The sequence below is a fragment of the Ornithinibacter aureus genome, from assembly GCF_009858245.1.
Lineage (GTDB): Bacteria > Actinomycetota > Actinomycetes > Actinomycetales > Dermatophilaceae > Fodinibacter > Fodinibacter aureus.
In genome coordinates this window covers 3080685-3191058 of the sequence record NZ_VMSB01000001.1, presented here as the reverse complement: position 1 = coordinate 3191058, position 110374 = coordinate 3080685, and the positions used below count along the sequence as shown (strand labels likewise).

At 70.8% G+C, this 110374-nt stretch carries 114 protein-coding genes, 2 tRNA genes and 1 pseudogene (2 of these 117 only partly in view); 37 read left to right on the top strand and 80 right to left on the bottom strand.

The window, feature by feature from the left end; all coding sequences use genetic code 11:
• On the bottom strand, nt 1–48 hold the 5' portion of the coding sequence (locus C8E84_RS15235) for a methyltransferase family protein (RefSeq protein ID WP_159903452.1). Its footprint begins 498 nt before the window's first position; 48 of the gene's 546 nt are visible here — the first part of the coding sequence; it begins with the start codon at nt 46–48; the stop codon falls past the left edge of the window.
• A gap of 281 nt (nt 49–329) precedes the next feature.
• Complete coding sequence (locus C8E84_RS15230) at nt 330–1034, bottom strand: hypothetical protein (protein ID WP_159903450.1); 705 nt, start codon at nt 1032–1034, stop codon at nt 330–332.
• Between the two features lie 156 nt (nt 1035–1190).
• Between C8E84_RS15230 and C8E84_RS15225 the strand changes: the two genes are divergently transcribed.
• Nucleotides 1191–2528: a sensor histidine kinase gene (locus C8E84_RS15225; RefSeq protein ID WP_159903448.1), complete on the top strand. Its 1338-nt coding sequence runs from the start codon at nt 1191–1193 to the stop codon at nt 2526–2528.
• Nucleotides 2525–3208 (top strand): response regulator transcription factor, encoded by a 684-nt coding sequence (locus C8E84_RS15220; RefSeq protein ID WP_159903446.1) that lies wholly within the window; start codon nt 2525–2527, stop codon nt 3206–3208. The genes C8E84_RS15225 and C8E84_RS15220 overlap by 4 nt, the downstream gene beginning before the upstream one ends.
• 81 nt (nt 3209–3289) lie before the next feature.
• Here the strand turns inward: C8E84_RS15220 and C8E84_RS15215 are convergent, their stop codons facing one another.
• The 3 genes from C8E84_RS15215 to C8E84_RS15205 all read right to left on the bottom strand — a co-directional run bounded on the left by C8E84_RS15215 (nt 3290) and on the right by C8E84_RS15205 (nt 4494).
• Nucleotides 3290–3556: a Txe/YoeB family addiction module toxin gene (locus tag C8E84_RS15215; RefSeq protein ID WP_159903444.1), complete on the bottom strand. Its 267-nt coding sequence runs from the start codon at nt 3554–3556 to the stop codon at nt 3290–3292.
• The gene (locus C8E84_RS15210) at nt 3553–3795 is read right to left on the bottom strand and encodes a type II toxin-antitoxin system Phd/YefM family antitoxin (RefSeq protein WP_159903442.1); all 243 of its coding nucleotides are present in this window, start codon (nt 3793–3795) and stop codon (nt 3553–3555) included. The genes C8E84_RS15215 and C8E84_RS15210 overlap by 4 nt, the downstream gene beginning before the upstream one ends.
• 132 nt (nt 3796–3927) lie before the next feature.
• Nucleotides 3928–4494, bottom strand: coding sequence for a hypothetical protein (locus C8E84_RS15205; protein WP_159903440.1), 567 nt, complete (start codon nt 4492–4494; stop codon nt 3928–3930).
• Nucleotides 4495–4844: 350 nt separating this feature from the next.
• Between C8E84_RS15205 and C8E84_RS15200 the strand changes: the two genes are divergently transcribed.
• Nucleotides 4845–5234: a hypothetical protein gene (locus C8E84_RS15200; RefSeq protein WP_159903438.1), complete on the top strand. Its 390-nt coding sequence runs from the start codon at nt 4845–4847 to the stop codon at nt 5232–5234.
• 4 nt (nt 5235–5238) lie between these two features.
• Nucleotides 5239–5655, top strand: a complete 417-nt coding sequence (locus C8E84_RS15195; RefSeq protein ID WP_159903436.1) for an MmcQ/YjbR family DNA-binding protein — start codon at nt 5239–5241, stop codon at nt 5653–5655.
• Between the two features lie 76 nt (nt 5656–5731).
• On the opposite strand, the gene C8E84_RS18240 is transcribed toward C8E84_RS15195, so the two are convergent.
• On the bottom strand, nt 5732–6244 hold the full coding sequence (locus C8E84_RS18240; protein WP_246196970.1) for a hypothetical protein: 513 nt from the start codon (nt 6242–6244) through the stop codon (nt 5732–5734).
• A gap of 622 nt (nt 6245–6866) precedes the next feature.
• Between C8E84_RS18240 and C8E84_RS15185 the strand changes: the two genes are divergently transcribed.
• Entirely contained in the window at nt 6867–7088 is a 222-nt protein-coding gene (locus C8E84_RS15185) for a hypothetical protein (protein ID WP_159903434.1), read from the top strand.
• Between the two features lie 20 nt (nt 7089–7108).
• On the opposite strand, the gene C8E84_RS15180 is transcribed toward C8E84_RS15185, so the two are convergent.
• Complete coding sequence (locus C8E84_RS15180; protein ID WP_246197067.1) at nt 7109–8386, bottom strand: IS256 family transposase; 1278 nt, start codon at nt 8384–8386, stop codon at nt 7109–7111.
• A gap of 181 nt (nt 8387–8567) precedes the next feature.
• On the opposite strand from C8E84_RS15180, the gene C8E84_RS15175 reads away from it, so the two are divergent.
• Nucleotides 8568–9143 (top strand): NHL repeat-containing protein, encoded by a 576-nt coding sequence (locus C8E84_RS15175; protein ID WP_159903432.1) that lies wholly within the window; start codon nt 8568–8570, stop codon nt 9141–9143.
• A 235-nt stretch (nt 9144–9378) separates the two neighbouring features.
• Nucleotides 9379–9687, top strand: coding sequence for a hypothetical protein (locus C8E84_RS15170; RefSeq protein WP_159903430.1), 309 nt, complete (start codon nt 9379–9381; stop codon nt 9685–9687).
• 144 nt (nt 9688–9831) lie between these two features.
• Here C8E84_RS15170 and C8E84_RS15165 read toward each other — a convergent pair whose 3' ends face one another.
• The 4 genes from C8E84_RS15165 to C8E84_RS15150 all read right to left on the bottom strand — a co-directional run bounded on the left by C8E84_RS15165 (nt 9832) and on the right by C8E84_RS15150 (nt 12290).
• Entirely contained in the window at nt 9832–10230 is a 399-nt protein-coding gene (locus C8E84_RS15165) for a hypothetical protein (protein WP_159903428.1), read from the bottom strand.
• Nucleotides 10231–10465: 235 nt separating this feature from the next.
• A complete protein-coding gene (locus tag C8E84_RS15160; protein ID WP_159903426.1) occupies nt 10466–10687 on the bottom strand; it encodes a hypothetical protein in 222 nt (73 codons plus the stop codon).
• A gap of 770 nt (nt 10688–11457) precedes the next feature.
• The gene (locus C8E84_RS15155) at nt 11458–11727 is read right to left on the bottom strand and encodes a hypothetical protein (protein WP_159903424.1); all 270 of its coding nucleotides are present in this window, start codon (nt 11725–11727) and stop codon (nt 11458–11460) included.
• Between the two features lie 173 nt (nt 11728–11900).
• Nucleotides 11901–12290, bottom strand: coding sequence for an OsmC family protein (locus C8E84_RS15150; protein WP_159903422.1), 390 nt, complete (start codon nt 12288–12290; stop codon nt 11901–11903).
• A gap of 162 nt (nt 12291–12452) precedes the next feature.
• On the opposite strand from C8E84_RS15150, the gene C8E84_RS15145 reads away from it, so the two are divergent.
• Both C8E84_RS15145 and C8E84_RS15140 read left to right on the top strand, forming a co-directional pair.
• Nucleotides 12453–12650: a hypothetical protein gene (locus C8E84_RS15145; protein ID WP_159903420.1), complete on the top strand. Its 198-nt coding sequence runs from the start codon at nt 12453–12455 to the stop codon at nt 12648–12650.
• A complete protein-coding gene (locus C8E84_RS15140) occupies nt 12634–12972 on the top strand; it encodes a type II toxin-antitoxin system PemK/MazF family toxin (RefSeq protein WP_159903419.1) in 339 nt (112 codons plus the stop codon). Before C8E84_RS15145 ends, C8E84_RS15140 begins: the two co-directional genes overlap by 17 nt.
• Nucleotides 12973–13040: 68 nt before the next feature.
• Here the strand turns inward: C8E84_RS15140 and C8E84_RS15135 are convergent, their stop codons facing one another.
• Nucleotides 13041–13388: a DUF5615 family PIN-like protein gene (locus C8E84_RS15135; protein ID WP_159903417.1), complete on the bottom strand. Its 348-nt coding sequence runs from the start codon at nt 13386–13388 to the stop codon at nt 13041–13043.
• Nucleotides 13389–13404: 16 nt separating this feature from the next.
• Complete coding sequence (locus C8E84_RS15130) at nt 13405–13635, bottom strand: DUF433 domain-containing protein (protein WP_159903415.1); 231 nt, start codon at nt 13633–13635, stop codon at nt 13405–13407.
• A 182-nt stretch (nt 13636–13817) separates the two neighbouring features.
• On the opposite strand from C8E84_RS15130, the gene C8E84_RS15125 reads away from it, so the two are divergent.
• Genes C8E84_RS15125 through C8E84_RS15115 form a run of 3 tightly spaced genes read left to right on the top strand, consistent with a single transcriptional unit; the run spans nt 13818 to nt 15258 of the window.
• Nucleotides 13818–14732, top strand: coding sequence for a tyrosine-type recombinase/integrase (locus C8E84_RS15125; protein WP_159903413.1), 915 nt, complete (start codon nt 13818–13820; stop codon nt 14730–14732).
• Between the two features lie 42 nt (nt 14733–14774).
• Complete coding sequence (locus C8E84_RS15120) at nt 14775–15068, top strand: type II toxin-antitoxin system Phd/YefM family antitoxin (RefSeq protein WP_159903411.1); 294 nt, start codon at nt 14775–14777, stop codon at nt 15066–15068.
• A 13-nt stretch (nt 15069–15081) separates the two neighbouring features.
• A complete protein-coding gene (locus tag C8E84_RS15115) occupies nt 15082–15258 on the top strand; it encodes a type II toxin-antitoxin system RelE family toxin (RefSeq protein WP_159905004.1) in 177 nt (58 codons plus the stop codon).
• Here C8E84_RS15115 and C8E84_RS15110 read toward each other — a convergent pair.
• The 10 genes from C8E84_RS15110 to glmS all read right to left on the bottom strand — a co-directional run bounded on the left by C8E84_RS15110 (nt 15243) and on the right by glmS (nt 24451).
• Nucleotides 15243–15512, bottom strand: coding sequence for a YlcI/YnfO family protein (locus C8E84_RS15110; RefSeq protein WP_159903409.1), 270 nt, complete (start codon nt 15510–15512; stop codon nt 15243–15245). The two genes, C8E84_RS15115 and C8E84_RS15110, sit on opposite strands and share 16 nt — an antisense overlap.
• Nucleotides 15513–15700: 188 nt before the next feature.
• On the bottom strand, nt 15701–16744 hold the full coding sequence (gene tsaD, locus C8E84_RS15105) for a tRNA (adenosine(37)-N6)-threonylcarbamoyltransferase complex transferase subunit TsaD (RefSeq protein ID WP_159903407.1): 1044 nt from the start codon (nt 16742–16744) through the stop codon (nt 15701–15703).
• Nucleotides 16737–17204 (bottom strand): ribosomal protein S18-alanine N-acetyltransferase, encoded by a 468-nt coding sequence (gene rimI / locus C8E84_RS15100; protein WP_246196969.1) that lies wholly within the window; start codon nt 17202–17204, stop codon nt 16737–16739. Before rimI ends, tsaD begins: the two co-directional genes overlap by 8 nt.
• Nucleotides 17201–17869: a tRNA (adenosine(37)-N6)-threonylcarbamoyltransferase complex dimerization subunit type 1 TsaB gene (gene tsaB / locus C8E84_RS15095; RefSeq protein ID WP_159903405.1), complete on the bottom strand. Its 669-nt coding sequence runs from the start codon at nt 17867–17869 to the stop codon at nt 17201–17203. Before tsaB ends, rimI begins: the two co-directional genes overlap by 4 nt.
• Complete coding sequence (gene tsaE / locus C8E84_RS15090) at nt 17863–18357, bottom strand: tRNA (adenosine(37)-N6)-threonylcarbamoyltransferase complex ATPase subunit type 1 TsaE (RefSeq protein ID WP_159903403.1); 495 nt, start codon at nt 18355–18357, stop codon at nt 17863–17865. Before tsaE ends, tsaB begins: the two co-directional genes overlap by 7 nt.
• Nucleotides 18354–19520 (bottom strand): alpha/beta fold hydrolase, encoded by a 1167-nt coding sequence (locus C8E84_RS15085; RefSeq protein WP_159903394.1) that lies wholly within the window; start codon nt 19518–19520, stop codon nt 18354–18356. The genes tsaE and C8E84_RS15085 overlap by 4 nt, the downstream gene beginning before the upstream one ends.
• On the bottom strand, nt 19520–20686 hold the full coding sequence (alr, locus tag C8E84_RS15080) for an alanine racemase (RefSeq protein ID WP_159903392.1): 1167 nt from the start codon (nt 20684–20686) through the stop codon (nt 19520–19522). The genes C8E84_RS15085 and alr overlap by 1 nt, the downstream gene beginning before the upstream one ends.
• A 13-nt stretch (nt 20687–20699) precedes the next feature.
• A complete protein-coding gene (locus C8E84_RS15075; protein WP_159903390.1) occupies nt 20700–22211 on the bottom strand; it encodes a bifunctional ADP-dependent NAD(P)H-hydrate dehydratase/NAD(P)H-hydrate epimerase in 1512 nt (503 codons plus the stop codon).
• On the bottom strand, nt 22208–22585 hold the full coding sequence (locus C8E84_RS15070; protein ID WP_159903388.1) for a holo-ACP synthase: 378 nt from the start codon (nt 22583–22585) through the stop codon (nt 22208–22210). Before C8E84_RS15070 ends, C8E84_RS15075 begins: the two co-directional genes overlap by 4 nt.
• 6 nt (nt 22586–22591) lie before the next feature.
• A complete protein-coding gene (gene glmS, locus C8E84_RS15065) occupies nt 22592–24451 on the bottom strand; it encodes a glutamine--fructose-6-phosphate transaminase (isomerizing) (RefSeq protein WP_159903386.1) in 1860 nt (619 codons plus the stop codon).
• A 70-nt stretch (nt 24452–24521) separates the two neighbouring features.
• Between glmS and coaA the strand changes: the two genes are divergently transcribed.
• Nucleotides 24522–25487, top strand: a complete 966-nt coding sequence (gene coaA / locus C8E84_RS15060; protein ID WP_159905000.1) for a type I pantothenate kinase — start codon at nt 24522–24524, stop codon at nt 25485–25487.
• 3 nt (nt 25488–25490) lie between these two features.
• On the opposite strand, the gene C8E84_RS15055 is transcribed toward coaA, so the two are convergent.
• From C8E84_RS15055 to C8E84_RS15045, 3 genes are all read right to left on the bottom strand, one after another.
• A complete protein-coding gene (locus C8E84_RS15055) occupies nt 25491–26225 on the bottom strand; it encodes an aggregation-promoting factor C-terminal-like domain-containing protein (RefSeq protein ID WP_159903384.1) in 735 nt (244 codons plus the stop codon).
• Nucleotides 26226–26372: 147 nt separating this feature from the next.
• A complete protein-coding gene (phoH2, locus tag C8E84_RS15050) occupies nt 26373–27710 on the bottom strand; it encodes an RNA 5'-3' helicase PhoH2 (RefSeq protein ID WP_159903382.1) in 1338 nt (445 codons plus the stop codon).
• Between the two features lie 162 nt (nt 27711–27872).
• Nucleotides 27873–28634 carry an isoprenyl transferase gene (locus C8E84_RS15045; protein ID WP_159903380.1) on the bottom strand — a complete coding sequence of 254 codons (762 nt, stop codon included), beginning with the start codon at nt 28632–28634 and terminating at the stop codon, nt 27873–27875.
• Between the two features lie 210 nt (nt 28635–28844).
• On the opposite strand from C8E84_RS15045, the gene trhA reads away from it, so the two are divergent.
• Complete coding sequence (gene trhA / locus C8E84_RS15040) at nt 28845–29579, top strand: PAQR family membrane homeostasis protein TrhA (RefSeq protein WP_159903379.1); 735 nt, start codon at nt 28845–28847, stop codon at nt 29577–29579.
• 35 nt (nt 29580–29614) lie between these two features.
• On the opposite strand, the gene C8E84_RS15035 is transcribed toward trhA, so the two are convergent.
• The gene (locus tag C8E84_RS15035) at nt 29615–29926 is read right to left on the bottom strand and encodes a hypothetical protein (protein WP_159903377.1); all 312 of its coding nucleotides are present in this window, start codon (nt 29924–29926) and stop codon (nt 29615–29617) included.
• Entirely contained in the window at nt 29923–30861 is a 939-nt protein-coding gene (gene mca, locus C8E84_RS15030) for a mycothiol conjugate amidase Mca (protein ID WP_246196968.1), read from the bottom strand. Before mca ends, C8E84_RS15035 begins: the two co-directional genes overlap by 4 nt.
• On the opposite strand from mca, the gene C8E84_RS15025 reads away from it, so the two are divergent.
• Nucleotides 30788–31330 (top strand): DUF4307 domain-containing protein, encoded by a 543-nt coding sequence (locus C8E84_RS15025; protein WP_343041722.1) that lies wholly within the window; start codon nt 30788–30790, stop codon nt 31328–31330. The genes mca and C8E84_RS15025 overlap by 74 nt on opposite strands.
• Nucleotides 31331–31563: 233 nt before the next feature.
• Nucleotides 31564–32052: a transcription elongation factor GreA gene (greA, locus tag C8E84_RS15020; RefSeq protein ID WP_159903373.1), complete on the top strand. Its 489-nt coding sequence runs from the start codon at nt 31564–31566 to the stop codon at nt 32050–32052.
• A gap of 71 nt (nt 32053–32123) precedes the next feature.
• Here the strand turns inward: greA and C8E84_RS15015 are convergent, their stop codons facing one another.
• Nucleotides 32124–32987 carry a PhzF family phenazine biosynthesis protein gene (locus C8E84_RS15015; protein ID WP_159903371.1) on the bottom strand — a complete coding sequence of 288 codons (864 nt, stop codon included), beginning with the start codon at nt 32985–32987 and terminating at the stop codon, nt 32124–32126.
• 51 nt (nt 32988–33038) lie between these two features.
• Here C8E84_RS15015 and C8E84_RS15010 point away from each other — a divergent pair, with 51 nt between their 5' ends.
• Complete coding sequence (locus tag C8E84_RS15010; protein ID WP_159903369.1) at nt 33039–33404, top strand: DUF2200 domain-containing protein; 366 nt, start codon at nt 33039–33041, stop codon at nt 33402–33404.
• 26 nt (nt 33405–33430) lie between these two features.
• On the opposite strand, the gene C8E84_RS15005 is transcribed toward C8E84_RS15010, so the two are convergent.
• The 4 genes from C8E84_RS15005 to C8E84_RS14990 form a co-directional block, all read right to left on the bottom strand.
• Complete coding sequence (locus C8E84_RS15005; RefSeq protein WP_159903367.1) at nt 33431–34315, bottom strand: ABC transporter permease; 885 nt, start codon at nt 34313–34315, stop codon at nt 33431–33433.
• Nucleotides 34312–35301 carry an ATP-binding cassette domain-containing protein gene (locus C8E84_RS15000; RefSeq protein WP_159903365.1) on the bottom strand — a complete coding sequence of 330 codons (990 nt, stop codon included), beginning with the start codon at nt 35299–35301 and terminating at the stop codon, nt 34312–34314. The genes C8E84_RS15005 and C8E84_RS15000 overlap by 4 nt, the downstream gene beginning before the upstream one ends.
• Nucleotides 35302–35407: 106 nt before the next feature.
• Nucleotides 35408–36763 carry a glutamate mutase L gene (locus tag C8E84_RS14995; protein WP_159903363.1) on the bottom strand — a complete coding sequence of 452 codons (1356 nt, stop codon included), beginning with the start codon at nt 36761–36763 and terminating at the stop codon, nt 35408–35410.
• A 7-nt stretch (nt 36764–36770) separates the two neighbouring features.
• Nucleotides 36771–37949: a cystathionine gamma-synthase gene (locus C8E84_RS14990; protein WP_159903361.1), complete on the bottom strand. Its 1179-nt coding sequence runs from the start codon at nt 37947–37949 to the stop codon at nt 36771–36773.
• Between the two features lie 164 nt (nt 37950–38113).
• On the opposite strand from C8E84_RS14990, the gene msrA reads away from it, so the two are divergent.
• Nucleotides 38114–38809, top strand: coding sequence for a peptide-methionine (S)-S-oxide reductase MsrA (gene msrA, locus C8E84_RS14985; protein ID WP_159903359.1), 696 nt, complete (start codon nt 38114–38116; stop codon nt 38807–38809).
• A 181-nt stretch (nt 38810–38990) separates the two neighbouring features.
• Nucleotides 38991–40199 (top strand): carbohydrate-binding domain-containing protein, encoded by a 1209-nt coding sequence (locus C8E84_RS14980; RefSeq protein ID WP_159903357.1) that lies wholly within the window; start codon nt 38991–38993, stop codon nt 40197–40199.
• Nucleotides 40200–40207: 8 nt separating this feature from the next.
• On the opposite strand, the gene C8E84_RS14975 is transcribed toward C8E84_RS14980, so the two are convergent.
• Genes C8E84_RS14975 through C8E84_RS14965 form a run of 3 tightly spaced genes read right to left on the bottom strand, consistent with a single transcriptional unit; the run spans nt 40208 to nt 44169 of the window.
• On the bottom strand, nt 40208–42265 hold the full coding sequence (locus tag C8E84_RS14975) for an NADPH-dependent 2,4-dienoyl-CoA reductase (RefSeq protein ID WP_159903355.1): 2058 nt from the start codon (nt 42263–42265) through the stop codon (nt 40208–40210).
• Between the two features lie 15 nt (nt 42266–42280).
• On the bottom strand, nt 42281–42775 hold the full coding sequence (locus C8E84_RS14970; protein ID WP_159903353.1) for a DnaJ family domain-containing protein: 495 nt from the start codon (nt 42773–42775) through the stop codon (nt 42281–42283).
• A 17-nt stretch (nt 42776–42792) separates the two neighbouring features.
• Nucleotides 42793–44169, bottom strand: coding sequence for a cystathionine beta-synthase (locus C8E84_RS14965; protein WP_159903351.1), 1377 nt, complete (start codon nt 44167–44169; stop codon nt 42793–42795).
• A 63-nt stretch (nt 44170–44232) separates the two neighbouring features.
• On the opposite strand from C8E84_RS14965, the gene C8E84_RS14960 reads away from it, so the two are divergent.
• A complete protein-coding gene (locus tag C8E84_RS14960) occupies nt 44233–45165 on the top strand; it encodes a class I SAM-dependent methyltransferase (RefSeq protein ID WP_246196967.1) in 933 nt (310 codons plus the stop codon).
• A 99-nt stretch (nt 45166–45264) separates the two neighbouring features.
• Nucleotides 45265–46416 (top strand): SGNH/GDSL hydrolase family protein, encoded by a 1152-nt coding sequence (locus tag C8E84_RS14955; RefSeq protein ID WP_159903349.1) that lies wholly within the window; start codon nt 45265–45267, stop codon nt 46414–46416.
• A 43-nt stretch (nt 46417–46459) separates the two neighbouring features.
• Here C8E84_RS14955 and C8E84_RS14950 read toward each other — a convergent pair whose 3' ends face one another.
• Nucleotides 46460–46855, bottom strand: a complete 396-nt coding sequence (locus C8E84_RS14950; protein WP_159903347.1) for a RidA family protein — start codon at nt 46853–46855, stop codon at nt 46460–46462.
• Between the two features lie 186 nt (nt 46856–47041).
• Here C8E84_RS14950 and C8E84_RS14945 point away from each other — a divergent pair, with 186 nt between their 5' ends.
• Nucleotides 47042–48265: an acetyl-CoA C-acetyltransferase gene (locus C8E84_RS14945; protein WP_159903345.1), complete on the top strand. Its 1224-nt coding sequence runs from the start codon at nt 47042–47044 to the stop codon at nt 48263–48265.
• Nucleotides 48266–48274: 9 nt separating this feature from the next.
• Here C8E84_RS14945 and C8E84_RS14940 read toward each other — a convergent pair whose 3' ends face one another.
• From C8E84_RS14940 to C8E84_RS14880, 14 genes and pseudogenes are all read right to left on the bottom strand, one after another.
• Nucleotides 48275–48676 carry a hypothetical protein gene (locus C8E84_RS14940; RefSeq protein WP_159903343.1) on the bottom strand — a complete coding sequence of 134 codons (402 nt, stop codon included), beginning with the start codon at nt 48674–48676 and terminating at the stop codon, nt 48275–48277.
• A 50-nt stretch (nt 48677–48726) separates the two neighbouring features.
• Entirely contained in the window at nt 48727–49578 is an 852-nt protein-coding gene (locus C8E84_RS14935) for a Bax inhibitor-1/YccA family protein (protein WP_159903341.1), read from the bottom strand.
• A gap of 204 nt (nt 49579–49782) precedes the next feature.
• Nucleotides 49783–49860, bottom strand: a tRNA-Leu gene (locus tag C8E84_RS14930).
• Between the two features lie 179 nt (nt 49861–50039).
• Nucleotides 50040–50236 (bottom strand): annotated as a pseudogene (locus tag C8E84_RS18455) (PadR family transcriptional regulator); the annotation flags it as partial.
• A gap of 214 nt (nt 50237–50450) precedes the next feature.
• Nucleotides 50451–51410, bottom strand: coding sequence for a Ppx/GppA phosphatase family protein (locus C8E84_RS14925; protein ID WP_159903339.1), 960 nt, complete (start codon nt 51408–51410; stop codon nt 50451–50453).
• Complete coding sequence (locus C8E84_RS14920; RefSeq protein ID WP_159903337.1) at nt 51407–51955, bottom strand: DUF501 domain-containing protein; 549 nt, start codon at nt 51953–51955, stop codon at nt 51407–51409. Before C8E84_RS14920 ends, C8E84_RS14925 begins: the two co-directional genes overlap by 4 nt.
• Nucleotides 51952–52494 carry a septum formation initiator family protein gene (locus C8E84_RS14915; protein ID WP_159903335.1) on the bottom strand — a complete coding sequence of 181 codons (543 nt, stop codon included), beginning with the start codon at nt 52492–52494 and terminating at the stop codon, nt 51952–51954. Before C8E84_RS14915 ends, C8E84_RS14920 begins: the two co-directional genes overlap by 4 nt.
• Nucleotides 52495–52502: 8 nt before the next feature.
• Nucleotides 52503–53795 (bottom strand): phosphopyruvate hydratase, encoded by a 1293-nt coding sequence (gene eno, locus C8E84_RS14910; protein ID WP_159903333.1) that lies wholly within the window; start codon nt 53793–53795, stop codon nt 52503–52505.
• Between the two features lie 160 nt (nt 53796–53955).
• Nucleotides 53956–54891, bottom strand: coding sequence for a pseudouridine-5'-phosphate glycosidase (locus tag C8E84_RS14905; protein WP_159903331.1), 936 nt, complete (start codon nt 54889–54891; stop codon nt 53956–53958).
• Nucleotides 54888–56036, bottom strand: coding sequence for a PfkB family carbohydrate kinase (locus C8E84_RS14900; protein WP_159903329.1), 1149 nt, complete (start codon nt 56034–56036; stop codon nt 54888–54890). Before C8E84_RS14900 ends, C8E84_RS14905 begins: the two co-directional genes overlap by 4 nt.
• Before the next feature lie 134 nt (nt 56037–56170).
• The gene (locus C8E84_RS14895) at nt 56171–57127 is read right to left on the bottom strand and encodes a nucleoside triphosphate pyrophosphohydrolase (protein ID WP_246196966.1); all 957 of its coding nucleotides are present in this window, start codon (nt 57125–57127) and stop codon (nt 56171–56173) included.
• The gene (locus tag C8E84_RS14890) at nt 57124–57660 is read right to left on the bottom strand and encodes a hypothetical protein (RefSeq protein ID WP_159903325.1); all 537 of its coding nucleotides are present in this window, start codon (nt 57658–57660) and stop codon (nt 57124–57126) included. The genes C8E84_RS14895 and C8E84_RS14890 overlap by 4 nt, the downstream gene beginning before the upstream one ends.
• Nucleotides 57661–57687: 27 nt before the next feature.
• On the bottom strand, nt 57688–61296 hold the full coding sequence (gene mfd / locus C8E84_RS14885; protein WP_159903323.1) for a transcription-repair coupling factor: 3609 nt from the start codon (nt 61294–61296) through the stop codon (nt 57688–57690).
• 33 nt (nt 61297–61329) lie between these two features.
• Nucleotides 61330–61659, bottom strand: a complete 330-nt coding sequence (locus tag C8E84_RS14880) for a hypothetical protein (protein ID WP_159903321.1) — start codon at nt 61657–61659, stop codon at nt 61330–61332.
• Here C8E84_RS14880 and C8E84_RS14875 point away from each other — a divergent pair.
• Nucleotides 61652–61951: a hypothetical protein gene (locus tag C8E84_RS14875; protein WP_159903319.1), complete on the top strand. Its 300-nt coding sequence runs from the start codon at nt 61652–61654 to the stop codon at nt 61949–61951. The genes C8E84_RS14880 and C8E84_RS14875 overlap by 8 nt on opposite strands.
• Nucleotides 61948–62325 (top strand): GntR family transcriptional regulator, encoded by a 378-nt coding sequence (locus C8E84_RS14870; protein ID WP_159903317.1) that lies wholly within the window; start codon nt 61948–61950, stop codon nt 62323–62325. The genes C8E84_RS14875 and C8E84_RS14870 overlap by 4 nt, the downstream gene beginning before the upstream one ends.
• A 21-nt stretch (nt 62326–62346) precedes the next feature.
• Here the strand turns inward: C8E84_RS14870 and pth are convergent, their stop codons facing one another.
• The 3 genes from pth to C8E84_RS14855 all read right to left on the bottom strand — a co-directional run bounded on the left by pth (nt 62347) and on the right by C8E84_RS14855 (nt 64929).
• The gene (gene pth / locus C8E84_RS14865; RefSeq protein ID WP_159903315.1) at nt 62347–62949 is read right to left on the bottom strand and encodes an aminoacyl-tRNA hydrolase; all 603 of its coding nucleotides are present in this window, start codon (nt 62947–62949) and stop codon (nt 62347–62349) included.
• A gap of 121 nt (nt 62950–63070) precedes the next feature.
• Nucleotides 63071–63706, bottom strand: a complete 636-nt coding sequence (locus tag C8E84_RS14860) for a 50S ribosomal protein L25/general stress protein Ctc (RefSeq protein ID WP_159903313.1) — start codon at nt 63704–63706, stop codon at nt 63071–63073.
• A 209-nt stretch (nt 63707–63915) separates the two neighbouring features.
• Nucleotides 63916–64929 (bottom strand): EamA family transporter, encoded by a 1014-nt coding sequence (locus C8E84_RS14855; RefSeq protein ID WP_159903311.1) that lies wholly within the window; start codon nt 64927–64929, stop codon nt 63916–63918.
• A 140-nt stretch (nt 64930–65069) separates the two neighbouring features.
• Between C8E84_RS14855 and C8E84_RS14850 the strand changes: the two genes are divergently transcribed.
• Nucleotides 65070–65600, top strand: a complete 531-nt coding sequence (locus C8E84_RS14850; RefSeq protein WP_246196965.1) for a CGNR zinc finger domain-containing protein — start codon at nt 65070–65072, stop codon at nt 65598–65600.
• Nucleotides 65601–65609: 9 nt separating this feature from the next.
• On the opposite strand, the gene C8E84_RS14845 is transcribed toward C8E84_RS14850, so the two are convergent.
• The 6 genes from C8E84_RS14845 to pfkB form a co-directional block, all read right to left on the bottom strand.
• A complete protein-coding gene (locus C8E84_RS14845; protein WP_159903307.1) occupies nt 65610–66611 on the bottom strand; it encodes a ribose-phosphate diphosphokinase in 1002 nt (333 codons plus the stop codon).
• On the bottom strand, nt 66608–68089 hold the full coding sequence (gene glmU, locus C8E84_RS14840) for a bifunctional UDP-N-acetylglucosamine diphosphorylase/glucosamine-1-phosphate N-acetyltransferase GlmU (RefSeq protein ID WP_159903305.1): 1482 nt from the start codon (nt 68087–68089) through the stop codon (nt 66608–66610). Before glmU ends, C8E84_RS14845 begins: the two co-directional genes overlap by 4 nt.
• A 286-nt stretch (nt 68090–68375) precedes the next feature.
• On the bottom strand, nt 68376–70058 hold the full coding sequence (gene ptsP / locus C8E84_RS14835) for a phosphoenolpyruvate--protein phosphotransferase (RefSeq protein ID WP_159903303.1): 1683 nt from the start codon (nt 70056–70058) through the stop codon (nt 68376–68378).
• 5 nt (nt 70059–70063) lie between these two features.
• Entirely contained in the window at nt 70064–70333 is a 270-nt protein-coding gene (locus C8E84_RS14830) for an HPr family phosphocarrier protein (protein ID WP_159903301.1), read from the bottom strand.
• Between the two features lie 129 nt (nt 70334–70462).
• A complete protein-coding gene (locus C8E84_RS14825; protein ID WP_159903299.1) occupies nt 70463–72607 on the bottom strand; it encodes a PTS fructose transporter subunit IIABC in 2145 nt (714 codons plus the stop codon).
• Nucleotides 72608–72623: 16 nt separating this feature from the next.
• Complete coding sequence (gene pfkB / locus C8E84_RS14820) at nt 72624–73568, bottom strand: 1-phosphofructokinase (RefSeq protein WP_159903297.1); 945 nt, start codon at nt 73566–73568, stop codon at nt 72624–72626.
• A gap of 490 nt (nt 73569–74058) precedes the next feature.
• Here pfkB and C8E84_RS14815 point away from each other — a divergent pair, with 490 nt between their 5' ends.
• The 3 genes from C8E84_RS14815 (at nt 74059) to C8E84_RS18415 (ending at nt 76464) form a co-directional block, all read left to right on the top strand.
• Nucleotides 74059–74973 (top strand): SMP-30/gluconolactonase/LRE family protein, encoded by a 915-nt coding sequence (locus tag C8E84_RS14815; protein ID WP_159903295.1) that lies wholly within the window; start codon nt 74059–74061, stop codon nt 74971–74973.
• A gap of 239 nt (nt 74974–75212) precedes the next feature.
• A complete protein-coding gene (locus tag C8E84_RS18610; protein WP_425495969.1) occupies nt 75213–75494 on the top strand; it encodes a CNNM domain-containing protein in 282 nt (93 codons plus the stop codon).
• Nucleotides 75379–76464 (top strand): hemolysin family protein, encoded by a 1086-nt coding sequence (locus tag C8E84_RS18415; RefSeq protein ID WP_211675620.1) that lies wholly within the window; start codon nt 75379–75381, stop codon nt 76462–76464. Before C8E84_RS18610 ends, C8E84_RS18415 begins: the two co-directional genes overlap by 116 nt.
• 40 nt (nt 76465–76504) lie before the next feature.
• Here the strand turns inward: C8E84_RS18415 and C8E84_RS14805 are convergent, their stop codons facing one another.
• From C8E84_RS14805 to C8E84_RS14790, 4 genes are all read right to left on the bottom strand, one after another.
• Entirely contained in the window at nt 76505–77329 is an 825-nt protein-coding gene (locus C8E84_RS14805; protein ID WP_159903293.1) for an undecaprenyl-diphosphate phosphatase, read from the bottom strand.
• A gap of 70 nt (nt 77330–77399) precedes the next feature.
• Nucleotides 77400–78356 carry a DMT family transporter gene (locus C8E84_RS14800; protein ID WP_159903291.1) on the bottom strand — a complete coding sequence of 319 codons (957 nt, stop codon included), beginning with the start codon at nt 78354–78356 and terminating at the stop codon, nt 77400–77402.
• Between the two features lie 33 nt (nt 78357–78389).
• Nucleotides 78390–79376 carry an LLM class flavin-dependent oxidoreductase gene (locus C8E84_RS14795; RefSeq protein WP_159903289.1) on the bottom strand — a complete coding sequence of 329 codons (987 nt, stop codon included), beginning with the start codon at nt 79374–79376 and terminating at the stop codon, nt 78390–78392.
• A gap of 130 nt (nt 79377–79506) precedes the next feature.
• Nucleotides 79507–81039, bottom strand: a complete 1533-nt coding sequence (locus C8E84_RS14790) for an AMP-binding protein (RefSeq protein ID WP_159903287.1) — start codon at nt 81037–81039, stop codon at nt 79507–79509.
• 110 nt (nt 81040–81149) lie between these two features.
• On the opposite strand from C8E84_RS14790, the gene C8E84_RS14785 reads away from it, so the two are divergent.
• The gene (locus tag C8E84_RS14785) at nt 81150–81617 is read left to right on the top strand and encodes a PNPOx family protein (protein WP_246196964.1); all 468 of its coding nucleotides are present in this window, start codon (nt 81150–81152) and stop codon (nt 81615–81617) included.
• Between the two features lie 28 nt (nt 81618–81645).
• Here C8E84_RS14785 and C8E84_RS14780 read toward each other — a convergent pair whose 3' ends face one another.
• Nucleotides 81646–83385 carry a sensor histidine kinase gene (locus tag C8E84_RS14780; RefSeq protein ID WP_211675618.1) on the bottom strand — a complete coding sequence of 580 codons (1740 nt, stop codon included), beginning with the start codon at nt 83383–83385 and terminating at the stop codon, nt 81646–81648.
• Nucleotides 83382–84113, bottom strand: a complete 732-nt coding sequence (locus tag C8E84_RS14775) for a response regulator (protein ID WP_211675616.1) — start codon at nt 84111–84113, stop codon at nt 83382–83384. Before C8E84_RS14775 ends, C8E84_RS14780 begins: the two co-directional genes overlap by 4 nt.
• Nucleotides 84114–84168: 55 nt before the next feature.
• Here C8E84_RS14775 and C8E84_RS14770 point away from each other — a divergent pair, with 55 nt between their 5' ends.
• On the top strand, nt 84169–85095 hold the full coding sequence (locus C8E84_RS14770; protein WP_159903285.1) for a TIGR03619 family F420-dependent LLM class oxidoreductase: 927 nt from the start codon (nt 84169–84171) through the stop codon (nt 85093–85095).
• Nucleotides 85096–85208: 113 nt separating this feature from the next.
• Here the strand turns inward: C8E84_RS14770 and C8E84_RS14765 are convergent.
• Nucleotides 85209–85287 (bottom strand) — tRNA-Gln (locus C8E84_RS14765).
• Nucleotides 85288–85400: 113 nt separating this feature from the next.
• On the opposite strand from C8E84_RS14765, the gene C8E84_RS14760 reads away from it, so the two are divergent.
• Nucleotides 85401–86003 (top strand): TetR/AcrR family transcriptional regulator, encoded by a 603-nt coding sequence (locus tag C8E84_RS14760; RefSeq protein ID WP_211675800.1) that lies wholly within the window; start codon nt 85401–85403, stop codon nt 86001–86003.
• Between the two features lie 21 nt (nt 86004–86024).
• On the opposite strand, the gene C8E84_RS14755 is transcribed toward C8E84_RS14760, so the two are convergent.
• Nucleotides 86025–86837 carry a methyltransferase domain-containing protein gene (locus C8E84_RS14755; protein WP_159903281.1) on the bottom strand — a complete coding sequence of 271 codons (813 nt, stop codon included), beginning with the start codon at nt 86835–86837 and terminating at the stop codon, nt 86025–86027.
• Between the two features lie 107 nt (nt 86838–86944).
• On the opposite strand from C8E84_RS14755, the gene C8E84_RS14750 reads away from it, so the two are divergent.
• The gene (locus tag C8E84_RS14750) at nt 86945–87445 is read left to right on the top strand and encodes a MarR family winged helix-turn-helix transcriptional regulator (RefSeq protein ID WP_159903279.1); all 501 of its coding nucleotides are present in this window, start codon (nt 86945–86947) and stop codon (nt 87443–87445) included.
• Nucleotides 87446–87536: 91 nt separating this feature from the next.
• Nucleotides 87537–90209 carry an AMP-binding protein gene (locus tag C8E84_RS14745; protein ID WP_159903277.1) on the top strand — a complete coding sequence of 891 codons (2673 nt, stop codon included), beginning with the start codon at nt 87537–87539 and terminating at the stop codon, nt 90207–90209.
• Here C8E84_RS14745 and C8E84_RS14740 read toward each other — a convergent pair.
• The 6 genes from C8E84_RS14740 to metG form a co-directional block, all read right to left on the bottom strand.
• Complete coding sequence (locus C8E84_RS14740; RefSeq protein WP_159903275.1) at nt 90176–92086, bottom strand: ABC-F family ATP-binding cassette domain-containing protein; 1911 nt, start codon at nt 92084–92086, stop codon at nt 90176–90178. The two genes, C8E84_RS14745 and C8E84_RS14740, sit on opposite strands and share 34 nt — an antisense overlap.
• Nucleotides 92086–93015 (bottom strand): 4-(cytidine 5'-diphospho)-2-C-methyl-D-erythritol kinase, encoded by a 930-nt coding sequence (locus C8E84_RS14735; RefSeq protein ID WP_159903273.1) that lies wholly within the window; start codon nt 93013–93015, stop codon nt 92086–92088. The genes C8E84_RS14740 and C8E84_RS14735 overlap by 1 nt, the downstream gene beginning before the upstream one ends.
• A gap of 19 nt (nt 93016–93034) precedes the next feature.
• Nucleotides 93035–93910: a 16S rRNA (adenine(1518)-N(6)/adenine(1519)-N(6))-dimethyltransferase RsmA gene (rsmA, locus tag C8E84_RS14730; protein ID WP_159903271.1), complete on the bottom strand. Its 876-nt coding sequence runs from the start codon at nt 93908–93910 to the stop codon at nt 93035–93037.
• An 82-nt stretch (nt 93911–93992) separates the two neighbouring features.
• Nucleotides 93993–95135, bottom strand: coding sequence for a resuscitation-promoting factor (locus C8E84_RS18410; protein WP_281348950.1), 1143 nt, complete (start codon nt 95133–95135; stop codon nt 93993–93995).
• A 283-nt stretch (nt 95136–95418) separates the two neighbouring features.
• Nucleotides 95419–96300, bottom strand: coding sequence for a TatD family hydrolase (locus tag C8E84_RS14720; protein WP_159903269.1), 882 nt, complete (start codon nt 96298–96300; stop codon nt 95419–95421).
• A complete protein-coding gene (gene metG, locus C8E84_RS14715) occupies nt 96297–98102 on the bottom strand; it encodes a methionine--tRNA ligase (RefSeq protein WP_159903267.1) in 1806 nt (601 codons plus the stop codon). Before metG ends, C8E84_RS14720 begins: the two co-directional genes overlap by 4 nt.
• 129 nt (nt 98103–98231) lie before the next feature.
• Here metG and C8E84_RS14710 point away from each other — a divergent pair, with 129 nt between their 5' ends.
• Nucleotides 98232–98834 (top strand): DUF4126 domain-containing protein, encoded by a 603-nt coding sequence (locus C8E84_RS14710; protein ID WP_159903265.1) that lies wholly within the window; start codon nt 98232–98234, stop codon nt 98832–98834.
• Here C8E84_RS14710 and C8E84_RS14705 read toward each other — a convergent pair.
• Nucleotides 98831–99598 carry a hypothetical protein gene (locus C8E84_RS14705; RefSeq protein ID WP_159903263.1) on the bottom strand — a complete coding sequence of 256 codons (768 nt, stop codon included), beginning with the start codon at nt 99596–99598 and terminating at the stop codon, nt 98831–98833. The genes C8E84_RS14710 and C8E84_RS14705 overlap by 4 nt on opposite strands.
• A 164-nt stretch (nt 99599–99762) precedes the next feature.
• Between C8E84_RS14705 and C8E84_RS14700 the strand changes: the two genes are divergently transcribed.
• Nucleotides 99763–100506, top strand: coding sequence for a CPBP family intramembrane glutamic endopeptidase (locus tag C8E84_RS14700; RefSeq protein ID WP_159903261.1), 744 nt, complete (start codon nt 99763–99765; stop codon nt 100504–100506).
• 167 nt (nt 100507–100673) lie between these two features.
• Here C8E84_RS14700 and C8E84_RS14695 read toward each other — a convergent pair whose 3' ends face one another.
• From C8E84_RS14695 to rsmI, 5 genes are all read right to left on the bottom strand, one after another.
• On the bottom strand, nt 100674–101417 hold the full coding sequence (locus C8E84_RS14695; RefSeq protein ID WP_159903259.1) for a succinate dehydrogenase/fumarate reductase iron-sulfur subunit: 744 nt from the start codon (nt 101415–101417) through the stop codon (nt 100674–100676).
• A 49-nt stretch (nt 101418–101466) separates the two neighbouring features.
• Nucleotides 101467–103467 carry a fumarate reductase/succinate dehydrogenase flavoprotein subunit gene (locus C8E84_RS14690; protein WP_159903257.1) on the bottom strand — a complete coding sequence of 667 codons (2001 nt, stop codon included), beginning with the start codon at nt 103465–103467 and terminating at the stop codon, nt 101467–101469.
• Nucleotides 103468–103479: 12 nt separating this feature from the next.
• Nucleotides 103480–104187 (bottom strand): succinate dehydrogenase cytochrome b subunit, encoded by a 708-nt coding sequence (locus C8E84_RS14685; protein ID WP_159903255.1) that lies wholly within the window; start codon nt 104185–104187, stop codon nt 103480–103482.
• A 136-nt stretch (nt 104188–104323) separates the two neighbouring features.
• Nucleotides 104324–105913 carry a M28 family metallopeptidase gene (locus C8E84_RS14680; protein WP_159903253.1) on the bottom strand — a complete coding sequence of 530 codons (1590 nt, stop codon included), beginning with the start codon at nt 105911–105913 and terminating at the stop codon, nt 104324–104326.
• 141 nt (nt 105914–106054) lie between these two features.
• Complete coding sequence (rsmI, locus tag C8E84_RS14675; protein WP_159903252.1) at nt 106055–106894, bottom strand: 16S rRNA (cytidine(1402)-2'-O)-methyltransferase; 840 nt, start codon at nt 106892–106894, stop codon at nt 106055–106057.
• A 64-nt stretch (nt 106895–106958) separates the two neighbouring features.
• Between rsmI and C8E84_RS14670 the strand changes: the two genes are divergently transcribed.
• Together C8E84_RS14670 and C8E84_RS14665 are read left to right on the top strand one after the other, a co-directional pair.
• A complete protein-coding gene (locus C8E84_RS14670) occupies nt 106959–108530 on the top strand; it encodes a dolichyl-phosphate-mannose--protein mannosyltransferase (RefSeq protein ID WP_159903251.1) in 1572 nt (523 codons plus the stop codon).
• A 51-nt stretch (nt 108531–108581) separates the two neighbouring features.
• A protein-coding gene (locus C8E84_RS14665; RefSeq protein WP_159903239.1) for a TM0106 family RecB-like putative nuclease crosses the window boundary here: on the top strand, nt 108582–110374 show its 5' portion. Its footprint extends 1726 nt past the window's final position; the window shows 1793 of its 3519 coding nt (coding positions 1–1793); it begins with the start codon at nt 108582–108584; the stop codon falls past the right edge of the window.

The window sequence follows — 110374 nt, the reverse complement described above, 5'->3', positions numbered from 1 at the left end:
GGCCGAGCTGCCTTCTTGCCCAGCGGCGGATTCTGGGGGTGGGCTCATCTCGCGTACCGCAGTAGCATGCGCTTCTCGTCCGTTCCCCCATCCACGATAACCACCGTACGGTTCCCAGCGTGCGGGAAGGGCGTCAGCGCAACCGGGAGATGGGGCATACCGCCGGAAATCGAGCGCGTCGAGTGGTGCGTGCATGCGCCAACTGTGGCGGGCCTGTGCCTCTGTGGTGTGGAGGGGCCCTCGGGCTCTTCGTTGGGACGTTCGGCATCCCTCCCACGCGGGCTGGCAGCGGATCCGGCTCATGTTGGTGAGCGGATTCGGATCGTCGTTCACAGTTGCATGTCGGACGTTGTCTGCGCGACGAGAGCGTCATTACCGGAGTCGTTGGTGCGGGGATCCAAGGACGAGGCGGGCGCGGTGTCGAGCGCCCGGCCGGCCAGGGCCAGGCCGACGCTGGCGAAGGCGATGCCTGCTGTCTCGGCGGCTTTGATCTGGAATTCGGTGCCGATGAAGGCGGCGATGCCGATGACCCAGGCGGCTAGGGGTAGCCACCCGGCCAGGCCGGAGCGCTTGAGGCCGACCGCGAGGAGCACGGGCCCGAGCAGGAGGCAGGGCAGCATCAGGACGAGTGGGACGAATCCTGTTCCACCCGAGGATTCGAGGAGCGCGATCGCTGTACCCCGCGAGAGGCTCTCGGTCTCGACGAGCCGCACGAACATCAGGTTGAAGGCGGCGCGTCCGCCGACGAGCCAGAGACCACCCAGACCGGTGAGCGCGGTCCCGGCGAGCATGAGCCGGCGACCCGTGGTGCCGGTCCAGGCCGCGAGTCGGTGGACCGCAGCCATCGACCCCAGGACGAGGAAGACGCCGGCCAGGACGAGAAGGGCAGCGGAAAGGGACTCCAGGGTCGGGGCCGCGGCGACTGCGTCGTAGCGCGAGTCCGTGTCGGTGCCCATGTCGGGCAGCACGCCCTGGCCGAGAGTCCAGGACAGGCCGGCGAGTGAGAAGGCTGCGGTGGTCAGGTGGCGTCGCATGGTTTCCTCCGGTGTGGTCGTGATGACCACTCCACGGTGGCCTGCGTCCGGCGGCCGGCGCCTGTGCGGGGGTGCCGACGTGGGTATGCGTTGGTGCAGGCCAGAGGTGCAGTGGGCTGCAGGCAACGGGCGGCCGCGTCGCGCCATAATCGGGACGTGCCCGACGACCCGCTGCTCCTGGTGCCGCTGGTGGCCTGGCTCGCCAGCGGGTTGGCGGCAGTAGCCCTGACGCCACGCCACGGCGCGGCCAGGGCTCTGTGTGTCGCCGGGGTCCTGATCTTCGCGGCCTGGGTTCTGGAGGCGGCGGCGATGGAAGCAGTGGAGAGCGGGTCCGGAAGCGCGGTCCTCAACGCGGTTGCCGATGGTGTCTTCGTGGCCAAGACCCCGGCCGTGATCGCTCTGCTGGTGCTGATGCCCACCGGCCGCTTCACTCGGCCCTGGCACCGGTGGCTGGTCGCCGCCGCGGCCGCGCTCGGTGTCGTGGCCACGGTCTTGCGCCTGGTCGGCTCCTCGCACATCGACGTGGCGAACGAGCCGTCATTGGCCGTGCCGAACCCGCATGCCACTGCGGCCATGTCGCAGGCCGGTGCCCTCGGTGAAGTGCTCGTGGACGCCGAGCCGCTGCTCTTCCTGGTCGGTGTTGCAGTGCTGGTCCACCGGTGGTGGCGTGAGCGCGAGCACCGCCCGGTCCTCGGCCGGATGCTTCTCGGGCTCGGCGCCCTGGCGGTCCTGCTCGTCCTGGTCGTGCTCGGCGAGTCGACCTCGCTGCCGCACCTGGTGCCGCAGCCGCTGTTCCTCCTGGCGCTGGCGGCCTTTCCGGTGCTCCTGCTCGTCGATCTCTCCAGCCAGGCCCGCGGGCTGCAGCGCGAGTTGTCCGAGTCGCGGGTCCGCATCGTCACCGCCGAGGACCAGGCCCGCCGCTCCCTCGAGCGTGACCTGCACGACGGCGTCCAGCAGCAGCTGGTCGGGATCCTCACCCTCACCGAGCTCGCCGCTCGGCAGTCCCGCCGCGACCCGCACGCCGGTAGTGCCACCCTCGACGAGGTCCGCGCCGAGGTGCAGTCCACGATCACCGGCCTGCGGGAGCTCGTCAGCGGGATCCGCCCGCCGGCACTGGCCGACGGGGGCCTGCCGGCCGCGTTGAGTGACCGCTTCGCTCGACTGCCCGACGCCGTGACGATCGACCTGTCCGCCACCGCGCACGACCGGTGGCCGCCGCAGGTCGAGGCAGCGTTGTACTTCGTCGCCTGTGAGGCCGTGACCAACGCGCTCAAGCACGCGCCCACGTCGTCGGTCCGAGTCACCCTCACCACCACCGATCGGGGACCGCAGCTGCGGGTCGCCGACACCGGCCCCGGATTCACAACCCGACCCTCGGGGGCAGGACTGCGCGGGATGCAGGACCGCATCGAGTCCCTCGGTGGCCGATTCGAGCTCGCCACCGCACCCGGCGGGACCGTCCTGACCGCCCTGATCCCGGCGGAGCCGGTATGAGCCCGGCCATCACCGTCGTCATCGCCGAGGACAGCTTCGTCGTCCGCGAGGGCCTGCGCCGACTCCTCGACGACGGCAACGACATCGACGTCATCGGCGCCGTCGCCACTGCACCCGAGCTCCTGCACGCCGTCGCCCGGCTGACTCCCCAGGTCGTCGTCACCGACATCCGCATGCCTCCCGGCCACGGCATGGACGGCATCACCGCCGCCTTGAGCATCCGCGCCACAACCGATCACGTCGGCGTGGTCGTCCTCTCCCAACACGCCGACGCCTCATACGCCCAGACACTCTTCACCGCCGGCACCTCCGGCCTGGCCTACCTGCTCAAAGAACGCGTCGGCCACCGCGAAGAGCTCGTCCGCGCTATCGAGGCCGTGCACACGGGTGGCTCGGTCATCGACCCCGCCATCGTCGAAGCTCTCCTGCACGCCCGACAGCACACCGCATCATCCCCGCTGCGGCACCTCAGCCCACGCGAGCTCGAGGTGCTCGCCGCCATGGCCCAAGGCCTCACCAACCGCGCCATAGCCGACCGCCTATACGTCTCAGAGTCCGCTGTCAGCAAACACATCGGCGCCATCTTCCACAAGCTCGCACTCGAAGAAGGCACCGGTCTCGATCGACGAGTCAGCGCCGCCCTCGCCTACCTATCCTCAAGCGGCCCGAACCACCGATGAAGGTGCCCCACTTCGCCGGGAAGCGCCCGCGTCCATGGGTCGATGTTGGCGTCGGAGGGTACCTATTGGACCGCGTGAGAGCTACTCGTAGTGGGTCCACATGCGCAGGACGTGTACGACGCCGTCGTCGGGAAGGACCTCGTAGACCAGGCGGTGCTGGATGTTGATGCGCCGGGAGTAGCAGCCGGCCAGGTCGCCGACCAGCTTCTCGTATCGGGGTGGGTTGGCAAAGGGGTCGTCAGCGATCACGTCAAGGAGCCGCTGGGCCTTGGATTTTAGGCCAGACGAAGCAAGCTTCTTGGCGTCCTTCTGCGCTTGGCGGGAGTAGACAAGCCTCCAGTTGCTCACCAGTCGAGCTCGCTGGAGCCGGCGTCGATCCCTTCGGCGCGCGCCTGGCGGATCGACTCACTCAAACCCGGCACTGAGGCCAGGAAGAGCGTCTCCTGTATGGCTTGCCAGTCCTCTTCACCGATGAGCACCGCGTTGCCGCGCTGGCCGGTAATGGTCAGCGGCTCGGACTCGTCGTTGACCTGGTCGATCAGCCGGTAGAGGTTCGCTCGTGCTGACGTTGCACTTACTGCGGTCATGACATCTACCTCCAACCCAACCGTACGTCATTGCGTACGGTCAGACAAGTGTGCCAGCGGTTCCTCACAACCACGCACAGGCAGAGCGCCCACGAAGCTGCGTCATGCCGCTGCCAATCGGCGCATCCGCTGTCACGGACGCGCGCGTCCTTCCGCCACCCGCGCCCCTGCCGCCGCCTCGGCTGCCTTCCGGGAGCGCTGGACGTGGTCGACGCTCAGCTGCACCACCGGCTGATCGTGGAAACGCCCCTCCAGCACGGGTCCACCGTGGAGGTACATGTCGATAGAGCGACCGCCTCTCTGCCAGTAGGCGGTGAAGCGGTAGTCGTCCCCCTCCTCTCGCTTCTCGTCCATGGGCTCGCCCGCGATCTCGACGAACCGGGCACGCAGCTCCTCCGCAAGCGCAGGCATCACGTCCTCCGGCAGCCCGCGCCACAGGAACCAGTTGAACCCGACGAACTCAGCCTTACAGACCTCCCAGCCCACGGCCGGCCACGGGGCCCCGGGGTCACGGCTGATCCAGGACTCGCTGCCGTGCTCGTCCCGGATCAGCTCGGCACCCTCCGTCACGATGCCGTGCCGCTCGAACCACACGGCCCGCTCGCCCTCGGTCCTCGGCCACTCCGAGACGACCAGATCCGCCACGAGCTGAGCGACCTCTTCGACCGAGGGAACGATCGGCCGCAAGTCATCACTCATGACCGGCAGCGTAGTTCCGCGCGCAGACAGGCACCCGCAGGGCCAAGTCCGGCATGAACGCCGGACCGCCAGGACGAGTACACGGTCACTGCCGCCCCCAGGATCTCGCCTGCGACCGGGTCGGGCCAGGCCCTCAAGACGCTCTCGGCCGTCATTCCCCGACGACCGACCATCGGCATGAGCGGGCACGGCGACCTGCGTCACTGCGCCGGATGATGACCGTACGCTCTGACCCGAGCTGGGCCGACGTTCGTGGATCGGCTTAGGTTGGCGAACCGCCGCTCGCGCCGTTGACGTCTAGGTATCTGCGCCTATTCCGGCATGTGCCCGGCGGGAGGATGCTGAACGTCATGCGCATCATCGGAGCCGTGCTCGTCCGTGCCGTCGTGATCGCGGTCGCCATGCCGCTGTCTGGATGGCTCTTCGCTATGGTCACCGGCGGCTCCGACGCCAACATCGGCGCCGGCCTGTTCGCCTTCGCCGTCGGCGCCCTCATCGGGTTCCTGTGGGCGTTGCGGGACGCCAGTCGCATGGCGTTCGGTCCGGTCGCCGTGCGGTGGATGCTCGTCAGCGTGCTCGGTGCCCTCGGCTTCTGGGTCTTCGGTGCCGTGCGCGAGCCCGAGGCGGCGCTCTCCGACCTGACCCTGGTCGCGCCGATGATCGCGAGCTTCGTCCTCGTGCCGGCCATCGCCGGCGTCGCTCTGGGCGCCACCATGCGCCCGCGCGACGCCCGAGCCTGATTGGATGGCGAGGCCTCGGGGAGCCCGCGCGCAGGACGTGCACGACACCGCCCTGGCGATGCCGCACGTGAGCGTCGAGCGGGCCAAGGACAACCCGGTCTACCAGGTGGGCGGGAAGTCGTTCGTCTTCTTCCGCAACCCGCGCCAGGACGCGCTCGACCCGGAAACGGGCGAGCGCTACGACGACGTCATCGTGATCTGGGTCGGCGGCGAGGACGAGAAGCAGGCGCTCGTCCAGGATCCGGCCACCCCGTTCTTCACCACGCCGCACTTCGATGGACACCCGTCGGTTCTGGTGCGCGCGAGCCGCCTCGGCGAAGTGCCACGCGACGAACTGGTCGAGCTGGTCCAGGAGGCGTGGCTGAGCAGGGCGTCGCGGCGGCGCGCCGAGGCGTGGCTCGCCGAGCGCGGCCTGGGATAAGTCCACAGACCCCGACCCGCTCGGCCCAGCACCGCGGGCTACCCCGCTGACTGGCACCCATGCGGCGCCTGCGAGGTCACGAGCCGGCCGTGGGCTCGAGCGTTTGGGGGGCGAAGCGACCTTGGGCGTACAGCGCAAGGATGGTGAGCATCGCGAGACCGGCGACCACTGCCGACGCGTGAGCTGCGTGCCGGACGCCAAGCGCACCCACCCCGAGCCCGGTCACGCCGATGAGGGCCACGACCCCGCCGAGGTGGAGGAACATGCGCTCCGCAAAGGCCCACGCGAACGGAATGAAGTGCAACCCGACCACCGCAGCGATCAGAGCCGGCCGCAGCTGGCTGTAACCTGCCGCGACCAAGGCCCGCGAACCGAGGGAGATCAGGGCGAGCTCACCCAGGACACAGCCGCAGTAGGCCGCCAGCGCCAGTGGTCCGGGGCGAGCGAGCGGCCCAAGCGAGACCGGGCGGAGGTAGTGAGCGAACAGGACCGCCGCGACGCCAGCCAGACCAGCTACCCACGCGAACGTGGACACCACGGGCCCGAAGACAGGCGAGTAGCTGGCGATGAAGACCACGGCGCCGGCCACGCCAATCAGGCTGCCCCAGCGTCGTGGGTCGACCAGGAGCGGGGGCTCACCTACTGCGGGACCGTAGCGCTGGGACGCTGCTGGTCTCGCCCTCCTGGCATCGATGGACTGTTCTTTCGGGGGCGCAGGCCTGATCACAGGACCATCCTGCACGTAAAAGGGGCGATCCTTGGTGGTCCCGGGCGACGAAGTCCAAGGAGCCGGTACGTCGAACCTCCGGTGGAGGTTCGGCTTGAGGGACAGTGCGCGCGCTCGGGCCGGCCGATGGACCGGGCCAGCAAGGAATAGGTCCGTTGGCGTAAGTCGAGTCGAGGCATATGCGCGAACATCGGGGTGTGTCGTGGCGTCGCCTGTCCGCTCTCCCGTTCTGCGGCACCGGCGGACGCTTCTGCGCGTCCTGCCGCACCCTGTTGGGGCGGCCAGTGCGTCGAAAGCGGCCTGCCACAGCCGGGAATCGTTGGAATCTAGGATTGCCTACCCGAGCCGCGGGCCGCGATGATTTCCTGATGGACCGCGCACCCGCCATCGCGTTGGTGGTCGCGGGCTTCGCGCTCGGTGTGGCGCCGAATTTTGAAGTCGTGGGACGAACCGCGGAGACCCTGACAGCGCCGACGATGCTCTCGTGTTCCTTCACGACGAGGCCTACCGTTACGGCCTGACGGGATTCGTGCTCGTCGTTGGCGGAATCGCGCTGATCGTTGCAGTGCTCGGATACGCCCAGCATCAACAGCGGCGCGGAGAGTTCGGGCTCGGGCTGTTGACCGTCTCCACGTTGGCTGTCATCGGGGGCGCGGGCTACTTGCTCGCCGGAATCCTCCGTGAGGGTGTCAAGTTGTCTGTGTAAGTGAGGTGGGTCACATGGGGTTAGAGGTAGGTGTTGATGCGGTCGGGGTAGACGAGGGCGAGCTCTCCGAGGGCTGCTTTCCAGCCTTGGATGACGGAGCCTTCGACGAGTTTGCCGGGGGCCTTTCGCGGGGTTCCCTTGGGCAGGCCGGCTTCCTTGGCGCGTTGCCGGGCACGTTTGTCCTCGATGGTGCGGATCGCGAGCCAGAGCAGCTTGATCGCTGCGGTGTCGCTGGGGAAGTGGCCGCGGTTCTTGATGATCTTGCGCAGCTGGTAGTTCAACGACTCGATCGAGTTCGTGGTGTAGATGACCTTCCGCAAGGCCGGCCCGAACGCCAGGAACGGGGTGAACCGGTCCCAGGCGTTCTCCCACGACGCGACGGCGGCGGGGTACTTCTTACCGAGTTTGGAGTCCGCGAACGTGGCCAGGGCCATGAGCGCGGCGTCCTCGTTGGCTGCGGTGTAGATCGGGCGCAGCATCGCGGCGACGGCCTTGCGGTCGCTGTAGGACACGAACCGCATCGAGGCCCGGATCAGGTGCACCACACACGTTTGGACCATCGCTTCACGCCAGGTGCCCTCGATGGCCTCGGGGAGCCCGGTCAGCCCGTCGCAGCACACGATCAGCACGTCCTTGACGCCGCGGTTGGCCAGCTCGGCGCACACCGACGCCCAGAACTTCGCGCCCTCGGCGGCTTGGACCCAGATGCCCAGGACGTGCTTGACCCCGTCCATGTCGACGCCGACGGCGATGTGCGCGGCCCGGTTGGTCACGTGCGCGCCGTCGCGGATCTTGACCACGAGGGCGTCGAGGTAGAGCACCGGGTAGAACGCCTCCAACGGGCGGGCCTGCCACGCCTTGACCTCTTCGAGCACCGCGTCGGTGACGTTGGCGATCGTCTCGTGCGAGAGCTCGGTGCCCAGCGTGGACGCCAGGTGGTGCTGGATGTCGCGGATCGTCATCCCGCCGGCGTACAGGCTGATGATCATGTCCTCGAGCCCGCCCAGGCGGCGGGCGCCCTTGGGCACCAGCGCGGAGGCGAACGTGGAGTTACGGTCCCGCGGCTGGTCCAAACCGATGTCACCAACCTCGGTGGACACCGTCTTCGGGGTGGTCCCGTTGCGCGAGTTGCCCGACCCCTTCCCGGCCGGGTCGCCCTTGTCGTACCCGAGGTGGCCAGTCAGCTCGGCCTCCATCCCCCGCTCGAGAACGGCCTTGATCATCTCCGGCAAGAACCCGCCCTCACCGGTCAGCGACAGCCCACGCTCACCCGTCGCAGCCATCAACTGGTCCAGCATCTCGTCGGTAAACAACTCCCGACGCAACCGGCGAGCCTCAGGCTCGACAGCGTCCTTCTTCGCTTCCTTGGTCATGCTCACAATCAAACTCCTTCAGGTCGGCAACCCCCTCCCTTACACAGACCATCTGATACCCCCTCCTCCGTCACACCTCGCACGGCACCATCACCATCAGGGGAGCGTGCTGAGGATCGACCCGGTCACTGGCGAGGACACCAAGATCAAGATTGTCACGCAAGGAAGCTCCGGGCCGCAGAGCCTGCTCGCAGACGACGGAGGCGTCTTCGTCGCGGTCTCCCGCGACAAGGCCCTCTACCGGATCGACGCGGCCACCGAGACCGTCGAGAAGCTGCAAGGCGAGGTCTTCGCCTGCGGCGGTATGGCCAAGGTCGGTCAGATCGTGTGGGGAACCGGCTGCTTCTCCGGCCCATGGGTCGCCGGCTTCGACACCCAGACCCTGCAACCGGCCGGCCGAATAGACCTCGACGACCGGTTCGGCGAGAGCCTGGCCCTCGTCGATGACCGCCTCTGGGCCTCCATCGCCGTCGAGGCCGACGAGGCCGGGAAGCTGGTCACCAGCCGAACCGCCCTCGCCGTGCTCGACCCCGCCCTGAAGTCCGTGACACGCACCTTCGAGCTGCTCGACGGCGGCGGCCCCACGGCCCTCGCCGGCGACCGACTTTGGGTCGTCGGCAGAGCGGGCAACACGATCCTAGGCTTCGACACCGCAGACCTCGCCACCGCCGCCACTGGCTGACTCCTCGACCCCCCAAGCGATGCTCAGCACCCCCTGCGCCTTTCCGGAAACGTGAGTCCTACCGCCGGCTGTCACACCTTGTCGGTCGGGCGTCACAACGCCGCCTGATCGGTTCCCACAGGACGTGGTGGACCGGGGACGGTGCCGTCGCGGGACCGCCCGTCAACGCGGGAACTTCATTCTGCTGACCGGAACCGGCCATATGCGGGCGCGCGTCCTGGTCGATACTGACCCCGTGCGCGGCCACTACCTTCCCGAGGGCGAGCCAGACCTTGAGGACTTCTTCGCCCAGGTCGCGCCCACCCCGCCGCCCACCGACCGGCCCGGTGGGGTGCTGTTCATGGCCCCGTTCGACCCGCCCCTGGACCGCTGGTTCGCCTATGTGCGCTGGGGTCCGCACGTGGACCGATTCACGGGAAGTCAGGAGTCGGTGTGCCGCTGGGCTCGATCCCAGGACGTCACCGAGCGCTGGATCTACCAACCCGACGCCGAGGCGTACGTTCCCTGGCCGGAAGAGGCTGGTGCCGGACACGAGGGCCGGTAGCCACCAAGTACGGCATCAAGCAGGGCGTCCTTGTCTGACCGCCGAACCATCCCAAGTACCGCTCGCGCACACTCGGCAGATCCGGGCGGATCAACATGCGTCTCAGCGCCGCGTGAAACGCCCGCCAAGAGCTTGGCGGGCGTTTCAGGGTCGGCGCTCGCCGGCAGCCGGCTCGTCGTTGGCATGCACCATGTCGAGCGTGACCGGCCCGCGGGCTCGACGACGCAGTACCTGTTCCGTGAGCAGCACGGAGAATACGACGGCGAGGAAATACAGGGCAGGGCCTGGCCGAGTCGTGACGTCGACCGAATCTCCGCCGATGAGCGGCACGATGAGCCAGGCAAAGCTGCCCGCCATCCCGCCCGCCGCGAGCCAGGCCAGGCGGTCTGTGGGGTCGCGTCGAGCCAGCACCTGCCAGGCGCACCCCACGGCGGCCCCCACGACAAAGGCGCTGAGCGCTCCCCACCCGCCGAGCTCCACGGACGGGAAGAATCCGGGAGCGAACCAGACGCCGAGCCACAGCCACCGCCGCCAACCGTTCACCGGCAGAGTGTCCCATCCGCCTCCGGCGCAAGGTGCCTGATCGGCGCAACCGCCCTGGCGCGACGGACTGCCGAACTGGCTGACAAAAGGGCTTTCCAACGTTCGTCTATCCGCCGCTTGCCGCGCGGCCTCAACCAACGAGGCCCGCGCCCAGTGAGTCAGCAGGGCGGAGCGGGGGCTCTAGGGGGCTTCCGGTGGATATGGTCGTTCGTGTTCCTGCTAGAAGTCGCGTGCGTTAGCCACTGGTCTTGGCTTCAGTCCAGGCCAACGCGTGGAACATGCGATCGGTTGCCTGGAACAGCCCCGTCAAGCGCCCTATATATTCGCCGTTCAACCGTCGGAACTCATCGATGGTCGCGAGAAGATCGTCCAGGTCTTTCATCTTAAACGTGGCCTCCTCGGCACCCTCATCGACTGCACTCAGCTCGTCCTTCAGCCACGCCGTCCAACCATCCATCTCACCCGCAACCCTTATGAAGTCCTCTCGATTGCTGCTCTCCCACTGAGACATGGCATTCCGAACTGGGAGCCACTCGGCCAGCTCACTATCGAGGGTTGGGCGAGTCGACGCCGCCGGTTGGTGGCCCACCGGCGCCGGGGGCAGGTTCCCAGACCAGTGCCCCTCCCAGCAAGGACTGGGCCAGTCCCCATCCATGACGTAGCCCTTTCCGCTGCAGTACCTGCACGGCAGTCCCGTCTTGGGGTGCCGTCCGCTCTGGCAGCCTGAACATGGGCACGGTTTCGTAGTCATCGTTGGATGCCTCCTCTCGCTTCGATCCTCGGGTCAAAAAGAGGCAATCGGAAGGTGAGCCAAAGGCCGCCGGGCATGTGCGGGCCATGGACCGAAGGGCCTTCCCCCACGGACTCTGCATCCCCCACGTGCTCCACGACGATCCGATGCGATGCGGGCCAATGCGACCGGATCCACGACCCAGTGTGACCCCGGGTCATTGGCCAGTCGCCCGCCCAGCACCGCATCGCAGGGTCCACACCAGACAGTCACGACACCCCTCCCAACCCACCTTCGATCATCCCGCGCAACCTGACCGAACGAGGGGTTCTGTGGCCAGAGCGACATCACTGCCGAAGTCAGGGCGCGGGGTACCCACCCGCGAGTGCACCGGCGATCAAGCGGCAATCCCCATGTCGCCGGCTACCGCGAGCTCGAGGGGTGTGCCAGAGTGCCCCACCTCGCCGCGAGTAGAGCACGTCGTCCGTCGCTGAAACTCACACTTCGTACCGAACCTCTATCTCCGGACCCAGTTCTCGCGCAAGATCTCTGGAGAGGAGGCGCCCGTGACGACGCCATGCTTCGTAGCGATCTCGCTCCTTGATGCGGAAGTCGCGGCCAAGCTGGTCCTCCCAGTCCCTGGCCCACTCTCGGAGATCGCGGCGGAGTCGGTCACTGATGCTCAACTCGTCGAGGTCGACCATGCCCTCCGAGCACCAAACGGGATCAGCCGTGTAGTCCGGGAATACGCGGAGCACCTGACGCATGGCTTCAGTTTGCCCTCCTCCCCGCCTTCTGACATCCGTTGTCAGCCTTGTCCGGGACGTGGCATCTGCCCAGGGCTGGCTGCGTCATAGCGCCGCCTGATGACTCGGCATCGTCATCCGGGGGCGGACAGCGAGCGTTCGCTACCCGATCCAGAGCGGTCGCAGCAACGACGTCACACAACCCTCCTGACGGGAGCGCCGGCACGGATAGCCCGCGGGATCTCCGCGAGCTCGTCGACCGAAGCGCGCAAGAGGTCCAACGCGTCCGCCGGCGCAATGGAGTCGAGCGTGACGCAGTATTCGATCCCGGTCGAGTGCCACTCCGCATCGAAGCTGCCGTCGGCCTCGACCGCCACGCCCTCCACCTTGACGCCCAGCCGCTCGGCCTCACGGTAGGTGTCATTCAGGACGCACAGCGCCACCGAGAGGTGCAGCACTTGCGCGCCGTTGACAACCGGCGACGCCATGACCCCTTCCCCGGTCCGCTGATGATGCAACCTGACCCCTCCAGGGACGCGGAGGGTGCCGGCCGTGGCGCTCACCCCGAACGGTGACAGTTGCATGCCTTGATTCTGCCGCCACGAGCCGCTCGGTGGGAGTTGCGTCATTGCGCCGCCTGATCCGGCCGTTGGGCGATTGACTTGCGGCTGCCTGACCGTGCCCGTCCCTGCGTAGCCTTGAAGCGTCTGTAGACGTATCCGTCTACAGACAGATACGGTGGTGCTGTGGCCGAAACAACGACGATCCGCATCAGCAGGGACACTCATGCCCGGGTGGCGCGCTTGGCAGCCGCACGCCACGAAACCATTGATGAGACGGTGAGCAATGCCATCCGCGCGTTGCGCCAGGACGCGATGGCACGAGACCTTGCACCAGAGCTCACCGAGGACGAGACAGCGTGGCTCGATGCTGACGCCGGGTGACGTCGTCGAACTTGACCTTGGTATGCCCGCGGGAAGCGAGGCCGGACTCCGTCGCCCGGCGATCGTGGTGACGGCTGCCCGGGTTCTGCGGGGCGGACCCAACGTCGTCCAGGTCGTGCCGTTGACCCGGACACAGCGCGACAGCAGCACCGAGGTTTCAATCGACCCCGATGAGGACAACCGACTTGTGGCGCGTTCCTCGGCGCAATGCCAGCACGCGCGATCGGTGGCCACGACGCGGATTCACGACCGCACTGGCAACGTCGGCCCGGTAGCCCTCAACGAGGTCCGCGAGACACTGGCGCTGCTGTTGGACCTCTAGAATCGCGCGAGCATCACCGGCTGCTCCGCTCGAGGAGATGCGTCTCAGCGCCGCACGATGGGGGGGGATCATTTCTGGATCGGCAGTCTGCGGATCCGGATGTTCTCGTTGGTGAAGACGACGATCGCCCCGGCATCCAGATCGTCAACAACCTGCCCAAGGTTTCCCAACAGTGTCGCTGCTTGATGCTCGGGTTCCCGATTGCCCTGCCTGAACAGGATCAGGCTCGGGAGAGCAGCATCTGCTCTCGCCAACAGCTCGCCGAAGTCGGTGTCCGAAGAGACGAGGACGCGACCTTCCGTCCGCGCGCGCTCGAGGACGTCATCGTCGACGCGACCGGCCAGCCCGCAGTCCACGACATGAATGACATCGTGACCCGCGACCTCGAGCAACGCACCAGCCGCTGGCTCAGGCACTCGTCGAGCAGAAACCTCACGCGGACGTGCGCAGCGGGATCTGCCGCTCGCTCACGGCCACCGCCGCGAACTCCAGGGCAGCCCGTACATCGTCAGCCGCCAGGGTCGGATAGTCGACCACGATCTCTTCGGCTGTGCGTCCCTGCGCCACCAGGCCGACGATGGTGGCCACCGGAACGCGCGTACCACGCACGCACGGGACACCGCCCATGATGCGGTGGTCGGCGACGATGCGGGAGTCGGACATGGAAATCAGTGTAGGCCCGTAGCCCCAGCAGCAGCCTGCGCTCAGATGCGTCCTATCGCCGCCTGCGGTCCCTGTCAGCATCCGCAGGTTCAGGTCTAACGTGGACATGTTCGAGTGCCTAGTCGCGGTGGCGGCGGGCGTGGCGTGGGCCTCTTCCTTGGGTCGCCGCATGAGGTGATCCCATGTCCAGTCCTACGACGCTGCTGCCGTTCCAACCGGCCACCATGTCCACGGCCCAGCTCGCGGCGGTCTCCTTCCTGGCTCGCTACTCGGCGCGAACCCACCAGCTGTACCAGTTCCAGTTGCGGGAGTGGTTCGCCTGGTGCGAAGGCAACGGCCTGGACCCGCTGGTCGGTGTGCAACGGGCGCATGTCGAGCTGTACATCCGCAGCCTGGGCGAGCGCGGCCTGATGGACTCCTCGGTGGTGTCGATGATGAACGGGGTGCGCGGCTTCTTCCGGTTCGCCCACATCGACGGCCTGATCACGGCCGACCCGGCCGTGTACGCCCGGCTGCCGAAGGTCCAGCGCGACGAGTCCCGCACCCAAGGCCTTGACCGGCTCGAGCTCATCCGGTTCCTTCAGGTCGCCCAGACCATCACCGTCCACCACGGCGCGCTGGCGTACCTGCTGGGCATCAACGCCCTGCGCGCCTCCGAGGCCGCGGGTGTGCGAATCGAGGACTACGCCGACACCCTGCGCGGGCACCGAGTCCTGCACCTGATCGGCAAGGGCAACAAGCCCGCAACCATGCCGGTCTCGGTCCCGGTGCTGCGCGTGCTCGAGGCCTGCCGCGGTCAGCGCACCGAGGGCCCGCTCATCCTGCGACCGTTGAGCGGCCAACCAATCGACCGGCGTGACGCGTACCGGATGGTCACGCGGATCGCGAAGGCAGCCGGCATCCCGCGGCATATCAGTCCGCATTCGCTGCGGCACGCGGCGATCACCAACGCGCTGGATGCCGGGGTGCCGCTGCGCGACGCGCAGATCCTCGCCCGCCACGCCGACCCCCGAACCACCGAGCACTACGACCGCGCCCGCGGCAACCTCGACCGCCACGCCGTGCACTTCCTCACCGCGTACGTCGCCGGAGTCTGACGCCGCTGGCACCCTCAGCGACAAAGCGCCACGATTGTGGTCATGAGCATTGAGCCGTTGCGAGAGGTCCGCAATCACTTCAGCGACGTCGTCGATCGTGTCGAGCGCGAACACCAGCGAGTGACCGTCACCCGCAACGGTCGCGCCGCCGCAGTGATCATCAGCCCCGAGGACCTGGCCGAGCTCGAGGAGACCCTCGCCGTGCTCAGCGACCCCATGGCCCTGGCCGACATCCGGGAGGCCGACACCGCCTACGCCGCCTACGCCGCCTACGCCGCCTACGCCGCCGGTGACGTGGTCCGCGGGGTCAACGCGGTCCGTGCCCTGCGTCCATGACTGACAGCTCGCCATACGAGCTCGTCCTGATCCCACCGGCCGTCCGGGCGACCCGCTCCGCGGAGAACTCACCGGCGTCCACTGCGCTCGAAGAGGCACCCACCGGGTGCCGTATCGCATCAACGATGAACGCCGGGAAGTAGTCATCCTGCGGATCGACCACCGTAAGGACATCTACCGGCCCGGCTGACCTCCACTGTCCCGCGGTCGCGGTGCAACTCGGGCGATCTCATGCTCGGCGGCGCGGCGGATCCACGCAGAGACGGATCGGTCATCGGCCTCGGCCCGCTTCTTGACCTCGTCGAGCAACTCAGGCGGGAACCGGACCGGAACCGGGGTGGTCAGCCGCTTCGAGCGTCGACGAGGGAGGCCCTGCGGTTCCTGGTTCTGCGGCCAGGCGTAGAAGTCGTACTCCTGCTCGGGAGTCATCGGGTCAGAACTCATCACGGTCCCTTCGGTAGGCGTCACGCCTGCTTCGCGACGCGGCCAGGTCGCTGAGCCCGCATCTACGGTCGCGCCAAGCCGTGGCGGACATCGAGCGGACAGGACATGCTCGGGATCGGGAACCGCCATTGGCATGTCTCGCCCCCTCGACCAGCCGCCCCGCTGCTGGCCGTCGCCTGGGGCGCGGGCTACGACTGGACGAGCGTCACCGGCATCGAGGAGTCAGCGGGCAACGACAAGTCGGATGCCGGGCGGCCCTTGAGCACCATCTGCGCTCCCAGCGCCGCCACCATCGCCCCGTTGTCGGTGCACAGCCCCGGCCGCGGCACCCTCAACTCGATGCCCGCGGCATCGCAGCGCTCCTGGGCCATCGCCCGCAGTCGCGAGTTGGCCGCGACCCCGCCGCCGATCTGCAGGTTCTCGACCCCGTTCTCCCGGCAGGCGAGCACGGCCTTGCGGGTCAGCACGTCGGTGACCGCCTCCTGGAAGCTCGCGGCGACATCGGCCACGGGCACCGGCTCACCGGCGGCCTCGCGCGCCTGCACCCAGCGGGACACGGCCGTCTTCAGCCCCGAGAACGAGAAGTCGAACCGGTGCCGCTCCATGTCGCGCCCCTGGGTCAACCCGCGCGGGAAGTCGATGACGACCTGCCCGTCGCGCGCCGCCCGGTCGATGTGCGGGCCACCGGGGAAGGGCAACCCCAGCACCCGGGCCACCTTGTCGAACGCCTCCCCCGCCGCGTCGTCGATCGTCGACCCGAGGCTGCGCACGTCGTGCGTGACGTCGGGGACGAGCAGCAGCGAGGAGTGCCCGCCGGACACCAACAACGCCAGCGTCGGCTCCGGCAGCGGCCCGTGCTCGACGATGTCGACGGCAACGTGGCTCGCGAGGTGGTTCACGCCGTAGAGCGGCACCCCGAGCGAGAGCGCCAGCGCCTTGGCCGACGCCACGCCCACCATCAGCGCCCCAGCCAACCCCGGCCCGGAGGTGACGGCGACGGCATCCAGATCACGAAGGCTCACCCCCGCGGTCGCGCAGGCGCGTTCGATCGTCGGCACCATCGCCTCGAGGTGCGCCCGGCTCGCGACCTCGGGCACCACTCCCCCGAAGCGGGCGTGCTCGTCGACACTGCTCGCGATCGCGTCGACGAGCAGGGTCTCGCCGCGCACGATGCCGACGCCGGTCTCGTCGCACGACGTCTCGATGCCGAGCACCAAGGGCTGGTCACTCACCGCCAACCTCCCTGTCGGACAGGATCTTCCGCATCACGAGGGCATCGACGTCGCCCGGTTGGTAGTAGCGCCGGCGGATGCTGACGACGGTGTACCCCGCGCGGTCGTAGAGCCCGATGGCCGCCGCGTTGTCGGCGCGCACCTCGAGCATGACGGATGCCGCTCGCCCGGCTCTCGCTCGCGTCTCGAGTTCGTCGAGCAGTCGCCGACCCAGGCCCCGGCCCCGTGCCGAGGGGGCGACCGCGATCGTCATGACGTCGGCCACGTCGCCGCCGCGGTCGAGCCCGGCGTACCCGAGCACCTCGGCCCCCCCGACCTCGGCCACGTAGTCACGGCGCGGCCGACCGGCGAGCTCGGCCCACCAGGTCTGCTGTGACCAGGCGTCGTCGGCGAACAGCTCGCGCTCCAGCCGCGCCAGCTGCTCGATGTCGGTCCATTGCACGTCTCGCAGGGTGCTCACGAGGTGGCTCCCCGCTGGGCGCTGGTCAGGGCGTCGGGGCGGCGCAGGTACAGCGGCTCCACGGGCATGGTGGCGTCGGCGGCGATGCCTCGGCCCCCGAGGAGGGCGAGCAGTCCGGCATCGACGTCGAGGTGGTGGTGCAGGAGGTTCGGGAACAGGTCGGGATAGAGCACCGGGCCGCGGCCCAGCGTCGGCAGGGCACGCACCTCCTCGGGCAGCTCGGCGGGCCGGTCGACGGCCGGGTCGCTGAGCCGCTGCACCGTGTGTCCCGCGGCGTCGACGAAGTAGCGCGCCCAGTAGACCTCCTTGCGCCGCGCATCGGTCGCGACGAGGATCTCGCCGTGCGTCGCCGCAGCCCCCTGATGTGCCAGCACGTCGAGCGAGCACAGCCCGAAGACGGGGATGCCCAGGGCGTGCGCCATCGTCACGCCCGTCACCATGCCGACCCGCAGACCGGTGAACGGCCCCGGTCCGTTGCCGACGACGACCCCGGTGAGGTCGCCCGGGGTGAGGTCGTTGTCGGCGAGCAGCGTCGAGATGAGCGGCGCGAGCTGCTCGGTGTGGCCGCGGGCGTCGACCCGGTGGGCAGCCGCGATGACCCCGAGGCCATCGCTCAGCCCGGCCCCGATCGCGGACGTCGACGTGTCGATGCCGAGGATCAGCACGGCTCACCTCCCAACGCCACCAGGGCGGCTGCTGCGTCGTCGGACGTCCAGCGCCCGCCGAGGCCGGTCACGGTCACGGTGCGCACCTCGGTGGTTGGGTCGACGTCGAGCACGACCTCGAGCCGGTTCTCACTGAGGTCCTCGGCCAGCCCCTGCCCCCACTCGACCACGGTGACGCCGTCCTCGACGGAGGCGTCGAGGTCGAGGGCGTCGAGCTCGAGGGCGCCGCCGAGTCGGTAGGCGTCGACGTGCACGAGCACCGGGCCGCCGACGAGCGAGGGGTGCACCCGGGCGATGACGAACGTCGGCGAGGTCACCGGGCCCCGCACCCCGAGCCCGTCACCCAGCCCCTGGGTGAGGGTGGTCTTGCCCGCACCCAGGCCACCGGTCAGCACGACCAGGTCTCCCGCACGCAGGACGGCACCGAGCGCACGACCCAGGGCCTGGGTGTCCTCGACGCCGGGCACCACGATCCGCCGCGCGGTCATGACGCCGCCTCGCGACCGCCCCTGCGCGACTTCGCCCGCGCCACCCGACGCTTCTTGGAGATGTCCTGCACGGTGCGGCGAACCCGCGGCTTGTCGCTGACCGGCAACCCCTCGGCGACGGCACGCTGGGCACGGCCGATGAGCATGAGCAGCTGCTGCGTGACCACCTGCGGGTGCTCGAGCTGGAGGATGTGCCCGGCATCCTCGACGACGACGTGTTCGGCACCGGGGATGCGACGCACGATCTCCTCGCTGTGCGAGGGCGGGGTGATGAGGTCGCCGGCACCGTTGATGACGAGGGTCTCGACGCCGACGAGGGCCGTGAGCTCCTCACTGATGTCGAGGGCGTCCATGTCGGGCAGGAAGGCGGCCATGACGTCGAACGACGTCCCGAAGATCATGTCCCCGACCAGCTGGACGAGGTCGGTGCTCACGGGTGAGTCGAACGCCCACCGCTGCACCACGGCATCCTGCACACCCTGGCCCATCTTGCGCAGGACACCGATCGGGCCGGCGTGCCGCGAGAGCCGGGTCAGCACGGTCGGACCGAAGGAGCCGACGACGCGCCCGGCCGTCGCACCCAACCCGAACTCGGTCATCTCGTCGCCGCCGGGGCTCGTGGAGACCAGCGCCACCGCGAGCACGCGGTCCCGCACGACGTCGCGGTGCTGACCCGCGTAGGACATGACCGTCATGCCACCCATCGAGTGCCCGACGAGCACGACCGGCCCGGAGGTGCACGTGGCGTCGAGCACGGCAGCCAGGTCGCGCCCGAGCTGGTCGATGGTGCAGCGCTCGAGGTCGGGCATGCCGGAGCGGCCGTGGCCGCGCTGGTCGTAGCTGACCACCCGGAAGCCCGAGTGCTTGAGCGAGCGACGCTGCAGCACCCAGGACTGCATGGTCAGGGCGAACCCGTGCACGAGCACCACCGTCGGGGTGCGCCCGGCGAGGTGGCGCCGGCTCAGGCTCGTCGTGTCGGGGGCGTCGATCTCGACGTGCAGGGCCACGCCGTCCTCGGTGGTGACGATGAGGGCCTCGGTCGGGGTGTGTGCCCACCCGTCGGGGGCGTCGACCGAGCGGTAGCCGGCGCGCGCCCGGGTGACCCGTTCACCGACGGCGCTGGCGACCGTGCCCACCGGCCCGAGGGGCCCGAAGCGCGCCATCAGAACGGCCCTCCGAGCAGCACCCGCGGCAGGCGAGGGCTCATGCGGGTGACGATCTCGTAGTTGATGGTGCCCGCAGCCTGCGCCCAGTCCTGCGCCGAGGGCTCACCATCGGCCGCGCGCCCGAGCACGACGACCTCGTCGCCCGCCGCACCCGCGAAGTCGGGGCCGAGGTCGAGCACGACCTGGTCCATGCACACGCGCCCCGCGATGGTGAGGCGCCGACCGCCGACGAGCACCGGCCCGGCTCCGCCTGCCGCCCTCGGGATGCCGTCGGCGTACCCCATCGGGACCAGGCCGAGCACGGTGTCGCGGTCGGTGACGTACTCGTGCCCGTAGCTGACCCCCTGCCCGGCAGCCGCCCGCTTGACCAGCGAGAGCCGGGCGGTGACCCGCATCGCCTCGCGCAGGCCGAAGTGCGCGCTGTCGCCGAGGTCGGGCACGGGCGAGAGCCCGTAGACCGCGAGCCCGGGCCGCACGAGGTCGAAGTGGGCGCTCGGGTTGGTCAGCGTCGCCGCCGAGTTGGCCAGGTGGCGCAGCGGGGGTCGGACCCCGGCGCGCGCCAACTCCTCGCAGGCCTCCTCGAAGCGCACCTGCTGGGCCCGAACCGTCGGGTGCTGCGGCGCATCGGCCCACGCGAAGTGCGACCACACACCGGTCACCTCGACGGCGCCCTCCGCGTGGGCCGCGGCGAGGCGCGCCACCATCTGCGGCCAGTCGGTGAGGATGCCGCCGCGTCCGAGTCCGGTGTCGACCTTGACCTGGATGCGCGCGGGAGCGCCACGCTCACGCGCGGCCGCGAGGACGGCATCCACGGACCACATGCTCCCGACGGTGACCTCGATGTCGGCGTCGATGGCCCCACCGATGTCGGCGCCGGGCGCGAAGAGCCAGGTGAGCAGCGGGGCGGTGACGCCGGCCTCGCGCAGGCGCAGGGCCTCGGCGAGCTGGGCCACGCCGAGCCACGAGGCACCACCCGCGAGCGCGGCGCGGGCGCTGTCGACGAGGCCGTGGCCGTACGCGTCGGCCTTGACGACGGCGAGCACCTGGGCCGGGGCGGCCCGGCGCACGAGCTCGGCGACGTTGTCGCGGATCGCGTCCAGGTCGATGCTCACCCACGCCGAAGCGCCCGCGGGTGCGGGCACGGGAGCGGGAGAGGTTGTCATGGGCCTGTTGAGTCTAGGACGAGCGGGTGGCGGCCCGACCCAGCAGGTGGGCAACGGCATCCGGGATGCCGTTGGCGACCCGCAGTGCCCGCACCGGGCCCCCGGGGTTGGCCCGATCCGCGGCGACGCCGTGCACGAGGGCGCCGAGCGCCCCGGCCGAGTCCGGCGGCAGCCCTGCGGCCAGGAGCGTGCCGAGCACCCCGGCGAGGACGTCGCCCGCACCCGCGGAGCCGAGCCAGGCGGGGGCGTCGGCCTGGGACCAGACCGGTGCGCCCTCAGCAGGCCCGACGACGACGGTGGTCGGGCCCTTGAGCAGGACGGTGGCGCCGGTGGCGGCCGCGAGCGCCTTCGCGTGGGCGACCGGGGACGCCTCGACCTGCGCCCGGGTCACGTCCCCTTGTCCCGAAATCGACCAATAGGTCACTCCAGGTACGACCGCGCTCAGGCGGCTGAGCAGGCGCGCGCACTCCCCGGCGTGCGGGGTCAGCAGCGTCGCGCGCCCGGCCCGCGACCGCACCAGGTCGGCGTCGACCAGGTCGAGGCCGCCGGCATCGAGGACGACCGGCTCGCCACCTGCCAGCGCGGCGCGCGCCACCTCGAGCTGGGCAGCAGCGTCATCGTCGGTGGCCTCGACGTCGAGCCCGGGGCCGACCACCCAGGCCTGCACCCGGCCGGGTCCGTGCACGGCCTCGGGCACGGCCGCGCGCACGAGGGCGGTCGGGGTCGGCGTGCCGACGTAGCGCACCATGCCGGCACCGGACTCGACGGCGGCCGTCACGGCGAGCACCGCAGCCCCCGTGTACGCCTCGCCCCCGGCGACGACCCCGACGACGCCACGCGAGTACTTGTCATCGGCCGGTGTCGGCACCGGCCACAGGGCTGCGACGTCGTCGTGGTCGAGCCGCAGCACCACCGGATCGGCGGCCAGGTCGAGCCCGATGTCGACGACGGTGAGGATGCCGCACGCCTGCTCGGTGGGCGGCAGCAGGTGCACCGGTTTGGGCACCGAGAAGGTCACCGTCTCGTCGGCGAAGACCCCGTCGGGATCGAGCGCCCCACCCATCGGGTCCTGCCCCGAGGGCAGGTCGACCGCGATGACGTAGGCCGTGTCGGGCACTGCGGCCACCCAGGCAGCAGCCCACGGCGGCAGGCCCGGGCGCGCCCCGATACCGAGGATGCCGTCGAGCACCACGTCGGCCTCGGCCAGGGCTGCCGGGTCGGTCGTGAGCAGGACCCCGGCCGCCTCCGCGGCAGCGCGTGCCCCGTCGTGCACCACCTCGTCGTGCACGGCGACCGCGTTCCAGCCGGCCTCCGCGAGCCGGGCCACCGCGTAGAGGGCATCGGCGCCGTTGTTGCCGGGCCCGACGAGTGCTGCGACGGCCGCACCGTCGCACTCCTGGAGTCGCGCGGCCGCCACGAGGGCCAGCCCCTCGACCGCCCGGGCCATCAGCTCACCGTCTGGCAGCGTGGCCATGAGCGCCGCCTCGGCGTCGTACACGGCATCCGTCGACCACGCCCGGATCACGCCGACGACTCCAGTGGGGCCCCTGACCCCTCGGCGACGACCACCGCGGAGGCGATCCCGGCGTCGTGCGAGAGGGAGACGTGGATCGAGGTGATCCCCAACGCCTGCACCCGGGCGTCGACGGTTCCGCTTACCTCGAAGTGCGGGCGACCGTCGGGGCCGCGGTGCACCTCGGCGTCCTGCCACTGCATCCCGGCGGGGGCACCGAGCGCCTTGGCCAGGGCCTCCTTCGCGGCGAACCGTGCCGCCTTGGAGTTCAGCGCCATTTCGCGCTCGCGCGGCGTGAAGAGTCGATCACGCAGGGATGGCGTGCGCTCGAGCGCAGCACCGAAGCGAGCCACGTCGACGACGTCGATGCCCACCCCGACGATCACGACGGCTCACTCAACCGTGACGCTCTTGGCGAGGTTGCGCGGCTGGTCGACGTCCAACCCCTTCGCGGTGGCCAGGTGCAGGGCGAAGATCTGCAGCGGCACGATCGTCAGCAGCGGCATGAGCAGCGGCAACGTCGCGGGCACCCGGATCACCTCGTCGGCGAAGGGCACGACGTCCTCGTCGCCGTCCTCGGCGATGACCAGCGTGCGGGCGCCCCGAGCGCGGATCTCCTGGATGTTGGAGACGACCTTCTTGTGCAGCTCGTGCGGGGTGTCCGGGCCGGGCACCACGATGAACACCGGCTGGCCGGGCTCGATGAGCGCGATCGGGCCGTGCTTGAGCTCACCGGCCGCGAAACCCTCGGCGTGGATGTAGGCGATCTCCTTGAGCTTGAGCGCACCCTCGAGCGCGATCGGGTAGCCGACGTTGCGCCCGAGGAAGAGCACCGAGCGGCTGTCGGCCATGAAGCGGGCGATCTCGATGACCCGGTCCATGCGGTCGAGCACCGTCTGGATGTGCTCGGGCAGGTTGCGCAGCTCACGCATGACCGCCTGGGCGTTGACCGCGTGCTCACCGCCGCGCATCTGCGCGAGGTAGAGACCGAGCACGTAGGCAGCGGTGATCTGCGCCGAGAACCCCTTGGTCGACGCGACCGCGACCTCCGGGCCCGCGTGGGTGTAGAGCACCGCATCGGACTCACGGGGAATGGTCGAGCCGTGGGTGTTGCAGATCGACAGGGTGAGCGCGCCCAGTTCACGGGCGTGCTTGACCGCCATCAGGGTGTCCATCGTCTCCCCGGACTGGCTGATGGAGACCACGAGGGTGCGGGCGTCGGCGATCGGGTCGCTGTACCGGAACTCGTGGGCCAGCGAAACCTCGACCGGGATCCGGGTCCAGTGCTCGATGGCGTACTTCGCGACCATCCCCGAGTAGGCGGCGGTGCCACAGGCGACGACGACGATGCGGTCGATCTGCCCGAGCTGCTCCTCGGAGATGCGCACCTCGTCGAGCACGAGGCGACCTTCGTCGTCCGTGCGCCCGAGCAGGGTGTCGGCGACCGCGTGCGGCTGCTCATGGATCTCCTTCTCCATGAAGGTCTCGTAGCCGCCCTTCTCGGCGGCCGCGGCATCCCACGTGACCTCGTAGGCCTTGCCGTCGGCGGGGGTGCCGTCGAAGCCGATCACCTCGTAGCCGTCCGGGGTGATCGTGACGATCTGGTCCTGACCGAGCTCGAGCGCGTGGCGGGTGTAGCCGATGAAGGCCGCGACGTCGCTGCCGAGGAAGTTCGCGTCCTCACCGAGGCCGACGACGAGCGGGCTGTTGCGCCGCGCACCGACGACGACCCCCGGGCTGTCGGCGTGCACGGCCAGCAGCGTGAAGGCACCCTCGAGACGGCTGACCACGGCCCGCATGGCCTCGGTCAGGTCGCCCAGGCGGTCGTACTCACGCCCGACGAGCTTGGCGGCGACCTCGGTGTCGGTCTCGGAGCTGAACTCCACGCCCTCGGCGAGCAGCTGCTTCTTCAGGCCGTGGAAGTTCTCGATGATGCCGTTGTGGATCAGCGCAAGGCGGTTGCCGTCCCCACCACGGTGCGGGTGGGCGTTGCCGTCGGTCGGGCCGCCGTGGGTGGCCCACCGGGTGTGCCCGATGCCGGTGCGCGACGGCGCCAGGGGGTGCGCCTCCAGCGCCGAGCGCAGGTTCTCGAGCTTGCCGGCCCGCTTCTCGGTGGCGACGCCGTCCTCGGTGACCAGAGCCACCCCCGCGGAGTCGTAGCCCCGGTACTCGAGCCTCGCCAGGCCTTCCATCACGACGTTGAGAGCCGTGTCATCCATGGTCCGGCCCACGTAGCCGACGATTCCGCACATGCGCCCCACCCTAGTGCGAGCGGAAGCCCAGCGCGCCGCAGCGGCGGGAGGCGGCACGGCATACGCAACAATGACGCGGGTGAGCGCCACCCAGGAGCGAGCCACGGTGCCGACGCCGTACGTCGACCTCGACCGCGCCGCGTGGTCCAGGTTGCGGGAGAACCACCCGATGAGCCTGGAGCAGCGCGACCTCGCGCGGCTGCGCGGCCTGGGTGATCGGCTCGACCTGCGCGAGGTCGAGGAGGTCTACCTCCCCCTGTCGCGGCTGCTGCACTTCTACGTCGAGGCCACCCACGGGTTGCGTCTGGCCACCAGCGAGTTCCTCGGCGAGCGGCCCACCCGGGTCCCGTTCGTCGTCGGCGTGGCCGGGTCGGTGGCGGTCGGCAAGTCGACGACGGCCCGCATCCTCAAGGAGCTGATGAGCCGCTGGCCGCAGACCCCCCGGGTCGAGCTCGTCACCACCGACGGCTTCCTCTACCCCAACGCCGTGCTCGAGCGCCGGGGCCTGCTGCAGCGCAAGGGCTTCCCGGAGTCGTACAACCGCCGCGCCCTTCTCGCGTTCATCGCCGACGTGAAGTCGGGGATGCCGTCCGTCCCGGCCCCGATGTACTCGCACCTCACGTACGACGTCCTTCCGGGGACCGTGCGGGTGCGCCGGCCCGATGTGCTCATCGTCGAGGGCCTGAACGTCCTCCAGCCGCCACAGGTGCGCCCGGACGGCACGAGCACCGGCGCGATCTCGGACTACTTCGACTTCTCGGTCTACGTCGACGCCCCCGTCGAGGAGATCCGCACCTGGTACGTGCAGCGGTTCCTCCGCCTGCGCGAGACCGCGTTCGCCGATCCCAAGTCCTACTTCCACCGCTACGCGGCCCTCAGCGACGAGGAGGCCGTCGCCACGGCGCGCCGGATCTGGGAGCAGATCAACGAGCCGAACCTCGTCGAGAACGTCCTGCCGACCCGGGACCGCGCGACACTGGTGCTGAGCAAGGGCGCGGACCACGCGGTCACCGGCATCCGGCTGCGCAAGATCTGACGATCAGTACCAGTGCGGGGAGCGGCTGTTCCACTTGCTGAGGGCGTTGCACGGGGTGCCGTACGCCTTCTTGATGTAGTCCAGCCCCCACCGGATCTGGGTCACCGGGTTGGTGCGGTAGTCATCACCCATGGTCGCCATCTTGCGGGCCGGGAGGGACTGCGGGATGCCGTAGGCGCCGGATGACGGGTTCTCGGCGTTCCACTTCCAGCCGCTCTCGCCGATCCACAGGCGGTCCAGGCAGGACCACTGGCCCGCACCGAAGCCGTACTCCGGCATGAGCTGGCGCGCTGCGGCCTTCGGGTCCTTCTTGGCGTTGGCGACGATGCGCTTGCGCTCGGCCGCACGGGCGGCCGCCTTCGCCTTGGCCTGACGCGCGGCCAAGGCCTTGGCCGCTGCCAGGCGCGCTCGTTCGGCGTCACGGGCCGCGACGGCCGACCGGGCGGCGTTGGTGTCGGTGCGCGCGGTGGCGACGCGAGCGGCATCCTCTTCCTCAGCCGCGAGCTGCTCGGTCGAGGTCTGCTCGGTGAGCCCGTCGACCGCGAAGGTCATCGCCTCGGCACGGGCCTGGTCCTCCCCGACCGAGACCACGAGGGCGCTCCCGGCGAGCACCGCAGCCACTGCCCCACTGGCCAGCACGGGGCGCGTCGCAGTCGCCGCGAGGGCGCGGCGCAGACCACTGCGCTCGGGGAGCGCGGCCGCATGGCGAGGCGCGTGACGCGCGGTGTAGCGAGCCATGGGCAGGCAGGGGACCTCTCGTGCGGGAGATGCTCAGGGGGCTGAACGCAGCCGGTGGAGCACTCACGTCGTTACCGAATCGAGACACAAGCCTACGGGGTCCGACCGTGCTGGACGAAATCGCACGACCCGCAGCGCTGGTGGCGCTCAGACGTCGATGTCCTCCAGGAGGTCGGTGACGAGCGCGGCGATGGGGCTGCGCTCGGACCGCGTGAGCGTCACGTGGGCGAAGAGCGGGTGACCCTTGAGCGCCTCCACCACCGCGACGACCCCGTCGTGACGGCCCACCCGAAGGTTGTCGCGCTGCGCCACGTCATGGGTCAGTACGACGCGGGAGTTCTGGCCGATGCGCGAGAGCACGGTGAGCAGCACGTTGCGCTCCAGGCTCTGGGCCTCGTCGACGATGACGAACGCGTCGTGCAGGGACCGGCCCCTGATGTGGGTGAGCGGCAGCACCTCGAGCATCCCGCGGTCGAGGATCTCCTCGACCACCTCGCGCGACACGACGGCGGAGAGGGTGTCGAAGACAGCCTGCCCCCACGGGCTCATCTTCTCGGCGGCGTCACCGGGAAGGTAGCCGAGCTCCTGCCCGCCCACCGCGTACAGCGGCCGGAAGACGACGACCTTGCGCTGCTGGCGCCGCTCCATGACGGCCTCGATCCCGGCGCACAGGGCGAGGGCTGACTTGCCCGTGCCGGCACGGCCACCGAGGCTGACGATGCCGATGTCGGGGTCCATGAGCAGGTCGAGCGCGATGCGTTGCTCGGCGCTGCGACCGTGCAGGCCGAACGCGTCACGGTCACCGCGCACCAGGCGCACCTGCTTGTCGGGCCCCACGCGCCCCAGCGCCGAGCCGCGGGGCGAGAGCACGGTGAGCCCGGTGTGGCAGGGGAACTCGGCCGCGGCGACGCTCTCGAGCCGGCCGTACTCGTAGAGGTGGTCCATCTCCTCGACGGTGACCTCGAGCTCGGCCATCCCGGTCCACCCCGACTCGACCGCGAGCTCGGCCCGGTACTCCTCCGCCTCGAGGCCGCACGCCGAGGCCTTGACCCGCATCGGCAGGTCCTTGCTCACGATCGTGACGAGCCGCCCCTCGTTGGCCAGGTTGCGCGCCACCGCGAGGATGCGGGTGTCGTTGTCGCCGAGGCGAAAGCCCGCGGGCAACGACGCGGCATCCGTGTGGTTGAGCTCGATGCGCACGGTGCCGCCCTGGTCGCCGATCGGCACGGGAGCGTCGAGCCGACCGGCGGAGATCCGCAGGTCGTCGAGCATCCGCAGGGACGTGCGGGCGAAGTAGCCGAGCTCGGGGTGGTTGCGCTTGGCCTCGAGTTCGGTGACGACGACCACCGGCAGCACCACCTCGTGCTCCTTGAAGCGGGTGATCGCGCGCGGGTCGGACAGCAGCACCGAGGTGTCGAGCACGTACGTGCGACGCGGCTCCTCCCCCTGGCGTGCTGACGGTGCCGGTCGGGTACTCGAGGCCATGGTCGCTCCTGAGGGGTGCGGGGCTGCAGTGCTCTCGACGCTACGACTGCCTCCCCCGCGTCCCCACGCACGCGGCCGGGCGTGTTGAGGTGAATTCTGCGCGATGTCGTGACGGGTGTGGCTGGCGTGGCTCGTGTGATGTTTGGGATGCCGGGGGGCGTGTCAGGAGCCAAACCTTCGGTGCCGCTCGCCGTAGGCGCGCAGGGCGCGCAGGAAGTCGACCTTGCGGAAGTCGGGCCAGTAGGCCTCGCAGAAGTAGAACTCGCTGTGCGCGCTCTGCCAGAGCAGGAACCCGCCGAGCCGCTGCTCCCCTGACGTGCGGATCACGAGGTCCGGGTCGGGCTGACCCTTGGTGTAGAGGTGTTCGGCGATGTGCTCGACGTCGATGACCTCGGCGAGCTCCTCGATGCTCGTCCCCATGGCGGCCTGCTGCTGCAACAGCGAGCGCACGGCATCCGCGATCTCACGTCGCCCGCCGTAGCCGACGGCGACGTTGACGAGCATCCCGTCGACGTCTCTCGTGCGGTCCTCGGCCGCCTTCAGCCGCGCAGCGGTCGGCGCCGGCAGCAGGTCGAGGGCACCCACGGGATGGATCCGCCAGCGGTGGGTGGCCGCCAGTGTGTCGACGGCTGCCTCGATGATGCCGAGCAGTGGCCGCAGCTCGTCCTCGGGCCGGTTGAGGTTGTCGGTGGACAGCAGCCACAGCGTGACGACGTCGACGCCGACCTCGTCGCACCAGGAGAGCAGGTTCTCGATGTTGTCGGCGCCTGCCTGGTGACCCTCACTGGCTCCGGCACCGCGGGCCCGGGCCCACCGACGGTTGCCGTCGAGCATGACCCCGACGTGGCGCGGCACCGAGGACGGCTCGAGCTCACGCAGCAGGCGGCGCGCGTATGCCGCGTAGAGCACGTCACTCAGCGCCATGCTCGCCTGCCTCTCCATCACCGCCCGGCCGTCGCGGTCTCGCGGACGACAGGGTCACGCTACTCCCGCAGGGGGCCTTCTTGCGGAGGGTAGCGGGGTGTGCCGGGCCCAGAACGGGCGGCGAGGCAATGGTGTTCCCGTCCCGGCCTGCGTCGAGAGTCACGGGTTCGCGGCTCGCCAACCTACGCGCGCGTAAGTTAAATTCGACCCATGACTCCGCTGGACCCGCCCGCGACCCCGGACCAGAGCCGTCGCGAGGCCCTCGAACAGCGGGTCGAAGAGCTCGAGCAGCGCGTCGAGGCCGCCTTCGACCACGTGAAGCCCAAGCTGCGCGGCTGGCTGCACGCCGGCATGGTGCCGGTGGCGCTGATCGCCGGGATCGTGCTCGTGGTCCTGGCAACGACGACGACCGGCAAGGTCTCGGCGGCGATCTTCGGCGGCACCGCGGTGCTGCTGTTCGGCACCTCGGCCGTCTACCACCGCGGGACGTGGTCTCCGCGCATGGGGGCGTTCCTGCGGCGCTTCGACCACTCGAACATCTTCCTCATCATCGCCGGCACCTACACGCCGTTCGCCCTGCTCCTACCCCCGGACCAGGCCCGCCACATGCTCACCATCGTCTGGGCCGGCGCGATCATCGGGGTGCTGTTCCGGGTGTTCTGGTCGCACGCTCCGCGCTGGCTGTACGTCCCGGCGTACGTGATGCTCGGCTGGGTGGCGGTCTTCTACTTCGGGCCGCTGCTCGAGCACGCCGGCGCCGCGGTCATGACGTGGATCGTCATCGGTGGAGCCCTCTACAGCGCCGGCGCCATCGTCTACGGCACGAAGAAGCCGGACATCTCACCGCGCTGGTTCGGCTTCCACGAGGTCTTCCACACGCTCACGATCCTGGCGTTCGGGTCGCACTTCGTGGCCGCCTCGCTCGCCCTGAGTGCCCCCGCCTGACCCCGACGTATTGCACGTCAGGCTGGTCTGGAGGGTCAGTCGCTCCCGCCGCCGCCTCCGCCGTCCGAGCCACCGCTGTCGCTGGAGCCGGTGTCGTTGGAGCCGCTGTCGTCCGCGGGTGAGCGGTCATCCGCCCTGCCGTCGTCGTCCCGGCGGCTGTCGGAGACGTCGCCCGGGCCGGCCTGGGCCTCGTCGCGGCCACGGTGGGCCGCCTGCTGGCGGTAGGACATCCGGCGCATCCGGGCATTCATGTTCCGCATGAGGAACCACAGAACCATCGCCATGACGAAGAAGGCGACGAAGGCGAAGAAGCCCGGGGCGACGGCGGCTGAAGGTGCATCGGTCATGAGTCTCGCTCCGTGCGCGTGTCGTGGACGATGGTCAGGGTTCCCGAGGTGGCCAACGCGTCGGCGGCCTGCACGTCGGCCGGCAGGCCCGCGAACAGGTCGTCCTCGTCGGGGGCGATCGGCACGAAGGACAGCGCTGCCTCGTAGTCCTCGGTGGGCCAGACCTGCACCTGGACCTCGCGCGGCACACGGAAGAACGAACCGTCGGGGTCGACCTGGGTGGCGTGGGCGACCAGCGCGGCATCCCTGCGGTCGAACCACGCGGAGCACTCGACGCGGGTGGTGACCGCCCGGTCGGGGCGCGTCCAGTTCTCGAGCCACTCGGCGTAGGGGCTCTCCTCACCGAGCGCGGTCAGCGCCTGGTGGAACGCCTCCACACGTGCCTTGCTGAACGTCTGGTTGTAGTACACCTTCAGCGGCTGCCACGCGGGGCCGGCGTGCGGGAAGGCCTCCGGGTCGCCAGCGGCGACGACCGCGGCCATCGACACGTCGTGGCACATGATGTGGTCCGGGTGCGGGTAGCCGCCGTTCTCGTCGTAGGTCGTGACGACGTGCGGGCGGAAGCGGCGGATCTCACGCACCAGGGCCTCGGTGGTGACGCTGAGCGGCTCGAGGGCGAAGCAGCCCTCCGGCAACGGAGGAAGCGGGTCACCCTCGGGCAGACCGGAGTCGACGAAGCCGAGCCAGGTGTGCTGCACCCCGAGGATCGCCTGGGCTTCAGCCATCTCGTCGCGGCGCACCTGCGCGAGGTCGCGAAGGATGTGGGCGTCGTGCTTCAGTCGTGGGTTGAGGACGTCGCCGCGCTCGCCACCGGTGCACGACACGACGAGCACGTCATGGCCCTCGTCGACGTACTTGGCCATGGTGGCCGCACCCTTGCTGGACTCGTCGTCCGGGTGCGCGTGGACGCACATGAGACGGAGCCGGTCAGACACGTGGGACCCTTCGTACGGAGGTGGTCGGGCGTACCCGAGAATGGACCCCGACATCCTCTCATCCGCGACCGACCCTCGACTAAGGGCCCGTATGCCGTTGCCCCGCCCCGCACCCGGCACCACCCGTTGGTGGGTGATCGGCGTGCTCGGCTGCGTGAGCGCTGTCGTGGTCATCGTCTGGTGGGGCATCGTCTCGACGACCGGCAGCGTGCGACCGGAGGTCACCGGGTACCGCGTCGAGTCCGCCTCCGAGGTGCTCGTCAAGTACGACCTGCACCGCCCCGAGGGGGTCGCCGTGAGGTGCCGGGTCAGTGCGCTCGACTCGAGCAAGGCACGCGTCGGCACCGTCGAGGATGCCGTGCCGGCCGCCGGTCCCACGTCGCTGCGGCGTGAGGTGCGCGTTCGCACCAGCGTTCGCGCGGTGACCGGCGTCGTGGACTCGTGCACCCGGGTTCCCACGACCCCCTGACGCGCCGCCCACCGACATCCCGCCGCCACACGGCATCCCACGACGTGCCCGCGGCAGCCCTCGTGTCGTTCACGGTGCCGATCACGCACCCGGTTGCTACCATTGACGTTTCACATCGGGTCTGGGTCCGACCTCGTGCCGCACAGCACCGCGACCCGGGCCCGTTGCCGTTGTCTATCGGGCGCCCCTGTCACACCGGGCGGGGTGCCACACCATGACCAGGAGTGAGTGACGTGACCGAGACCGCCAACCAGGCGAGCTTCCTGACCCAGGGGGCCTTCGACCGCCTCCAGGCAGAGCTCGACGAGCTCTCCGGCCCGGGACGTACCGAGATCGCCAAGAAGATCGAAGCGGCCCGCGAGGAGGGCGACCTCAAGGAGAACGGTGGCTACCACGCCGCCAAGGAGGAGCAGGGCAAGATGGAGGCCCGCATCCGACAGCTGACCCAGCTGCTCGAGACGGCCATCATCGGCGAGAAGCCGGCGGACGACGGCGTCGTCGAGCCGGGCATGGTCGTCACCGTCGAGATGTTCGGCGACAAGGAGACCTTCCTGCTCGGCTCGCGCGAGATCACCGACGAGTCGCTGAACGTGTTCTCCGAGAAGTCCCCGATCGGTGCCGCGGTCAACGGGCGCAAGGTGGGCGACACCGCCTCCTACACCGCACCGAACGGCAAGCAGATCGAGGTCAAGATCCTCGAGACCACGCCGTACGACGTCTGATCCGTACCGAGATCGACCAATAGGTCACACCAGGTACGGCAGAGCCGACCCCACAGCGTCCCGAGATCGACCTATTGGTCGGTCTCGGGACGTTTCGGTTCGGGGAGGTGCCCGGTGAAGATCGTGCGGGTGTCGCCGCCGACCCACATCTCACCGTCCACGACGTCGACGTGCACCCGCCCCTCGCGATGGATGACGCTTCCCTGCGCGGCGACGTACTGCGGCGGCAGGTGCCCCGCCGGCACCAGCCACTGGGCGAGCCCGGCGTTGAGGCTTCCGGTCACCGGGTCCTCGGCGAACTCTCGGCCATCGGAGTAGAACGCCCTGACCTCGGCGGCGACGCCGTCGGCACGTGCGCCCTGCGGATAGACCGCCACCAGCCCGACCTTGACCCCGCGACACCGACCGGCGTCGGGGTCCGCGGCCAGGACGGCGTCGGGAGAACGAAGCAGGATGCCGGCCCACCCGGGTCCGTTGTCGACCCACGCCATCTCCACGACGTCCTCGGGGTCCAGGCCCAGGGCGGCGACCAGGGCCTGCGCCTCGGACTGCTCCACCGGGCCGGACCGCATCAGCGGCGGAGCCGCGAAGGCCAGCCGGTCGCCGCGCCGCACCGTGACGAGCCCTGCCGCGCACTGCTGCACCACCGCTGCCTCGCGGGCGGGCACTCCCCCGGCTTCCAGCCAGGCGTGGGCGCTACCGAGGGTGGGGTGCCCCGCGAAGGGCAGTTCACCCCCCGTGGTCCAGATCCGCACCGCGTAGTCGGCGGCCGGGTCGGTGGGGGTCATGAGGAACGTCGTCTCCGACAGGTTCGTCCACCGGGCGATGTCGGCCATCTGCTCGTCGCTGAGGCCGTCGGCGCCGTGGACAACGGCCAAGGCGTTGCCCTTGAACGGCGTGCCGGAGAAGACGTCGACATAGCGCACGGAATCCATGGCGTCATGCAACCATGTCGCCACAACTCGTCGCCCCGCAGGAGCCCAGGCATGGCCGGTCATCGCATCTTCGCCACCCCGTTCTCGAGCATCTACCCCCACTACGTGGCGAAGGCCGAACGCAAGGGCCAACCGGTCGAGAACGTCGACACCGTGATCTGCTGGCTCACCGGGTACGACTCGGACGGGCTGAAGGCGGCACTGGCCGACGGCCGTGACCTCGAGACCTTCTTCGCGCAGGCCCCGGCGATGAACCCGAACGCCGAGCTCATCACCGGCACCATCTGCGGGTACAAGGTGCAGGAGATCGAGGACCCGCTCATGCAGCAGATCCGCTACCTGGACCTGCTCGTCGACGAAGTGGGCCGCGGCAAGAAGATGAGCTCGATCCTGCGCGGGGACCCAACGACCCCCTAGGGCGGATCGACCGAACCCCTGGACTCTCAGTCGGTCGTGCGCCGGTTGAACGCCCGGATCGCCAGCGGAGCCAGGATCGCCGACAGACCGACCGACCAGATGACCGTCGCGAGGACCGGGTTCTGCATCGGCCACGCGGCGTCGGCGGCGAGCGGCAACCCGTCGTTGCCCCAGAGCTCACGCATCGCCTGGACGAGCGCGCTGATGGGGTTCCACTCGGCGAGGAACCGCAGCCAGCCGGGCATGCCCTCCGGGCGGGCGAAGGCGTTGCTGAGGAAGGTGATCGGGAAGATCGTCGTGAACATGACGCCCTGCACCGCCTCGACCGACTTCAGCGCCGAGCCGGCGAGGATGCCGACCCAGATCATGGCGAACCCGAAGAGGATGAGCAGCAGGTAGCCGAGCAGACCCTTGGCCACCCCGTTGTGGATGCCCCATCCGATGAACAGCCCCGTGACCGACATGACGATGATGCCGATCATCGAGTGGATCAGGCTCGACAGGCTGCGGGCGATGACGACCGAGCCGCGCCCGATGGGCAGCGACCGGAATCGGTCGACGATGCCCTTGCTGATGTCGGAGGTCAGGCCGATGGCGACGATGAAGGAGCTGAAGGCCATCGTCTGCGCCATGATGCCGGGCAGCAGCCACTCCTTGTAGTCGACCCCCGGGATGTTGATCGAGCCGCCGAAGACGAACGCGAAGAGCAGCACGAACATGACCGGCTGGATAGTCACGTCGGTGAGCATCTCGGGCTGGCGCTTGATGTGCGTGAGGTTGCGCCGGATGAGGGCGCTGATCTGTCGCCACGCCGTGGCGCCACGCTCGTCGGGGTGCGTGGCCCGGAAGTGGCCGGTCGGGCCGTTGCCGGTGGTGCCGCTCTCGGTGTCGGGGTTGGTGCTGGTGCTCATCGGGATGCCTCCGTGGTGCTCTCGCCGGCGGCGGCACCGTCGGTCTCGGTCTCGGCGCGGTGGCCGGTCAGGCTGAGGAAGACGTCGTCGAGGCTGGGCCGCTGGAGCCCGATGTCGTCGAGCTCGATGGCGGCCTCTTCCAGGCGGGCCGCGATGCGGGTCAGTGCGGACACCCCCTCGGCCGGGGCGGAGATGCGGCGCGAGTCGGGGTCGACGTGGATCTCACCGACGTACGCCCGCACCAGCTCGGCCGCGGCGTCGACCTCGGTGCTGCGACTGACGGTCACGACGAGACTGGCCTTGCCGGACTGGTCCTTCAGCTCAAGGGGGGTGCCCTCGGCGATGATCCGGCCGTGGTCGACGACGACGATGCGGTCGGCCAGCTGGTCGGCCTCGTCGAGGTACTGGGTGGTGAGGAACAGGGTCGTCCCGTCGCGCACGAGGTCGCGCAGCACACCCCAGAGCTCGACCCGGCTGCGCGGGTCGAGGCCGGTCGTCGGCTCGTCGAGGAAGAGCACCGGAGGGGTGGCGATGAGGCTGGCGGCGAGGTCGAGCCGGCGCCGCATGCCGCCCGAGTAGTCCTTGACGACCTTGTTGCCGGCCTCGGTCAGCGAGAACCGCTCGAGCAGCTCCTCGGTCGAGCGCTTCACGAGCGAGCGCTCCAGCCCGTACAGGTCGCCGATGAGGCGCAGGTTCTCGCGCCCGGTGAGCAGTTCGTCGACCGTGGCCGACTGGGCGGTCAGGCCCATCCGGTGCCGCACGGCATCCGGGTTCTTGGCGACGTCGAAGCCGGCGACGTGTGCCGTGCCGCTGGTGGGAATCGACAGCGTGGTCATCATGCGCACGGTCGTCGTCTTGCCCGCGCCATTCGGGCCGAGCATGGAGAAAACCGTGCCCGCCGGCACGGAGAAGCTCACGCCGTCGACGGCGGTGAAGTCACCAAAGGTCTTGACGAGGTCAACGGCCTCGATCGCGGGGGCGCTCACCGGTGACGCACCGGGCGAAGAGTGGTGGAAGTCATGGGACGGGAGGCTACGTGAGCCCACCGACACCCGTCATCCGGTTTTGCCGGACGGGCGCCCCAATAGTCTCCTAATCCGGATGCCGTGTGGTCGCCACCGGGGGCGCCACGACCTGCGCCGCGAGGGCCGCGGCCGCCTCGGGGTGCTGGTCGGCGAGCAGCCCCACGGCGAACAGCAGGTAGGCCGTGTCGACGCCCGCGCGCGCCGCCACGGGCACCCGCCACCCCCCACCGTGGTCGCCAAGGACCTGCTCCAGCACGCGGTCACCGACTCCCCGGGGCGCGTGCCGCAGCACCCCTCCGGACCCGACGAGCACGGTGACCTCCGCCAGCGGGCGGGGCCGCTCCGACGGGTGGCCCGGCCGGCCGTGTCGCCGAACCGCCAGCACCGCGGCAGCGCTCGCGATCTCCTCCTCGGCCAGCCACTCCTGCGGCGAGCCCGCGAGGTGGGCGGTGTCCGTGGCCACGCGCGCGGCGTACTCGGCGGTGGCGTCGTCGAGCCCCCGGCGCTCACGGGCGCAGGCCTCGACGACACCCTGCGCCGACCAGCGCATGCCGAGGTCGGCCTCGACGGTGCGGGCGTGCCACAGGGTGCCGACGACCTCCCGCTGGATGCTGGCGTCCTCCCCCTGTGGGGTGATCACCGAGTACACGTCGGTCGTCGCACCGCCGACGTCGACCACGAGGACGTCTCCCCCGACGACCTCGGCGAGCACCTCGACGCCGCGCAACACGGCATCCGGCGTCGGTGCCTGGACGAGCTCGGCGAATCCGCGACCGCGGGACAGCCCCTTGCCGCCGATGACGTGGGTGAGGAAGGCCTCGCGGATGGCGGCGCGCGCCGACTCCGGCGCCACGACCCCGATGCGCGGCAGCACGTTGTCGGCGACGACGAACCGTCGCCCCGTCGAGGCGAGGAGCGCCGCGACCTCGTCCGCGGCATCCGTGTTGCCCGCGACGACGATCGGCGCCGTGAGCCGGGCCCTGGCCAGCCGCTGCGCGTTGTGCAGCAGCACCCGGGCGTTGCCGCCGTCGGTGCCGCCGACGAGGAGGACCAGATCGGGGGATGCCGCCCGCAGCGCCGTGACGTCGCCGCCCGTCATCGCACCACTGGCGACGTGGACAACCTTGGCACCCGCGGAGAGGCCGACCCGCTGCCCGGCCTCGGCGGTCACCTCACGCTCGTACCCCACGACGGCCAGCCGCAGGCCGCCGCCCGCGCTGGAGCAGGCGAGCACCGCAGTGGGCTCGCTCGCCCCCGCCAAGGCGGCGCGCACGGCATCCACCCCGTCCATGACGTCGGTGCTGACGGTGGTCGGGTGGCTGGCGGTGCCGTGGACTGCGCCCGTCGTGGTGTCGACGAGCACCGCCTTGGTGAAGGTCGACCCGACGTCGACGCACAGGGCGCGCGCGCTGGCGGAGCTCACCGCGGGCTCAGGTGAGGCGGTCGAGGGCCTGGCCGAGGTCGGCGATGAGGTCCTCGGCGTCCTCGATGCCGACGGAGAGCCGGATGAGGTCACCCGGCACCTCGAGCTCGGTGCCGGCCACCGAGGCGTGCGTCATCCTCCCCGGGTGCTCGATGAGCGACTCGACGCCGCCGAGGGACTCGCCGAGGATCCACAGCTGGGTCTCGGCGCAGACCTTGGCCGCGACGTCCTCGCCACCCCTGACGCGGAAGGCGACCATGCCGCCGAAGCGGCGCATCTGGCGGGCCGCGACGTCGTGGTTGGGGTGGTCGGGCAGGCCCGGGTAGTGCACGGCGGTGACCCCGTCGTGGCCCTGGAGGAAGGCGACGACCTTCTCGGCGTTGTCGCAGTGCCGCTCCATGCGCACGGCGAGGGTCTTCAGGCCGCGCAGCACCAGCCAGGCGTCGAAGGGCCCCGCGACGGCGCCCATCGAGTTCTGGTGGAAGGCGATCCGCTCGCTGACCGACTCACCGTCGCGGGTGGTGGCGCCCGGGGCGACGACGACGGCCCCACCGACGACGTCGCTGTGGCCGCCGGCGTACTTCGTCGTCGAGTGCACGACGACGTCTGCGCCGAGGGCGATGGGGTTCTGGAGGTAGGGCGAGGCGAAGGTGTTGTCGACGACGAGCAGCGCGCCGACCTCGTGGGCGAGCGCCGCGATGGCCTCGATGTCGGCGATGCCGAGCAGCGGGTTGGTCGGCGTCTCGACCCACACCATGCGGGTCTGCGGGCGGATGGCTGCTCGCACCGACGCGACGTCAGCGACGGTCGCGATCGAGTGCTCGACCCCCCACGGGCGTGCCACCTTGTCGAACAGGCGGTAGGTGCCGCCGTACGCGTCCGACGGCACGACGACGTGGTCGCCGGGGGCGAGCAGGGCACGCAGCACGGTGTCCTCACCGGCGAGGCCGCTCGCGAAGGCGAAACCGCGCTCGCCACCTTCGAGGGCGGCGATGCACTCCTCGAGGGCGGTGCGGGTGGGGTTTGCCGAGCGGCTGTACTCGTAGCCGCCGCGCAGGCCACCGACCCCGTCCTGCTTGTAGGTGCTCACCTGGTGGATCGGCGGGACGACGGCCCCGGTCGTGGGGTCGGGCTCCTGCCCGGCATGGATGGCGCGCGAGGAGAAGCCGAGGTGCTCGAAGGTCATGGCGCCCAGCGTATGCCGTTGCCGGGACGTCCCCGACCCACCCCGCCTTCTCCCGAATGTGGGTGAAGATCGTCGGCGGGGCGCCACTTTTCACCCGCATTCGACTGTGGGATGCCGTGGCTGGCGTGGGGATGACTCGGGCACGTTCGCGCGTTAGGAGGAACATGATCTTCGGTTCACGCGCCAAGACGACCCTGCCCACCGCCGACGAGGCCCTCCCGGGCCGAGCGCACCGCCCCTTCACGGTGCCGACCACCCACGAGGTGCTCGGCACCCCGCTCGAGGGCCCGTGGCCCGACGGCACCGAGGTGCTCTACGTGGCCATGGGCTGCTTCTGGGGTGTCGAGCGGATCTTCTGGAAGCTCCCCGGGGTCGTGACGACCGCGGCCGGCTACATGGGTGGGTACACGCCGAACCCCACCTACGAGGAGACCTGCACCGGTCGCACCGGCCACGCCGAGGCCGTGCTCGTCGCCTACGACCCGGCCGTGACCACGCCCGAGCTGCTGCTCAAGGCGTTCTGGGAGAACCACGACCCGACGCAGGGCAACCGGCAGGGCAACGACATCGGCACGGCCTATCGGTCGGCGATCTACTGGTCGACCCCCGGTCAGGAGGCAGCGGCGCGCGCGACCAGGGAGGCATTCCAGGACGTGCTGACCCGAGCCGGACGAGGGCAGATCACGACGACGCTGGCGCCCGCCTCGGTCGCCGGCCCGTTCTGGTACGCCGAGGACTACCACCAGCAGTACCTGCACAAGAACCCGAACGGGTACTGCAACCACGGACCCAACGGGCTGACCTGCCCCGTGGGCGTCGCCAACCTGCCGGCCCAGACGGACGTGCTGCCCCCGGCCTGACGCCTGCCGCAACTTTCCCGCCCGATGCCGGGACCTTCACCTTGACACCACAACGGAAGTCCTGTCGAGGTGAAGGTTCCCGGGTGAAGCCGGGGCAACCGGGGCACGCCGGATGCCGTGGCTACGGCTGGCGGGTCGCGACCCACAACTCCTCGGCAGGCCAGCGGGCGGCCCACCGGCCGTGAGCGCTGCCGACGAAGCAGTCATCGTCCTGGCCGACGGCACGACGAACTCGCTGACGGACGGCTCGTCGTACGGCGAAGGTGAGGGTGAGGCCAACGCCGCGCTGTACTCCGCCGCCGACCTCACCATTGCCGGTGACGGTGCACTGACGGTCAAGGGCAACAGCAACGACGGCATCGGCGGACAGGACGGGCTCGTCATCACCTCCGGCCGAGTCACCGTCAACGCCGTCGACGACGGCATCCGGGGTAAGAACTACGTGCGAGTCCAGGGTGGCACCCTGGCGATCACGGCCGGCGGCGACGCCCTGAAGTCCGACAACGTCGAGGAGCCCGACCGCGGCAATGTCGCCGTGCTCGGCGGGTCGATCGGCGCCACCGCGGGCGACGACGGCATCTCAGCCGCCTCGGATGCCGTGGTGGGCGGTGGGTCGCTCACCATCGCCGCCGAGGGCGACGGCATCCACGGTGACGTCAGCGCGACGATCGGTGGCGGCGACACCACCGTCACGAAGTCGGGTGAGGGCCTGGAGTCCAGGATCGTCACGATCGCCGGCGGCACCCTCGACATCACGAGCAGCGACGACGCCGTGAACGTCTCCGACGGGAGCGGGTCCTCGGGCGGCCCCGGGGGCGGCGCGCCGGGGGCCGCGCCGGGCGCCGATTCGGCCGCGTCGGGCGCGTCAGGGCTCATCCTGACCATCAACGGTGGCACCACGACCCTGAGCTCCGAGGGAGACGGGCTGGACTCCAACGGCGACCTGGCGATGACTGGGGGCACCGTGGTGGTCAGCGGGCCGGCGACCAACGGCAACGGCGCTGCTGACGTCGACGGCAGCTTCCTCGTGTCGGGCGGCACCCTGCTGACCGCCGGGTCGTCCGGCATGGCCGTCGCCCCCGACGCGGAGTCCGAGCAGGGGTGGGTGTCGGCGACGTTCGACTCGGCCTACGCGGCGGGCACCGTCGTCCAGATCGCGTCGGGTGACGAGGTCGTGGCGACGTGGACGGCCGACAAGGAGTTCTCGTCGGTCATCTTCTCGTCGGAGGCGATCACCACTGGTGAGACTTACACGGTGCTGACCGGAGGCACGGCCGGTGGAACCACGGTGGGTGGGCTCGCACTCGGTGGGTCCAGCAGTGCTGCAACCGAACTCGGCACGGTCACCGCTGGCCAGCACAGCGGTGGGCGCGGCGGCGTCCGCCCCTGACCTCCCGGTCAGATGGCGGCGGCGACCTCGGTGCCCTGGCGGATGGCGCGCTTGGCGTCGAGCTCGGAGGCGACGTCCGCCCCACCGATGACGTGGGTGACCAGCCCGCGGGCGTGCAAGTCGTCGGCGATGGTGCGCACCGACTCCTGACCCGCACAGATGACGACGCTGTCGACGGCATACGTGCGACGTTCGGTGGCGCGCTCGGCGCCCTCGGCGCCCTCCGCGCCGGCGGCAACGCTCACGTGCAGCCCGGCATCGTCGATGAGGTCGTAGGACACCACTGCCGTGACGTGCTCGACACCCTTGGCCTTCAGGGCTGCCCGGTGCACCCAGCCCGAGGTCTTCCCCAAGCCCTTGCCGATCGAGCTCGCCTTGCGCTGGAGCAGCACGACGTGACGAGGGCTGGCCTCCGGCTGGGGCTTGGTCAACCCACCGCGGGTCAGCGCCGGGTCACCGACGCCCCACTCGGCCCGCCACGCCTGAAGGTCCAGCGTCGCCGACTCCGAGGTCGTGAGGTACTCGCTGACGTCGACCCCGATGCCACCGGCGCCGATGACCGCCACCCGCTGCCCGGCGACGCGCTCACCGCGCACCAGCTCGGCGTACGTCATGACCATGGGGTGGTCGATGCCGGGGATCGACGGCATCCGCGGCTCGACGCCGGTGGCAACGACCACCTCGTCGAAGCCGGCATCCGCCAGCTCGTCGGCGTCGACCTTGCGGCCGAGGTGCACCTTCACACCGCCGAGGTCGAGCTGGCGGGTGAAGTAGCGGATCGTCTCGGCGAACTCCTCTTTGCCGGGGATGCGCATCGCGATGTCGAACTGCCCGCCGACATGGTCACGGGCCTCGAAGAGCTCGACGGTGTGCCCGCGGTCGGCCAGCGTCGTCGCCGCCGCCAGGCCGGCCGGGCCCGCTCCCACGACGGCGACCTTCTTCACGGTGCGGGTCGGGCCGAGCACCAGCTCGGTCTCGTAACCGGCCCGCGGGTTGACCAGGCAGGTGGCGCGCTTGTTGACGAAGGTGTGGTCCAGGCAGGCCTGGTTGCAGGCGATGCACGTGTTGATCTCGTCGGCCCGCGCCTCGGCCGCCTTGCGCACCCACTGCGGGTCCGCGAGGAAGGGCCGCGCCAGCGACACGAGGTCGGCGCCACCTCCGGCGAGCACCGACTCGGCGACCTCGGGCATGTTGATCCGGTTGGTCGCGACCACCGGCACGGACACGTGCTCCTTGAGACGGCCGGCGTACTCGGCGAACGCAGCCCGCGGCACCGACGTGACGATGGTCGGGACCCGCGCCTCGTGCCACCCGATCCCGAGGTTGAGGATGCTCGCCCCGGCGGCCTCGACCTCGCGGGCCAGAGCCGTCACCTCGTCCCAGGTCTGGCCGTCTTCCACGAGGTCGAGAACGGAGATGCGGTAGATCACGATGAAGTCGGGACCGGCGGCCTCGCGCACGGCGCGCACCGTCTCGACGGCAAACCTGCGACGCTTCTGCGGGGTGCCGCCCCAGGTGTCCGTGCGGTGGTTGGTCCGGGGTGCCAGGAACTGGTTGATGAGGTAGCCCTCGGACCCCATGATCTCGACGCCGTCGTACCCGGCCTCGCGGGCCAGGCGGGCCGCGCGGGCGAATCCGCGGATCTGCCGCCGCACCCCGCGGTCGCTCAGGGCTCGGGGCTTGAACTTGCTGATCGGGCTCTTCACCGCCGACGGCGCGACGCACCACGGGGTGTAGGCGTAGCGGCCGGCGTGCAGGATCTGCAGGGCGATGCGACCCCCCTCCGCGTGCACGGCATCCGTCACCTGACGGTGCTGGCGGGCCTCACGACGGGTGGTCATCTTCGAGGCGAGGGGGTAGAACGTGCCCTCGATGCTCGGGGCGAACCCGCCGGTGACGATGAGCCCGGCTCCCCCGCGGGCGCGCTCGGCGAAGTAGGCGGCGAGCTTGGGGAAGTCGCGGGCGTGGTCCTCCAGACCGGTGTGCATCGAGCCCATGACGACCCGGTTGCGGAGCGTGACGTGCCCGAGGTCGAGAGGCTCAAGGAGGTGCGGGTATTCGCTCATGTCACTGCTCTCGTCTCACTCGGGCCGGGGGCTGCGGCGCCACCACCGGTTCCGGGGTCGAGCCGCTTGCGATGTTACCGGCGGGTCAACCTCTGCGGGTTGTGAGGCTGCTCGCAGCTCGTGCCACTGCCGCACCAGGTCCTCGACGTCCACGGTGGGGGCGAGCAGCTGGGGCATGCCGGGCTCGGGGGGCCGCAGCCGCTCGTGCCGCACCCGCCGGTTGAAGTCCTCGAGCACCTCGCGCACGGACGCCTCGGTGCGCAGCTCGAGCAGCGACTGGGGGAAGGAGGCAGCCTCCTTGCGCAGCTGGAGGGGCGCCGGCAGGGCGAGGGAGAGGTCGAGCCCCTCACGCTGGGCGTACTGCCGTACCCACCACATCGGGTCGTCGCGCTCGCCGAAGTCGGGCAGCGGCTTGCCGGCACCGGGCAGGTTGTCGAACTCGCCGCGCTCCTGGGCCTCGCGGATCGCCTTCTCGACCGGGCTCTCCCACTCAGGGCGACCGGGCTCCATCGACGACCCTCTGCGCGTCAGTCGGACAGGAAGGAGAGCAGGTCGGCGCGGGTGAGAACACCGACGGGCTTGCCGTCCTCGACGACCAGCACGGCATCCGAGTTCTCGAGCTCGTGACGAGCCGTGGCGACGGGCTCACCGGCACCGACCAGCGGCAGACCGGTGCTCATGTGCTTGGCGACCGGATCGGCCAGGTGCGCCTGACCGGTGAACAGTGCCTCGAGCAGGGCCCGCTCAGACACCGACCCGGCGACCTCCCCGGACATCACCGGGGGCTCGGCGTTGACGACCGGCATCTGCGACACGTGGTACTCGCGCAGGATCTCGATCGCGTCGCGCAGGGTCTCTGTGGGGTGCGTGTGCACCAGCGCCGGGATGTCGCCGACCTTGCCGTGCAGCACGTCGCCGACGGTGCGCTCGGCGCCCGTGCGCATGAACCCGTAGGAGGCCATCCAGTCGTCGTTGAAGATCTTGGACAGGTAGCCGCGGCCGGAGTCCGGCAGCAGGACGACGACGACGGCATCCGCCGGCAGGTCCTTGGCGACACGCAGGGCGGCGACGACGGCCATGCCGCAGGAGCCGCCGACGAGCAGGCCCTCCTCACGAGCCAGGCGCCGGGTCATCTCGAAGGACTCGGCGTCGGTGACCGCCACGACCTCGTCGACCTGGTCCGGGTCGTAGGCCGAGGGCCAGAAGTCCTCGCCGACACCCTCGACGAGGTAGGGGCGACCGGTGCCGCCGCTGTAGACCGAGCCCTCCGGGTCCGCGGCCACGACGCGCACGCGCCCGCCGTCACGATCGGCGGAGACCTCGCGCAGGTAGCGACCCGCCCCCGAGATCGTGCCGCCCGTGCCCGCCCCGGTCACGAAGTGGGTGATGCGGCCGTCGGTGTCGGCCCAGACCTCCGGGCCGGTGCTCGCGTAGTGCGACAGCGGGCCGTTGGGGTTGGAGTACTGGTCGGGCTTCCACGCCCCCGGGGTCTCGCGCACGAGCCGGTCGGACGTGGAGTAGTACGAGTCGGGGTGCTCCGGGGGCACCGAGGTGGGGCAGACGACGACCTGCGCGCCGTAGGCCTTGAGCACGTTGCGCTTGTCCTCGGAGACCTTGTCCGGGCACACGAAGATGCACGAGTACCCCTTGCGCTGCGCCACCAGTGCCAGCCCCACGCCGGTGTTGCCGGACGTCGGCTCGACGATGACCCCACCGGGCTTCAGGGCGCCGGAGGCCTCGGCCGCCTCGACCATCGCGAGCGCGATCCGGTCCTTCACGGACCCGCCCGGGTTGAGGTACTCGACCTTGCCCAGCACCGTGGCGGCGATGCCGTCGGTGACCGAGTTCAGCTTGACGAGTGGCGTGTTGCCCACGAGGTCCAGGATGTGCTCCGCATACTTCACCGGCTCATCCTCCCATGCGGCACAGGCGCCCTCGCGCATCACGCCCTCGCCCGAACGTGGGTGATGATCGTCGGCTGGGCGGCGATCTTCACCCACGTTCGCGGATGCCGTGTGGCGGGGTTCGCGGATGCCGTCTCGCACCTCCCGGATGCCGTGAGCGACCATGGGGGGATGGAGGACTACCTCGCCGTCAACCGCGCCAACTGGGACGAACGGGCTGCGGTGCACGCCGCGAGTGCCGACTACGGGTTCGACCGGTTCATCAGCGATCCCACGCACCTCAGCGACGTGGTGCGCTTCGACCAGCCCCTGCTCGGCGACGTGAGCGGGCTGCGCGGCATCCACCTGCAGTGCCACATCGGCACCGACACGCTGTCGCTGGCCCGCCTCGGTGCAGACATGACCGGGCTCGACCTCTCCCCCGCCTCGCTGGACCAGGCCCGCCGGCTCGCGACAGCGTGCGGGGCCGAGATCGACTACGTCGAGGCCGACACCTACTCCGCACCGGCGGCGATCGCCAGACGGCGCTTCGACCTGGTCTACACGGGGATCGGGGCGCTGTGCTGGCTGCCGGACATCGACCGCTGGGCCGGGGTCGTCGACGACCTGCTGGAGCCGGGCGGGCAGCTCTTCGTGCGCGAAGGCCACCCGATGCTCTGGGCGTTCGACGACATGAACCCCGACGTCCTCACCCTCGGGTACGCGTACTTCGAGACGCCCGAGCCCTTCGACATCGAGGAGGAGGGAACCTATGTCGAGAGCGACCACCGGTTCGTCAACACCAAGCAGCTGTCCTGGAACCACGGCATCGGCGAGACCATGACCGCCCTGCTGCGACGAGGATTCGAGGTCACCGGCTTCGTCGAGCACCGCAGCGTGCCGTGGGAAGCCCTGCCCGGGCGGATGGTGCGCGATGCCCCCCACGACGAGTGGCGTCTCACGAACCACCCCGAGCGGATGCCGCTCACCTATACGCTGCAGGCCCGCAAACACTGACGTCGGGTCGGTCACGTTCGCGCCGAACGGGATTTCCCCACACGGTTGCGGGGTTACCGTGAGTGCCCGCACCAGCCGCACGCAGAAGGACCGGACCCGATGGGACGAGCACGCCGAGCCCGCAAGATCGCCGCCACCGCGGCCTACGGCGGCGGTGGGATCGCCGCGGCAGGTGCCGCCCTCGGTGCTGCCGGCTGGGGCCTGATCAAGGCCGAGGCCGCGCTGGCACGGCGCGTCATCGGCAGCCCCTTCGACTCCTCCCCCGATGACAACGGCGTCTACGGCTCCGGCGCGGGCCGCCCCTTCGACATCGTCGTGCTCGGAGACAGCTCGGCAGCAGGCCTGGGCGCAGACGCCCCGCACGAGACCGTCGGTGCGATCATCGCCAACGGCGTCGCCGCCCTCACCGGGCGCCGGGTGCAGCTGACCAACCGCTCCGTCGTCGGAGCCGAGTCCAGCGACCTCGAGCGGCAGCTGGCCAACGCCCTCGAGGAGGTGCTGCGCCCGGACGTCGTCGTCATCATGATCGGCGCCAACGACGTGACCCATCGCATCGAGCGCTCGGCCTCGGTGCGGGCGCTGGAGCAGACCGTTCGGCGCATCCGCGCCCTGGGGAGCGAGGTCGTCGTGGGCACCTGCCCCGACCTCGGCACCGTCCAACCGATCGCCCAGCCACTGCGGGCCCTGATGAAGCACTGGTCGCGAGACCTCGCCGCCGCGCAGACCGTCGCGGTCGTCGAGGCCGGCGGTCGCACGGTGTCCCTCGCCGACCTGCTCGGCCCGGAGTTCGAGGGCTCCCCCCACGAGATGTTCAGCAAGGACCGCTTCCATCCGTCGGCCGCGGGCTACGCCCGGGTCGCCTCGGCGATGCTGCCGACGGTGTGCGCTGCTCTGGGCGTGTGGGGCGTCGACACCGTGGACCGGGCACCCGAAAGGCGGCGCGGGGAGGGTGTCGGGCCCGTCGCCGTGGCCGCCGGCCAGGCCGTCAAGGAGCCGGGCACCGAAGTCGCCCCCACCGAGATCGCCGGGCAGTCGCGCGGACCCCGAGGCCGCTGGGCCGTGCTGCTGCGCCGACGCCACGACGCCGTCCCACCACCGCAGGACCCGGTCGAGGCGGACCAGATCCAGGCGAACCAGATCGAGTCGAACCTGGCCATCGACCACGGTGACCCGGCGACCGAGGGCGAGCCGACGGCATCCGACCTCGGCGCGCCGGCGTCGCAGTCACCAACGGGTGCTGGGAACGCCTGACGCCGGGACGCCGATTCGATGACGCTCAGCGAGCTGAGGGCGCTCAGTCGGTGACGATGGCGTCGAGTTCGATCTCGACCTTCCAGCGCGGGTCGAGCAGCCCGGCGACGACGACCACCGTGCTGGCCGGGCGGATGTCGCCGAAGATCTCACCGTGGGCGGAGGAGATCGCCGCGACGACGTCGGCATCCGCATCGGTGATGTAGTGGCGGGTGCGCACGACGTGCTCCGGGCGCCCACCGAGCTCTGCGAGAGCCCCGAGGGCGATCTCCCAGCAGCGTCGGGCCTGCGAGCCGGCGTCGATGCTGACGTGCCCGTCCGCGTTGATCGGTGCGGTGCCCGATACCGCGATGTGCTGACCGACGCGGACGGCGCGGGAGAACCCGACGCTGCCCTCGTACGGCGACCCTGATGATGCTCGGCTACGCGTGGTGTCCATACCTGCATCATGGCCCTGCCGGCAGCCGTTCGCCGCGTGATGGTGACCACGGGGACACCTCGGGCGGGAACCTCCCGGCTACCCTTGCGGCATCCACTGAGCAAGCGCTTAGTGGATGCCGTTCGCCGGACGCCCCCGCGCGTCTCCCGTCCCGACGCCTGCGCGTCCCACCCCCAAGGAGCCCTCGTGACCGAGGCCGTCATCGTCGCCACCGCCCGCACCCCCATCGGCCGGGCGTTCAAGGGTTCGCTGAAGGACATCCGCCCCGACGACCTGTCGGCACAGGTGGTGCACGGTGTGCTGGCGAAGCTTCCGGGTCTCGACCCGAGCACCATCGACGACCTCTACTGGGGCTGCGCAGACCCGAGTGGACGGCACGGGTCGAACATGGCGCGGGTCATCGCGGTGCTCGCGGGCATGGACCACCTGCCTGCCGCGACGATCAACCGCTTCTGCGCGAGCTCGACCCAGACGATGCGGATGGCCTTCCACGCGATCAAGGCCGGCGAGGGCGACACGTTCTTGGTCGGCGGGGTCGAGTGCGTCTCGCAGTACACCTCGTTCGCGGGTGCGGGTGGCAGCGACGCCGACACCCAGAACCCCCTGTTCGCCGATTCTGCTGCGCGCTCGGCCGAGATGGCGGCGTCCAACGCGACCTGGACCGACCCGCGTGAGGCCGGGATGCTGCCCGACATCTACCTCTCGATGGGGCAGACGGCGGAGAACGTCGCGACCGCGCGCGGGGTGTCGCGGGCACGCCAGGACGAGTGGGGCGTGCTGAGCCAGAACCGGGCCGAGCAGGCGATCGCCGACGGGTTCTTCGCCCGCGAGATCCTGCCGGTGACGATGCCCGACGGCACGGTGGTCTCGACCGACGACGGGCCGCGGGCCGGGGTGACGCTGGAGGCAGTGTCGGGGCTGAAGCCGGTGTTCCGCGAGGAGGGCACCGTCACGGCGGGCAACTGCTGCCCGCTGAACGACGGGGCCTCCGGGGTGGTCGTGATGAGCGATGTCCGGGCGCGTGAGCTGGGGCTGACGCCGCTCGCGCGGATCGTGTCGACCGGGGTGTCGGGGCTCTCGCCGGAGATCATGGGCCTCGGACCGGTCGAGGCGTCGCGTCAGGCGCTGGCCCGGGCGGGCATGAGCATCGGTGACATGGACCTCTACGAGATCAACGAGGCGTTCGCGGCGCAGGTGCTGCCCAGCGCCGACGACCTGGGCATGGACCCCGAGCGGCTCAACGTGCACGGCGGCGCGATCGCACTGGGTCACCCGTTCGGGTCGACCGGCACGCGCATCATGACCACGCTCATCAACGGGTTGCAGGCACGCGACGGCCAGTTCGGCCTGGAGACGATGTGCGTCGGCGGCGGCCAGGGCATGGCGATCATCGTCGAGCGCCTCAGCTGACCGGCTGTTTCAGCTCAGGGCTCGGCGGGCTGCGGTGAGCAGTTCGGGGATGCCGTCGCCGTTGCCCTGCGCGTAGGCGTCCCAGACGAGCACGCTGAGCTGGTCGACCACGACGGCGGGCCCCAGGTCCGGCACCTCCGCGACTTCTTGCGCGCCAGCCACCTCCGCCTGTGGGCGCTCAGGTGGCTGGAGTGCAAGAAGTCGCGGGACGGTGCGGGGGGCGAGGTCGGCGAGAAGGTGGCGGAGCACCGGCATCCGCTGCTCTGCTGCCGCGATCGGAAGTTCGGCCCACCGTCGACGGATGCGGTCGAGCTCGGTGCGGGCCGGGGGCGCGACGAGGTCGCCGGATGCCGCGCGCCCGGCATCCGCTCCCGGGTCGCCGAAGGTGCCGCCCGGGTGCACAGACGGCACCGCCGGGGCAGGTGAACCTGCCCCGGCGGGTGCGTGTGAGTCGTGCTCAGTCACTCGCGCAGGCGAGCGAACAGGCGCAGGAACTCGATGTAGAGCCACACGAGGGTGACGATCAGGCCGTGGGCCAGGAGCCACGAGTACTTCGCCGGGGCGCCGGTGCGGATGGCCTGCTCGATGGAGTCGAAGTCGAGCGCCAGGCTGAACGAGGCCAGGCCCACCGCGAACACCGAGATGCCGATGCCGAGCATGCCGGTGCCGCCGATGCCGAAGGGGGTGTTCGTCACCATGGCATAGATGAAGTTGACGACCGCGAAGATCGCGTAGCCGATGATGGCCATCGTCATCATGCGGCGGAACTTGGCCGTGACCTTGATGAGGCCGAACTTGTATGCCAGGAACATACCGACGAAGACCGACAGGGTTGCGAGCACGGCCTGCCCGACAATGCCCTCCCACCCCGGCTGGCTGTTGAAGAACTGGCTGACAGCACCGACGAACAAGCCCTCGACCGCGGCATAGGCGATGATCAGCGGAACGCTGAGGGTCTTCTTGAAGGCGATGACAAGACCCAGGACGAGGGTGCCGATCATCCCACCCATCCAGAGCGCGAAACCGAGCCCGGGGTTGGCCGACGCGACCGTCCATCCGACAGCGCCCGTGACCAGGACGATGGCGAACAGGCCGAGCGTCTTCATGATGACGTCGTCCATGGTGACGCGGCGGGTGTCGACCGGGCCCGCGGACGGGCCGTTGTACAGGTCCTGGAGTTGCTGGGGAGTCATCTCCGCCATGTTCGGCTGGGCCGACATCGGTGACGGGGATGAGTAACCCTGGCCCCCGAAGCCGGCGTAGCCGCTCTGGGCATCCTTTTCGATGCGATTGAAGGCCGGATTGCTGGCCATCGTTCCTCCGTGATGGTCATGGCGGTGGTAGTCACCGCACGTGTCATCAGGATAAGCGAGCGGGGGTGGCCCCGTGTTCCCCCGCCACGCACATGTGGACAGCCGGGATGCCGCCGGGCAGTGGGTCCGCTCAACGCCGGCTCATGGCTGGGCGGTGGCCCCGCTGGTGGCAGAGCGCTTGCCGCCGCAGTCACCGAGCACACCTGGTGCCCCCGACGGGAGTCGAACCCGCACCTGTGGCGATTTTAAGTCGCCTGCCTCTGCCAGTTGGGCCACGGGGGCGACGCAACTGTAGTCGCCACCCCACCCCCACCTCCCCGTCCCCGCGCGGCTCCCCCCTGCGACTTCGTGCGACGTCAGGGAGAAGGTGTTGCGCTCGGGCTGGGGCTCGGGCTCGCACTGGGGAGCCTCCATCCCGGCAGTGAGGGTCCTCGACCTCATCCCCGGGGCTTCCTCGTCGTTCATGACCGCACTCCTGCCTGCTCGAGCAACCGTCCATCGTTGCGGCGAAGGCCACCCAGGTCTTGGCCGCCTCGGTCTCCAGCAGGTGCCGGCCCTGCGGGTTGATGCCGCAGTACTTGCGGTGCGGGCCCTCGTCGGACGGCACCACGCACGAGGTAAGCGCGCCTGCCGAGTACAGCCGCCGTAGCGTGCCGTAGTCGATCTGGGTACAGCCCCCGCGCACTTGGGCGTACCTGCACTGACCAATAGGTCGATCTGGGTACAGCCCCTCGCAGGCCGGCGTACCTGCAGTGACCTATTGGTCGATCTGGGTACAGCCCCTCGCAGGCCGGCGTACCTGCAGTGACCTATTGGTCGATTCGGGGACAGCAGTCCGTGACGGCGACGGGGTGGACGTCAGGGAGTTGGCGTCAGGTGGAGGCCAGCGACAGGGTGACCCCGTCGAGGATGTCGTGCTCCGAGGTCACGACGGCCGACTCGGGCGAGCGGGCCAGCACCCGGTCGAGCACCTCGAGCCACACCAGGGCCCCTCCCCCGATGACGTCGACCCGCCCCGGGTGCATGAACCCCAGCCCCGCCCGCTGCTCCCTGCTCATCGCGAGCAACGAGCGGCATGCCTCCCGGTGCACGTCCGCCGGGATCCGAGCCAGATGAGAAGCCTCCGGGTCATACCCGGTCAGGCCGAGCGCGTGCGCGGTGATCGTCGTGATGCTCCCGGCCAACCCCACGACCGCCCCCACCCCGTCGAGGGGCACCTCGCGTTCGGCCACGTCGAGCGCAGCCCGCACATCGGCCCGGGCGGCCTCCACCTGCTCGGCCGTCGGGGGGTCGTCCGGCAGGTGTCGCTCGGTCATCCGCACGCTGCCGATGTCCATCGAGTACGCAGCCTCGACGTGGGCCGTCCCTCGCACGAGTTCGGTCGATCCGCCCCCGAGGTCGACGACCACGTAGGGCCCCGGCACCGCAGCGGCCCGAAGGTCGCCGGTGGCACCGGTGAACGACAGCTCGGCCTCGACGATGCCCTCCACCACCTCCGGCACGACGTCGAGGTCCCCGAACGCGGCCCGCACCCCCGCGACGAACTCCCCTGCGTTGCGCGCGTCCCGCGAGGCGGACGTCGCGACGAAGCGCACCGCCGTGACCCCGTGCTCCCGGCACAACGCTGCGTACTCGCGGGTCATCGCCAGGGTCCGCTCCATCGCGTCGGGCGCGATCACCCCGGTGCGGTCGATGCCCTGCCCCAGCCGCACGACCTCCATCCGGCGCACCCGATCGACGAGCGCCCCACCGGCATCCACGTCGGCGATGAGCAACCTGATCGAGTTCGTCCCGCAGTCGATCCCGGCGACCCGAGATGGGGCCCCGCTCACGCCGAGGCCTCCCCCTGCGCCGCAGCAGCCCCGGGCGCGTCGGCCGAACACGGATGCCGTTGCCACCACTGCGGGAGCATCGCCAACGCTTCGTCCCCCAGCGGATTGACGCCCGGCCCCGCCCCGAGCGAGTGGGCGACCAGGACGTGCAGGCACTTGACCCGCGTCGGCATCCCCCCGGCGGAGATGCCGGCGACCTCGGGAACGTCGCCGAGCTCGGCGCGGCGCCGCAGGTAGTCGACGTGCGCCGCGACATACGCCTCGCGCAGGGCCTCGTCCTGCTCGAGCCGCTCCGACATCTCGCGCATGACCCCCTGGCTCTCCAGGGTCGACAGGGCACCGGTCAGCTTCGGGCAGGTGGCGTAGAAGGACGTGGGGAACGGCGTGCCGTCGGGCAGGCGCGGCTCGGTGCGCACGACATCCGGCTCTCCACACGGGCACCGGTGGGCGACCTCGGCGACGCCGCGGACCTCGCGCCCGAGCTGCCGGGTGACGGCGTCCAGGTCGGCAGGATCGACGGGTGGCAGGTCGTGGCCTGCGCTCATCGGCGGGCTCCCGGCGCGTCCGCGGTGCGCGCGGACTCCCAGACACCCTGGTACCAGGGCAATTCCTCGTCCGACGAGGCGATGGTGGCCAGCGGGTCACGGTTGCCGGCGTCCGGTTCCGGGTCGAGCACGGTGTACGACTTCTCGCCGGGTTTGACGAACTTCAGTCGTTGCCGGGCCTGCTGCTCGACGTAGACGGGGTCGCGCCAGCGCTCGCGCTCGGCCTGGAGCGCCGCGACGTCCTGCTCCTGGGCGGCCACCTTGTCGCGCAGTGCCGCGATGTCGCCGCGCTGGCCGATGTAGGCGGTGACCGTCGACCCGAGCAGGATCACGAGCAGCACCAGCACACCGGTCAGTGCCAGCGCCCGGCGGGCGCGCCGGTCACCCGTGACCCCACCGAGCAGCCGGCGCCACCCCGTGGCGGGCGCGGCCGCGGGAGGTGCCGAGGAGCCCGCTGGACGGGTGGATGCCGACGGGCGCCCCCCGGCCGGACGTCGCGGGGGTCGCGACGCCGGACCGCGGGAGCGCCCGGTGGCCATACGAGTGATCAGCCCTGCTGGCGGCGGGCAAAGCGCGGGAACGCCTCGGCGCCGGCGTAGACCGCGGCATCGTCAAGCTCTTCCTCGATGCGCAGGAGCTGGTTGTACTTGGCGACGCGCTCGGAGCGGGCCGGTGCGCCGGTCTTGATCTGGCCGCAGTTGGTGGCGACGGCGAGGTCGGCGATCGTCGTGTCCTCGGTCTCGCCCGAGCGGTGGCTCATCATGCAGCGGTACCCGTTGCGCTGAGCCAGCGACACGGCATCCAAGGTCTCCGTGAGCGAGCCGATCTGGTTGACCTTGACGAGCAGCGCGTTGGCGGTGCCGGTCTCGATGCCGCGGGCGAGGCGCTCGGGGTTGGTGACGAACAGGTCGTCGCCGACGAGCTGGACCTCGTTGCCCATGCGGTCGGTCATGGCCTTCCAGCCGTCCCAGTCGGACTCGTCCAGCGGGTCCTCGATGGACACCAGCGGGTAGTCGCGCACGAGCTCGGCGTAGTAGTCGATCATCTCGGCCGACGTCTTGGAGCCGCCCTCGAAGGAGTAGACACCACCGTCGTGGAACTCCGAGGCGGCGACGTCGAGCGCCAGGGCGATCTGCTCGCCCGGGGTGTAGCCGGCCTTCTCGATGGCGACGAGGATGAGGTCGAGCGCGGCCCGGTTGGACGGCAGGTTGGGCGCGAAGCCACCCTCGTCGCCGAGGCCGGTGGCCAGGCCCTGCTCCTTGAGCACGCCCTTGAGCGCGTGGTAGACCTCGGCGCCCCAGCGCAGCGCCTCACGGAAGCTGTCGGCGCCGATGGGCGCGATCATGAACTCCTGGATGTCGACGTTGGAGTCGGCGTGGCTGCCACCGTTGAGGATGTTCATCATCGGCACGGGCAGGACGTGGGCGTTGGGGCCACCGACGTACCGGAACAGCGGCAGGTCGGCGGAGTCGGCGGCCGCGCGGGCGACGGCCAGCGAGACGCCGAGGATGGCGTTGGCGCCGAGCTTCTCCTTGTTGGAGGTGCCGTCGGCGGCGAGCATCTCGGCGTCGATGAGGCGCTGCTCGCTGGCCTCGAAGCCGAGCAGCTTCGGGCCGAGGTCGTCGATGACGGCGTCGACGGCCTTCTGCACACCCTTGCCGAGGTAGCGGTCCTTGTCCCCGTCACGACGCTCGGAGGCCTCGAAGGCCCCCGTCGATGCGCCGCTGGGAACAGCCGCCCTCGCGAGGGTGCCGTCGTCGAGGGCAACCTCGACCTCAACCGTGGGGTTGCCGCGCGAGTCGAGGATCTCGCGGGCGCCTACTGCCTCGATGCTGGCCACGCCGGACTCCTGAAAGTTGTTCTGGATGGGATCGGGTCCGAGCCTAGTCCTCGTCACCGACCTGCGCTGGGCGCGACCCGCTTCGTGGGCAGACCGGTCCCGGAACCCGGGCCGAACCCGCCCCGGAACCCGCCCCGAACCCGCCCCGGAACCCGGGCCGTCAGCGCGCCGCGTAGGCGACCGCGATGGCGGTGCCGACCACGGCGTTGTTGCGCACCAGGGCGAGGTTTGTCTCGAGCGAGCGCCCGTCGGACAGCTCGACGAGCCGGCCCAGCAGGTAGGGCGTGATGTCCTTGCCCGTCACGCCCAGCGCATCGGCGTCGGCCAGGGCCCGGGCGATGACGGAGTCGATGTCCTCGTGCGCCATCTCGCTCTCGGCGGGCACCGGGTTGGCGATCGAGATGCCGCTGCCGAGGCCGAGGTCCCAGGTGGCCTCCATGAGGGCGGCGACCTCCTGCGGGGTGTCCAGCCGCATGGGCGTGCGCAGGCCGCTCGTGCGGGAGAAGAACGAGGGGAAGTCGTCGGTGCCGTAGCCGACGACGGGCACGCCGAGGGTCTCGAGCACCTCGAGGGTGCGGCCGATGTCGAGGATCGACTTGACCCCCGCCGAGATCACCGCGACCTCGGTGCGGGAGAGCTCGGTGAGGTCCGCGGAGATGTCCATCGAGGTCTCGGCCCCCTGGTGCACGCCTCCGAGCCCACCGGTGACGAAGACCCGGATGCCGGCCAGGGCGGCGATGCGCATCGTGCTCGCCACCGTGGTCGCGCCATGGGTTCCGGTGGCGACGACGTGGGGCAGGTCGCGCACGCTGACCTTGCGGATGTCGTCGCGCGAGCCCAGCATCTCGAGCTCGTCGGCGGACAGGCCCACCGTGGGGACGCCGTTCAGGACGGCGATCGTCGCCGGTACCGCTCCACCGTCACGCACGATCTGCTCGACCTCGCGCGCCATTGCCACGTTGGCCGGGTACGGCATCCCGTGGCTGATGATCGTCGACTCCAGCGCGACGACCGGGGTGCCGTCGGCGAGCGCCTGCGCGACCTCCGGGTCGAGCTTGAGCAGGGGGTGCGGGCGGGTCGACGTGCTGGTGGTCATCGGTGGAGCTCCTTGGTGGACGGCTGGGTCGGGGTCAGGTGGGCCGCGACGAGCGCGGGAGTGAGGTCGTCGCGCACGGTGTCGGGTGAGGCGCAGGTGAGCGCGGCAAGCACCTGCCCGTGCCGGGCTGCCTCGACGACGTCGGCGCCGTCGAGCAGGGCGTTGACGAAGCCTGCGGTCATCGAGTCGCCCGCCCCGGTGACGTCGGCGACGTCGGTGGGCGGCGCGTCGACGATCACGACACGCGGGCCGGATGCCGTGGCGATCGAGAGCAGGCTGCCGGCGGTTCCGCGGCGCACCCACACGTGGCTCACCCCACGCTCGTGGAGCAGGGCGGCCGCGGCGCGTACGGCATCCACGTCGGGGGCGACGGGGGCACCCACGAGGGCGGCGAGCTCGTCGACGTTGGGGGTGATGGTGTGCAGGGGGATCGTGCCGTCGAGCACGGGGGCGGCGGCGGTGGCCTTGGCGACGCTCACCGGGTCGAGGATGCTGAGCACCCCGGCCTCGGCGGCGGCGTTGAGCAGCCACCGCACGACGGACTCGGAGAGGTTGGCGTCGACGACGAGCGCGTCGGCCCCGGTGAGCAGGCCGGGAACGGCGGCCAGGTCGGCCACGGCGAGCTCGTCGGTGGCGCGCATGTCGGCCACCGCGATGTGCAGGTCCCCGCTGTCGGCGAGCACCGCGACGTACGTGCCGGTGGGGTGGGGGGAACGCACGAAGTGGCCGCAGTCGACACCGGCGGCGGTCGTGCGGTCGGCGATGGCCTCACCGGCCGGGTCGTCACCGACCGGGGCGACGAGCACCGTGGGCCGGCCGAGGCGGGCGAGGTTCTCGGCGATGTTGCGCCCGACCCCGCCGACGGTCGACGACGACGCGCCGGGGTTGCTCGTGCCGAGGACCGGAGCGCCCGCGGTGCGCACCTTGGTGTCCATGACCGCGCCGCCGACGACGAGCACCGTGTCGGCCTCGGGGCGCAGCAGGTAGCCGCGGCCGCGGACGACCCCCTTCTTCATGAGGTTCGACAGGTGCACCGAGACCGCGGCCCGGGTGGAGCCGATGCGCTCGGCCAGGGCTGCGGCATCGAGCATCGGGTCGGCACGCAGCAGGGTGACGATCTCGTGTTCGCGTGCCGTCAATTTCACGTTGGAACTCTAAAGGAGCCTTGCTGAATCAAGCAAGCCGCCACTCGAAACAACTCCGCCATGGCTGTGACCCGAACGGCCGGGGCTGCGAGGTGCGGGCTCCGCTCAAGGCTGGAGCGCGCCCAGGGCAGCGCTCAGGGCTGGAGCGCGCCCAAGGCAGCCCGCACCTCGGACTCAGCCGCGGCGAGAGCCGCGCGAGCACGCTCGACGCGCGCCACGGCATCCGGGTCGGGCGTCAACCCGCGGCGGCGGACCCTGGAGAGCACCTTGTCCGCCGCGAGCCCCCCGGGCAACGACGTCGGGATGCCGTGCAGCAGGTCGTCGCGGTACTCACCCCCCGCGACACCACCCTTCTCGACGGCCTTGATGCTCTCCCAGGCGGCCTCGACCTCGGCCGGGGTGGATGCATCCCCGTCGGCGAAGACGTGGGGATGCCGGCGGACGAGCTTGTCGACGAGCAGCCCGGCCACGGTGTCGATGTCGAACGCGCTCTCCCCCGCCTCCTCGGCGACCCGAGCATGGAAGACCACCTGGAGCAGGATGTCACCGAGTTCCTCCGCGAGGTGACCGCGCTCGCCGCCAGCGATGGCGTCGAGCACCTCGTGGGCCTCCTCCACGAGGTAGGGCGCCAGGCTCTCGTGGGTCTGCTCGGCGTCCCAGGGGCAGCCGCCGGGTGAGCGCAACCGGTCCATGGTGGCGACGACGTCGAGCAGGCGCCCGCCCTGGACGTCCCACGACCCGACGACGAGTTCGACCTCGGGCGGGGTCGCGAGCCGTGAGACCTCGGCCGCCACGGCATCCGCCAGACCCGGGTCACCGTCAGCACTCCCGAGCCACACGACCGACACGGCACCGGCGAGGTCCACCAGACGCCGCGCCAGCTCGGGCGGCGACGCGTCACCGACCTCCTCGACGGTGAACCCGGCCTCCTCGACGGCCTGGGCCACCGGCTCGTCGAATGAGCGGGCCAGCCGAACCGCGCAGCCCTGGACGACCTGCCAGGCACCGTGCGAGAGCAGACCCGGAGCCACCCGGGGAGAGGTGACGAGCATCCCGAGGCGCCCGCTGGGCGCGCCGGGCACGGCGCTCACGGCGCGGGGATTTCCTCGGCCTTGATCCATTCCGGGGCCGTCAGCTGGATGGACGCGGTCTCCGGCGCGAAGGTGCCGTACCGCGGGTTGACCTCGACGTCGAGGGCCCCCATCGCCTCGGTGATCGCCGCGCCGTCGGCCTCGGTGATCTGACCGGACTGCTGGGCGGCGGTGATGGCGGAGGCCAACCGGATGACTTGGAGCGTCTCACCACTCGGGTTGGCCACCCCACGGCCCTGCGCCTCACGGGTCGCGAGGGTGTCGGAGACGACGATGCCCTTGTCCGCGAGGACGTCGAGAACCACCGGTGCCTGCACGAGCGCGGTCAGCGCGCCGCTCGGCGTGAGGGGCTCCTGGAGCAGCGCCGGCTCCATGGAGTTGACCTGGGCCATGGCCACCTGGAGCTGGCCCTCGGTGATGACGTTCCCGTCGACGACGGCCGCGGTCTCGGCCCGGTTGACCGAGCAGCCGGCGCTCACGAGCGCGGCGCCGAGCGCGAGCACCGCGAGGGAGCGGCGAACGGAGAGAGTCACGAGCTGTCCTTTCGAGAGCGGGCCCCGCTACGCACGGGAGGCGGCCACCGCGGCGGCCTGAGCCACATTGTCCATGACGACCGACGAGATGACCTCACCAGCCCACGACACCACCTCGCGATCACGCACCGGACGCCCGCCGACGCGGGCCGTCATCGGCTTCGGGACGAGGATGGTGCCGAGCGCGGGCTTGATGATCGACCCGGGGTGCAGGCGCATGAGCCGCAGCTCCTGGCTCTCGCGGAGCTCGACCGGGCCGAAGCGCACGTGGTTGCCCTGCACGCTGATGTCGGCGATGCCCGCGGCCCGGGCCACGGTGCGCAGCCGGGCCACCTCGAGCAGGTTGACCACGGCCTGGGGCGGTGTGCCGTAGCGGTCGACGAGCTCGGCCTCGATCTCGGCGAGCTCGGCCGCATCGACGACGGCGGCGAGCTTCTTGTACATCTCCAGGCGCAACCGCTCGTGCGGCACGTAGTCGTGCGGCAGGTGCGCGTCGACGGGCAGCTCGATCTTGATCTCGGTCGGGGTCTCGTCGCTCTCACCGCGGAAGCTGGCGACGGCCTCACCGACGAGCCGGACGTACAGGTCGAAACCCACTCCGGCGATGTGCCCCGACTGCTCGCCGCCGAGCAGGTTGCCGGCGCCGCGGATCTCGAGGTCCTTCATCGCCACCCGCATGCCCGAGCCGAGGTCGGTGTTGCTCGCGATCGTCTGGAGCCGGTCGAGCGCGGTCTCGCTGAGCGGCACCTCCGGCGGGTAGAGGAAGTACGAGTAGGCGCGCTCGCGCCCACGCCCGACGCGGCCGCGCAGCTGGTGCAGCTGCGAGAGGCCGAGGCGGTCGGCGCGCTCGACGATGAGGGTGTTCGCGTTGGAGATGTCCAGCCCGGTCTCGACGATCGTCGTGCAGACGAGGACGTCGAAGCGCTTCTCCCAAAAGTCGACGACGACCTGCTCGAGCTGGTGCTCGCCCATCTTCCCGTGGGCGACGGCGACCCGAGCCTCGGGCACCAGCTCGCGCAGCCGTGCGGCGGCCTTGTCGATCGTCGACACCTTGTTGTGCACGAGGAAGACCTGCCCTTCGCGCATCAGCTCACGGCGGATCGCGGCGGTCACGGTCTTCTCGTCGTACGCCCCGACGTAGGTGAGGACGGGGTGGCGTTCCTCGGGCGGCGTCGCGAGCGTCGACATCTCCCGGATGCCGGTCACGGCCATCTCCAGCGTGCGCGGGATCGGTGTCGCGGACATCGCAAGCACGTCGACCGAGGTGCGCAGCGCCTTGAGCTGTTCCTTGTGCTCGACACCGAAGCGCTGTTCCTCGTCGATGACGACGAGGCCGAGGTCCTTGAACTGCACCTCCTTCGACAGCAGACGGTGGGTGCCGATCACGAGGTCGACCGAGCCGTCGGCCAGCCCGGCGAGCACCGCCTTGGCCTCCTTGTCGCTCTGGAAGCGCGACAGCGCCTTCACGACGACCGGGAACCCGGCATACCGCTCGGCGAAGGTGTTGGCGTGCTGCTGCACGAGCAGGGTCGTCGGGCACAGGATGGCGACCTGCTTGCCGTCCTGCACGGCCTTGAACGCGGCCCGCACGGCGATCTCGGTCTTGCCGTAGCCGACGTCGCCGCACACGAGCCGGTCCATCGGCACCGAGCGCTCCATGTCGGCCTTGACCTCGTCGATGGTGCTCAGCTGGTCGGGCGTCTCGATGTGGGCGAAGGCGTCCTCGAGCTCGCGCTGCCACGGGGTGTCGGGCGAGAACGCGTGCCCGGTCGTCGCCATCCGCGCGGAGTACAGCCGGATGAGCTCGGCCGCGATCTGCTTGACGTAGCGCTTGGCGCGGCTCTTGGTCTGCTGCCAGTCCGAGCCACCCATCTTGCTCAGGGTCGGTTGCTCACCGCCGACGTACCGGGTGACCTGGTCGAGCTGGTCGGTCGGCACGTAGAGCCGATCCCCGGGCTGCCCCCGCTTCGAGGGTGCGTACTCGAGGACGAGGTACTCGCGGGTCGCGGCCGCCACGGTGCGTTGGACCATCTCGACGAACTTGCCGACACCGTGCTGCTCGTGGACGACGAAGTCGCCCGGCTGCAGCGCGAGGGGGTCGACCTGGTTGCGGCGACGCGACGGCATCCGCCGCATGTCCTTGGTCGAGGTTCCCGCGCCACCCGCCGACCCGGTGAGGTCGGATTCGGTGATGACGGCGAGGCGCTGCGCCGGCACGAGGAACCCCGGGCCGGCGGCCCCCGTGGTCACCGTCACGACGCCGGATGCCGGCTGGGCGCCACCGCTGCCGGCGTCACCGCCCGCGCTGACCAGGCGGCTGGGCACGTCGTGCTCGGCGAACACCTCGGCGACCCGCTTGGCCAGGCCAGGCCCCTCGGTGGAGACCAGGACCGACCAGTTGTCGGCCACCAGGTCGCGCAGGTGGGTCACGGCGGCGTCGGTGTCACCGCGGAAGGTGGGCGAGACCTCGAGGCCGAGGTCGAGCACGTCGCCGTCCTCGTCGCCGACGAACGGGGTGAGGTCGAGCCAGCGCACGCCGAGGTCGCGGGCCTGGGCTCGCAGTTCGGCCAGGGTCCGGAACGACGCCGTGCCGAGCACGGACTGCAGGTCGATCGGCACGACGTTGCCGCTCGCGGCGTTGGCCCAGCCGGCCTCGAGGAACTCCTGGCTGGTCGAGGTGAGGTCGTGGGCGCGGGTGCGGACCCGCTCGGGGTCACAGGTGACGAGCAGCGACCCCTGGGGCAGCACGTCGAGCAGCGTCTCCATGCCGTCGACGAGGGCCGGGGACAGCGACTCCATGCCCTCGACCGCGATGCCGTGGGCGAGCTTCTCGAGCAGGTCGACGGCGCCGGGCAGCCGGTCTGCCAGCGCGGCCGCCCGCTCGCGCACGGTGTCGGTGAGCAGCAGCTCGCGGCACGGCGGTGCCCACAACCCATGCTCGGCCACCTCGAGCGAGCGCTGGTCGGCGACCTTGAACCAGCGGATCTCCTCGACCGTGTCGCCCCAGAACTCCAGGCGCAGCGGGTGCTCCTCGGTCGGCGGGAAGACGTCGAGGATGCCACCGCGCACCGCGAACTCACCGCGCCGCTCCACGAGGTCGGTGCGGGCGTAGGCGGCTGCGGCGAGGTCCTCGACGACCTGCTCGAGGGGGCGCTCGTCGCCGGCCCGGAGCGCGACGGGGCGTAGGTCACCCAGACCCTTGGCGATCGGCTGCAGGACCGCCCGGACGGGGGCGACGACGACGGCGAGGTGGCCGTGGGAGGCGTCCCCGGCATCCGGGTGGGCCAGGCGACGCAGCACGGACAGGCGCTGGCCGACGGTGTCACTGCGCGGGCTGAGCCGCTCGTGCGGCAGGGTCTCCCAGCTGGGGAAGAGGCCGACACGGCCCGAGCCCAGGCTGGCCTCGAGCGCGGCCTGGAGGTCTTCGGCCTCGCGCCCGGTCGCGGTGACCGCGAGCACCGGGGCGGTGGCGGCTCGGTCTGACGCGGCGGCCGCGAGCGCGGCGATGAGCGCCGATCGGGCGCCGGGCGGAGCGGTGGCGGTGACCTCGGCGCCGGGGACGCTCAGGGCCTCCTGCAGCCGTTGGGTACCGGGCAGTGCAGCGACGTGGGAGCGCAGGGCGGACAGCGAGGACATCGCCGCACACTGTAGTCGCGCCTACCGACAGCCTCAGTCCAGCGAGTCGGGAAGGCAGACGTTGAAGGCGACCACACCGACCGCGTCGGTGTCCCACGTGCGCGCGACGGACCCCCACGGACGCTGGGTGCGGACCGTGAGGCGTGGTTGCTGACCATCGCCGGCGACCGACCCGGTGTCGAACACCTCCTGCCACTCCTGGCCGGTCCGGACAGAGCAGTCGACGGTGAGCGACACGTTCAGGGTGCTGTGCCCCCCGGGGCCGAGGCGGTCAGGAACGAGCACCGCATCGGTGACCGTCAGGCCGCGCTCGTGCGTGTCGACCGAGACCACCCGCTCGGGCCAGACCCCCCAGTTGTCCACCTCGATGCCGACCTCGGCCAGCGCGGTGTCGTCCTACCCCGCGCTGACGGGATTCGCCCTGCTCGCAGCCCACCCCGACGGCGCCCCGCCCTCGACGTCCACGCCCTGGGCGCTCCTGATCACTGTCGCGGCCCTGCTCAGCGGTGCGTGGGTGGCCGTGTGGGCACCCTCCGCCCGCGGCCGGCGGCTCTCGACGAACACGGTCGGGGCCACGCAGCCCGTCCACGCCGTCCCTGCCGCCCATTGCGACCACTGCGCCCCCTCCGGCCCGTCGGAGCCACCACCGTCATGATCATCGACGTCGACCCGTCGGGAGCGGTGCCCGTCTACGAACAGGTGCGCACCCAGCTCGCCGAGATGATCGTCATGGGCGCCCTGCCGCAGGGCTTTCGCCTGCCGACCATCCGCCAGCTCGCTGCCGACCTCGCCCTGGCACCGGGAACCATCGCCCGCGTCTACCGCGAGCTCGAGGCGGAAGGGCTCGTCGTGTCACGGGTGCGGCACGGCACCGTGGTCGCGGCCGTGCCGGAACGGCACCTCGCCGATCCCACCACGGCCGTCGAGGCCGCCGCACGCACCTATGCCGGTGCCAGTCGGCGGCTCAACCTCAGCCTCGACGACGCCGTCGCGGCCCTGAGGGAACAGTGGGCCCAGCTCAGCGGCTGACCCCCGCCGTCACGCAGCCGGTCAGCGCGGTGCGTGGACCTTCTGCTGCGCGTCGAGCAGACCGAGCGTGACGAGGGACTCCACGGCATCCGCGGCCTCGTCGAGGAGGAAGGGCAGCTCCTTGCGCTGGGTCGGCGCGAAGTCACGCAGGACGTAGTCGGCGGCATCCATGCGCCCCGGCGGGCGGCCGATGCCGACCCGCACCCGGTGGTAGTCCTTGGTACCGAGCGAGTTGCTGATCGAGCGCAGCCCGTTGTGGCCACCTTCACCACCACCACGCTTGAGGCGGATCGTGCCCTCGTCGAGGTCGAGCTCGTCGTGGACGACGACCACCCGCTCGGGGATGACGGAGAAGAAGCGCACCAGCGCCGAGACCGGCCCACCGGACTCGTTCATGAAGCAGTTCGGTACGGCGATTACGGCCGACGGGCCGGGCACTCCCCCGGGGCCGGTGCCCAGGCGCACCTGCGCGGCGACCGCGCGGGCCTTGTGGGTGCGCAGGCTGCTGCTGGTGCGCCGGGCCAGTTCGTCGATGACCATGGCGCCGACGTTGTGCCGGTTGCCGGCGTACGTGGGGCCGGGATTGCCGAGCCCGACGACGAGCCAGGGTCCGCTGTCGCTCATCGCGCCAGTATGCCTTTCGGTCGGATGCCGCCCGGTCGGGATGCCGTCCGGTGCGGACGACGTCGGGGCCCGGTCCGTGCGGACCGGGCCCCGACGTCAGTCACGTCAGAGTGAGCCAGGCTCAGGCGTCGCTGTCGGAGGCAGCAGCCTCGTCGGACTCCTCGCGTTCGATGCCGGCCTCGGCCTCGGCGTCGGCGAGCTCGGCCTCGAGGGCCTCCTCGGAGACCTGCGCGGTGACGTTGACGACGAGGGTCTCGGCGTCGGTGATGAGCGTGGCGCCCTTGGGCAGCTCGACCTGGCCCGCGAGGATCTGCGTGCCGGCCTCGAGGCCCTCGATCGAGATGGTGATGCCCTCGGGGATGTGGGTGGCCTCGACCTCGAGCTCGAGGCTCGTGCTGTCGGTGATGACCATGGTGTCGGGAGCAGCGTCACCCTCGATGTGGACCGGGATGTCGACGGTGACCTTCTCGCCCTTGCGCACGACGACCAGGTCGATGTGCTCGATGACCGGCTTGATCGGGTCGCGCTGCACGTCCTTGGCCAGGGCGAGCTGCTCCTTGCCGTCGAGGACGATGGTGAGCAGGGCGTTGCTCGTCTTGAGCGCCTTCATCGTCTCGTGGGCAGCGAGGGTGATGTGCACCGGGTCGGCACCGTGGCCGTACATGACGGCGGGGATCTTGTGGTCGCGGCGGATCTTGCGAGCCGCGCCCTTGCCGAACTGGGTGCGGGTCTCGGCGTTCAGGGTGAGGTCGGACATGGTGGCGCTCCTTGAGCTGTGGGGAGGACGGCGGGCGAGTGGTCCTCGACGCGGGACGTGGCACCGATCTGTGATGAGCGCGCGTTCGTCCGCGGATCCGAACGGGATCTGCGTCCGCCAGCGTCGATCACGGATTCGTCGACCGCTCACGCGGCCTGCCGGACACCAGTGGCCGGTACGACGTCCCTCGCCGAGGCAACCCGGCGAGTCTAGGCGACGGGCGAGTGAACCTCGAAATCGGGTCGGGCTGGCTCGTCGTGCCCGCCCGGTGTGCCGGCGTGCGTCGTGGCGTGGGATGCCGCCCGCGCCTCGTCGCGCTCGCCGAGACGAACCGCGACCACACCGGAGAGCAGGACCAGGCCGCCCACGAGCTGGATCAGGCCGGGCAGCTCACCGAGCAGGACCCAGGCGAAGGCCACGGCGAAGATCACCTCGGTGAGGCCGACGAACGAGGCGAGCGTCGAGCCCAGGTGACGGGCCCCGAGGATGCCGAGGACGTAGGCGAGCGCCGCCGCGACGAGCACGAGCTCGGCGAACGCCACCCAGGCCGGTGCGCTGGCCTCGGCGATGACGACGGTCGAGGCTCCCGCCTCCATGGGCAGCACCCCGATCAGGCCTGCGAGAGCGAGGACGACGGCGCCGGAGGTGAGGCCGACGCCGGCGAAGGCGACGGCCGGCAGCGCCGTCGGCCGACCCGCGAGGACGTAGTGGCCGGCCAGCCCGACGGCGGCGAGCAGGCCCCACAGCACACCGACGAGGCTGGGCGTGCTCTGGCCGGTGACGTCGAGCACGAGCGCGAGCCCGGCGAGCGCCAGCACGATGCCGACCCCGGTCAGCCGGTGGGGCGCACGCCGCGTCAGGGCCCAGACCCAGAGGACGACGATGATGATGCCGAGGTACTCGATGAGCAGGGCCACGCCGACCGGCATCCGGGAGACCGCCTGGAAGTACCCGAGCTGGGCGGCGGCGACGGCCAGGGTGCCGTAGAACGCCGCGAGCGGCAGCTCACTGCGCAGGGTTCCCCATCGCCCGCGCATGCTCCACAGCCCGAAGGGCGCCAGGACGAGAGCCGCGCCGGCGATGCGGATGAGCACCACCGCGCCGGGGCTCCAGCCAGCGGTCATCAGGGACTTGGCGAAGGGCCCGGACGTGCCGAACGCCGCGCAGGACGCGAGCATCGCGATCAGACCCAGACCGACGTGCCGCCGCATCGCCTCGACCATGACATTCCTCGACTTCTCGTGACAGCGCCCTGCCGGCGCGGGTTCGCGGCGGATGTGTCAGGAGCAAAGTAGACTGTTGATGATGACGTTAGCTGCCGCAATTGTCAGGAGTCAAGATGATTTTCACCTATGACACGGACATGACGCTCATGCACGCTGCGGCCCTGGTCAACACCGGCCCCGCCCTGGGCAGCGAGCACCGCGAGGACCTGCCCGACGTCGCAGCGCTCGTCGAGTGGATGCACGGATGGCAGTGGACCGGTCGCCACCCGAGCACCGAGGCCGAGGCGGACGCCGTGCGGCGGCTGCGCCCGAGGATCCGGCAGATCTGGGGACTGCCCGAGGACGACCTCGTCGAGGCGACCAACGCGTTGCTGCGCGAGGGCCGCGCACTCCCCCAGCTCGTCCGCCACGGCGACTTCGACTGGCACATCCACGCCACCCCGGACGACGCGCCGATCGCCGACCGGATCGCCGTCGAGGTCGGCATGGCCCTGGTCGACGTCATCCGCGCCGGGGCGATCGACCGGCTCAAGGTGTGCGCCGGCGACGACTGCGACGACCTCATCATCGACCTCAGCAAGAACCGCTCACGCAAGTTCTGCGACGGCACGTGCGGCACGCGGGCCAACGTGGCGGCCTATCGCGCACGCAAGGCCGCCGACACCTGATCGAGCAGCTCAGGCGCGGCCGCCGAACAGGCTGGTCACCGACCCGTCCTCGAAGACCTCCTTGACCGCTGCGCTGATGAGCGGCGCGATGGAGAGCACGGTGATGCCGTCGATCTGCTTCTCGGGCGGGATCGGCAGCGTGTTCGTGACGATCACCTCGACCGCCGAGCAGTCGCGCAGTCGCTCCACCGCCGGGTCACTGAGGATCGCGTGCGTCGCCGCGATGATGACGGCCTTGGCCCCGTCGGCCTTCAGCGCGTCGGCGGCCTTCGCGATCGTGCCGCCGGTGTCGATCATGTCGTCGACGAGCACGCACACCCGGTCGCGCACGTCACCGACGACCCGGTTCGCGACCATCTCGTTCGGCCGGTTGATGTCGCGCGTCTTGTGGATGAACGCCAGCGGAGCACCGCCGAGACGCTTGGACCACTGCTCCGCGACCTTGATGCGGCCGGCATCCGGCGACACCACCGCGAGGTCCTGGTCGCCGTACTTCGTGGCGACGTACTCACTGAGGATCGGGATGGCCATCAGGTGGTCGACCGGCCCGTCGAAGAACCCCTGGATCTGGTCGGTGTGCAGGTCGACGCAGATGAGCCGGTCAGCCCCGGCGGTCTTGAACATGTCGGCGATGAGGCGCGCGCTGATCGGCTCGCGCCCACGGTGCTTCTTGTCCTGGCGCGCGTATCCGTAGAACGGCATGACCACGGTGATCCGCTTGGCACTGGCCCGCTTGAGCGCGTCGACCATGAGCAGGTGCTCGATGATGCACTCGTTGATCGGGTTGGTGTGGCTCTGGATGACGAAGGCGTCCGACCCGCGCACCGACTCCTCGAAGCGCACGTAGATCTCGCCGTTGGCGAAGTCGTAGGCGCTCGTCGGCACGAGCTCGGTGCCGAGCTGCGCGGCGACCTCCTGCGCCAGCTCGGGGTTGGCCCGCCCCGAGAAGAGCATGAGCTGCTTCTTGGGGCGCTTGCGGATGTTGGCCGACGGCGGTCGGTTGCTGCTCATGGCTGGTCACCTTCCGCGGTGGTCGTCGCAGGGCTCGGATGCCGTTCGCCCGCCTTCTGGGCCGCGGCGGCTGCCGCCGCGGTCGCCGTTCCATGCCTGGCTCGGGCCACCCAGCCGCTCACGTTGCGCTGCTGGCCCCGGGCCACGGCGATCTCGCCCGGCTCGACGTCCTGGGTGAGGGTGGACCCGGCAGCGACGTAGGCACCGTCGGCGACGTCGACCGGGCCGATGACGACCGAGTTCGACCCGACGAAGGAGTGGCTGCCGATGACCGAGTGGTGCTTGGCCACCCCGTCGTAGTTGGCGAAGATCGTGCCGGCACCGATGTTGGCGCCGGCCCCGATCGTGACGTCGCCCGCGTACGTGAGGTGGGGCACCTTGGCACCCTCACCGATGTCGGCGTTCTTGGTCTCGACGAACCCGCCGATCTTGCCCCGGGCGCCGAGGCGGGTGCCCGGGCGCAGGAAGGAGTAAGGCCCGACCGTGGCCCCGTCGCCGATGACCGCGAGGTTCGTGACGGCCCGGGTGACGCTGGCCCCGGCGCCGACCTCGGTGTCGGTGAGGGTGCAGTCGGGCCCGATCACGGCATCCGGGCCGATGCTCGTGGCCCCGAGGAGCTGGCTGCCGGGCAGGATCGTCGCGTCCTGGCCGATGCTGACGTCGACGTCGATCCACGTCGTCGCGGGGTCGACGATCGTCACTCCGGCCCGCATGTGCCGCTCGCACACGCGGCGGTTGAGCTCACGGCCGAGCTCGGCGAGCTGGACGCGGTCGTTCACGCCCTCGGTCTGGAGGCGGTCACCGATGACGTGGGCCCGCACCGGGCGGCCGGCATCGCGCGCGATGGAGATGACGTCGGTCAGGTACTTCTCACCCTGGGCGTTGTCCGTGCCGACCTGGGCGAGCGCGTCGCGCAGCACCTGGGCGTCGAACGCGTAGATCCCGGAGTTGATCTCGGTCAGGGCCAGCTCGTCGGCGGTGGCGTCCTTGTGCTCGACGATGCGCTCGACCCGGCCCTGCGCATCGCGCACCACCCGGCCGTACCCGGTGGGGTCGGCCAGGTGCGCCGTGACGACCGACACCGCACTCCCCGACTCCTGGTGCGACACCGTGAGCTGGACGAGGGTGTCGCCGGTGAGCAGCGGAACGTCGCCGTACGTGACGAGGATCGTGCCCGACAGGTCTGCCGGCAGCGCCTCGAGGCCGCACTCGACGGCGCGCCCGGTGCCCTTGACGTCGTCCTGGTCGGCGATGACGAGCCCGGCATCCAGGGCGGCGCACTGCTCGACGACGCGGTCACGCTCGTGGCGAACCACCACGCCGACGTGCTCGGCCCCGGTCTCCCGGGCGGCCCGGATCGCGTGGCCGACGAGCGTCAGACCACCGATGCGGTGCAGCACCTTGGGTGTCGAGGACTTCATGCGGGTGCCCTCACCCGCGGCGAGGACGATGACAGCAGCCGGGCGGGGGGTGCTCACGCGAGGGAACTCCAGATGAGAAGCGAGGTGCCACGGGACGACGTCATGCTACCCGCGAGGATCCATACCGGCGCACGGTGGGCAGGGCACCCACTGTCGCTGCCCGCCGGTGGGTCCGCCCAGGGTGTCCATGCTGGCCCGGATGCGGAGCGGCTGACCTACGGGGGCAGCGACGTCGCCGTGCCCCACACTCCGCGCTGACCCGTGCCGCGACTCATGCACGTCAGCCACCTGCCCCGGATCCGGGGCAGGTGGCTGACGTGCATTACCTCGCCTGGAGAGCCCTTCAGAGCAGGTCGGTCAGCTCGTCCCGGGCCAGGTCGCGCACGGCCTCGAGGGCCTCACGCGCCGTGGCTGCCGCGCGGGCTGCCGCGGCGATGCCCTGGCACTCGGGCAGGCTGTGCAGCGACAGTGCGAGCCGCACGACCGGCACCTTGCTCGGGGCCATCGACAGGCTCGACACCCCGAGACCCGTGAGCACGAGGGCGAGCAGCGGGTCACCTGCGGACTCGCCACACACCCCCATCGGCCGACCCGTGCTGGCAGCACCCTCACAGGCGGCCGCCACGACGTCGAGCACCGCCGGCTGCCAGGGGTCGAGCAGGTCGGACAGCTCACCCTGCATCCGGTCGGCGGCCATCGTGTACTGCGCGAGGTCGTTGGTGCCGATGCTGCCGAACTCGACCTCGGCCAGCACGTGCGCCGAGCGCAGCGCCGCCGCCGGGACCTCGATCATGACGCCGCCCTTGGGCAGGCCGTTCTCGCGGACCCGCCGGGCGAACCAGGCGGCCTCCTCGACGGTGGCGACCATCGGGGCCATGACCCGCACGTCGGCCCCGGTCTCCTTCGCCGCGATCGACAGGGCCTCGAGCTGGGCGTCGAGCAGCTCGGGGCGCTCGGCCGACAGCCGAAGCCCGCGTCGACCCAGGGCCGGGTTCTCCTCCGGGCCGAGGTCGGCGAAGGCCAACGGCTTGTCCGCCCCCGCGTCGAGGGTGCGTACGACGACCCTGCGGTCACCGAAGGGGGCCATGACCTTGCGGTAGATCTCGGTCTGCTCCTCCACGGTCGGCGCCTTGTCGGCCGAGAGGAAGACGAACTCGGTGCGGAACAGCCCGACCCCTTCGAGGTCGAGGGCTCCGGCCTCCTCGGCGTCCTTGACCCCACCGATGTTGGCGAGCAGCGCGACGTGGTGCCCGTCCCGCGTGGTGCCCGGGCCACTCGTGCCGGCCAGAGCGGCTGCGCGCTTGTCACGCCGAACCTTCTGCTCCTCGACGATGGAGGGGTCGGGGTTGATCGTGACCTCACCCGAGTCACCGTCCAGGGCCACGAACGTCCCGGCGGGGATGCCGGTCGCGCCCTTGAGCTGGACGACCGCCGGGATGCCCATCTGGGCCGCGAGGATCGCCGTGTGGCTCGTTCGCCCGCCCTCCTGGGTGACGATGCCGACGACCAGGGCACGATCGAGCGTCGCCGTCTCCGCGGGTGCGAGGTCCTCGGCGACGATGACGCTGGGCTCGCTGAAGTCAGGAACCCCCGGGGCGGGCACCCCGAGCACGGCCGCGACCGCTCGGGAGCCGACGTCGCGCAGGTCGGTGACGCGCTCGGCGAAGTATCCCCCCAGCGCCTCGAACTGGGCGCAGTACTCCTCCACCGCGCTGGCGATGGCGTTCGCCCGCCCGCGGCCGGCATCGAGCTGCTTGCCCGCAGCCTTGATCAGACCCTTGTCACGAGCGATGAGCGCCGTGGCCTTCAGGATCTGCTGCGCGGTGTCATCGGCGTGCCGGGCCTTGCCCTCGAGGGCGGCCGCGACGGACTCGAAGGCCGCCTTGACGTCGGTGAGCGCCGCCTCGCGGTCCTCGGCGGGTGCCTCGTCGGCCGGCGGCCGGACCGGTGGCGAGACCTGCACCACCGGTCCGTACGCGGACCCCGGGCTGACGCCGATGCCCTGCCGGGTCTCCGTCGCGGTCACCTCGGTCACTCCGCGTCGAGGTCGCGCGAGAGGAGGGCCACGAGGGTGTCGAGGGCCTCGTCGGCCCCGTCGCCCTCCGCGGTCAGCACGATCTCCTCGCCGTGCTTGGCGCCGAGCGCCATGACGCCGAGGATGCTCGTGGCGTCGACGGCGTCCTCACCGGGGCGGCCGATCTCGATGTCGAGCCCGGTCTCCCCCGCGGCCTCGACGAACAGGGCGGCCGGGCGGGCGTGCAGGCCGACTGACGAGGCGATGGTGACAGTGCGCTGTGCCATGAGGATGCTCCTTTGTGAACGGGTGGTGCGGTGGTCGGATGCCGGGTGGCTCGGTGCCACGTGGCCGGTCAGGTGTGGACGGTGGATCAGCGATTCGGTGGGGCTGCCAGGCAGCCCCACCGAAGACTGTCAGACGCTGGCGACGGCCTCGACCTCAGCCAGCTTGCTGTCGCGGGACTTCAGGACGATGACGATCGTCGCCATGACGACGACACCGATGGCGAGCGCCAGGAGGAAGAGCACGACCTGGCTGACGCTGCCCATGATCGGGAGCACCCAGATGCCGCCGTGGGGCGCCCGGATGCCGAGGCTGAAGGCCATGGCCAGCGCCCCGGTGACAGCCGAGCCGATGACCGACGACGCCATGATGCGGATCGGGTCTGCGGCCGCGAACGGGATCGCGCCCTCGGAGATGAACGACGCACCGAGCAGCCAGGCCGCCTTGCCGTTCTCACGCTCGGGCTCGGAGAACAGGCCCGGCCGCACGGTGGTGGCCAGGGCCAGGGCGAGCGGGGCGACCATGCCTGCGGCCATGACCGCCGCCATGATCTTCAGCTCGGGTGAGTCGGCCGCGGCACCCGCTCCGGCGAGGCCCGCGGTGGCGAAGGCGTAGGCCACCTTGTTGACCGGGCCACCGAGGTCGAAGCCCATCATCGCGCCGAGGATCGCGCCGAGCAGGATGGCGCTGGTGCCGCTGAGGCCCGAGAGCGCGTCGCTGAGGGCCTCGGTGAGGGCGACGATCGGGCGACCGAGCAGGGTGATGAACAGGCCTGCCGTGATGAGCGTCGAGAGCAGCGGGATGACGACGACGGGCATGATCCCGCGCACGCCCTTGTGGACCTTCCAGCCGGAGATCCAGCGGGCGACGAGACCGCCGACGATGCCGGTGACGAGGCCGCCGAGGAAGCCGGCACCCATGGTCGCCGCGATCGAGCCGCCGACGATGCCGGGCACGAGACCGGGTCGGTCCGCGATGGCGAAGGCGATGAAGCCCGACAGGATCGGCACGAGGAACCCGAACGCCGCGGCGCCGATGACGAACAGCAGCGCAGCCCAGGAGGTGCCGCTGAAGACGTTGAAGTTCTGGGTGATGTTGAACTCGCCCTCGGCCGTCAGGCCGTACTTGACGATCTCGATCGCGCCCTGCTCGCCGATCGCGAGCTGGGCGAGCATGAAGCCCAGGGCGATGAGGATGCCGCCGGCTGCGACGAACGGGATCATGTAGGACACACCGGTCATCAGCCACTGGCGGACCCTCGTGCCGAGGCCGGCCTCCGAGTCGACCTTGCTGGCGAGCCCGCCACCTCCACCGGATGCCGCGGGGCCGGCTGCCGCTGCAGCGGCGGCCAGGCTGGGGTCGGCCTTCCACTGCTCGGCCAGGGCGACGGCCTGCGCGACGAGCGCGGGGCCGTCGGAGATGCCCTTCTTGACCCCGACGTCGATGGTCGGCTTGCCGGCGAAGCGGCCGGCGTCCTTGACGGGGAGGTCGTGGGCGAAGATCACGGCGTCGGCGGCGGCGATCTCGGCCGCGGACAGCGGGGTGGACCCGGCGGAACCCTGGGTCTCGACCTTCATCGTGTGGCCCGCGGCCTTCGCGGCGTTCTCCAGACCCTCGGCCGCCATGTACGTGTGGGCGATACCGGTCGGGCACGAGGTGACCCCGACGAGGTTCATCGATCGGGGGGCGTCCTCGACGACAGCGGCAGCCGGGGCGGCAGCGGCGGGCGGGGCAGCGGCATCCGAGCTCGTGGCGGCGGCCGTGGCCGCGGGAGCGGAGGCGGCCGTCGCGGCGGCGACCTCGGCTGCGCCGGTTCCCTGGGGCGCGCTGTCGAGGGAGACCTCGGCCTCGACGATGCGGACCACCTCGGCCTCGGTCGTCGCGGCGGCCAGAGCGGCCTTGAAGTCCTTCTTCATCAGCGCCCGGGCGAGCTTGGGCAGCATCTGCATGTGGGCGTCACCGCCGCCGGCCGGCGCCGCGATGAGGAAGACGAGGGTGGCCGGGCCGTCCTTGGCACCCCAGTCGATGCCGTCGGTGCTGCGGCCGAACACGAGCGAGGGCTCGGTGATCGCCTCGCTGCGGGCGTGCGGGATGCCGATGCCACCGGGCAGGCCGGTCGCCATCTTGCTCTCGCGCTCGCGGACGTCCGCGAGGAAGGTGTCGATGTCGGTGCACCGGCCGCTGGTCACGAGCTGCTGAGCGAGCAGCGTCGTGGCCTCGTGACGGTCGGCACCGGTCAGGTCGAGGACGACCTGGTCTTCGGTGATGAGGGCCATGGGGGTTCCTTTCGGGTCAGCGAAGGACGAGCGAGGGGTCGGGGCTGTGCGTGACCTCGGCGTGGATGCCGACGAGGTCGCTCGGGGTGGGGACTCGGCTGCCGGGGAGGGTGACGGCGGCAGAACCCCACGTGACGGCGGTGGCGAGGGCGTCGGCGGGGCGCATGCCCGTCGACAAGCCGTGGAGCAGGCCGGCGAGCATGCAGTCGCCGGCGCCCACGGTGGACAGGGGGGCCGTGATGGCGGCGCCCGCGTGGACGGCCTCGTCGGCGGTCACGAGGAGGGCACCGTCGCTGCCGAGGCTGACGGCGACGACCTCGATGCCGTCGGCAACAAGGTCCCGGGCGGCGGCGCGGACGTCGCCGAGGGTCGGCAGGTCGTGACCCACGAGTTCGGCGAGCTCTTCGTGGTTGGGCTTGATGAGGTTCGGGCGAGCGGCGACCGCGAGCGGCATCGGGGCGCCCGAGGAGTCGACGGCGACCCGGATGCCGCGTTCACGCACCCGCGTGACGAGGTCGGCATAGAACGTGGTCGGCGCACCAGGCGGGAGGCTGCCGCACGCGACGACCCAGGAGGCGCCGTCCGCGGCATCCAGCGTCGCCGTGAGGAGGGCGTCGACCTCGGCGGGCGAGAGCTGCGGGCCGGGCTCGTTGAGCTTGGTGGTCGTGCCGTCGGGCTCGAGGACGCTGATGTTCATCCGCAGGCTCCCCGCGACGGGCACGCTGCGGCGCGCGACGCCGGCGGTGTCGAGCAGCTCGTCCATGAGGTGGCCCTCGGGGCCGCCGGAGGGCAGCACCGCGATGGTGGCCGTGCCCTGGGCCGCGAGCGCGCGGCTGACGTTGACGCCCTTGCCGCCCGGGTCGATGCGACTGGAGGTCGCGCGGTGGACCTCGCCGCGCAGGAGGGCATCGATGACGATGGCGCGGTCGATGCTCGGGTTGGGCGTGAGGGTGACGATCATCGGGACACCGTCCCGCGCTCGTCCGAGCGGTGCTGACACTGCGCTACGTCCATCGGACTCCTTCGTCCACCGGGTGGCCCGCATTGGGCCGTTGGGAGTATCCAACCACTACTGCGACACCCATGTAAAGAGATTCGGGCATCCGTTTATGTTGTTTTGCTTCCGAATGTCGATTTCTTGGGTATCGCCGGGCGGCGCCGCACGGATAGCTGCGGAAACACCGTGGACCCGTCGGGATCTGGCCCGCACCCAGCGTGGCAGCGATCTGCCCTCACTGCATGTCTGGAGACACGCCGTCTGAGGGCTGGACCTCTCGCTCGGCACGCTCAGCCTCGACCCGCCCGAGGAACCACGGTCATGGTCATCCCCCGAGTCTGACAGCCGCGACCGGTGCCGTGTGGCCCGATGGACGGGTCGGCGCGAGCACGGCAAGGTTCGACAGCGCAGGCCTATCATTGAATCATCAACGATGCCGCCGTAGCGTGGCCGGATGAGGACCTCACGAGTGCTGCTGACCACGGCCCTGGCCGCCGCTTTCGCCGTGGCCCCGACGGGTTCGGCCTCTGCCGCCCCCTTCCCCGACACCCTGGCACTGCCGAACGGGTGGCTCCCCGAGGGCATCGCCACCGGCGCCGGGACGTCGGTCTACTCGGGATCGCGCGCTGACGGCTCGGTGTGGAAGGGCGACCTGCGCACGGGTGAGGGCGAGGTGCTGGTCGACGTCGACGGCCGGGTGGCCGTCGGGATCAAGGTCGATCGCGGCTTGCTGTTCGTCTCCGGTGGAGCGACGGGAGACGCCTATGTGTACGACGCCGACTCCGGTGCCGAGGTCGCGGCGTTCGACCTCACGGACGGCCCCGCCTTCATCAACGACGTCACCGTCACGCGGGACGCGGCGTGGTTCACCAACTCGCAGGCGGCCGAGCTCTACCGGGTCGCGCTGGGCGCCGGGGGTGTTCCGACCGGCGCCGTCCAGACGATCGCCCTGGCCGGGGACTGGCAGCAGGTGGCCGGCTTCAACGCCAACGGGATCGCGGCCACGCCCGACGGGCAGACCCTGCTCGTCATCAACAGCACGACCGGCATCCTGTACGCCGTCGACGCGGCGACCGGTGAGGCGACCGCGGTCGATGCCGGCGGGGCGCTCCTCACCCAGGGCGACGGCATCCTGCTCCAGGGCACGACGCTGTGGGTCGTGCGCAACCGGTCCAACGAGGTCGTCGTGCTGCGGATGGCCTCCGACTGGCACGCCGCGACCCCGGTGCGAACCATCACCGACCCCGACTTCGACGTGCCGACGACGGTCGCGCTGCAGGGGTCGCGGCTGTATGCCGTCAATGCCCGCTTCACCACTGCCCCCACCCCCGACACCGAGTACGACATCGTCCTCGTCGACGGCCGGTAGGTCCGGCCGGGCTGAGGGTCGCCCGGGCCTTCCACACCACCGGACGCCACCGGAACCCGTGGGCACGCGCCGACGTTGTCACCGCAACCCCTACCCCGACGGCGAAAGACCATGGACCCCCACCCTCCACCTCGACACCCCGATCGATCCTCTCTGGTGACGCCGTGAATGGGCTGTGGCTGAACCTCGGCCTCGTGGGGGTGCTCGTCCTGGTCAACGCCGCCTTCTCGGGCAGCGAGATGGCCCTGGTCTCCCTGCGCGAGAGCCAACTGGCCCAGCTCGAACGTGATGGCACCGCACGGGGCAAACGCCTCGTCGCCCTCGCCCGCGACCCGAACCGCTTCCTGGCCACCATCCAGATCGGCATCACGCTTGCCGGGTTCCTGGCGTCCGCGGCCGCCGCGGGTGTCCCTGGCCGCGCCACTCGTGCCCTACCTGTCCGTGCTGGGCGGTGCGGCCGAGGCCGTCGCCATCGCCCTCGTCACGGCGGTCCTCACCGTGGTCACGCTCGTGCTCGGTGAGCTGGCGCCCAAACGCGTCGCCATGGAGCGCGCCCTGCCGTGGGCCATGATCGCCGTCGGCCCCATCGACGTGCTGTCCCGGGTCACCAGCCCCTTGGTGAGGATGCTGAGCGCGGCGAGCAACCTCGTGGTCGGCCTCGCCGGGGTGAGCCCGGACGCCGCGGAGGCGGAGATGACGCGTGAGGAACTCCAGCACCTGGTCTCCAGCCAGCAGACGCTCCACGAGGAGCAGCGAGAGATCCTCAGCGGCGCCCTGGACCTCGACACCCGGCTGCTGCGCGAGGTGATGGTGCCGAGGCGCTCGGTCTTCACGCTAGGTGCAGACCTCACGATCAGCCAGGCGCTGGACGAGCTGGCCGCGGCCGGGCACTCGCGGGCGCCGGTCACTCGCCGTGGTCACCTCGACGACGTCGTCGGGGTCGTGCACTGGTCGAACGTCCACCGTGGCGGTGATGACGCGGTCTCCACCGTCGTGACACCGGCCCTGTACCTGCCCGACACCCTGCGCGTCATCGACGCGCTGCGCCAGTTCAAGCAGCAGCGCCACCACCTCGCCATCGTCCTCGACGAGTACGGGGCACCCGACGGCATCGTCACGCTGGAGGACCTGCTCGAGGAGGTCGTCGGCGAGATCTACGACGAGACCGACCGCGACCTGTTTGCCGCCAGGCACCTCGAGGACGGCGGGGTCGTCCTGCCCGGCGGGTTCCCCCTGCACGACCTGCCCGACGTCGGGATCGACCTGCCCCCCGCGCACCGGGACTACACGACGGTCAACGGCCTCGTCATGGATGCGCTGGGACAGGTCCCTCGCCGGGCGGGCGACACCGTCACGGTCGACGGCTGGCAGATCGAGGTGCTCGAGGTCGCCGGTCACGTCGCGGGCAGGGTCGCCTTCCGCCGCACCCAGCAGCCGCAGCACTCGGACTCGGACTCGGACTCGGACTCGGACTCGGACTCGGCCGAATGATCGGGGATGCCGTCCGCGTCCGTGCGCGGGCGGCATCCGGTCACGTCGCGGCGATGGTGCCCGTGGCCAGCAGGCCCACGAGAACGGCCGCGAGCGCGAGCCGGTAGACGACGAAGATCGTGAAGGTGTGGTTCGCGACGTACCTGAGCAGCCAGGCGATGACGCCGTAGCCGATGACGAACGCGATCCCCGTCGCGAGCAGGGTCGGACCCCACGCCGCGGTGGAGTCGTCACCGATGTCCTTGAGCTTGTAGAGCCCGGAGGCCATGACCGCGGGCACCGCGAGCAGGAAGGCGTAGCGCGCGGCGACCTCGCGGCGGTAGCCCATGAAGAGCCCACCGGAGATCGTGGCGCCCGAGCGCGAGACCCCGGGAATGAGGGCCAGTGCCTGCCAGAAGCCCAGCGAGATCGCGTGCTTCCACGTCAGCTGCTCGATGGTGCGCTCGTTCTTGGCGACCCGGTCGGCCACGGCCAGCACGATGGCGACCCCGGCGAGCATGGCCGCCGTGATCCACAGGTTGCGCAGCCCGCTGTCGATGGCGTCCTCGAACAGCAGCCCCAGCAGGGCGATCGGGAGCGAGCCGACGATGACCATCCAGCCCATCCGCACGTCGGGATCGCTCTGCGGCACCCTGCCCACGAGGGCCAGGCTCCAGCGGGAGATGATCCGCCAGATGTCCTTGGCGAAGTAGACGATGACCGCCGACTCGGTGCCGATCTGGGTGACCGCCGTGAAGGCCGCCCCCGGGTCACGCCCGTCGAAGAACAACTGCCCGACGATCAGGAGGTGGGCGCTCGAGGAGATGGGGAGGAACTCGGTCAGGCCCTGCACGATGCCCAGGACGATTGCTTCGAACCACGTCACACGGCCCATCGTGACACAGCGGCCTCGATCCCCCGGACACGACGTCCGCTCTCCAGGGCCCTCGCCCGGGTCAGGTCCGCCTGGCCCCGACGCCGGCTCCCAACGCTTCCCGGGCGTCGTCGGGGACCGCCACCGCAGGACGCTCGCTGCGCTGCTCGTGCAGGGCCAGCGAGACCACACAGACCAGGACGATGACAAACCCGAGCCACTGCGAAGGGGTCGGCCGGGCACCGAGCGCCGCGACCCCGACGACCACGGCCGTGAGCGGGAAAGTCAGTTCCGCGAGCGTGGCCCTCGACGCCGGGGTGCGGCCCAGCCCCCGGTAGTACAGCGCCAACGCGAGCAGCCCCGGGAAGAGCGCGAGCAGGACGATGTTGAGCGCGGCGTCACTGCCGACCGCCAGTGGGGTGCCGGTCACCGCAGCCGTCACCGTCAACGCGAGCAGACCCAGGGCGAACCGCAGGGCGGTGAGGTCCGAGAAGCGCAGTTCGGCGCTCGCGGCCCGGCCGAGCACCGTCCCCGCCGCCCACAGCGCCGCGGCACCGAGCGCGAGCAGCGCCGCCTGGGCACTGGAGACCGTCACCGCCAGGGGCTCCTTGAAGGCGAGCAGCCAAGCCCCCACGAGGGCGGGAGCGACGAAGAACAGGTAGCTGCGTCGCAGCCGCTCCCCCAGAAGCATCGCCGCAAGGGCGATGGCGATGAGGGGCTGGAGCTTCTGGAGCACCTGAGGCGTGATCGGGTCCCCGAGGCCGAATGCCGCGGTGAACATCACCGTCGCGAGGGCCGAGGACCCGACGCCGATGACGAGCACGCTGAGCTTCGTGCGGGTCGACGCCACCGCCAGGCGGCGCACCGCCGGCACCAACCACCACAGGGTGAACACGGTGAGCACGAGGTGCTCCCAGAACACGATCGTGAGCGAGGCGTACTCGCGGGCGAGCGGACCGCGCCACAGCGACGACACTCCCCACAGGGATGCCGCGATGGCGACGAGCCACGTGCGGTCACCACTGCGGCCGGTCGCCATCGACGGCACTCCCAGACCTCTGGTCGATGCCGGTCAGGAGGCGTCGACCAGGGGCATGATGTCGTTCCTGAGGCGCTTGAGGTCATCGAGCGTCTTGGACACGGGAACGTCCGCGAACGGCGGCCACAGCAGCGGCATCGTCAACCCCGCCTCCTTGTAGCGCTTGAGCATGTCGGCGATCTGGCGCTCACTGCCGACCAGGATGTTGGAGACCTTGCCGTTGTCGGTCTGGTCGACGTCCTCGTCGGTGATGGTGAACCAGATCATGCTGCACATGTCGAGGTCGTCGATCGACTTGCCGAGCTCCTCGAGCTCGCCGGCGATGGCGGTGCGCCACTCGGTGAGCTCGCGCGGGGTGTCCTGGATGCCGATCCAGCCCGCCAGGCCGTACTTGGCGACCCGGTTCGCGGAACGCTTCGGGTCACGCAGGCCGCTGAAGTAGATGGGCGGGTGCGGCTGCTGCACGGGCTTGTGGCCGAAGCCGGAGGGCTCGAAGTCGGCGAACTCGCCGTGGTACTCGAACAGCTCGTTGGTCCAGATGCCCTTGCAGATCTCGATGGTCTCGCGGACGTGGGCGTGGCGACGGGGGAACTTGTCGGCGGCGCTCGCGGCGGCGAACTCCTCCGGCATCCAGCCCGCCCCGATGCCGACGTTGAGCCGACCGTTGGACAACTGGTCGATCGTCGCGCACTCGGCCGCGAAGACCCCCGGACCGCGGAAGGGGGTGTTCGTGATGCTCATGCCGATCCGCAGCTTCTCGGTGCGGGCGGCCAGCCACGGCAGGAGGGGCCAGCCTTGGAACCACTGGCCGCGCGACTCGACCGGCAGCTGGGTGGGGAACTCCTTCATCATCCCGAAGGAGTACTGGAGCTCGCCGCGGTCGGACGCCTCGGGGACGATGACGCGGTCGAGCGTCCAGACGGAGTCGAAGTCGAGCTCCTCAGCCAGGTCGGTGAGGTCTGCGAGCTCCTGGACGGTGACGTGGTTGCGGAAGGTGGGCAGGTAGAGGGCGAGCTTCATCGGTCACACATCTCCTCGGGGCGGGTCGTGGCCGGGCCGGCTCGAGCCTTTCCGGTCCGAGCCGACCCTTGTCTGGTACCCAACACAGTGCCGCGAGGGGCCCGCAAGGCCCTCGATCATCATGGTTTGCTCAACGCCCGAGCTGCCGGCGCAGCTCGCGCTTGAGGACCTTCCCGTAGTTGTTCGTCGGCAGGGTGTTCACGAGGTGGTACTCCTTCGGACGCTTGTAGCGGGCGATACGCTCGGTGCACGTCCGGTCGAGCTCCTCGAGCGCGGGCGGTGGCTCGTCACCACCCGCGAGGACGACGAAGGCCACCACGGCCTCACCCCACTCGGGGTCCGGGCGCCCGACAACGGCCACGGACTGCACTCGTGGGTGGTGCATGAGCGCGTCCTCGACCTCCCGCGGGTAGATGTTCATCCCTCCGCTGATGATGACGTCCTTGGAGCGGTCGTGCAGCGTGAGGTAGCCCTCGTCGTCGAAGCTGCCGATGTCGCCGGTATGCAGCCAGCCGCCGCGAAGGGTGTGTGCGGTCTCGTCGGGCTGGTCCCAGTACCCGGCCATGACGACCCCGCCACGCACCACCACCTCGCCCGCTTCGCCCGCGGGCAGGTCGTGGTCGTCATGGTCGACGACCCGCACCTCGACGTCCGTGCGGGTGGAACCGACCCCCTGCATCCTCGCCTGCCACCGCGGGTGCTCCCGGTCGGCGTGGTCCGCCACGGACAGGGCGGTGATCGTCATCGGCGTCTCGCCCTGCCCGTAGATCTGCGCCAGGCGCGGCCCGAAGGTGCTCAGGGCGGCCTCCAGGTCGGGCAGGTACATCGGGGCGCCGCCGTAGATGATGGTCTTCAGCCCGGTGAGGTCGGCGCCCGCGAGCGCGGGGTCACCCGCGAGGCGCTTGACCATGATTGGTGCCGCGAAGAAGGACATCCCCGGCCAGCACGCGAGCAGGCCCGCGAGCTCGCCCCCGGTGAGGGCCCCGCCCGACGGGAAGACGCTCACCGCACCCTTGGCCACGTGGGGAAGCCCGTAGAGCCCGGAACCGTGGGACAGCGGCGCGGCGTGCAGCACGCTGTCGTGGGCCGCAACCGGGCCGATGTCGGCGAAGTAGCTGAGCGAGGCCATGAGCAGGTTGCCTTGGGTGAGGGTGGCGCCCTTGGGCCGCCCGGTGGTCCCGCTCGTGTAGAACAGCCACGCCGGATCGTCAGGACCGCGCTCGACCACCCTCACCGGCGCCGCGCTCGTGAGTCGCTGCCAGTCAGGTCCCGGCGCGAGCACCACGGCCTGCACGGCATCCACGGCATCCCGCAGCGGTGCGACGGCTGCGACGTGCTCCTCGTCGGTGATCACGAGGGAGGTACCGCTGTGGTCGAGGATGTAGGCGATCTCCTCGGGGTGCAGCCGCGCGTTGACGGGAACCGCGACGAGGCCCGCGTGCCAGATCGCGAACTGGGCCTCGAGGTACTCGGGCCGGTTGTTCATGACGATCGCGACGCGGGCCCCCGGGGCGAGTCCGTGCTCGTCGCGCAAGCCCCCCGCAGCGGCTGCGACGCGCGCCGCGAACTCGGCCCAGGTCGCCTGCACCCGGTCGCCGACGGCCATCGCCGGGGAGTCTGGCAGCCGGCGCCCGTTGCGCGCGATCCACGTGGCGAGGTTCATGCGGCCAACATCTCCGCCGACGCTGCGCGCGTCAAGGGGTACGCGCGACGTTGATCCCACGATGAGAATCCCGCCCTAGCATGGGCGCTCCACGGCGGCAGGACCGTGCCGTGAGCACGTGGCCGCGACGATCCGGGAGGCCCGACATGAGGTTGTCCGACGAGCAAGCGCGCAGCCGTCTGGGTGCGCAGGTGCACGGCGTGCTCTGCACCCTGCACCCCGAGCGGGGCCCGGACCCCCAGCCCGTCGTGTTCGCCGTGAGCGCGGATGGCCACGTCGGGGTGCCGATCGACCGCGTCAAGCCCAAGGCGTCCTCGCGCCTGCAGCGCGAGGACAACCTCGCGGCCGACCCCCGGGGCTCGCTCCTCGTCGAGCACTGGGAGACGCAGGACTGGTCCCGGCTGTGGTGGGTGCGCGCCCAGCTGGAGCACGTGCCCGACCCGCCACCCGCCCTGCTCGACGAGCTCGCCGACGCACTGGCGGACGCAGTGCCCCAGTACGCCGACAAACCCTTCCACCGCGTGCTCGTGTGCCGGATCGTCGGTGTCACGGGGTGGGCGGCCGCCGAGCAGGACTGACCTCGCGCCAGGGCCTCGTGCCCCCTGCTCAGTGCCCGCTGCCCCCAGCCGCAGGGAGCCTCAGCACCATCGACGTCCCGTCCGGGCCCGAGTGCCCCACCGTGAGCTCGCCGCCCATCGCATGGGCCAGTCCCCGCGACAGCCCGAGCCCCAGGCCGATGCTCTCCTCCGGGTAGTCCTGCGAGGAGGCGGCGGGTGGCGCCGACGACGGGACCGACACGGCATCCGGTCTCGCGAAGGAGGTGAAGGCGCGCGGGAGGAAGTCGGCGGGGATGCCGGGTCCGTCGTCGTCGACGCTCGTCACCACCCAGCCGTCACCCCCACCAAGGGCCTCGGCGCCCCGGCGGACCACGACGTGCCCGCCGGACCTGCCGTGGCGGATCGAGTTGCCCACGAGGTTCAGCAGTACCTGCCGCAACCGGCGGCGGTCGGCGAGCACGACGTCGTCCGCGAGGTGGTGGGAGAGCCGGACCTCGCGGTGGTCCGCCCTGGTCGACAGCAGCGCGAAGACCTCCGAGACGACGTCGCGCAGCACCACCGGCTCGACGGCGATCGGGAGGACACCGGCCTCGACCCGGCTGAGGTCGAGCACCTCGGCGAGCAGGTCCATGACGTGCCCCGCAGCCGCGCTGATGTGGCCCAGCGCCTCGCGTCGCTGTGCCTCGTCGAGGTCGATGGTGCCGAGCAGCTCGGCGAAGCCGACGATGGCCTGGATGGGGGTGCGGGCCTCGTGGCCGACCGCGGCCAACAGCTCGGACTTCGCGTGTGAGTGCTCCTCGGCCGTCCTGCGGGCGGTCTCGGCCTCGAGCCGGGCCCGCCGATCACGCTCGGCGGCACGCCGTTCGGTGAGGTCGAAGACGTTGACGACGTACTGGGCCGGGTGGCCGTTGCGAGCGGGCAGGAGGGAGACGGTCACCTCCACCTGGACCTCACGGTGGCTGTCGTGCGCTTCCCCGCCGTGCAGGACCGCCTCGAAGACCACCGGGGTGGCACCGTCGCGGTCCAGGTCGTCGAACCGGGCCTCCAGCGAGCCGGTCGTCGGCGTCACGACGTCGGCGAGCCGGCACCCGACCAGGGGATCCCCACCGGGGTTCAGCGCCGCGAGCGCCGTGTTGGTCCGCGCGATGGTGCGGTCGAGCCCGAGGAGCGCCATGCCCAGGGAGTTGTCGTCGAAGGACCTGCGGAAGCGCTCCTCGCTCGCGACCAGGTCGCCGATGAGTCCGGCGTGGTCGATGGCCACCGAGGCGAGGTGGGTGAACCGGTCGACGAGCAGCCGCTCACGGGCGGCGGGACGGTGCGGGAGGGGGTGGTAGACGGCGAACGTGCCGACCGGCATCCCGTCGCGACCCACGATCGGTGTCGACCAGCAGCTGCGCAGACCGGCCGCCTCGGCGTGGCCACGAAAGTCCACCCACCGCGGGTCACGGCGCACGTCGAACGCCACGACGGCCTCGTTGCGGGCCGCGGCCGTTCCACACGACCCCGCGCCATCAGCCACCGCCAGCCCGTCGATCGAGGCGATGTAGGCCGCGGACAGCCGGGGCGCCGAGCCGTGGTGCAGCGTCCCCCGAACGCGATCGAGGAGGAGCACCGAGCACCGGGCCTGCGGAATCAACCGCTCGAGCGACGCGAGGATCTCGTCGAGGACCTCGCGCAACGGGGCGGCATCCGCGATGAGCTCCAGGACCTTGGCCTGACCGTTGAGCAGCTCGCCGGCGTCGTCGGGGTGCAGCCGGGACCTGACGTCGGGTAGCTCGGCCGTGCTCACTGGTCCACCAGCTGGTAGCCGACGCCGCGCACCGTGCGCAGCAGGGTCGGGCGCGACGGATCCTGCTCGAGCTTCAGCCGTATCCGGTGCACGTGCTCGGTCACGGTGGCCTCGCCCAGCCACTCGGAGGACGAGTTCCACACCCGCTCGAGCAGCTGGCTGCGCGTGAAGACCTGACGGGGGTGCGCGACGAGGAAGGCGAGCAGGTCGAACTCCTTGGGCGTGAGCTCGACCTCCACGCCGTCGACCTGGACGCGGCGAGCGGCTGGCTCGAGGCGCAGACCGCCGATGACGACGGGCTCGTCGGCCTGCTCCGGGGTGCTGCGACGCAGCACCGACCGGACGCGGGCGGCGAGCTCACCGGGCGAGAAGGGCTTGATGAGGTAGTCGTCCGCCCCGAGGTCGAGACCGATGATGCGGTCGGTCTCACCGCTGCGGCCCGAGAGCACGATGACCGGGGTGTCGGTGCGCCCGGTGCGACCTCCTCGCACGGCGCGCAGGACGTCCAGCCCTCCGAGGCCGGGCAGGGACAGGTCGAGGACGACGAGCGCCGGGAGATCGTCCCGGATGCGACGCAACGCCGAGGGCCCGTCGTCGGCCTCCAGGACCCGGAAGCCGGCGTAGTCCAGCTGCCAGCGCACGACGGTGCGGATCGCCTCGTCGTCGTCGACGACGAGGACCACAGGGGACTTCGGCTCGTCGGGACGCTCGACCGCGGTGGGGCTCACCTGTTGATGGGTACCACACCCGGACCGGGGCTGGCGAGCGTGCCACAGTGGTGCGATGACCGCTGGGATGCCGTTGCTCGGGTTCGGGCTACCGGTCTCCGGCGCGTGGGCCACCCGCGAGAACCTGGTGCACGTGGCTCGCCGCGCGGAGCAGCTGGGGTACTCCTCGCTCTGGGCCTACCAGCGCACGCTGTGGCCCGCGGACGGTCGGCTCGGCCCGTCACACCGCAGCGTCCTCGACCCGGTCGTCGCGCTCGCGGTCGCCGCCGGGCACACCGAGCGGATCGGTCTCGGCACCGCCACGGTCTGCGCGCCGTTCACCGCCCCGGCCCTCCTGGCCTCGAGCATGGCCTCGCTGGATGCCGTGTCCGCCGGCCGCCTGACCGTCGGCGTCGGCATGGGCTGGCTCCCCGAGGAGCACGTCGCGACCGGGGTGCCGATGCACCGCAGGGGCGCGCGTTTCGAAGAATACCTGCAATGTCTCGTGGCGCTGTGGACCGAGGACCCGGTGGAGTTCGAGGGTGAGTTCTACACCGTGCCGAGGTCCCACCTCAGCCCGGCGCCGGTTCAGCAGCCGCACCCTGCGCTCCTCGTCGGCGGGAGCGCCGACGCTGCTCTGGAGCGGGCCGGGCGGCTGGCCCAGGGCTGGATCGCGAGCAGCCAGCACGTCCCCGCGACGCTGCGCCGCAGCATCGAGACGGTGCGACGGGGCGCGCTCGAGGCCGGCCGCGACCCGGACGCGCTGCGCGTGCTCGTGCGGGTCGTCCCGGAACTGGTGACCGCCGACCCCGGAGTCGGTCGCCGTCCCTTCCACGGCACCGCGGAGCAGATCCTGGCCGACGCCGCCACCCTGGCCGCGGACGGGGTGACCGAGGTGCTGCTCGACCTCAACCTCTCACCGCGGGTCGGGACGATGGACGTCGGCGTGGGTGAGGCGCTGGAGCGGGCTGAGCGTGTGATCGAAGAGCTCGCCCCTCAGTAGGAGCCGGATGCTCCCCCGGTGGGTGACTGCTTGCTCCCCAGCAGGAGTCTGCCTTGCTCCCCGGGTAGGAGCCGCGCCTCCGCCCGACCTCCTGCGTCGGTCGTGCGGTGTCGCTCCCCGGGTAGGAATCGAACCTACGTCGCTTGTCCTGATTCAAAGTCAGGCGGGCCCTACCAGCAGACCAACCGGGGACCGGTGCGCACGGCGGCGCACGGCATACGGTGAGGGTAATGGACTCAGCCGGGCACAATGACGGGGTGACTGCCCCTGCCTCGGCCAAGCCCCCCAAGACCAGCCGCGCCCGGATGACCGGACGCGAGCGTCGCGAGCAACTCATCGGGGTGGGTCGCAAGCACTTCGCCGACAAGGGTTTCGAGGGGACGACGATCGAGGAGATCGCCGCCTCGGCCGGGGTGTCCAAGCCGGTGGTCTACGAGCACTTCGGCGGCAAGGAGGGCCTGTACGCCGTCGTCGTCGACCGCGAGATCGAGAGCCTGCTGAGCGCGGTGCAGGGGGCGCTGACCTCCGAGGGCACCTCGCGCGAGATCATCGAACGCGCCGCCCTGGCCCTGCTCGGCTACGTCGAGACCTCCACTGACGGCTTCCGGATCCTCGTGCGGGACAGCCCGACCGGGCAGGCCACCGGTTCCTTCGCCAGCCTCATGAGCGACATCGCCAGCCAGGTCGAGCACATCCTCGCGGCCGAGTTCAAGTCCCACAAGCTCGACCCCAAGGCCGCGCCGATGTACGCACAGATGCTCGTCGGCATGATCGCCCTGACCGGCCAGTGGTGGCTGGACTCCCGCAAGTTCAAGAAGCACGAGGTCGCCGCTCACGTCGTCAACCTCGCCTGGAACGGGCTGACCGGCCTGGAACCCAAGCCCACGCTCACCGCCAGCCCGTCCTGAGGGCCGGCGTACGGCATCCGGTCAGGCGGTGGTCTTCCGGCCGACCGCGAACACCCGGCGGAACGGGAAGAGCACCCCGAGCGGCGTGCGCGGGTACGCCTCCGCGAGCAGCGCGGCGTAGGGCTCGAGGAACGCAGCGCGCTCGTCGTCCTCGGTGAGGATGTCGAGCACCGGCCGCAGCCCGGTGGCCGTGACCCAGCTCAGCACGGGGTTGTCCTCGGCGCCGTCGGGGTCCAGGACGTGCAGGTAGGTGGTCTCCCACGCGTCGACCGTGCATCCCAGTCGGGTGAGGTAACGCAGGTAGGTGGCGGGCTCCCCCACCGCCGGCAGGTCCAGCGCGGCCCCCAGCTCACCGGCCCGCTCGTGCTGTTCCGCCGTCTCGCGCATCAGGCGGTGGCTCGGGGCGTCGAAGTTGCCGGGCACCTGCAGGGCCAGCCAGCCACCCGGGGCAAGCGCCTCGACCCAGGTGTCGAGCAGGTCGAGGTGACCGGGAATCCACTGGAGGGTGGAGTTGGTGATGATGACGTCCGGGGCCACACCGAGGGAGGCCGGGTCCCACTCACGAAGCTCGGCCTGCACCCACTCGACCCGGCCGGCGTCGTCGAGGGCGCGGGCCGACTCCAGCATGGCCTCTGACGCGTCGACACCGATGACCCGGGCCTGCGGCCAGAGCTCGCCGAGCATGAGGGTGGCCGGGCCGTGGCCGCACCCGAGGTCGACGACGACCGCGGGGTCCTCGGTGCGCACCTGCGCGAGCAGGTCGGCGAAGGGCCTGCTGCGTTCGGCCGAGAACCGGCCATAGGCGGTGGGGTCCCAGCTCACGTGCTCGCTCATGCCGTGCTCCTCGGGTCGGGCGCCTGGTTGTGGGTGAACCTGGTGGATCGGTGGGCGGCGCCGGTGTCTCGATGTCAAGAAACTTGACGGGCAGTAGAGTCGGCCTCATGGCCGCTGACGATGTCGACCGTATCGTCTCCGCGTGGCGCCGGGAGCGTCCCGGGCTCGACGTGGCACCCCTCGAGGTCTTCAGCAGGGTGTCCCGGCTGGCCCGACGCCTCGATCGTGCCCGCGGGACGGCCTTCGCCGAGCACGGCCTCGACGGGTGGGAGTTCGACGTCCTGTCCGCGCTTCGCCGGGCCGGCACGCCCTACGAGCTCAGCCCCGGGCAGCTCGTCACCGAGACGCTCGTGACGAGCGGGACGATGACCAACCGCGTCGACCGCCTCGCCGCCCGTGGCTATGTCGAGCGCCACCCCGACCCCACCGACCGGCGTGGCGTGCTGGTCCGACTCACCCCCGCAGGCATGGACGTCGTGGATGCCGCCCTCGCCGACCTCCTCGCCCACGAGCACCAGCTCCTCGCCGAGCTGTCCGACACCGAGCGCGACGACCTGGCCGCCCTGCTGCGCCGCCTGCTGCACCCCTTCGAGACCGAGCCGAGCTGACCGGCATCGCGAGAGCGAGGTCCTCGCGGCGGGGCGCATCTCACACCGCCCGGAGTTGTAGAGGTAAGGCTTACCTCACTACTCTCGGTTCGTGCCCCTCACCGCCTCTGCTCCCCCGCGGGCCGAGGCACACCCCGCGCAGGCAGGGCCGGGCACGGCCCTGACCTGTCGACGGGCACCTGACCACGCGGATGCCGTGCACGTGCGGGGCGGGGGCGGGCGGCTGACGACGCTGACCCGCGGTGAACTGGCCGAGCGGGTGGCGAGCGCGGCCGGCATCCTCGCCGGCGAGCGCCGCCTGGTGCACGTGCACGGGGCCAACGACCTCGACACCCTCGTCGGCTACCTGGCTGCCCATGAGGCCGGGCACGTCGTGCTGCTCACCCCGCCCGGCTCCCCCGCAGCCGCCCTGGCCGCCACGTGGGACCCCGACGTCACGATCACCTCCACCGGCGAGGGCACGCCCGCGATCCAGCCCCACCGCGAGCACCCGGCCCACCCCCTGCACCCCGACCTCGCCCTGCTCATGAGCACGAGCGGGTCGAGCGGATCGCCCCGCCTGGTGCGCCTCTCCCACGACAACCTGCGCAGCAACGCCGAGGCGATCGCCGAGGCGCTGAGCATCCGCCCGCAGGACCGGGCCGTCACCAGCCTGCCGCTGCACTACTGCTACGGCCTGAGCGTCGTGCACAGCCACCTGCTCGTCGGGGCATCGATCGTGCTCACCGACCTCTCGATCGCCGACGAGTGCTTCTGGACGCTCGCCGCCGAGGCCCGGGTCACCACCCTCGCCGGCGTCCCACACACCTTCGAGCTGCTCGACCGCGTCGGTTTCGCCACGATGGACCTCCCCCACCTGCGCACCATCACCCAGGCCGGCGGCCGGATGGACCCGCAGCGCGTCGTCGAGCTGGCCACCCTCGGGCGCCGACGCGGCGTGGACCTGTTCGTCATGTACGGCCAGACCGAGGCGACCGCGCGGATGGCCTACCTGCCCCCCGGTCTCGCCGCCGAGCACCCCACCACGGTCGGTGTGGCCGTGCCCGGCGGATCCCTCGAGATCGTCGACGGCGAGGTCGTCTACTCCGGGCCGAACGTCATGCTCGGCTACGCCGACACCGCCGCCGACCTCGCGCTGGGGCGCACCGTCGAGCGCCTGCACACCGGTGACCTCGGCCGCATCACGGATGCCGGGCTGCTCGAGATCACCGGCCGCCGGTCGCGCGTGGCGAAGGTTCTCGGGCACCGGGTCGACCTCGACCACGTCGAGCGCACCCTGCGCGACGGCGGGCACGACGTGCGCTGCCTCGCCGCGCCGGATGCCGTCGCTCTCGTCTGCGCGCCGGGCCCCACCCCGGTCGACCACCGCAGGCTCGCCGAGCGCGCGGCCCGGTCGGCCGGCATCCCGACGCGCTGCGTGCAGGTGCTGACCTCCGCCGACCTCGGCCTGGACGCACTGCCCCACCTGAGCAGCGGCAAGGTCGACTACGCCACGCTGACCGACCTGGCCGCAGCGGCCCGCGTCCGCGCGGCCGATGTGACGACCGAGGCGCCGGCCGGCGCGGGTTCCCTTCGCGAGCGGTATCCCGCCGTGCTCGGGCTGGCATCGGTCTCACCGGAGGACTCCTTCGCCTCCCTCGGCGGCGACTCGCTGTCGTACGTCGAGGCGTCGCTGCACGTCGAGGACCACCTCGGACACCTGCCGGCCAGCTGGCACCTGCTGACCCTGCGCGAGCTCGAGGCGCTGGAAGCCGAGGCGACCACCGAACCCGGCCGGGCGGCATCCGGCACGCCACACCCGGCACCGGACGGCACGCCGCCCACCCTGCGCGCGCGCCTGCGCCGGGCCCTGTCCACCCGCTCGGTCGAGACCAGCGTGGTGCTGCGGGCGCTCGCCATCGTGCTCATCGTCGGCACCCACGCCCACGTCTTCACGCTCCAGGGCACGGCCCATGCCCTGCTCGTGCTCGTCGGCTGGAACCTGGCCCGCTTCCGGCTCGGTGAGGCGCCGCGCACCGAGCGGGTGCGCGGCCTGCTCACCGCAGTGCGCCGCATCGCCGCGCCGGCGCTCGTCGTCATCGTCGGCGCGCACCTACTCATCGGGCAGTACGCGTGGTCGACCATGGCCCTGCTCAACTGGGCGTTCGGGCAGGCCCGCCTCGGACCCGACTGGCGGTTCTGGTTCATCGAGTCGGCGGTGTTCGTGCTGCTCGTCGTGACCGCCGTCGTCGCGACGCCGTGGGGCGACCGGCTCGAGCGACGGCACCCGTTCGCGCTGCCGCTGGCGCTGGCGGGCATGGGGATGCTGTGGTGGCAGGGCCTGCTCTTCCCGCCCGTGCCGCACGTGCAGGGCTCGGCGCTCGTGGTCTCGTGGCTGTTCTGCCTGGGCTGGGCCGCCGCCAAGGCGCAGGGCCTGGGCCAGCGGATGCTCGTCACGGCCGTCGCGATCCCCACCATCGGCACCTTCTCGGGCAATCCCAAGCGCGACCTGCTGACCCTGACCGCAGCCCTGCTCGTCATCTGGGTGCCGACGCTACGGGTGCCCCGCGGGCTCGTTCCGCTGGTGCAGGTGCTCGCCGCGAGCTCGCTGTTCATCTACGTGCTGCACTGGCAGGTGCTCCAGGCGACCCGATCGACCCCGTGGCTGGGCTACCTGGCGGGTCTGCTCGCCGGGGTCGCCTACTGGTGGGTGTGGACCCGCGGGCCCCGGCTGCTGCGCACCGTCAAGCCTCAGCCGATGATCTCGGCGGCCTCCAGCCACTGAAGCTCGAGGTCCTCGCGCTCGTCGACGATCTCGCGCAGCTCGCGGTTGAGCACGAGCACCCGGGCGTGGTCGGTGGCCGCCGTGAGCATCGCGGCGTGCAGCTTCTCCTCGCGGTCGGCGAGGCGGCTCAACTGCTTCTCGACCCGGGCCATCGTCTTGCGGGCCTCGCGCGCCTGCGCCGGCGACACCGCTGGCGCAGCGGGCGTCGCAGACGAGGCGGATGCCGTCTGCCCACCACCCGCTGCGCCGAGCGAGCCCGGCCCGTCCGCTGACGAGTCGGCAGCGACAGCGGCAGCCGCGACGGCAGCGGCAGCCGAGCGACCGGCATCCCACGTCGACGCCGGACCACCGGCCGAGGCGGCGCGCAGGCGCAGGTACTCCTCGACGCCCCCGGGCAGCTCGCGCAGGCGGCCGTCGCCGAGCAGCGCGACCTGTCGGTCACACACGCGCTCGAGGAGGTAACGGTCGTGCGAGACGACGATGAGGGTGCCGGCCCACCCGTCGAGGAGGTCCTCCAACGAGGTCAGCGTCTCGATGTCGAGGTCGTTGGTCGGCTCGTCCAGCAGCAACACGTTCGGCTCGTCCATGAGCAGGCGGGTCAGCTGGAGGCGCCGCCGCTCACCGCCGGACAGGTCGCCGACGCGGGTCTGTTGCCGGGGGCCGCTGAACCCGAGCCGCTGCGCGAGCTGGGATGCCGTGAGCTCCTTGGCACCGAAGCGCACCACCGCGCGCACGTCCTCGACGGCCTCGATGACCCGGCGATCGGCCCACTTCTCGAGCTCGCGGACCTCCTGCGAGAGCACCGCCAGGCGCACGGTGACACCGACCTTGCGCTTGCCGGCGGCGAGCGCGACGTCCCCCGCGATGGCGCGCAGCAACGTCGACTTGCCGGCGCCGTTGACGCCGACGATGCCGGTGCGCTCGCCGGGGGCCAGGCGCCAGGTGACGTGGTCGAGCAGCACCCGGTCGCCGACGCTGATCCGGGCGTCGATGAGGTCGACGACGTCCTTGCCGAGACGGGTCGTGGCGAACCGCATGAGCTCGACGCCGTCACGAGCCGGGGGCTCGTCGGCGATGAGGGCATTGGCCGCGTCGATGCGGAACTTGGGCTTGCTCGTGCGCGCCGGCGGGCCCCGCCGCAGCCACGCGAGCTCCTTGCGCAGGAGGTTGTCGCGGCGCTCGGCGATGACCCCGGCCATCCGCTCGCGTTCGGCCTTGGCCAGCACGTAGGCCGCGTAGCCGCCCTCGTAGGCGAAGACCTGGCCGGAGTCGACCTCCCAGGTCTGGGTGGCGATCGCGTCGAGGAACCAGCGGTCGTGGGTGATCGCGACGACGGCGTTGTCCGGCCGGGCGTGCTGGCGCACGAGGTGGTCGGCCAGCCAGGCCACCCCTTCGACGTCGAGGTGGTTGGTCGGCTCGTCGAGCAGCAGCAGGTCGGGCGCGGAGACGAGCAGCGCCGCCAGCGCCACCCGCCGGCGCTCGCCACCGGACAACGGCCCCACCGCGGCAGCCATCCCACCGACGGCGGGTGCGTCGAGCCCACCGAGCAAACCGGTGAGGACGTCGCGGATGCGGGTGCTGGCGGCCCACTCGTGCTCGGGGAGGTCACCGATGACGGTCTCGTGAACGGTGGCTGCCGGGTCGAGGCCGTCGTCCTGGGTCAGCACCCCCACGGTCAGCCCGCCCACGCGAGCCACCCGGCCGGTGTCGACGTCCCGGGTGCCCGACAGCACCCGCAGGAGGGTGGTCTTGCCACCGCCGTTGCGACCGACGATGCCGATGCGGTCGCCGCCCCCGACCCCGAGGGAGACGGCATCGAGCACCTGGGCGGTGCCGAGCGCGAGGGAGGCCCGCTCGACCGAGACGAGGTTGGCCACTAGTCGGTCCGCTGGTGGATCACGTGGGCACCGTGGACCGGACCGCTGGCGCGCCGCACGTCGCGGACGACGCCGCTGGCCGTGAGGGCGACGGCGAGGTCGATGCCGGCCTCGCTGTTCTCGACGAGGAAGGCCGTCGTCGGGCCGGAGCCGGAGACGATGCCGCCCAGCGCCCCGTACTCCATGCCCGCGGCCAGCACCTCGGCGAGGTCGGGCCGCAGCGACAGTGACGCCGCCTGGAGGTCGTTGGACAGCTGTGCGGCGAGCTCGTGGGGGTCGCCGGTGCGCAGGGCGCTCATGAGGGCCGCGGTGGGAACGGGGTCGGGCACGTCCTCGTCGTCACGCAGGCGGTCGCACTCGGCGTAGACGGCCGGGGTGGACAGACCGCCCTCGGCGAGCGCGAACACCCAGTGGTAGGTGCCCCGGGCGAGCACGGGGGCGAGCAGTTCGCCGCGCCCGCTGCCCATCGCCGTGCCCCCGGCGATGAGGAAGGGCACGTCGCTGCCGAGCTCGCTGGCGAGGTCCTCCAGCTCTTCGCGGTCCAGGTCGAGGTCCCAGAGGTGGTCGAGGGCGACCAGGGTGGCCGCGGCATCCGCCGACCCGCCGGCCATGCCGCCCGCCACCGGGATGCCCTTGCGGATGGCGATGTGCACCGGGTCGATGTCGAAGTGGGTCTCCACGAGCCGCGCCGCCCGCAGGGCGAGGTTGTCCCCGTTCTCGGGCACCCCCGCCGCGAGCGGTCCGGAGACGGTGACGCCCCAGTCCGCGGCGGCGGCCACGGTGACGTCGTCGTAGAGGCTCACCGCCTGGAACACCGTGGACAGGGCGTGGTAGCCGTCGGGGCGGCGTGGGCCCACGAGCAGCTCGAGGTTGACCTTGGCCGGCACCCGGACCGTCACCGGAGCGGGCACGAGGGGAGCCGAGGTCATGTCCCCACCCTAAAGTGCTTCAGGACCCCTGCACCGCCTGAACCCGAGCGGAGGCGATCGCGGCGAAGGTTGCGACGTCGAGCTGCTCCCCACGAGTGCGCGGATCGACGCCCGCAGCCGTCAGCGCAGCCTCGGCGAGCGCGGCCGACCCCGCCCACGATGCGAGGGCGGCACGCAGGGTCTTGCGGCGCTGCGCGAAGGCCGCGTCGACGCAGGCGAAGACCTCCTGGCGGCTGGCGTCGGTGACCGGCGGTTCGCGGCGGGTCAGGGCGACGAGCCCGGAGTCGACGTTCGGAACGGGCCAGAAGACGCTGCGCGGCACCCGGCCGGCGAGCCGCACGTCGGCGTACCAGGCGGCCTTGACGCTCGGCACGCCGTACGTCTTCGAGCCCGGGCCGGCGGCGAGCCGCTCGGCGACCTCGAGCTGGACCATGACGAGGATGGTGCGCACCGTGGGGAACAGCTCGAGGAAGCGCAGGACCACCGGCACGGACACGTTGTAGGGCAGGTTCGCGACGAGGGCCGTCGGTGCCGGCCCGGGCAGCTCGGTCACGGTGAGCGCGTCGGCCTGCACCACGTCGAGGCGGTCGACGAGGGTGGGCGCGTGCTGCGCGACCGTGTCGGGCAGGGCCGCGGCCAGCGCCGGGTCGACCTCGATCGCGACGACCCGGTCCACCTCCGGCAGCAGGGCGAGGGTCAACGAGCCCAGGCCCGGCCCCACCTCGACGACGGTGTCACCTGCCCCGACGCCGGCCACCCGCACGATGCGCCGGACGGTGTTGCCATCGACGACGAAGTTCTGACCCCACTGCTTGGTCGGGCGGATGCCGTGGCGCGCGGCGAGGTCGCGGATCTCACCTGCCCCGAGCAGGCTCACCTCGTGGTCGTCGGACATGCGCTCACCCTAGCCACGACGCACGGTGCCGGGCCGACGCGAGGCGTCGACCCGGCATCCGAGGTCGTGATCAGGTCGTTGATCAGGCGGCGTGTGCGCAGCCCCACGGGGAGAGGCCGGCCCGCGCGTAGTAGCGGTTGGCGATGGTGATCTGCTCGGCGCGCGACGCGAGGTCGGCGCGGGGGGCGAAGTCGTCGCCACCCATGGCCAGCCAGGACGCGGTGGCGAACTGCAGACCGCCGTAGTAGCCGTTGCCGGTGTTGATGTTCCAGCGGCCACCGGACTCGCACTGGGCGATCCGGTCCCACATGGCGGAGCGGGCGGTGTTGATGCCCGCGCCAGACGTGCTGCCGCCGCCGCTGCCACCGGTGCTCGTGGTGGCCGCCGGGCGGGCCTTCGTGCCGACCTTGACGACAGCCGCGACGGGCTTGGCGGTGACGGTGCTCTTGACGACCTTGGTGCTCGTCTTCTTCCCGTCGACGAAGGTGACCTGGCTGACGACGGTCTTGGAGCCCTTCTTGCCCTTGGTGACGACCTTGGTCTGGCCCTTGTACAGGCTCGAGTCCTTCTGCTTGGTGGTCGTGAACGCGATGGCCTTCTTGGCGGTCTCGGTCTTGACGTCCACGCGCTTGAGGGTGATCTTCATGCCGTCCTCGACCGAGGTTGGCATGACCGGGGAGACGACGTCCGCGGCGCGCTTGGCGACGTCGAGCTCGGCGAGGACACCGAACACGGTCTGGCTCGTCGTGGTGACCTTGCGGGTCTTGCCGTCGGCGACGACCGTGACGTTCTTCGGGGTGGTGACGGCCAGGGTGAGGCCGTCACGGCCCAGGCTCTGCGAACGCGAGGCCGTCAGGGCGGCACCCTCGGCGCGGATGTTCAGATCCGTGAGCGCGCCGTCAACCGTGGTGGCCGTGGTCCAGCGCTCGGTCGTCTCGCCGTCGACGGTCACCGTCAGGAGGCGACCGTAGCGCACCGAGATGCGGTCGCCGTCGGAGACCGGGGTGTCCAGGGAGGGCACGACGTCGTCGTGCGGGCCGACGGTGATGTCCTGCTTGGCGAGGACGTCGGCGACGGTGCTGCCGAAGACGTGCACCGACGTGGGCTGACCGTCGACGGTGACCTCGACGGCCTTGTCCGCGTGGGCGATACCGACGGCACCGCCAGCGATGACGAGGGCAGCGACACCTTGGGCGACATGACGAAGGGGGCGGGTGAAAAGCACGGTTCTCCAGTGTTCGTGATCTCCGGGCACCGAACTCGGACGCAGCCGCACGCGGCCCTGACGACCCGTCACCGGGGCGTCGTCACGCAGACGCTCTCCCTGCCGACACCGGCGGCGATCAGGGTGGTCGTGCGTGCCGTCCGAGGCGATTCGGCCCCGGCCATTCCCTCCAGCGTGACGGAGCCAACGGGCGAAGGTCAAATTTTGGTAACGGTCAGGCAGCCGTCGGCGCGCCTCATGGGGCACTTCTGGCGCACGAGCACCACCGGTAACGAGATCTGTGTCACGGTGCGGAGAACGGCGCTGACCACGGGCCGTAGAGGCGCTCGGCGTTGTCGCTGAGCGCCTCGCACAGGGTGGGCACCGCGACGCCGAGGACCCCGGCCATGACCCGAACGGTGAGGGGCACCAGAGCCGGTGAGTTCGTTGCACCGCGCCAGGGATGTGGCGTGAGGTAGGGAGCATCGGTCTCGACGAGCAGCAGGTCGAGCGGTGTCACGGCCAGGGCGTCGCGCAGGGCCGTCGCGTTCTTGAAGGTGACGGTTCCGCTGAAGGACAGGTGGTAGCCGCGGTCGACGCACTGCCGCGCCAGGTCCGGGCCGCCGGAGAAGCAGTGCATCACCGTGGCGGGTGGCGCCCCCTCCTCGTCGAGGATGCGCACCACGTCGTCGTGGCTGTCACGGTCGTGGACCTGCAACGCCTTGCCGAGCCGCTTGGCGAGGTCGATGTGCCATCGGAAGGACTCCTGCTGCACCGGCACACCGTCGGGCCCGGTCCGGAAGTAGTCCAGGCCCGTCTCGCCGACGACGCTCACCCGCGGGTGGGCAGCGAGGCGCTCGATCTCGGCATACGCCGACGTCAACTCTCCCGCTGCGGCCAGGCCGGGAACCTCGTTGGGGTGCAGGGCGACTCCCGCGAGCACCCCTGCGTGCTGCTCGGCCGCCGCGACGGCGAACCGGGCTCCAGGCAGGTCGCACCCGATCTGCACGACCCGGTCGACGCCGACCTCGGCCGCCGCCGCCAGCACGGGGCCAAGACCCTCGACCGACACCTGTGTGCCGTCCCTGGTGATGTCCAGGTGCGTGTGGTTGTCGACGACCGCGATCGGCAGCGGATCCGGTGCCGTGGGGACCCGCTCCGGGGCGGTCTCCGCACGGGGACTCACGACAGGCCCCACTCCTGGAGCACCTGGGCCTCGTCGAGCTTGCTGAACACCGGCGCCGGCTTGACCACCGCAGCGCCGACCAGCACGGGCGTGGACTCCCACCGCGGGGTGCCGGAGTAGTCGCCCGTGATCACCGGGTAGCTGCGATCCGAGTCGCCGTCGTCGAGACCCACGACGTCGGTGAGCACCGGCATCGGGACGAACTCGCCCACCCCGCCGAGGGCGAGGTGCACCCGGTTCGCGGCGTGCGGCAGGAACGGCGCGAGCAGGGTGTTGAGGTCGGAGACGCTCTGGATCAGGGTGTGCAGCACCGTGGCCAGCCGCTCGCGCTCGTGCTCACCCTTGAGCTTGAAGGGCTCGGTGCGCGAGACATAGGCGTTGACCTCACCGACGATCCGCATGGTCTCGGCGAGCGCGGCCTTGACCCGGTTGCGCTCCAGCAGGGCGCCGACCGTGGCGAACGCACCGGTGACCGTCTCGCGCAGCTCGAGGTCGATGTCCTCGAGCGGCCCGGGCTGCGGGATCTCGCCGAAGTTCTTGGCGACCATCGCCGCCGTACGAGAGACGAGGTTGCCCCAGCCGGCGACGAGCTCGGAGTTGTTGCGCTGGACGAAGTCTCGCCAGGTGAAGGCAGAGTCCTGGTTCTCGGGGCCGGCCGCGCAGATGTAGAACCGGATCGCATCGGGGCCGTACTTCTCCAGGACGTCCCGCACGTAGATCACGTCACCGCGGCTGGTGGAGAACTGTCGGTCACCGAAGGTGAGGAACTCGCTCGAGACCACTTCGGTGGGCAGGTTGAGCTCGCCGAAGACCCCCGGTTCGCCTCCCCGCTCGCCGTGACCGGCGTACCCGAGCAGCTCCGCCGGCCAGATCTGGGAGTGGAAGGTGATGTTGTCCTTACCCATGAAGTAGTACGAAACCTGCGGGTCATCGCTCGTACCGGGGTTCCACCACAGGCGCCAGGCCTCGGGGTCGCCCGAGCGCCGGGCCCACTCGATCGACGCCGAGAGGTAGCCGATGACGGCGTCGAACCAGACGTAGAGCCGCTTCGTCGGCTGGTCACGCCACCCGTCGAGGGGCACTGGGATGCCCCAGTCGATGTCGCGGGTCATCGCGCGCGGCTTGATGTCGTCGAGGATGTTGAGGCTGAACTTGATGACGTTGGGGCGCCAGGTGCCCGAGGCCTCACGCCCCTCGAGCCACTCGCGCAGCGCATCGGCGAGCGCCGGGAGGTCGAGGAAGAAGTGCTGGGTCTCGATGAACTCCGGGGTCTCCCCGTTGATCTTGCTGCGCGGGTTGACGAGGTCCTCGGGCTCGAGCTGGTTGCCGCAGTTGTCGCACTGGTCACCGCGCGCCTCGCCGTAACCGCACAGGGGGCACGTGCCCTCGATGTAGCGGTCCGGCAGGGTGCGGCCCGTCGTCGGTGAGATCGCCCCGCGCTGGGTGCGCTCGACCATGTACCCGTTCTCCCAGACCCGGGTGAACAGCTCCTGGGCGACGGCGTAGTGGTTGGCCGTCGTGGTGCGGGTGTACAGGTCGTAGGTGCAGCCGAGGTCGGCCAGCTCGCCGGCGATGATGGCGTGGTTCCTCGCGACGAACTCCGTCGGGGTGACACCGGCCTTGTCGGCCAGGACGAGGATCGGGGTGCCGTGCTCGTCGGAACCGCTCACCATCAGCACGTCGTGCCCCGCCATCCGCATGTAGCGGCTGAAGACGTCAGAGGGGACCCCGAACCCGGCGATGTGGCCGAGGTGTCGGGGGCCGTTCGCGTACGGCCAGGCAACGGCGGAAAGGACCTTCATGGGGTCCGATCCTAGGTGCCCGGCGGTTCACTCCCCCACCGCGCATCCCGGGACTACGCTCGGGTGGCCGTACGTTGCACTGACGGCACGTCCGCGTGGAGCGGTCGTGGGTGCGAAGGAAGGAAGACCGTGCTCGCTGCCCTCACCGGAATGGGCCTGTCCGCCGCCGCAGGTCTCAACGCCTACATCCCGTTTCTCGTCGTGGCCCTGGTCTCGCGCTTCACGGATCTCATCACCCTGCCCGCGGGGTACGAGTGGATCGACAGCAACTGGGCGATCGGCATCGGCTCGGCCCTGCTGCTCGCCGAGATCGTCCTGGACAAGATCCCGGCCGTCGACACGATCAACGACACGATCCAGACGTTCATCCGCCCCAGCATGGGTGGGTTGATCTTCGCCGCCTCCACCGCGGCATCCGAGGTCGACAACTCGGCGTGGATGCAGGACAACCCGTGGGTCTCGGTCGTGCTCGGGGTGATCATCTCGGGGCTGGTCCACACCGGCAAGATGGCCTCTCGTCCTGTGATCAACGCCGGCACCGCCGGTGTCGGCGCCCCCGTGGTCTCCACCGCCGAGGACGTCGGCTCGCTCGGGCTCACCCTGATCGCGCTCATCGCACCGGTGCTCGTCATCATCGCGCTGGCCCTGCTCGCGTGGCTGCTGATCTGGATGTGGCTGAGGGTTCGTCGCTGGCGGCGCACGCGGCGCGACCCCGCGTACCAGCCCGGCTAGCCCTCGACGACCATCGACGCCGGAGGCGGCGTGAAGGTCTGGGCCCGGCCCCAGTCGCTGAACACGAGGTCGGCAGGAGCGGTCGACGGCCCGACCGCGCGCACGAGGGTGGCGCTGCCGTCCGCCAGCACCCAGAGTCGGGCCCCGTCGGGCTTGCCGAGGACGTACACCGCCTTGCCGTCGACCTCGCCCTCCTCCACCGGTGACGTGTCGGCCTCGAGCGCCGCGATCTCCGGCACCCCGAAGGTCTCGGTGAGCATGGTGCGCAGGGTGAACGAGCCGAGCTCGGTGGCGTCGGACTCGCTGATGGCGACGTACTTGCCGACCATCCCGGAGCCGGCAGCCGGGTCACCGGTCTGCTCGACCCAGAACTCCTCGTCGCCCCCGAGCCAGTGGTCGGCACCGACGGTGATGACCTCGGCCTGCCCACCCGAAGGGGTGGTGATGAACACCGTCTGGTTCGAGCCGTTGGCGTTGCCCTCGACATCGACGGTGACCGGACCCCCATCGCGGGTCTGCGTGCCGACCACGCGTGCCGACGGTGCCGCCAGCGCAGCCGTGCGGGCCTGCCGGTAGACCTCGCCGACCGTCGGCAGGGACGACGACGGAGTCGGGGTCGGGCTCGTCGAGGTGCTGGCCGTCGAGGAGGCGGTCGGGGATGTCGTCTCGGTCCCCTCACCGTCGCGGTTGCAGCCCCCGACGGCCAGGGCCACCAGCACGGTTGCGGTCGCTGCCACGGTCCGCAGGCCGGTTCCGGTCTCCACAGGCACTCCTCACGTCGGAACCGCCATGGTAGGCGGCCACCTCCGGGTCGTCGTGCCGCCCCACCGCGCGAGGGTCACGTGTCGTGCCTCCTGGCCGACCGGTCGCCGTCCTCTGCCGAGGTCCCGACATGGCACCGACCGAGGCGAGGCCTACGCTGTCCTCCATGCGCCGCCAGCACCTCACCGAGACCTGGCTCGTGCTCGGTGTGTCCCTGGGAGCGTCGGCGATCTGGTCGCTGCTGCGCATCGTCGACAAGCTGACCCGCCCGGCCCCGCTCGGGTCACAGACCACCTCGATGAACTCGTCGGTGACCCCCGACCGGCCGTGGCTCGACCTCGTCTACCAGCTCACCGGGGTCGCGTTGGCTCTGGTGCCCGTGCTGCTCGCCCTTCACCTGCTGCGCCGCGACGACCCGGACGAGCCCCACACGATGGGCTTCGACCTGCGCCGGCCGGGTCAGGACCTCGTGCGTGGGGCCGTGCTGGCCGCCGTCATCGGACTCCCGGGGCTTGCGCTGTACGCCGCCGCGAAGGCCCTCGACCTCAACACGACGATCGCCGCGGCCAACCTGGCGAGCGCCTGGTGGACCATCCCCGTGTTGATCCTCGCCGCCGCCCAGAACGCGGTGCTCGAAGAGGTGATCATGGTGGGCTACCTGTTCAAGCGGTGGGGCCAGGCCGGGTGGGGTCGCTGGCAGATCATCCTCACCAGCGCGGTGATCCGGGGCACGTACCACCTCTACCAGGGGTTCGGCGGCTTCGTCGGCAACATCGCCATGGGGATCGTGTTCGGCTGGTGGTACACCCGCAGCAAGCGGGTGATGCCGCTCGTGGTGGCCCACACGATCCTCGACGTCGTCGCCTTCGTCGGCTACGCCCTGCTGCGCGACCGCCTCAGCTGGCTCTGACCCGTACCGGAATCGACCAATAGGTCACTCCGGGTACGCCCCGACCTGCACCCCCCCCCGGTACCGGAATCGACCAATAGGTCACTCCGGGTACGCCCTGACCCTTTCACGCGTACCCCCAGCGACCTATTGGTCGCTGGGGGTACGCGTTGGGGTTGGGATGCCGGTCAGTGACCTGCGCGCATCGCCGCCAGGAGGTCGTGGTTCAGCGTGGAGATGACGTCCTGCGGGATGCCCTTCGGGCAGGCCTGCGAGCAGGCGCCGACGTTCGTGCAGCCGCCGAAGCCCTCGTGGTCGTGCTGGTCGACCATGGAGACGACCCGAGCCATCCTCTCGGGCTGGCCCTGGGGCAGCTCGGAGAGGTGGGTGACCTTGGCGCCCATGAACAGCATGGCGCTCGCGTTGGGGCAGGCCGCCACGCACGCGCCGCACCCGATGCACTCGGCCGCCGTGAACGCCCGGTCGGCAGCCGGCTTGGGCACCGGCGCGGCGTGGGCGTCGGGGGCGGACCCGGTGTTGACCGAGATGTAGCCGCCCGCCTGGATGATGCGGTCGAAGGCGCCGCGGTCGACGACGAGGTCCTTGATGACCGGGAACGCGTTGGCGCGCCACGGCTCGATCGTGATGACCTCGCCGTCGCGGAAGCTGCGCATGTGCAGCTGACACGTCGTCGTCTTCTCAGGCCCGTGTGCCTCACCGGAGATCATCAGGCCACACATGCCGCAGATGCCCTCTCGGCAGTCGCTGTCGAAGGCGATGGGCTCCTGACCGGCCGCGTTGAGCTGCTCGTTGAGCACGTCGAGCATCTCGAGGAAGCTCATGTCGGGGCTGATGTCGGAGACCTTGTAGACCACGAGCTCGCCGGTGTGGCGGGGGCCGGCCTGACGCCAGATCTTCAGGGTGAGATTCATGCTGTTTGCGTCCTTTGGGGGGATTCCGGGGGGCGAAGCCCCCCGGAGGTCACTTGTAGCTCCGCTGCTTCAGTTCGATCGCTTCGTACACCAGATCCTCCTTGTGGAGCACCGGGGCACCCATCTCGCCGTCACCGTCGCCGCCGGCGAACTCCCAGGCCGCGACGTAGAGGAACTCGTCGTCGTGACGCAGCGCCTCGCCGTCCTCGGTCTGCGACTCGGCCCGGAAGTGACCGCCGCAGGACTCGCGACGGTGCAGGGCGTCGATGCACATGAGCTCACCGAGCTCGAGGAAGTCGGCGACCCGGCCGGCCTTCTCGAGGCTCTGGTTGAGGGTGTCGGCCGACCCGAGGACACGTACGTTGCGCCAGAACTCCTCGCGCAGACCGCGGATGAGGTCGATGGCCTTGAGCAGCCCCTCCTCGGAACGCTCCATGCCGCAGTACTCCCACATGATGTGGCCGAGTTCCTTGTGGAAGGAGTCGACACTGCGCTCGCCCTGGATCTGGAGCAGGCGGGCCGTGCGCTGTTCGACCGAGGTGCGTGCCTCGACGACGGCGGGGGCGTCCGTCGACAGCGGCTCGAAGGGCCCCTTGGCGAGGTAGTCGCGGATGGTGTTCGGCAGGACGAAGTACCCGTCGGCCAGACCCTGCATGAGCGCCGAGGCACCCAGGCGGTTGGCGCCGTGGTCGGAGAAGTTGGCCTCTCCGGTGACGAACAGCCCGGGGATCGAGGACTGGAGGTCGTAGTCGACCCACAGACCACCCATCGTGTAGTGGACCGCCGGGTAGATGCGCATCGGGGTCTCGTACGGGTTCTCCCCGGTGATCCGGGCGTACATGTCGAACAGGTTGCCGTACTTGGCCTCGACGGCTGCCTTGCCCAGTCGGGAGATGGCGTCGGCGAAGTCGAGGTACACCCCGCGGCGGAAGTCCCCGACCATAGGGCCGACACCGCGGCCCTCGTCGCAGACGTTCTTGGCCTGGCGCGAGGCGATGTCGCGCGGCACGAGGTTGCCGAAGCTCGGGTAGATCCGCTCCAGGTAGTAGTCGCGGTCCTCCTCGGCGATGGTGCGCGGGTCCTTGTCACAGTCCTCGCGACGCTTGGGCACCCAGATGCGGCCGTCGTTGCGCAGCGACTCGGACATCAGGGTCAGCTTGCTCTGGTGGTCACCGGAGACCGGGATGCAGGTCGGGTGGATCTGCGTGTAGCAGGGGTTGGCCATGTAGGCGCCCTTGCGGTGCGCCCGCCACGACGCCGTGACGTTGGAGCCCATCGCGTTGGTCGACAGGAAGAACACGTTGCCGTACCCACCGGAGGCGAGGACGACGGCATCCGCGAGGTGCGTCTCGATCTCGCCGGTGACGAGGTCGCGAGCGATGATGCCGCGCGCGCGACCCTCGGAGACGATGACCTCGAGCATCTCGTGGCGGGTGAACTGCTCCACCGTGCCGGCCGCGACCTGACGCTCGAGGGCCTGGTAGGCACCGATGAGCAGCTGCTGGCCGGTCTGGCCACGGGCGTAGAAGGTGCGCGACACCTGGACGCCACCGAAGGAACGGTTGTCGAGCAGACCGCCGTACTCGCGGGCGAACGGCACACCCTGGGCGACGCACTGGTCGATGATCGCGGCGCTGACCTCGGCCAGGCGGTAGACGTTGGTCTCGCGGGCCCGGTAGTCACCACCCTTGACCGTGTCGTAGAACAGGCGGTAGACGGAGTCGCCGTCCTCCTTGTAGTTCTTGGCGGCGTTGATGCCACCCTGGGCGGCGATCGAGTGGGCCCGGCGCGGGCTGTCCTGGAAGCAGAACGACTTCACGTGGTAGCCGGCCTCGCCCAAGGTGGCCGCGGCGGCGCCGCCGGCGAGCCCGGTGCCCACGATGATGACCGACAGCTTGCGACGGTTGGCCGGGTTGACCAGGGCTGCCTCGAACTTGCGGGTGGTCCACTTCTCGGCGATGGGGCCGGCGGGCGCCTTGGTGTCGGCGATCTTCTCGCCCTCGGTGTAGAGGCGGTGAGCGATCCCCGCGTTCACGGTGTTTCCGGTCATGGTGTCAGTGCCTCACTTGATCAGGCCGAAGAGGATGGCGAGCGGCGGGATGGCGAACCCGACGACGACGAGCGCTGCGACGGCGTGGCCGATGGCCTTGGCACGCCGGTACTTCGCCGGGGTGCCCGTGAGGCCGAAGGTCTGCTGCGCACTGAAGACCCCGTGCGCGAGGTGCAGGCCGAGCGCGGCGAGAGCGAGCAGGTAGATCAGGGTCATCCACGGAACCTGGAAGCTCGCGACGACGAGGCGGTAGGGGTTCTGCTCGATGTCGACACCCTGGGCGTCGGGGTTGACCGAGATCTTCATGATCGTGAAGTGCAGCAGGTGCCAGATGATGAAGATGATGAGGAAGACCCCGCCCCACCGCATCCACGCGGTACGCATCGCCGTCTTGGCGGCGGCGTACTTGGTGCGCCGCGCCGTGCCGGCCCGGCTCCACAGCGAGAACGCCGCGTAGATGTGGGCGATGACCGCCACGATCAGGACGACGCGCACGATCCACAGCAGCCCCTCGTAGGGCAGGATCGGCTCGCCGAAGGTGCGCAGGTGGTGGGCGTAGGTGTTGAACGCCTCCTCCCCCGCCAAGGTCTTGAGGTTGCCGTACATGTGCAACAGGACGTACCCGACGAACACCAGCCCGGACCCCGCCATGAGGGTCTTGAGGGCGATGGTGGTGCGGCGGGCCGTCGCCGGACGTGAGGGAGCTGTCGTAGTGGCCACGGCAGAAACCTAGCGCGGCGCGCCGCCCGGCGGCAGGTCAGGTGAACCTTGCAGTGTGTGAGGTTCGCCAATTACCCACCGGTAGACGTGACGACGCCCGGCATCCGAGGTGGATGCCGGGCGTCGTGCGGTCAGATCACTCGACCTCGGTGGGCTCGTGGTCGTGGTCGTGCAGGCCACCCTGGGACGAGCCTGAATCCCCGCCAGCACCCGACGTTCCCGCTCCGTCGCCCGAGACGGGCGGGAAGTTGCTCTTGCCGGGGAGTCCGTTCACGTCGGAGGTGTTCATCGCGTACTGGAGCACGCTGAACCCGATGGCGTCGGAGTTGACGTCGAGGGCGTGGTCGTTGTTGTTCGCGTAGGTGTCGCACGCCAGGTGGTAGCACGGGTCGTACTGCTGGCCCGCGGTCCCACCCCACCGGGCGGCCTCGTCGGCGGTCTTGACACCCTCGGCGCCGGTGAACAGGCCACCGGACGGGATGCCGTTGGCGATGAACGCCCCGTAGTCGGAGCGTCCCGAGAAGTCGGTGCCCTTGAAGGGCTCACCGACCGAGGTGTAGAACGCCTCGAAGGTCTTCTCGATCTGGGCGGAACCCTCCGGCCCGACGCCGGCGCCGACACCATCCGAGTCGTCACCGTCGTAGACGAAGAACACGTGGTTGGGCGAACCCACCATGTCGAAGTTCAGGTACAGCGCGATCTTGTCCTTCTCCGCCTCCGAGAGACCTGCGACGTACTCGTTCGAGCCGATGAGGCCCGACTCCTCGGCACCCCACCACGCGAAACGGACGGCGTTGGTCGGCTTGACCTTGGCCATCTGCTCGGCCACCTCGAGGATGGCCGCCGACCCGGAGCCGTTGTCGTTGAGGCCGGGACCGGCCTGGACCGAGTCCAGGTGCGCGCCCGCCATGACGACGTTGCTCGGGTTGCCCCACTTGCTCTGGGCGATGACGTTCGTCTGGGTGATCAGCTCGGGCTCGGGAACGTTGATGTAGGCGGTCGAGCCGGGCGTGGACAGGGCCTCACCGGCGGCGAAGGACGCCCCGACGGCAGGGATCCTCGTTCCTGCACCGTCCGGAAGGAGCGTGCCGACGACGAGCCCTTCACGGGTCGGGTCGTTGCCCTGGTTGAAGATGATGACGGCGCTCGCACCGGCTGCCTGGGCGTTGGCCGCCTTGAGCCCGAAGGAGCAGGTGCCACGCTGGACGAGGGCGATGTTTCCTGCCGGGAACCCGGCGAAGTCAGCGGCCTCACAACCGCTCGTGCTGGCTCGCGGCGGTGCCAACGCGAGGTCGACAGGGGTCACCGCGCCGGTGGCCGAGCCGTAGCCCGTGCCCGTGAAGGGCCCGGTGTCGTAGACGTTGCTCAGGGGCGCGAGCTGCTGCAGCGTGGCCGCGGCGACGTAGGTGAACGGGAACTCGTCGAGGGTGACGTCGTAACCGGCCGCCTCCATCTTGTCGACCACGTACGCGACGCTCGCGTCGTAGCCGGGGGTACCCGCCGCTCGGTTGCCGCCGTTCGCGTCAGCGATCGACTGAAGGGCCGCCTGGTGCTCGCGGACACCCTCGAGGGTGATGCACTCCATGAGCTTGGCGTGCGTGTTGTTCACCCGCGTGTCACACGCCGGGGAGGGCTTCGGCGCCGCCTGCACCAGCGGTGTGAACGACAACGCGCAGGCAGCGGCGGCGGCGACGACGGCGCCGATCCGCAGGGAGGTTCGAGACATGTGCTGATCTCCGTGGTGTCGGAGGTGGTGCCCGGGATGGGTGGCAAGGCGCACCGCGTCGCAGCACCCGTGGATTCCGCCAGAGTAGGGAAAACCCTCCGATCCGTAAAGACCTCTGTGCCTCGGTCTCTCAGCAGGACATCACTGGACGGAAGGCCGGGCGACCACCGCGTCGTACAGCGCCTTGCGGGACAGCCCCGTGGCCCGGGACACCTCGCCGCACACGTCCTTGAGCCGCTCACCTCGGGCCACCCTGTCCCGGATGCCGGCCACCTCGGTCTCGAGATCGGCCGCCGGTCGGGTGGCCCCCTCCACGACGACGGTGATCTCGCCCCGGACGCCGTCGGCTGCCCAGGTGACGAGCTCGGCGAGCGTGCCCCGCCTGACCTCCTCATAGGTCTTCGTCAGCTCGCGGCACACCGCGGCGCGGCGCTGCGGCCCGAAGACCTCGGCCATCGTGGACAGGGTGCGCTCGAGACGGTGAGGGGCCTCGAAGAAGACCATGGTGCGCCGCTCGTCGCCGAGCACCCCGAGCGCGCTCGCACGCTCCCCCGCGCGACGCGGGAGGAAACCCTCGAAGCAGAACCGGTCGACCGGCATCCCGGACACCGCCAACGCCATGAGAACCGCGGACGGCCCCGGAACGCAGGTCACGCGCACCCCGCCCGCGACCGCGGCGCTCACGAGGCGGTACCCGGGGTCGGAGACCGACGGCATCCCGGCATCCGTCACGACGACGACGCGACGACCTTCGATCAGCTGCTCGACGAGCTCGGGCGTGCGCTGCGCCTCGTTGTGCTCGTGGTAGGACAGCACGCGGCCGGTGGGCTCGACGCCGAGGGCCTGGCAGAGCCGACGCAACCGACGCGTGTCCTCGGCAGCGACGACGTCGGCCCTGCTCAGCTCCTCGGCCAGGCGGAGCGCCGCGTCCCGCGGGTCGCCGATGGGGGTGGCGGCCAGGACGAGGACACCATGACTCATGGCGCGATCCTCGCACGGCGCACGGTGTCAGGGTGCCCCCACGTCACCGGCCTAGGATGACCCGGTGAACCGGACCGACGAGCTGCGCCTGCGCCTGCTCGGCCAACGGCCGGTGTCACTGATGACCGACACGCTGTGGGGGTGGCTCGGGCCGGGCCTGATCGCCCTCGTCGGCGGGTTCCTGCGGTTCTGGAACCTCGACCACCCGCGGGCGCTGGTCTTCGACGAGACGTACTACGTCAAGCAGGCGACCTCGATGCTGCGCTTCGGCGTCGAGATGCGGGTTCTCAGCACGCTGAAGGAGCCGGACAAGGTCTTCGCCGGCGGCAACCCGGACGTCTTCTCCACCGTCGACGGCGACATGGTGGTGCACCCTCCCGTCGGCAAGTGGATGCTGACCGCCGGCCAGTGGGTGTTCGGGTCGGACTCGGGGTTCGGGTGGCGGGTGTCGGCGGCGGTCGTCGGGACGCTGTCCATCCTCATCGTCGGCCGGGTGGCCCGCAGGATGTTCGGCTCGACGGCGCTGGGCTGTGTCGCGGCGTTCCTGCTGGCCTTCGAGGGCTCGCACTTCGTGATGTCGCGCACGGGCATCCTCGACATCTTCGTGTCGTTCTTCGCGCTGTGCGGGTTCGCGGCGCTGCTCATCGACCGCGATCGCAGCCGCGAGGTCCTCGCCGCGCGGGTGGGGGCGCTGCCGCGGGGGACGTGGCCGCAGGGGTTGGGGCCGTGGCTGGGCTGGCGCCCGTGGCGCTGGGTCGCCGGGTTGTCCCTCGGCCTCGCGACGAGCACGAAGTGGTCGGGGCTGTTCTTCGTGGCCGCCTTCGGGCTGATGACCGTGTGGTGGGACATGGGCGCCCGGCGCGCCGCCGGGGTGCGCCGCTGGGGCCTCGGGGCGATCGTCAAGGACGGCCCCTTCGCGGCGCTGGCCATGGTCGGCACCACCGCCGTGGTCTACGTGGCGTCGTGGATCGGGTGGTTCCGCAGCGACGTCGGCTACCACCGGCAGTGGCACACCTTCCACCCCGGCGAGGGGGTCATGTGGCTGCCACCGGTGCTGCGCAACTGGGTGAAGTACCACCAGGACGCGTTCAACTTCAACACCACGCTGCAGACCCCGCACCCCTACCAGTCCGACCCCTGGACCTGGATCCTCCAGCTGCGGCCGACGTCGTTCTACTACGAGAGCCCGACGCGCGGGGTCGCCGGGTGCGCCGTCGACCAGTGTTCGCAGGCCATCAACCCCGTCGGCACGATCACCGTGTGGTGGGTCGGTGTGCTGGCCCTCGCGGTGGTCGTGTGGTGGTGGCTGGTGCGCCGGGACTGGCGGGCTGGGGCGATCGCGGCCGGCATCCTCGGTGGCTACCTGCCGTGGTTCGTCTTCGCGGATCGCACGATCTACGCGTTCTACGCCGTGGCGTTCGAGCCGTGGCTGGTGCTCGCGGTGACGTTCGTCATCGGGCTGTTCGTCGGTCGCCGCGAGGACGACCCGCAGCGGTGGCGCACGCGCTGGTTCATCGTCGGGGGTTATCTCCTGCTGACCCTGGCCATGTTCGCGTTCTTCCACCCGATCTACGTCGGGGAGACCATCCCCTACGACCAATGGCGCTGGCGGATGTGGCTGCCGAGCTGGATCTGACCGCGCGCCGGCCGTGGAGCCGGTGTCGGTCCGCGTTGTTAGGTTCGGCGCATGTTCCTCCTCGGCGACGACGCGCGGCTCGTCATCAGCGCAAGCGACCTGCGCACGGCATCCGACTGCGAGTTCGCCCTGGTGCGCCAGCTCGACGTGGTGCTCGGCCGCGCCGACAAGGTCGAGGACCCGCGCGACCCGATGCTCGCTCGGGTCAGCGCCCTCGGTGACCAGCACGAGCAGTCCGAGCTGCGCAGACTGCGCCGAGAGCACCCGAACGGGGTGCGCCACCTGCCGTCACCGTCGTACACGCCACAGGGTCTGGCCGCCGCGATGGCCACCACCGTCGAGGCGCTGTCCTGCGGGGCGACGGTGCTCAGCCAGGCCACGCTCTTCGACGGCGGGTTCGTCGGCCGGGCCGACTTCCTGGAACTGACGCCCGCCGGGTGGCTGGTCAGCGACACCAAGCTGGCCCGCCACGCCACCGTCACCGCCCTGCTCCAGGTCGGCGCCTACGCCGCCCTCCTGCTGGATGCCGGGGCACCGGTCGCGCCGACCGTGCGGTTGGTGCTCGGCGACGGAGCGACGCGTGACGACCCGCTCGGCGAGGTGCTGCCGGTCTACCGCAGCCGCCGGGCCCGGCTCGACGGCATCCTCGCCGACCACCGCGCGGACGAGGCGGCGGCCACGTGGGGCGATGAGCGTTGGCTGGCCTGCGGGTCGTGCCCGACGTGCGTGGCCGAGGTGGAGGCCGCCCGAGACCTGCTGCTCGTCGCCGGAATGCGCCGGCCCACCCGTCGTCGGCTGCGTGACGCGGGGGTGCGCACCATCGACGACCTGGCAGCGAGCACCGGGCCGGTCGCCGACGTCAGGGCGCAGTCGCTCGACCGGCTGCGGGCGCAGGCCCGGTTGCAGCTCGTGCAGGAGGCCGACCCCACCGGCGCGGTGCACCACGAGGTGATCGACGTGGCGGCCCTGAGCCGGCTGCCCGCGCCGAGCCCGGGTGACATCTTCTTCGACTTCGAGGGTGACCCGCTGTGGCAGGAGCCGGGGTCCGGCATCTGGGGGCTGGAGTACCTCTTCGGGATGATCGAGGTCGACAGCGGGCAGGAACGGTTCCGCGCGTTCTGGGCCCACGACCGGCGCGAGGAGAAGCAAGCGCTCATCTCCTTCGTCGACCACGTCAACGAGCGACTGGCGATCTGGCCCGACCTGCACGTCTACCACTACGCACCGTACGAGCCGGCTGCCCTGTTGCGGATGGCCGCCAGGCACGGTGTCTACGAGGACGAGGTCGACGAGCTCCTGCGCCGCCGCGTCTTCGTCGACCTCTACGCCGTCGTCAAGGCCGGGGTGCGCATCTCGCAGCGGTCGTACTCCATCAAGAAGCTCGAACCGCTCTACATGCCGGCGCGCGAGGGTGAGGTGCAGGGCGGGGCCGAGAGCATCGTCGTGTACCACCAGTTCTCCGCGGCCACGAACGAGGGGCGCACCGACGAGGCTGCCTCGCTGCTGGCCGAGATCGCCGACTACAACGAGCTCGACTGCATCTCCACCCTGAAACTGCGCGACTGGCTGCTCGAGCGGTGCACGGAGGCCGGGGGGTCGCCAGCGGGCCCGGTCGACGAGGGCGACGACGTCGCCACCCCGGTCAGCGACAAGCGGGCGGCAGCCCTGGCGCTCGAGGCGGCCGTCCGAGGGCTGGTCGACGAGATCCCCCCGGCGCAGTGGAGCGACGAGCACCGCGCGATGGCGATGATCGCCTCGTCGGTGCTGTACCACGCCCGCGAGGACAAACCGGCATGGCAGGAGCACTACGAGCGGGTGCGCCAGCCCGTCGGTGACTGGCGCCG

What these genes read in the sequence shown, in the direction of transcription:
- C8E84_RS15160 (WP_159903426.1), bottom strand. Translation starts at nt 10,687, where the DNA reads ATGGATGGTTGGACGGCGTGGCTGAAGGACGAGCTGAGTGCAGTCGAT.
- C8E84_RS15210 (WP_159903442.1), bottom strand. Translation starts at nt 3,795, where the DNA reads ATGACCGCAGTAAGTGCAACGTCAGCACGAGCGAACCTCTACCGGCTG.
- C8E84_RS15200 (WP_159903438.1), top strand. Translation starts at nt 4,845, where the DNA reads ATGCGCATCATCGGAGCCGTGCTCGTCCGTGCCGTCGTGATCGCGGTC.
- C8E84_RS14825 (WP_159903299.1), bottom strand. Translation starts at nt 72,607, where the DNA reads ATGGCCCTCATCACCGAAGACCAGGTCGTCCTCGACCTGACCGGTGCC.
- C8E84_RS15055 (WP_159903384.1), bottom strand. Translation starts at nt 26,225, where the DNA reads ATGGCTCGCTACACCGCGCGTCACGCGCCTCGCCATGCGGCCGCGCTC.
- C8E84_RS15195 (WP_159903436.1), top strand. Translation starts at nt 5,239, where the DNA reads ATGGCGAGGCCTCGGGGAGCCCGCGCGCAGGACGTGCACGACACCGCC.
- C8E84_RS14690 (WP_159903257.1), bottom strand. Translation starts at nt 103,467, where the DNA reads ATGACCGGAAACACCGTGAACGCGGGGATCGCTCACCGCCTCTACACC.
- C8E84_RS14935 (WP_159903341.1), bottom strand. Translation starts at nt 49,578, where the DNA reads ATGGCCAGCAATCCGGCCTTCAATCGCATCGAAAAGGATGCCCAGAGC.
- C8E84_RS14950 (WP_159903347.1), bottom strand. Translation starts at nt 46,855, where the DNA reads ATGGACACCACGCGTAGCCGAGCATCATCAGGGTCGCCGTACGAGGGC.
- C8E84_RS14850 (WP_246196965.1), top strand. Translation starts at nt 65,070, where the DNA reads ATGACGCTCATGCACGCTGCGGCCCTGGTCAACACCGGCCCCGCCCTG.
- C8E84_RS15230 (WP_159903450.1), bottom strand. Translation starts at nt 1,034, where the DNA reads ATGCGACGCCACCTGACCACCGCAGCCTTCTCACTCGCCGGCCTGTCC.
- tsaE (WP_159903403.1), bottom strand. Translation starts at nt 18,357, where the DNA reads ATGACCGCGCGGCGGATCGTGGTGCCCGGCGTCGAGGACACCCAGGCC.
- C8E84_RS18610 (WP_425495969.1), top strand. Translation starts at nt 75,213, where the DNA reads ATGGCCCTGGTCTCCCTGCGCGAGAGCCAACTGGCCCAGCTCGAACGT.
- C8E84_RS14755 (WP_159903281.1), bottom strand. Translation starts at nt 86,837, where the DNA reads ATGAGCGAGCACGTGAGCTGGGACCCCACCGCCTATGGCCGGTTCTCG.
- C8E84_RS15155 (WP_159903424.1), bottom strand. Translation starts at nt 11,727, where the DNA reads ATGCGTCAGGTGCTCCGCGTATTCCCGGACTACACGGCTGATCCCGTT.
- glmS (WP_159903386.1), bottom strand. Translation starts at nt 24,451, where the DNA reads ATGTGCGGAATCGTCGGCTACGTGGGCCGGACCATGGATGACACGGCT.
- C8E84_RS14920 (WP_159903337.1), bottom strand. Translation starts at nt 51,955, where the DNA reads ATGAGCGCAGGCCACGACCTGCCACCCGTCGATCCTGCCGACCTGGAC.
- C8E84_RS15015 (WP_159903371.1), bottom strand. Translation starts at nt 32,987, where the DNA reads ATGGATTCCGTGCGCTATGTCGACGTCTTCTCCGGCACGCCGTTCAAG.
- coaA (WP_159905000.1), top strand. Translation starts at nt 24,522, where the DNA reads ATGACGCGGGTGAGCGCCACCCAGGAGCGAGCCACGGTGCCGACGCCG.
- C8E84_RS14830 (WP_159903301.1), bottom strand. Translation starts at nt 70,333, where the DNA reads ATGGCACAGCGCACTGTCACCATCGCCTCGTCAGTCGGCCTGCACGCC.
- C8E84_RS15180 (WP_246197067.1), bottom strand. Translation starts at nt 8,386, where the DNA reads ATGCTGGACCAGTTGATGGCTGCGACGGGTGAGCGTGGGCTGTCGCTG.
- C8E84_RS15140 (WP_159903419.1), top strand. Translation starts at nt 12,634, where the DNA reads ATGCTGACGCCGGGTGACGTCGTCGAACTTGACCTTGGTATGCCCGCG.
- C8E84_RS14955 (WP_159903349.1), top strand. Translation starts at nt 45,265, where the DNA reads ATGGGACGAGCACGCCGAGCCCGCAAGATCGCCGCCACCGCGGCCTAC.
- C8E84_RS14845 (WP_159903307.1), bottom strand. Translation starts at nt 66,611, where the DNA reads ATGAGCAGCAACCGACCGCCGTCGGCCAACATCCGCAAGCGCCCCAAG.
- C8E84_RS14680 (WP_159903253.1), bottom strand. Translation starts at nt 105,913, where the DNA reads ATGTCTCGAACCTCCCTGCGGATCGGCGCCGTCGTCGCCGCCGCCGCT.
- C8E84_RS15035 (WP_159903377.1), bottom strand. Translation starts at nt 29,926, where the DNA reads ATGACCGATGCACCTTCAGCCGCCGTCGCCCCGGGCTTCTTCGCCTTC.
- C8E84_RS14855 (WP_159903311.1), bottom strand. Translation starts at nt 64,929, where the DNA reads ATGGTCGAGGCGATGCGGCGGCACGTCGGTCTGGGTCTGATCGCGATG.
- C8E84_RS15205 (WP_159903440.1), bottom strand. Translation starts at nt 4,494, where the DNA reads ATGAGTGATGACTTGCGGCCGATCGTTCCCTCGGTCGAAGAGGTCGCT.
- C8E84_RS15025 (WP_343041722.1), top strand. Translation starts at nt 30,788, where the DNA reads ATGGTGGCCGCACCCTTGCTGGACTCGTCGTCCGGGTGCGCGTGGACG.
- rsmA (WP_159903271.1), bottom strand. Translation starts at nt 93,910, where the DNA reads ATGTCCGACGACCACGAGGTGAGCCTGCTCGGGGCAGGTGAGATCCGC.
- C8E84_RS14795 (WP_159903289.1), bottom strand. Translation starts at nt 79,376, where the DNA reads ATGAAGCTCGCCCTCTACCTGCCCACCTTCCGCAACCACGTCACCGTC.
- C8E84_RS14870 (WP_159903317.1), top strand. Translation starts at nt 61,948, where the DNA reads ATGATCATCGACGTCGACCCGTCGGGAGCGGTGCCCGTCTACGAACAG.
- msrA (WP_159903359.1), top strand. Translation starts at nt 38,114, where the DNA reads ATGATCTTCGGTTCACGCGCCAAGACGACCCTGCCCACCGCCGACGAG.
- C8E84_RS14700 (WP_159903261.1), top strand. Translation starts at nt 99,763, where the DNA reads ATGCGCCGCCAGCACCTCACCGAGACCTGGCTCGTGCTCGGTGTGTCC.
- C8E84_RS15130 (WP_159903415.1), bottom strand. Translation starts at nt 13,635, where the DNA reads ATGTCCGACTCCCGCATCGTCGCCGACCACCGCATCATGGGCGGTGTC.
- C8E84_RS14770 (WP_159903285.1), top strand. Translation starts at nt 84,169, where the DNA reads ATGACCGCTGGGATGCCGTTGCTCGGGTTCGGGCTACCGGTCTCCGGC.
- mfd (WP_159903323.1), bottom strand. Translation starts at nt 61,296, where the DNA reads ATGTCCTCGCTGTCCGCCCTGCGCTCCCACGTCGCTGCACTGCCCGGT.
- C8E84_RS14760 (WP_211675800.1), top strand. Translation starts at nt 85,401, where the DNA reads ATGACCGGACGCGAGCGTCGCGAGCAACTCATCGGGGTGGGTCGCAAG.
- C8E84_RS15110 (WP_159903409.1), bottom strand. Translation starts at nt 15,512, where the DNA reads ATGAGTTCTGACCCGATGACTCCCGAGCAGGAGTACGACTTCTACGCC.
- trhA (WP_159903379.1), top strand. Translation starts at nt 28,845, where the DNA reads ATGACTCCGCTGGACCCGCCCGCGACCCCGGACCAGAGCCGTCGCGAG.
- C8E84_RS15120 (WP_159903411.1), top strand. Translation starts at nt 14,775, where the DNA reads ATGAGCATTGAGCCGTTGCGAGAGGTCCGCAATCACTTCAGCGACGTC.
- C8E84_RS14990 (WP_159903361.1), bottom strand. Translation starts at nt 37,949, where the DNA reads ATGACCTTCGAGCACCTCGGCTTCTCCTCGCGCGCCATCCATGCCGGG.
- C8E84_RS15220 (WP_159903446.1), top strand. Translation starts at nt 2,525, where the DNA reads ATGAGCCCGGCCATCACCGTCGTCATCGCCGAGGACAGCTTCGTCGTC.
- C8E84_RS15085 (WP_159903394.1), bottom strand. Translation starts at nt 19,520, where the DNA reads ATGGCGCGCTTCGGGCCCCTCGGGCCGGTGGGCACGGTCGCCAGCGCC.
- pfkB (WP_159903297.1), bottom strand. Translation starts at nt 73,568, where the DNA reads ATGATCGTCACCCTCACGCCCAACCCGAGCATCGACCGCGCCATCGTC.
- metG (WP_159903267.1), bottom strand. Translation starts at nt 98,102, where the DNA reads ATGAAGGTCCTTTCCGCCGTTGCCTGGCCGTACGCGAACGGCCCCCGA.
- phoH2 (WP_159903382.1), bottom strand. Translation starts at nt 27,710, where the DNA reads ATGGCCTCGAGTACCCGACCGGCACCGTCAGCACGCCAGGGGGAGGAG.
- rsmI (WP_159903252.1), bottom strand. Translation starts at nt 106,894, where the DNA reads ATGAGTCATGGTGTCCTCGTCCTGGCCGCCACCCCCATCGGCGACCCG.
- C8E84_RS14860 (WP_159903313.1), bottom strand. Translation starts at nt 63,706, where the DNA reads ATGTCCGACCTCACCCTGAACGCCGAGACCCGCACCCAGTTCGGCAAG.
- C8E84_RS14915 (WP_159903335.1), bottom strand. Translation starts at nt 52,494, where the DNA reads ATGGCCACCGGGCGCTCCCGCGGTCCGGCGTCGCGACCCCCGCGACGT.
- C8E84_RS14695 (WP_159903259.1), bottom strand. Translation starts at nt 101,417, where the DNA reads ATGAATCTCACCCTGAAGATCTGGCGTCAGGCCGGCCCCCGCCACACC.
- C8E84_RS14790 (WP_159903287.1), bottom strand. Translation starts at nt 81,039, where the DNA reads ATGAACCTCGCCACGTGGATCGCGCGCAACGGGCGCCGGCTGCCAGAC.
- C8E84_RS14960 (WP_246196967.1), top strand. Translation starts at nt 44,233, where the DNA reads ATGATCGTCGGCTGGGCGGCGATCTTCACCCACGTTCGCGGATGCCGT.
- C8E84_RS14905 (WP_159903331.1), bottom strand. Translation starts at nt 54,891, where the DNA reads ATGACCACCAGCACGTCGACCCGCCCGCACCCCCTGCTCAAGCTCGAC.
- C8E84_RS15045 (WP_159903380.1), bottom strand. Translation starts at nt 28,634, where the DNA reads ATGGCGCTGAGTGACGTGCTCTACGCGGCATACGCGCGCCGCCTGCTG.
- C8E84_RS14815 (WP_159903295.1), top strand. Translation starts at nt 74,059, where the DNA reads ATGAGGACCTCACGAGTGCTGCTGACCACGGCCCTGGCCGCCGCTTTC.
- C8E84_RS14970 (WP_159903353.1), bottom strand. Translation starts at nt 42,775, where the DNA reads ATGGAGCCCGGTCGCCCTGAGTGGGAGAGCCCGGTCGAGAAGGCGATC.
- alr (WP_159903392.1), bottom strand. Translation starts at nt 20,686, where the DNA reads ATGACAACCTCTCCCGCTCCCGTGCCCGCACCCGCGGGCGCTTCGGCG.
- C8E84_RS14735 (WP_159903273.1), bottom strand. Translation starts at nt 93,015, where the DNA reads ATGACCTCGGCTCCCCTCGTGCCCGCTCCGGTGACGGTCCGGGTGCCG.
- C8E84_RS15150 (WP_159903422.1), bottom strand. Translation starts at nt 12,290, where the DNA reads ATGCAACTGTCACCGTTCGGGGTGAGCGCCACGGCCGGCACCCTCCGC.
- C8E84_RS15005 (WP_159903367.1), bottom strand. Translation starts at nt 34,315, where the DNA reads ATGAGCACCAGCACCAACCCCGACACCGAGAGCGGCACCACCGGCAAC.
- C8E84_RS14975 (WP_159903355.1), bottom strand. Translation starts at nt 42,265, where the DNA reads ATGAGCGAATACCCGCACCTCCTTGAGCCTCTCGACCTCGGGCACGTC.
- C8E84_RS14750 (WP_159903279.1), top strand. Translation starts at nt 86,945, where the DNA reads ATGGCCGCTGACGATGTCGACCGTATCGTCTCCGCGTGGCGCCGGGAG.
- C8E84_RS15125 (WP_159903413.1), top strand. Translation starts at nt 13,818, where the DNA reads ATGTCCAGTCCTACGACGCTGCTGCCGTTCCAACCGGCCACCATGTCC.
- pth (WP_159903315.1), bottom strand. Translation starts at nt 62,949, where the DNA reads ATGAGCGACAGCGGACCCTGGCTCGTCGTCGGGCTCGGCAATCCCGGC.
- C8E84_RS14800 (WP_159903291.1), bottom strand. Translation starts at nt 78,356, where the DNA reads ATGGCGACCGGCCGCAGTGGTGACCGCACGTGGCTCGTCGCCATCGCG.
- C8E84_RS15010 (WP_159903369.1), top strand. Translation starts at nt 33,039, where the DNA reads ATGGCCGGTCATCGCATCTTCGCCACCCCGTTCTCGAGCATCTACCCC.